This window comes from Citrobacter sp. KTE151 (assembly GCF_000398845.1).
GTDB classification, from domain to species: domain Bacteria; phylum Pseudomonadota; class Gammaproteobacteria; order Enterobacterales; family Enterobacteriaceae; genus Citrobacter; species Citrobacter braakii.
The window spans coordinates 1-115343 of the sequence record NZ_KB976064.1 but is presented as its reverse complement, the minus strand read 5'-3'; the positions used below and the strand labels follow the sequence as shown (position 1 = coordinate 115343).

115 protein-coding genes and 1 pseudogene are annotated in these 115343 nt (G+C 52.1%); 64 read left to right on the top strand and 52 right to left on the bottom strand.

Translation table 11 applies throughout. The annotated features are described in order from the left end of the window. Positions 1-201 precede the first annotated feature (201 nt). The 5 genes from WC7_RS14055 to sad all read right to left on the bottom strand — a co-directional run bounded on the left by WC7_RS14055 (position 202) and on the right by sad (position 5219). Positions 202-1653 carry a tagaturonate reductase gene (locus WC7_RS14055; protein ID WP_016153080.1) on the bottom strand — a complete coding sequence of 484 codons (1452 nt, stop codon included), beginning with the start codon at positions 1651-1653 and terminating at the stop codon, positions 202-204. 106 nt (positions 1654-1759) lie between these two features. Further along, a complete protein-coding gene (locus WC7_RS14060) occupies positions 1760-2287 on the bottom strand; it encodes a GNAT family N-acetyltransferase (RefSeq protein WP_016153079.1) in 528 nt (175 codons plus the stop codon). Between the two features lie 81 nt (positions 2288-2368). Beyond that, complete coding sequence (locus WC7_RS14065; RefSeq protein ID WP_016153078.1) at positions 2369-2728, bottom strand: DUF4186 domain-containing protein; 360 nt, start codon at positions 2726-2728, stop codon at positions 2369-2371. Beyond that, on the bottom strand, positions 2728-3654 hold the full coding sequence (glsB, locus tag WC7_RS14070) for a glutaminase B (RefSeq protein WP_016153077.1): 927 nt from the start codon (positions 3652-3654) through the stop codon (positions 2728-2730). Before glsB ends, WC7_RS14065 begins: the two co-directional genes overlap by 1 nt. Before the next feature lie 176 nt (positions 3655-3830). After that, the gene (sad, locus tag WC7_RS14075) at positions 3831-5219 is read right to left on the bottom strand and encodes a succinate-semialdehyde dehydrogenase (RefSeq protein ID WP_016153076.1); all 1389 of its coding nucleotides are present in this window, start codon (positions 5217-5219) and stop codon (positions 3831-3833) included. 102 nt (positions 5220-5321) lie between these two features. On the opposite strand from sad, the gene WC7_RS14080 reads away from it, so the two are divergent. Both WC7_RS14080 and WC7_RS14085 read left to right on the top strand, forming a co-directional pair. After that, positions 5322-6197 (top strand): putrescine utilization regulator PtrR, encoded by an 876-nt coding sequence (locus WC7_RS14080; protein WP_016153075.1) that lies wholly within the window; start codon positions 5322-5324, stop codon positions 6195-6197. A gap of 221 nt (positions 6198-6418) precedes the next feature. Further along, positions 6419-7615 (top strand): sugar transporter, encoded by a 1197-nt coding sequence (locus WC7_RS14085; protein WP_016153074.1) that lies wholly within the window; start codon positions 6419-6421, stop codon positions 7613-7615. Between the two features lie 35 nt (positions 7616-7650). On the opposite strand, the gene WC7_RS14090 is transcribed toward WC7_RS14085, so the two are convergent. Next, the gene (locus WC7_RS14090) at positions 7651-8316 is read right to left on the bottom strand and encodes a MarC family NAAT transporter (protein ID WP_016153073.1); all 666 of its coding nucleotides are present in this window, start codon (positions 8314-8316) and stop codon (positions 7651-7653) included. A 257-nt stretch (positions 8317-8573) separates the two neighbouring features. On the opposite strand from WC7_RS14090, the gene marR reads away from it, so the two are divergent. From marR to marB, 3 genes are read left to right on the top strand one after another with little or no spacing between them, the layout of a single operon-like run. Further along, on the top strand, positions 8574-9008 hold the full coding sequence (marR, locus tag WC7_RS14095) for a multiple antibiotic resistance transcriptional regulator MarR (protein WP_016153072.1): 435 nt from the start codon (positions 8574-8576) through the stop codon (positions 9006-9008). 18 nt (positions 9009-9026) lie between these two features. Continuing rightward, on the top strand, positions 9027-9410 hold the full coding sequence (marA, locus tag WC7_RS14100) for an MDR efflux pump AcrAB transcriptional activator MarA (protein WP_003032424.1): 384 nt from the start codon (positions 9027-9029) through the stop codon (positions 9408-9410). A 30-nt stretch (positions 9411-9440) separates the two neighbouring features. Then, a complete protein-coding gene (gene marB / locus WC7_RS14105) occupies positions 9441-9659 on the top strand; it encodes a multiple antibiotic resistance protein MarB (protein ID WP_016153071.1) in 219 nt (72 codons plus the stop codon). Between the two features lie 31 nt (positions 9660-9690). On the opposite strand, the gene eamA is transcribed toward marB, so the two are convergent. Beyond that, positions 9691-10590 (bottom strand): O-acetylserine/cysteine exporter, encoded by a 900-nt coding sequence (gene eamA / locus WC7_RS14110; RefSeq protein ID WP_016153070.1) that lies wholly within the window; start codon positions 10588-10590, stop codon positions 9691-9693. A gap of 198 nt (positions 10591-10788) precedes the next feature. On the opposite strand from eamA, the gene ydeE reads away from it, so the two are divergent. Beyond that, a complete protein-coding gene (gene ydeE / locus WC7_RS14115) occupies positions 10789-11976 on the top strand; it encodes an efflux MFS transporter YdeE (RefSeq protein ID WP_016153069.1) in 1188 nt (395 codons plus the stop codon). 40 nt (positions 11977-12016) lie between these two features. Here the strand turns inward: ydeE and urtE are convergent, their stop codons facing one another. Genes urtE through urtA form a run of 5 tightly spaced genes read right to left on the bottom strand, consistent with a single transcriptional unit; the run spans position 12017 to position 17484 of the window. After that, positions 12017-12715 (bottom strand): urea ABC transporter ATP-binding subunit UrtE, encoded by a 699-nt coding sequence (gene urtE, locus WC7_RS14120; protein ID WP_016153068.1) that lies wholly within the window; start codon positions 12713-12715, stop codon positions 12017-12019. A 9-nt stretch (positions 12716-12724) separates the two neighbouring features. Continuing rightward, complete coding sequence (gene urtD / locus WC7_RS14125; protein ID WP_016153067.1) at positions 12725-13522, bottom strand: urea ABC transporter ATP-binding protein UrtD; 798 nt, start codon at positions 13520-13522, stop codon at positions 12725-12727. After that, complete coding sequence (urtC, locus tag WC7_RS14130; protein WP_016153066.1) at positions 13522-14595, bottom strand: urea ABC transporter permease subunit UrtC; 1074 nt, start codon at positions 14593-14595, stop codon at positions 13522-13524. Before urtC ends, urtD begins: the two co-directional genes overlap by 1 nt. Further along, a complete protein-coding gene (gene urtB / locus WC7_RS14135) occupies positions 14595-16169 on the bottom strand; it encodes an urea ABC transporter permease subunit UrtB (RefSeq protein WP_016153065.1) in 1575 nt (524 codons plus the stop codon). Before urtB ends, urtC begins: the two co-directional genes overlap by 1 nt. Positions 16170-16212: 43 nt before the next feature. Beyond that, a complete protein-coding gene (gene urtA, locus WC7_RS14140) occupies positions 16213-17484 on the bottom strand; it encodes an urea ABC transporter substrate-binding protein (RefSeq protein WP_016153064.1) in 1272 nt (423 codons plus the stop codon). Positions 17485-17970: 486 nt separating this feature from the next. On the opposite strand from urtA, the gene mgtS reads away from it, so the two are divergent. Beyond that, positions 17971-18066, top strand: coding sequence for a protein MgtS (gene mgtS, locus WC7_RS26680; protein WP_003032406.1), 96 nt, complete (start codon positions 17971-17973; stop codon positions 18064-18066). Positions 18067-18465: 399 nt separating this feature from the next. After that, positions 18466-18639, top strand: coding sequence for a YnfU family zinc-binding protein (locus WC7_RS27325; protein ID WP_213083734.1), 174 nt, complete (start codon positions 18466-18468; stop codon positions 18637-18639). A gap of 166 nt (positions 18640-18805) precedes the next feature. Here the strand turns inward: WC7_RS27325 and dcp are convergent, their stop codons facing one another. Then, a complete protein-coding gene (gene dcp, locus WC7_RS14150) occupies positions 18806-20851 on the bottom strand; it encodes a peptidyl-dipeptidase Dcp (protein ID WP_016153062.1) in 2046 nt (681 codons plus the stop codon). Between the two features lie 137 nt (positions 20852-20988). Here dcp and ydfG point away from each other — a divergent pair, with 137 nt between their 5' ends. From ydfG to ydfZ, 3 genes are all read left to right on the top strand, one after another. Further along, entirely contained in the window at positions 20989-21735 is a 747-nt protein-coding gene (gene ydfG / locus WC7_RS14155) for a bifunctional NADP-dependent 3-hydroxy acid dehydrogenase/3-hydroxypropionate dehydrogenase YdfG (RefSeq protein ID WP_016153061.1), read from the top strand. Positions 21736-21821: 86 nt separating this feature from the next. Then, positions 21822-22508, top strand: coding sequence for a GntR family transcriptional regulator (locus WC7_RS14160; protein WP_016153060.1), 687 nt, complete (start codon positions 21822-21824; stop codon positions 22506-22508). A gap of 189 nt (positions 22509-22697) precedes the next feature. Next, positions 22698-22901 (top strand): putative selenium delivery protein YdfZ, encoded by a 204-nt coding sequence (ydfZ, locus tag WC7_RS14165; RefSeq protein WP_003032393.1) that lies wholly within the window; start codon positions 22698-22700, stop codon positions 22899-22901. Between the two features lie 74 nt (positions 22902-22975). Here ydfZ and WC7_RS14170 read toward each other — a convergent pair whose 3' ends face one another. The 5 genes from WC7_RS14170 to WC7_RS14190 all read right to left on the bottom strand — a co-directional run bounded on the left by WC7_RS14170 (position 22976) and on the right by WC7_RS14190 (position 28722). Further along, complete coding sequence (locus WC7_RS14170; RefSeq protein WP_016153059.1) at positions 22976-24442, bottom strand: mannitol dehydrogenase family protein; 1467 nt, start codon at positions 24440-24442, stop codon at positions 22976-22978. Positions 24443-24607: 165 nt separating this feature from the next. Beyond that, positions 24608-25987, bottom strand: a complete 1380-nt coding sequence (locus WC7_RS14175; protein ID WP_016153058.1) for an MFS transporter — start codon at positions 25985-25987, stop codon at positions 24608-24610. A gap of 53 nt (positions 25988-26040) precedes the next feature. Beyond that, a complete protein-coding gene (locus tag WC7_RS14180) occupies positions 26041-27060 on the bottom strand; it encodes a Zn-dependent oxidoreductase (RefSeq protein WP_016153057.1) in 1020 nt (339 codons plus the stop codon). A gap of 13 nt (positions 27061-27073) precedes the next feature. Further along, positions 27074-28288, bottom strand: a complete 1215-nt coding sequence (gene rspA / locus WC7_RS14185) for a starvation-sensing protein RspA (protein ID WP_016153056.1) — start codon at positions 28286-28288, stop codon at positions 27074-27076. A 107-nt stretch (positions 28289-28395) separates the two neighbouring features. Beyond that, on the bottom strand, positions 28396-28722 hold the full coding sequence (locus tag WC7_RS14190; RefSeq protein WP_016153055.1) for a YnfA family protein: 327 nt from the start codon (positions 28720-28722) through the stop codon (positions 28396-28398). 153 nt (positions 28723-28875) lie between these two features. Between WC7_RS14190 and WC7_RS14195 the strand changes: the two genes are divergently transcribed. Further along, a complete protein-coding gene (locus WC7_RS14195; protein ID WP_016153054.1) occupies positions 28876-29217 on the top strand; it encodes a DUF1283 family protein in 342 nt (113 codons plus the stop codon). A 35-nt stretch (positions 29218-29252) separates the two neighbouring features. Next, positions 29253-29813 carry a spermidine N1-acetyltransferase gene (gene speG / locus WC7_RS14200; protein WP_006684613.1) on the top strand — a complete coding sequence of 187 codons (561 nt, stop codon included), beginning with the start codon at positions 29253-29255 and terminating at the stop codon, positions 29811-29813. A gap of 7 nt (positions 29814-29820) precedes the next feature. Here the strand turns inward: speG and WC7_RS14205 are convergent, their stop codons facing one another. Then, on the bottom strand, positions 29821-30531 hold the full coding sequence (locus WC7_RS14205) for a YnfC family lipoprotein (protein WP_029139534.1): 711 nt from the start codon (positions 30529-30531) through the stop codon (positions 29821-29823). 102 nt (positions 30532-30633) lie between these two features. On the opposite strand from WC7_RS14205, the gene WC7_RS14210 reads away from it, so the two are divergent. The 6 genes from WC7_RS14210 to clcB all read left to right on the top strand — a co-directional run bounded on the left by WC7_RS14210 (position 30634) and on the right by clcB (position 37078). Beyond that, a complete protein-coding gene (locus tag WC7_RS14210) occupies positions 30634-30942 on the top strand; it encodes a DUF1161 domain-containing protein (protein WP_085951053.1) in 309 nt (102 codons plus the stop codon). Between the two features lie 148 nt (positions 30943-31090). Beyond that, positions 31091-33529 carry a selenate/tellurate reductase subunit YnfE gene (gene ynfE, locus WC7_RS14215; protein WP_032947098.1) on the top strand — a complete coding sequence of 813 codons (2439 nt, stop codon included), beginning with the start codon at positions 31091-31093 and terminating at the stop codon, positions 33527-33529. Between the two features lie 10 nt (positions 33530-33539). After that, the gene (locus tag WC7_RS14220; RefSeq protein ID WP_016153050.1) at positions 33540-34157 is read left to right on the top strand and encodes a DMSO/selenate family reductase complex B subunit; all 618 of its coding nucleotides are present in this window, start codon (positions 33540-33542) and stop codon (positions 34155-34157) included. A 1-nt stretch (position 34158) separates the two neighbouring features. Next, the gene (locus tag WC7_RS14225; RefSeq protein WP_016153049.1) at positions 34159-35013 is read left to right on the top strand and encodes a DmsC/YnfH family molybdoenzyme membrane anchor subunit; all 855 of its coding nucleotides are present in this window, start codon (positions 34159-34161) and stop codon (positions 35011-35013) included. A gap of 42 nt (positions 35014-35055) precedes the next feature. Then, positions 35056-35670 carry a Tat proofreading chaperone DmsD gene (dmsD, locus tag WC7_RS14230; protein WP_016153048.1) on the top strand — a complete coding sequence of 205 codons (615 nt, stop codon included), beginning with the start codon at positions 35056-35058 and terminating at the stop codon, positions 35668-35670. A 118-nt stretch (positions 35671-35788) separates the two neighbouring features. Continuing rightward, on the top strand, positions 35789-37078 hold the full coding sequence (gene clcB, locus WC7_RS14235) for a voltage-gated ClC-type chloride channel ClcB (RefSeq protein ID WP_016153047.1): 1290 nt from the start codon (positions 35789-35791) through the stop codon (positions 37076-37078). Here the strand turns inward: clcB and bioD are convergent. From bioD to WC7_RS14250, 3 genes are all read right to left on the bottom strand, one after another. After that, positions 37034-37729, bottom strand: coding sequence for a dethiobiotin synthase (bioD, locus tag WC7_RS14240; RefSeq protein ID WP_016153046.1), 696 nt, complete (start codon positions 37727-37729; stop codon positions 37034-37036). The genes clcB and bioD overlap by 45 nt on opposite strands. A gap of 125 nt (positions 37730-37854) precedes the next feature. Then, positions 37855-39075 (bottom strand): sugar metabolism global transcriptional regulator Mlc, encoded by a 1221-nt coding sequence (mlc, locus tag WC7_RS14245; RefSeq protein ID WP_016153045.1) that lies wholly within the window; start codon positions 39073-39075, stop codon positions 37855-37857. Between the two features lie 118 nt (positions 39076-39193). Next, positions 39194-40102 (bottom strand): LysR family transcriptional regulator, encoded by a 909-nt coding sequence (locus WC7_RS14250; protein ID WP_016153044.1) that lies wholly within the window; start codon positions 40100-40102, stop codon positions 39194-39196. A 107-nt stretch (positions 40103-40209) separates the two neighbouring features. On the opposite strand from WC7_RS14250, the gene WC7_RS14255 reads away from it, so the two are divergent. After that, positions 40210-41463, top strand: coding sequence for an MFS transporter (locus WC7_RS14255; protein ID WP_016153043.1), 1254 nt, complete (start codon positions 40210-40212; stop codon positions 41461-41463). Between the two features lie 33 nt (positions 41464-41496). Here WC7_RS14255 and WC7_RS14260 read toward each other — a convergent pair whose 3' ends face one another. From WC7_RS14260 to WC7_RS14270, 3 genes are all read right to left on the bottom strand, one after another. Continuing rightward, entirely contained in the window at positions 41497-42183 is a 687-nt protein-coding gene (locus WC7_RS14260; RefSeq protein ID WP_016153042.1) for a CPBP family intramembrane glutamic endopeptidase, read from the bottom strand. Between the two features lie 152 nt (positions 42184-42335). Beyond that, positions 42336-43826: a sensor histidine kinase gene (locus WC7_RS14265; RefSeq protein ID WP_016153041.1), complete on the bottom strand. Its 1491-nt coding sequence runs from the start codon at positions 43824-43826 to the stop codon at positions 42336-42338. Then, entirely contained in the window at positions 43823-44545 is a 723-nt protein-coding gene (locus WC7_RS14270; protein WP_016153040.1) for a response regulator transcription factor, read from the bottom strand. Before WC7_RS14270 ends, WC7_RS14265 begins: the two co-directional genes overlap by 4 nt. Before the next feature lie 189 nt (positions 44546-44734). Here WC7_RS14270 and msrP point away from each other — a divergent pair, with 189 nt between their 5' ends. From msrP to WC7_RS14295, 5 genes are all read left to right on the top strand, one after another. Then, a complete protein-coding gene (msrP, locus tag WC7_RS14275; RefSeq protein ID WP_016153039.1) occupies positions 44735-45739 on the top strand; it encodes a protein-methionine-sulfoxide reductase catalytic subunit MsrP in 1005 nt (334 codons plus the stop codon). After that, a complete protein-coding gene (gene msrQ / locus WC7_RS14280) occupies positions 45740-46366 on the top strand; it encodes a protein-methionine-sulfoxide reductase heme-binding subunit MsrQ (protein ID WP_016153038.1) in 627 nt (208 codons plus the stop codon). A 46-nt stretch (positions 46367-46412) separates the two neighbouring features. Continuing rightward, positions 46413-47900: a carboxypeptidase M32 gene (locus WC7_RS14285; RefSeq protein WP_016153037.1), complete on the top strand. Its 1488-nt coding sequence runs from the start codon at positions 46413-46415 to the stop codon at positions 47898-47900. Between the two features lie 137 nt (positions 47901-48037). After that, on the top strand, positions 48038-48433 hold the full coding sequence (gene asr, locus WC7_RS14290; protein WP_003028934.1) for an acid resistance repetitive basic protein Asr: 396 nt from the start codon (positions 48038-48040) through the stop codon (positions 48431-48433). 270 nt (positions 48434-48703) lie between these two features. Beyond that, complete coding sequence (locus WC7_RS14295) at positions 48704-49525, top strand: trypsin-like serine peptidase (protein WP_016153036.1); 822 nt, start codon at positions 48704-48706, stop codon at positions 49523-49525. A gap of 34 nt (positions 49526-49559) precedes the next feature. Here WC7_RS14295 and mdtI read toward each other — a convergent pair whose 3' ends face one another. Both mdtI and mdtJ read right to left on the bottom strand, forming a co-directional pair. Continuing rightward, a complete protein-coding gene (mdtI, locus tag WC7_RS14300) occupies positions 49560-49889 on the bottom strand; it encodes a multidrug/spermidine efflux SMR transporter subunit MdtI (RefSeq protein WP_016153035.1) in 330 nt (109 codons plus the stop codon). After that, positions 49876-50241: a multidrug/spermidine efflux SMR transporter subunit MdtJ gene (gene mdtJ, locus WC7_RS14305; RefSeq protein ID WP_161623250.1), complete on the bottom strand. Its 366-nt coding sequence runs from the start codon at positions 50239-50241 to the stop codon at positions 49876-49878. The genes mdtI and mdtJ overlap by 14 nt, the downstream gene beginning before the upstream one ends. 416 nt (positions 50242-50657) lie before the next feature. Here mdtJ and WC7_RS14310 point away from each other — a divergent pair, with 416 nt between their 5' ends. Next, a complete protein-coding gene (locus WC7_RS14310) occupies positions 50658-51692 on the top strand; it encodes an AI-2E family transporter (protein ID WP_016153033.1) in 1035 nt (344 codons plus the stop codon). 25 nt (positions 51693-51717) lie between these two features. Here WC7_RS14310 and WC7_RS14315 read toward each other — a convergent pair whose 3' ends face one another. From WC7_RS14315 to pntA, 3 genes are all read right to left on the bottom strand, one after another. Next, on the bottom strand, positions 51718-52914 hold the full coding sequence (locus tag WC7_RS14315; RefSeq protein WP_016153032.1) for a multidrug effflux MFS transporter: 1197 nt from the start codon (positions 52912-52914) through the stop codon (positions 51718-51720). Positions 52915-53073: 159 nt separating this feature from the next. After that, the gene (gene pntB / locus WC7_RS14320; RefSeq protein WP_016153031.1) at positions 53074-54462 is read right to left on the bottom strand and encodes a Re/Si-specific NAD(P)(+) transhydrogenase subunit beta; all 1389 of its coding nucleotides are present in this window, start codon (positions 54460-54462) and stop codon (positions 53074-53076) included. Positions 54463-54472: 10 nt separating this feature from the next. Continuing rightward, the gene (pntA, locus tag WC7_RS14325; RefSeq protein WP_029139532.1) at positions 54473-56002 is read right to left on the bottom strand and encodes a Re/Si-specific NAD(P)(+) transhydrogenase subunit alpha; all 1530 of its coding nucleotides are present in this window, start codon (positions 56000-56002) and stop codon (positions 54473-54475) included. Positions 56003-56527: 525 nt separating this feature from the next. On the opposite strand from pntA, the gene ydgH reads away from it, so the two are divergent. The 3 genes from ydgH to folM all read left to right on the top strand — a co-directional run bounded on the left by ydgH (position 56528) and on the right by folM (position 59858). Then, positions 56528-57472 (top strand): DUF1471 family protein YdgH, encoded by a 945-nt coding sequence (ydgH, locus tag WC7_RS14330; protein WP_016153029.1) that lies wholly within the window; start codon positions 56528-56530, stop codon positions 57470-57472. 244 nt (positions 57473-57716) lie between these two features. Next, positions 57717-59099 (top strand): amino acid permease, encoded by a 1383-nt coding sequence (locus WC7_RS14335; protein ID WP_016153028.1) that lies wholly within the window; start codon positions 57717-57719, stop codon positions 59097-59099. A 36-nt stretch (positions 59100-59135) separates the two neighbouring features. Then, positions 59136-59858: a dihydromonapterin reductase gene (gene folM, locus WC7_RS14340; protein ID WP_016153027.1), complete on the top strand. Its 723-nt coding sequence runs from the start codon at positions 59136-59138 to the stop codon at positions 59856-59858. Here the strand turns inward: folM and WC7_RS14345 are convergent. Beyond that, entirely contained in the window at positions 59855-60190 is a 336-nt protein-coding gene (locus WC7_RS14345; protein WP_016153026.1) for a GlpM family protein, read from the bottom strand. The genes folM and WC7_RS14345 overlap by 4 nt on opposite strands. A gap of 117 nt (positions 60191-60307) precedes the next feature. Between WC7_RS14345 and rstA the strand changes: the two genes are divergently transcribed. Further along, positions 60308-61051, top strand: a complete 744-nt coding sequence (gene rstA / locus WC7_RS14350) for a two-component system response regulator RstA (RefSeq protein WP_016153025.1) — start codon at positions 60308-60310, stop codon at positions 61049-61051. 148 nt (positions 61052-61199) lie between these two features. On the opposite strand, the gene WC7_RS14355 is transcribed toward rstA, so the two are convergent. Together WC7_RS14355 and WC7_RS14360 are read right to left on the bottom strand one after the other, a co-directional pair. Next, positions 61200-62228, bottom strand: coding sequence for a HoxN/HupN/NixA family nickel/cobalt transporter (locus WC7_RS14355; protein ID WP_016153024.1), 1029 nt, complete (start codon positions 62226-62228; stop codon positions 61200-61202). A gap of 120 nt (positions 62229-62348) precedes the next feature. Continuing rightward, the gene (locus WC7_RS14360; RefSeq protein WP_016153023.1) at positions 62349-63188 is read right to left on the bottom strand and encodes an aminoglycoside phosphotransferase family protein; all 840 of its coding nucleotides are present in this window, start codon (positions 63186-63188) and stop codon (positions 62349-62351) included. A 192-nt stretch (positions 63189-63380) separates the two neighbouring features. On the opposite strand from WC7_RS14360, the gene WC7_RS14365 reads away from it, so the two are divergent. Beyond that, complete coding sequence (locus WC7_RS14365) at positions 63381-64172, top strand: MBL fold metallo-hydrolase (RefSeq protein ID WP_016153022.1); 792 nt, start codon at positions 63381-63383, stop codon at positions 64170-64172. A 22-nt stretch (positions 64173-64194) separates the two neighbouring features. Here WC7_RS14365 and WC7_RS25450 read toward each other — a convergent pair whose 3' ends face one another. After that, positions 64195-64539, bottom strand: a complete 345-nt coding sequence (locus tag WC7_RS25450) for a DUF1294 domain-containing protein (protein WP_049041453.1) — start codon at positions 64537-64539, stop codon at positions 64195-64197. Positions 64540-64604: 65 nt separating this feature from the next. Between WC7_RS25450 and rstB the strand changes: the two genes are divergently transcribed. Both rstB and tus read left to right on the top strand, forming a co-directional pair. Then, positions 64605-65906 carry a two-component system sensor histidine kinase RstB gene (rstB, locus tag WC7_RS14375; protein WP_016153020.1) on the top strand — a complete coding sequence of 434 codons (1302 nt, stop codon included), beginning with the start codon at positions 64605-64607 and terminating at the stop codon, positions 65904-65906. Between the two features lie 73 nt (positions 65907-65979). Further along, positions 65980-66909: a DNA replication terminus site-binding protein gene (gene tus, locus WC7_RS14380; protein WP_016153019.1), complete on the top strand. Its 930-nt coding sequence runs from the start codon at positions 65980-65982 to the stop codon at positions 66907-66909. Here tus and fumC read toward each other — a convergent pair. Both fumC and fumB read right to left on the bottom strand, forming a co-directional pair. Next, complete coding sequence (gene fumC, locus WC7_RS14385; protein WP_016153018.1) at positions 66906-68309, bottom strand: class II fumarate hydratase; 1404 nt, start codon at positions 68307-68309, stop codon at positions 66906-66908. The two genes, tus and fumC, sit on opposite strands and share 4 nt — an antisense overlap. Before the next feature lie 141 nt (positions 68310-68450). Next, a complete protein-coding gene (gene fumB / locus WC7_RS14390) occupies positions 68451-70097 on the bottom strand; it encodes a class I fumarate hydratase (RefSeq protein WP_016153017.1) in 1647 nt (548 codons plus the stop codon). Positions 70098-70359: 262 nt separating this feature from the next. Here fumB and manA point away from each other — a divergent pair, with 262 nt between their 5' ends. Both manA and WC7_RS14400 read left to right on the top strand, forming a co-directional pair. Beyond that, on the top strand, positions 70360-71535 hold the full coding sequence (manA, locus tag WC7_RS14395; protein ID WP_016153016.1) for a mannose-6-phosphate isomerase: 1176 nt from the start codon (positions 70360-70362) through the stop codon (positions 71533-71535). Between the two features lie 106 nt (positions 71536-71641). Continuing rightward, positions 71642-73150: a YdgA family protein gene (locus tag WC7_RS14400; RefSeq protein ID WP_029139531.1), complete on the top strand. Its 1509-nt coding sequence runs from the start codon at positions 71642-71644 to the stop codon at positions 73148-73150. 45 nt (positions 73151-73195) lie between these two features. Here the strand turns inward: WC7_RS14400 and WC7_RS14405 are convergent, their stop codons facing one another. Then, on the bottom strand, positions 73196-74224 hold the full coding sequence (locus tag WC7_RS14405; RefSeq protein WP_016153014.1) for a Mal regulon transcriptional regulator MalI: 1029 nt from the start codon (positions 74222-74224) through the stop codon (positions 73196-73198). Positions 74225-74393: 169 nt separating this feature from the next. Between WC7_RS14405 and malX the strand changes: the two genes are divergently transcribed. The 3 genes from malX to add all read left to right on the top strand — a co-directional run bounded on the left by malX (position 74394) and on the right by add (position 78271). Further along, on the top strand, positions 74394-75986 hold the full coding sequence (gene malX, locus WC7_RS14410; protein WP_016153013.1) for a maltose/glucose-specific PTS transporter subunit IIBC: 1593 nt from the start codon (positions 74394-74396) through the stop codon (positions 75984-75986). Positions 75987-75996: 10 nt separating this feature from the next. Next, positions 75997-77169 carry a MalY/PatB family protein gene (locus WC7_RS14415; protein WP_016153012.1) on the top strand — a complete coding sequence of 391 codons (1173 nt, stop codon included), beginning with the start codon at positions 75997-75999 and terminating at the stop codon, positions 77167-77169. 100 nt (positions 77170-77269) lie between these two features. Then, entirely contained in the window at positions 77270-78271 is a 1002-nt protein-coding gene (add, locus tag WC7_RS14420; RefSeq protein WP_016153011.1) for an adenosine deaminase, read from the top strand. 52 nt (positions 78272-78323) lie between these two features. Here the strand turns inward: add and WC7_RS14425 are convergent, their stop codons facing one another. Further along, positions 78324-79364 carry an oxidoreductase gene (locus tag WC7_RS14425; RefSeq protein WP_016153010.1) on the bottom strand — a complete coding sequence of 347 codons (1041 nt, stop codon included), beginning with the start codon at positions 79362-79364 and terminating at the stop codon, positions 78324-78326. A gap of 241 nt (positions 79365-79605) precedes the next feature. Here WC7_RS14425 and blr point away from each other — a divergent pair, with 241 nt between their 5' ends. The 12 genes from blr (at position 79606) to gstA (ending at position 89868) form a co-directional block, all read left to right on the top strand. Then, positions 79606-79731, top strand: coding sequence for a division septum protein Blr (blr, locus tag WC7_RS0124525; RefSeq protein WP_019076739.1), 126 nt, complete (start codon positions 79606-79608; stop codon positions 79729-79731). 293 nt (positions 79732-80024) lie between these two features. Then, entirely contained in the window at positions 80025-80240 is a 216-nt protein-coding gene (ydgT, locus tag WC7_RS14430) for a transcription modulator YdgT (RefSeq protein ID WP_003832804.1), read from the top strand. A gap of 91 nt (positions 80241-80331) precedes the next feature. After that, a complete protein-coding gene (locus tag WC7_RS14435; protein ID WP_016153009.1) occupies positions 80332-80772 on the top strand; it encodes a DUF2569 domain-containing protein in 441 nt (146 codons plus the stop codon). Between the two features lie 76 nt (positions 80773-80848). Then, a complete protein-coding gene (gene rsxA / locus WC7_RS14440; protein ID WP_003029144.1) occupies positions 80849-81430 on the top strand; it encodes an electron transport complex subunit RsxA in 582 nt (193 codons plus the stop codon). Next, a complete protein-coding gene (rsxB, locus tag WC7_RS14445) occupies positions 81430-82008 on the top strand; it encodes an electron transport complex subunit RsxB (protein WP_006684670.1) in 579 nt (192 codons plus the stop codon). The genes rsxA and rsxB overlap by 1 nt, the downstream gene beginning before the upstream one ends. After that, positions 82001-84025 carry an electron transport complex subunit RsxC gene (gene rsxC, locus WC7_RS14450; RefSeq protein ID WP_016153008.1) on the top strand — a complete coding sequence of 675 codons (2025 nt, stop codon included), beginning with the start codon at positions 82001-82003 and terminating at the stop codon, positions 84023-84025. The genes rsxB and rsxC overlap by 8 nt, the downstream gene beginning before the upstream one ends. After that, positions 84026-85078, top strand: coding sequence for an electron transport complex subunit RsxD (rsxD, locus tag WC7_RS14455; RefSeq protein WP_016153007.1), 1053 nt, complete (start codon positions 84026-84028; stop codon positions 85076-85078). A 9-nt stretch (positions 85079-85087) separates the two neighbouring features. Beyond that, positions 85088-85708, top strand: a complete 621-nt coding sequence (gene rsxG, locus WC7_RS14460; RefSeq protein WP_016153006.1) for an electron transport complex subunit RsxG — start codon at positions 85088-85090, stop codon at positions 85706-85708. Between the two features lie 3 nt (positions 85709-85711). Next, positions 85712-86404, top strand: a complete 693-nt coding sequence (locus tag WC7_RS14465) for an electron transport complex subunit E (protein WP_016153005.1) — start codon at positions 85712-85714, stop codon at positions 86402-86404. Next, complete coding sequence (gene nth, locus WC7_RS14470) at positions 86404-87039, top strand: endonuclease III (RefSeq protein WP_016153004.1); 636 nt, start codon at positions 86404-86406, stop codon at positions 87037-87039. The genes WC7_RS14465 and nth overlap by 1 nt, the downstream gene beginning before the upstream one ends. Positions 87040-87652: 613 nt before the next feature. Further along, a complete protein-coding gene (dtpA, locus tag WC7_RS14475) occupies positions 87653-89158 on the top strand; it encodes a dipeptide/tripeptide permease DtpA (protein WP_016153003.1) in 1506 nt (501 codons plus the stop codon). Positions 89159-89262: 104 nt separating this feature from the next. Beyond that, entirely contained in the window at positions 89263-89868 is a 606-nt protein-coding gene (gstA, locus tag WC7_RS14480) for a glutathione transferase GstA (RefSeq protein WP_016153002.1), read from the top strand. Positions 89869-89951: 83 nt separating this feature from the next. Here the strand turns inward: gstA and pdxY are convergent, their stop codons facing one another. The 5 genes from pdxY to anmK all read right to left on the bottom strand — a co-directional run bounded on the left by pdxY (position 89952) and on the right by anmK (position 94531). Then, the gene (gene pdxY, locus WC7_RS14485) at positions 89952-90812 is read right to left on the bottom strand and encodes a pyridoxal kinase PdxY (RefSeq protein WP_016153001.1); all 861 of its coding nucleotides are present in this window, start codon (positions 90810-90812) and stop codon (positions 89952-89954) included. Positions 90813-90876: 64 nt separating this feature from the next. Then, the gene (gene tyrS / locus WC7_RS14490) at positions 90877-92151 is read right to left on the bottom strand and encodes a tyrosine--tRNA ligase (RefSeq protein WP_003836431.1); all 1275 of its coding nucleotides are present in this window, start codon (positions 92149-92151) and stop codon (positions 90877-90879) included. A 126-nt stretch (positions 92152-92277) separates the two neighbouring features. After that, positions 92278-92934, bottom strand: a complete 657-nt coding sequence (pdxH, locus tag WC7_RS14495) for a pyridoxamine 5'-phosphate oxidase (RefSeq protein ID WP_003029169.1) — start codon at positions 92932-92934, stop codon at positions 92278-92280. A gap of 58 nt (positions 92935-92992) precedes the next feature. Next, positions 92993-93322: a C-type lysozyme inhibitor gene (gene mliC, locus WC7_RS14500; protein WP_085951051.1), complete on the bottom strand. Its 330-nt coding sequence runs from the start codon at positions 93320-93322 to the stop codon at positions 92993-92995. A gap of 87 nt (positions 93323-93409) precedes the next feature. Further along, positions 93410-94531: an anhydro-N-acetylmuramic acid kinase gene (gene anmK / locus WC7_RS14505; protein WP_016152999.1), complete on the bottom strand. Its 1122-nt coding sequence runs from the start codon at positions 94529-94531 to the stop codon at positions 93410-93412. 274 nt (positions 94532-94805) lie between these two features. Between anmK and slyB the strand changes: the two genes are divergently transcribed. Further along, positions 94806-95273 carry an outer membrane lipoprotein SlyB gene (gene slyB / locus WC7_RS14510; RefSeq protein ID WP_016152998.1) on the top strand — a complete coding sequence of 156 codons (468 nt, stop codon included), beginning with the start codon at positions 94806-94808 and terminating at the stop codon, positions 95271-95273. 47 nt (positions 95274-95320) lie between these two features. On the opposite strand, the gene slyA is transcribed toward slyB, so the two are convergent. Next, a complete protein-coding gene (slyA, locus tag WC7_RS14515; RefSeq protein WP_019076732.1) occupies positions 95321-95761 on the bottom strand; it encodes a transcriptional regulator SlyA in 441 nt (146 codons plus the stop codon). 192 nt (positions 95762-95953) lie between these two features. Here slyA and WC7_RS14520 point away from each other — a divergent pair, with 192 nt between their 5' ends. The 3 genes and pseudogenes from WC7_RS14520 to WC7_RS14530 all read left to right on the top strand — a co-directional run bounded on the left by WC7_RS14520 (position 95954) and on the right by WC7_RS14530 (position 99093). Continuing rightward, a complete protein-coding gene (locus WC7_RS14520) occupies positions 95954-96190 on the top strand; it encodes a DUF1656 domain-containing protein (protein ID WP_016152997.1) in 237 nt (78 codons plus the stop codon). Positions 96191-96192: 2 nt separating this feature from the next. Beyond that, positions 96193-97056 (top strand): efflux RND transporter periplasmic adaptor subunit, encoded by an 864-nt coding sequence (locus WC7_RS14525; protein ID WP_016152996.1) that lies wholly within the window; start codon positions 96193-96195, stop codon positions 97054-97056. After that, a pseudogene (locus WC7_RS14530) lies at positions 97053-99093 on the top strand (FUSC family protein). Before WC7_RS14525 ends, WC7_RS14530 begins: the two are co-directional and overlap by 4 nt. Here WC7_RS14530 and sodC read toward each other — a convergent pair. The 3 genes from sodC to WC7_RS14545 form a co-directional block, all read right to left on the bottom strand. Beyond that, a complete protein-coding gene (sodC, locus tag WC7_RS14535) occupies positions 99069-99593 on the bottom strand; it encodes a superoxide dismutase [Cu-Zn] SodC (RefSeq protein ID WP_016152994.1) in 525 nt (174 codons plus the stop codon). The pseudogene WC7_RS14530 and the gene sodC overlap by 25 nt on opposite strands. Positions 99594-99674: 81 nt before the next feature. Beyond that, positions 99675-100571 (bottom strand): aldo/keto reductase, encoded by an 897-nt coding sequence (locus WC7_RS14540; RefSeq protein ID WP_016152993.1) that lies wholly within the window; start codon positions 100569-100571, stop codon positions 99675-99677. A gap of 49 nt (positions 100572-100620) precedes the next feature. Continuing rightward, on the bottom strand, positions 100621-100860 hold the full coding sequence (locus WC7_RS14545) for a DUF1289 domain-containing protein (protein ID WP_016152992.1): 240 nt from the start codon (positions 100858-100860) through the stop codon (positions 100621-100623). A gap of 101 nt (positions 100861-100961) precedes the next feature. Here WC7_RS14545 and WC7_RS14550 point away from each other — a divergent pair, with 101 nt between their 5' ends. The 4 genes from WC7_RS14550 to rnt all read left to right on the top strand — a co-directional run bounded on the left by WC7_RS14550 (position 100962) and on the right by rnt (position 103960). Next, a complete protein-coding gene (locus tag WC7_RS14550; protein WP_016152991.1) occupies positions 100962-101561 on the top strand; it encodes a TetR/AcrR family transcriptional regulator in 600 nt (199 codons plus the stop codon). 54 nt (positions 101562-101615) lie between these two features. Further along, positions 101616-102713, top strand: coding sequence for an alkene reductase (locus WC7_RS14555; RefSeq protein ID WP_003029197.1), 1098 nt, complete (start codon positions 101616-101618; stop codon positions 102711-102713). A gap of 97 nt (positions 102714-102810) precedes the next feature. Continuing rightward, positions 102811-103218: a lactoylglutathione lyase gene (gloA, locus tag WC7_RS14560; RefSeq protein WP_003029198.1), complete on the top strand. Its 408-nt coding sequence runs from the start codon at positions 102811-102813 to the stop codon at positions 103216-103218. A 94-nt stretch (positions 103219-103312) separates the two neighbouring features. Then, the gene (rnt, locus tag WC7_RS14565; protein WP_016152990.1) at positions 103313-103960 is read left to right on the top strand and encodes a ribonuclease T; all 648 of its coding nucleotides are present in this window, start codon (positions 103313-103315) and stop codon (positions 103958-103960) included. A 53-nt stretch (positions 103961-104013) separates the two neighbouring features. On the opposite strand, the gene grxD is transcribed toward rnt, so the two are convergent. Further along, positions 104014-104361: a monothiol glutaredoxin 4 gene (grxD, locus tag WC7_RS14570; RefSeq protein ID WP_003832760.1), complete on the bottom strand. Its 348-nt coding sequence runs from the start codon at positions 104359-104361 to the stop codon at positions 104014-104016. Positions 104362-104694: 333 nt separating this feature from the next. Here grxD and WC7_RS14575 point away from each other — a divergent pair, with 333 nt between their 5' ends. Continuing rightward, entirely contained in the window at positions 104695-105525 is an 831-nt protein-coding gene (locus tag WC7_RS14575; RefSeq protein ID WP_016152989.1) for a C40 family peptidase, read from the top strand. Between the two features lie 127 nt (positions 105526-105652). Then, positions 105653-106234: a superoxide dismutase [Fe] gene (gene sodB, locus WC7_RS14580; RefSeq protein WP_016152988.1), complete on the top strand. Its 582-nt coding sequence runs from the start codon at positions 105653-105655 to the stop codon at positions 106232-106234. 40 nt (positions 106235-106274) lie between these two features. Here sodB and WC7_RS14585 read toward each other — a convergent pair whose 3' ends face one another. Continuing rightward, positions 106275-107444 carry an MFS transporter gene (locus WC7_RS14585; RefSeq protein WP_016152987.1) on the bottom strand — a complete coding sequence of 390 codons (1170 nt, stop codon included), beginning with the start codon at positions 107442-107444 and terminating at the stop codon, positions 106275-106277. Positions 107445-107620: 176 nt separating this feature from the next. After that, positions 107621-107710 (bottom strand): cytochrome bd-I oxidase subunit CydH, encoded by a 90-nt coding sequence (locus tag WC7_RS26670; protein WP_016152986.1) that lies wholly within the window; start codon positions 107708-107710, stop codon positions 107621-107623. 297 nt (positions 107711-108007) lie between these two features. On the opposite strand from WC7_RS26670, the gene purR reads away from it, so the two are divergent. Next, a complete protein-coding gene (purR, locus tag WC7_RS14590; RefSeq protein WP_003832757.1) occupies positions 108008-109033 on the top strand; it encodes an HTH-type transcriptional repressor PurR in 1026 nt (341 codons plus the stop codon). On the opposite strand, the gene punR is transcribed toward purR, so the two are convergent. Then, positions 109030-109962 carry a DNA-binding transcriptional activator PunR gene (gene punR, locus WC7_RS14595; protein WP_016152985.1) on the bottom strand — a complete coding sequence of 311 codons (933 nt, stop codon included), beginning with the start codon at positions 109960-109962 and terminating at the stop codon, positions 109030-109032. The genes purR and punR overlap by 4 nt on opposite strands. 113 nt (positions 109963-110075) lie before the next feature. Between punR and punC the strand changes: the two genes are divergently transcribed. Next, a complete protein-coding gene (punC, locus tag WC7_RS14600; protein ID WP_016152984.1) occupies positions 110076-111281 on the top strand; it encodes a purine nucleoside transporter PunC in 1206 nt (401 codons plus the stop codon). A gap of 290 nt (positions 111282-111571) precedes the next feature. Then, positions 111572-112720 (top strand): cyclopropane fatty acyl phospholipid synthase, encoded by a 1149-nt coding sequence (gene cfa / locus WC7_RS14605; protein WP_016152983.1) that lies wholly within the window; start codon positions 111572-111574, stop codon positions 112718-112720. 41 nt (positions 112721-112761) lie between these two features. On the opposite strand, the gene WC7_RS14610 is transcribed toward cfa, so the two are convergent. Then, complete coding sequence (locus WC7_RS14610; RefSeq protein WP_016152982.1) at positions 112762-113409, bottom strand: riboflavin synthase; 648 nt, start codon at positions 113407-113409, stop codon at positions 112762-112764. Positions 113410-113626: 217 nt separating this feature from the next. Between WC7_RS14610 and mdtK the strand changes: the two genes are divergently transcribed. Further along, the gene (mdtK, locus tag WC7_RS14615; RefSeq protein ID WP_016152981.1) at positions 113627-115000 is read left to right on the top strand and encodes a multidrug efflux MATE transporter MdtK; all 1374 of its coding nucleotides are present in this window, start codon (positions 113627-113629) and stop codon (positions 114998-115000) included. Positions 115001-115343 lie beyond the last annotated feature (343 nt).

Below are 115343 nucleotides of genomic sequence, written 5' to 3'. Positions count from 1 at the left end.
TTCGGGAAAATGTGAAATCCATCACATTAGACGCGATCATGATCAATGTTGCAAGTTAATCGCAACATTAACTAAACAACTTTTGCTCTGCCAGAACCACAACGCACCGGGGTTACAGAACGGTGTAGTCATTAATAAACAATAGTATGTTGTAACTAAAGAATGTTCTATAAAAAACCCGGCCTGAGCCGGGTTGTCTTCTTAGCACAATGGCTTAACGGCTTCACGCATGCCTTTGGCCAGAATGGTATCCAGATCGGCTGAAACCTGCTCCACGAGTCCGGAAACCTGAGTCAGATCCTGTTCCCAGTGTTCTTTAACGCCCAGTACCGATTTGACTAACTCTTCGGTGCTTATCTGGCGGTCATGATGCTGGGACCACAGCTGTTGAAAACGTGCCACCCAGTGCGCATCATCCTGGACCGGATAAGCCTCACCGTTACGCTCTCCACGATAGAAAGCAATCAGCGCGGCAAGCGCAAACGTCAGGCGCGCCGGCAGCTTACCGCTGGCCTGTTGCCCTGCCAGCAGCTGCGGCAAAATACGGGTACGGAATTTAGTCATGCCGTTCAGGGCAATCGACAGCAACTGATGCTTGATGTACGGATTGCAGAATCGACCGGTCACCGCACTGGCGAAAGACGCCAGCTCATCGCGGGGTAAATCCAGTACCGGAATGATCTCTTCATAAATCGCTTTTTCAACGAAGGCGCAAATCTCTGCGTCATTCATCGCCTCCCCCACGGTGTCCAACCCTGCCAGCCAGGCAACGGGAACCAGTGCGGTGTGTGCGCCGTTGAGAATCGCCACTTTTCGTTCTTTGTACGGTTTGATGTCATCAACAATCAGGACATTGAGCGGATACTTATCCAGACGCAGTTCTGCAGCTAATGACTTCGGTCCCTGAATAACGAACAGATAGAAGTGTTCTGCAGTGTCGAGGAAGGCATCGTGATAGCCCAACTCAGCTTCCAGTTTTTCCACTTCGTCACGCGGATAACCGGTAACAATGCGGTCCACCAGCGTGGAGCAAAATGCGTTGGCCTGATCCAGCCACTGAATAAATGCCTCCGGCAACGCCCACTCCTGAGCATAGCGCAGGACCAGTTCACGCAGCGCATCACCATTGTAATCAATCAGTTCGCAAGGAATGATAATCCAGCCTTTATCCGACGCGCCATTAAAATGGCTGAAGCGTTCGAACAACAGTCGGGTCAGTTTAGCCGGATAACTCACCGCCGGTGCATCCTCAAACTTATCGCCCGCGTGGTAGCTGATGCCCGCTTCAGTCGTGTTGGAGAACACAAAACGCATATCTGGATTATGCGCCAGCTTCAGGAACTCATCGTATTCGCTATAGACGCTGATTTCGCGGTTAACCGAACGGATCAAACGGGCATCGCTTACGGCCTCGCCCTTCTCATTCAAACCACGAATGATGGTGGTATAGAGACCATCCTGCGTACTCAGAGATGGCGGGAAGGTACTTTCGATAGGACGAACAATGACTACACCAGCGTTCAGATCGGTATGTTCGTTCAGCAAATCGACTTGCCAGTCAACAAAGGCGCGCAGGAAGTTTCCTTCACCAAACTGAATAATGCGTTCAGGATACTGAGCACCGGGGAAATCGCGACGATTTAGTGTTTGCACAATGGGTTCCCTTTTTAATTAGTCATACAACCTGATTGAATTGGTCCAATAGGTTAGCAAACTTTAATACATTGAAACCCTGTTTTGATCAATCCCCGGCGACAAATTAGAGAGTTTTGTAGAAAAGTGTGGTCCCGGTCAGCTTCCCGTCAGGCATTTTTGCATAGTCCGGTATCACCCCTACTTTTTGCCATCCACAATTGTGGTAGAACAACTCAGCGTCACTCCCCGTCGCTGTATCAAGCACCAGCAGCGTTTTCCCTTGCTGACGCGCGCAGTTTTCGAGTTCGTTCATCAACGTCCGGGCAACACCACCGCGCCGCGCTGAGGGGTGAACCAGCAGCTTGGCGACATCAGCACGATGAGGTTGGTTTTCGGGTTGATCGATAATTAGCTGGACGGTACCGACAAGCACCCCCTGTGCGTTCTGTGTACCCAGAACAATCCTTTCTCCACGGTCAACGCTTTGCGCGACACTTATCCAGAAAGGCCGTGATTTATCACCACTAAAAGGGAGCATAAAGCTGACAGAGGCGCCATCATTGACGCATGTTTCAAGGATGTCGCTGAATTCATCGATTCTCGACAGAATCTGGGCCGCGCTCAGCACAAAGCAGGGTTTACAGGAAGCCATTTTTTTCTCCTTAGAATGACCCCTTCATACTGCTTTTAACAATTGCACAACACAAGGAGTCATATCATAGGATTATGTTATCTATGGCTTGTTCATCTGGATCACTAGCCAGTGATAGATAACCGTGACAACGTAACGCTGCTGTTCATCGTTTAACGCCACACCCTGAGGGATATCATGCCATTTCGCCAGACATCCCCGACAACAGGTCGCCGTGGCATGTTGAGCGATAAATACCGGATGCCCGCGCATAGGTGTCTGCTTACCGTCATTGGCAGGAAACGCGGGCGCCAGCCGTTTGGCAATAAAATCCGTGGCGTGTTGTTCGATAACCGGCGCGCCTTTATCCAGACAATACTGCCTTTCTTTCTGGCCAAGGCGAAACCGCGAGCGAAACGTTGATTTCGCCAGCCGGGCAAAAAGAGGATCGAGCGTGTTCATCAGTAAACCGAGCGCCCCAGTTGTTGCGTTAATTGCTCCAGCACGGCGATACCCGCCAGCGAATTTCCCGCCGCATCCAGTTCCGGACTCCAGACGGCAATCGCCATCTCGTGAGGCACGATAGCCACGATACCGCCCCCCACACCAGATTTCGCCGGTAAGCCCACTCGCCAGGCAAATTCCCCTGCGTTCTGATACATGCCACTGGTCGCCATCAGCGCGTTGATCTGCCGGGCCTGCATAGGCGTCACCACGGGCTCTGCAAGATGAAAAGCATGTCCCTGATTCGCCAGAAAGACGAACGTGCGGGCCAGCTCCACACAGCTCATTTTCAGTGCGCAGTAGTGAAAGTAATTTTGCAAAACGGTGGTCACGTCATGGTGAAAATTGCCAAAGGACTTCATTAGCCAGGCAATAGCCGCGTTACGCGCCGAGTGCTCAAACTCAGAACGCGCCACCGTCGCATCATAGGCGATATCCGAAACGCCGCTTAGCGCCCGTACCACTTCCAACATCCGTTGACGCGGTGCGCTCAGACGTCCTTGCAGCATATCGCAAACCACCAGCGCCCCGGCGTTGATAAAGGGATTGCGTGGGATCCCTTGCTCCATTTCCAACTGCACCAGTGAGTTGAAAGGATGACCGGAAGGATCCTTGCCGACACGTTGCCAGATCTCATCTTCCTGATAGTGACGCATCGCCACGACCAGACTGAGCACCTTTGAAATTGACTGAATAGAAAAGCGCTCTTGCGCATCCCCCGCCTGATAGTGCTGTCCATCGACGGTGCAAATAGCAATACCCAGTTTTGAACCGTCGACAGAAGCTAAGGCAGGAATGTAATCAGCGACTTTACCCTGACCAATCAGCGGACGAACCTGCTGCACAATGGTCTCTAAAATTGAATTGTCCATGGCCCTGGCCACAACATGCTCCTTGCTCGCAGGTATGAAAGGCCTGCGAGTATAACAGAGCTGAATACGCAGCGTCAGGCCGGAAGGCGGAATCTGGCCACGGTCTGCATGAGCGGGTGAGATTCATGCCGTAGACAGAAACATTGCAGAATTTAAGGCCGGTGCCCCCGTCGGAGGCACCCACACCATCAGAGGCGGTTTTTCCAGACGGTCTGTACATTACAAAACTCATGCAGACCAAAGTGTGAAAGCTCGCGGCCAAAACCACTTTTCTTCACGCCGCCAAATGCAACGCGGGCATCGCTGGCGCTGTAACCATTGATAAATACCCCCCCACACTCCAGGCGTGACGCCATCTTCTGCGCCAGAGCTTCATCCGCAGTGAACACCGTGGCTGATAAGCCGAAATCACTGTCATTAGCCAGCGCTAAGGCATGTTCCGCATTCTTTGCAACGGTAATCGCTGCAACCGGGCCAAACAGTTCCTGACGAAAAGCCGTCATCTCCGGGGTGACATCCCCCAATACCGTCACGGCATAGTAATTGCCCTGACCCGCGATTTTTTCCCCGCCGAGAAGTAGCCTCGCGCCTTCGGCAAGGGAGGCTTCGACCTGCTGATGCAGCTCATCGCGCAGATCAAATCTTGCCATCGGACCCAGATCGTTTTCTTCGTTCAGCGGGTCGCCCATTTTGAGCGCGCTCGCGGCCGCCACAAAACGAGCCGTAAATTCTGCCGCAATTCCTTCTTCGATAATAAAGCGCTTTGCTGCCGCACAAACCTGCCCGGTATTCTGATAACGACCGGCGACCGCCGCCTTAACGGCCAGATCGAGGTCAGCATCATTAAGGACAATAAACGGATCGGAACCCCCCAGTTCAAGCACGCATTTTTTCAGCGCCGCCCCCGCCTGAGCACCAATCGCCGCACCAGCTCGAACGCTGCCCGTCACCGTTACCGCAGCGATACGCGGATCATTGATCATCTGACTTACCCCGGCGTTATCGGCATTCACCCAACCGTAAACACCCGCGGGGACGCCCGCATCAGCAAAAACCTGCGCGATAATCGCAGCACAGCCGGTTACGTTTGGCGCATGCTTTAACAGATAGCCATTTCCGGCCAGCAGAATTGGAATGGCGCCGCGAAGTACCTGCCAGAGCGGGAAGTTCCACGGCATGATCGCCAAAATAGTTCCAACGGGGCGATACTCAATCACCGCCTGGTTGTTCTCCACCAGCGTAGGTTCCGGGTTGAGCATCGCCGGTCCATGTTCAGCGTACCAGTCACACAATGCGGCTGATTTGGCAACTTCACCACGCGCCTGCTTGATGGGTTTCCCCATTTCACGTGAGATACACTGCGCCATCTCTTCCGCGCGATGACGCAGAGCCTGCCCGATATGACGCAGCGTTTGCGCACGGTGCTCAACGGCAGTGTGTTTCCATTCGCGGTAGCCATTCGCGGCAAGGCTCAGCGCATGTGCAATCTCCTCAGTACTGGCCCACGGCATTGCCGCCAACCCTTCACCGTTGGTAGGGTTAACGGAAATCGCATGTGTTGCTGCTGTGATAGTCATAAGTGCCTCTCTTTATCGCAGGGTATGGTCATATCATGCGCATATTTACTCTTTCTGAAAAATGAATAATATTAACCACACCATTCACGAACAGAGAACATTATGGATCTGACGCAACTGGAAATGTTCAACGCCGTCGCGGAGACAGGCAGTATTACGCAGGCCGCCGCGAAGGTGCATCGCGTGCCATCCAATCTCACCACCCGTATTCGCCAGCTTGAAGCCGACCTTGGCGTCGATCTGTTTATTCGTGAAAATCAGCGTTTGCGGCTTTCCCCGTCCGGGCACAATTTTTTACGCTACAGCCAGCGGATCCTCGCCCTGGTTGACGAGGCGAGAATGGTCGTCGCCGGCGATGAACCGCAGGGGTTGTTCTCTCTTGGCTCGCTCGAGAGTACTGCCGCTGTGCGGATCCCTGCCACGCTGGCTGAATACAATCAGCGTTACCCCAAAATTCAGTTTGCGCTGGCGACAGGTCCTTCAGGCACGATGCTGGACGGCGTGCTCGACGGGACGCTGAACGCCGCCTTTGTCGACGGCCCAATTACTCATCCAGGTCTTGAAGGAATGCCGGTCTACCGTGAAGAGATGATGATAGTCACTCCGCACGGTCATCCCCCTATCCAGCGGGCCAGCGACGTTAACGGTTGCAGCATTTACGCCTTTCGCGCCAACTGTTCCTATCGTCGCCATTTTGAAAGCTGGTTTCATGCCGATCGCGCAATGCCTGGCACCATTCATGAAATGGAGTCGTATCACGGCATGCTGGCTTGCGTCATTGCCGGTGCGGGTATCGCGCTGATCCCGCGTTCGATGCTGGAGAGCATGCCAGGACACCATCAGGTCCACGCCTGGCCGCTAAGCGAAAACTGGCGCTGGCTGAATACGTGGCTGGTCTGGCGCAGAGGCGCAATGACAAGGCAACTGGAAGCGTTTATTGAGGTATTGAACCCTCAGTTGTCGAAAAGCACGGAATAATTCGCGATTCTCAAACAACGCCATAAATAGCGTTCCGGGTGAATTCACACGCCCGGAATTTCATTAATAATGAAACAGTTAAAATTACGCGGAATGTTCGGCAGTCAATTTTGCCACCCAGTCAATGAAATGAGATCTGCATCACGAAATGATTGTATTTTAGCCAGCAAAAGTTTTAAGATCGTGGCCTTACCTTTTCGCAGCTAATCCACCTAATTGATATGACAACAGACACTGTTTCCCGCAAGGTCGCGTGGCTTCGGGTAGTTACGCTTGCCATTGCCGGTTTTATTTTCAATACCACCGAGTTTGTCCCTGTCGGTTTGTTATCCGACATCGCACAAAGTTTTAATATGCAGACCGCTCAGGTCGGGATCATGCTGACGATCTACGCCTGGGTTGTCGCCCTGATGTCGCTGCCTTTCATGCTGCTTACCAGCCAGGTAGAACGCCGCAAACTTCTGATCTGCCTGTTTGTCGTTTTTATCGCCAGCCACGTTCTCTCTTTCCTGGCATGGAATTTTACCGTGCTGGTGATCAGCCGTATTGGTATTGCTTTTGCCCACGCGATTTTCTGGTCGATCACCGCATCGCTGGCGATTCGCCTGGCTCCTGCCGGGAAACGCGCGCAGGCTCTCAGCCTGATTGCGACCGGTACCGCGCTGGCGATGGTGTTAGGCCTGCCTATCGGGCGCATCGTTGGCCAGTATTTTGGCTGGCGTACTACCTTCTTCGCCATCGGTATGGGGGCGTTAGTCACCCTACTTTGCTTGATTAAGCTCCTGCCAAAATTACCCAGTGAGCATTCCGGTTCATTAAAAAGCCTGCCGGTTTTATTCCGCCGTCCGGCATTGATGAGCCTGTATCTGCTGACGGTGATTGTGGTCACCGCGCATTACACGGCCTACAGCTATATCGAACCGTTTGTACAGACCGTCGCCGGGCTGAGCGCAAACTTTGCCACCGTGCTGCTGCTGGTTCTGGGTGGCGCGGGGATTGTCGGTAGCGTCATTTTTGGCAAGCTGGGTAACCAACATGCTTCCGTATTGATTAGTAGCGCCATTGCCCTGTTGACGGTGTGCCTGGTGCTGTTACTGCCCGCAGCGGACAGCGAAATGCATCTGGCCATCCTGAGTATATTCTGGGGCATCGCCATTATGTTGATAGGCCTGGGTATGCAGGTGAAAGTGCTGGCGCTGGCCCCGGATGCCACCGACGTCGCAATGGCCCTTTTCTCTGGTATCTTTAATATCGGGATAGGCGCTGGCGCGCTGGTGGGAAATCAGGTGAGTCTGCACTGGTCAATGTCTACGATTGGTTACGTAGGTGCAGTGCCTGCGGTTGTGGCGTTCATATGGTCGGTGATTATCTTCCGTAAATGGCCAGTATCACTGGAAGAGCAGCCTCAGCATTCATAAAAGCGTGCCCGGTAGACAATACCGGGCACGTTGTTTTAAGCGTAAGTTTTAATGATTTCCAGCACACCGTTAATAATAAACTGCACGCCCATACATACCAGCAGGAAGCCCATCAGACGGGAGATCGCCTCAATACCGCCTTTGCCGACCAGGCGCATAATTCCGCCAGAACTGCGCAAACAGCCCCACAAGATAACCCCGACCACGGCAAAAATAATCGGCGGTGCGACCATTATCACCCAGTCCGGAAACTCAGCCCCATGACGCACGGTGGACGCCGAGCTGATGATCATTGCAATCGTACCCGGACCCGCGGTGCTTGGCATGGCCAGCGGAACAAATGCAATATTGGCCGTCGGTTCATCTTCCAGTTCTTCTGATTTGCTTCTCGCTTCCGGAGAGTCATGTGCCTTCTGCTGTGGAAACAACATTCGAAAGCCGATAAACGCAACGATTAACCCACCCGCGATACGTAACCCGGGAATCGAAATCCCGAAGGTATTCATCACCAGTTGTCCGGCATAATACGCCACCATCATGATGGCAAACACGTAAACGGACGCCATGAGTGACTGACGGTTACGCTCTGCGCTGTTCATGTTGCCGGCAAGGCCGAGGAACAACGCCACGGTGGTTAACGGGTTTGCCAACGGTAACAGGACTACCAGCCCCAGTCCTATTGCTTTAAACAAGTCCATCATAATGTCATCTTTCCTGTGCGTTAATCGTCAACGGCAAGTATACGGTGAAATCCGGGAGATAAGCCATTTTCGCGGTGTAAGGATTCATTTTTCATCCGCACGTATAAACCATAATTTTCAAACCGTTAAAATTCCACTCGCCAGATATTGAGTCTGATGATTTAGCAAAACGTGGCATTTGCTGACCCATTCATTTGACTTATATTTGCCTAAGCAATAATATCAGCCGTGACTAACTACTTGCCAGGGCAACCATTGTGAAAAGCACCAGTGATCTGTTTAACGAAATCATCCCACTGGGTCGTTTGATCTACATGGTTAATCAGAAAAAAGATCGTTTGCTAAACGACTATCTGTCACCGCTGGATATCACGGCATCACAGTTCAAGGTGCTCTGCTCCATCCGTTGCGCGGTGTGTATTACCCCTGTCGAATTGAAAAAAGTGCTGTCTGTCGATCTCGGCGCCCTGACGCGGATGCTGGACAGGCTGGCCTGTAAAGGCTGGATAGAAAGGCTTCCGAATCCACATGACAAGCGAGGCGTGCTGGTGAAACTCACCGAGCATGGCGCGGCAATTTGCGAGCAGTGTCATCAATTAGTAGGGCAAGACCTGCACCAGGAACTAACAAAAAACTTAACGGTGGATGAAGTGACCACGCTTGAGCATTTGCTTAAGAAAATCCTGCCGTAAACAGAAAGAGGTATGACGATGTCCAGACGCAATACTGACACAATCACTATTCATAGCATTTTGGACTGGATCGAAAATAACCTTGAATCGCCGCTCTCGCTGGAAAAGGTGTCAGAGCGTTCAGGTTACTCCAAATGGCACCTGCAACGGATGTTTAAAAAAGAAACCGGCCATTCACTGGGTCAATACATCCGTAGCCGTAAAATGACTGAAATAGCGCAAAAATTAAAAGAGAGTAACGAGCCGATCCTTTATCTGGCGGAGCGTTACGGTTTTGAGTCCCAGCAAACGCTGACCCGGACATTCAAAAACTATTTTGATGTTCCACCGCATAAATACCGTATGACGAATATGCACGGCGAATCACGCTATTTGCTGCCACTCAATCAATGTAATTGCTAATCGCCAGTTAACGACGTAACCGAGGAAATCATGAAACTTCTGTCTTATGCGATGCTGGCTCTGCTGTATGTTGTTTCGGGCCAGAGCATGGCGGAACAGACCGCGCAACCTGCCACACAAAACAGTCGTGACGCGATGATTATGCCGCCTGCGCACGATCGGTCCCCGTTCGATTTTAATCATATGGGTGCAGGCAGCGACAAATCCGACGAATTAGGTGTGCCTTATTACAATATGCGCAACCTGTAATTTTTTTGCCCCGTCACTGCGGGGCTTTTTTTTACCCTCTCGCCTGCGCAGTCTTACGCAACCGAAAGCCAAACACATTAATGTACAATCCTGCCATGATCAGCAGCGCACCGAGCAGTTGTAATCCGGTAAGCGTTTCATCCAGCAGCACGGCCGCGCTCGCCAGTCCAACAACCGGCACCAACAGCGACAACGGCGCGACACGCCAGGTTTCATAACGCCCGAGTAAAGATCCCCAGATGCCATAACCCACAATGGTCGCCACAAACGCCAGATAAACCAGTGACAGAATGGTGGTCATATCTATCGTCACCAGACTTTGGATAATTTGCGTTGGGCCATCGAGAAGTATTGAGGCGAGGAAGAATGGGACAACAGGAATCAACGCACTCCATACCACCAACGACATCACGGCCGGGCGTGACGTATGCTGCATGATTTTTTTATTAAAGATATTACCGCTGGCCCAGCTTAGCGCCGCCGCCAGCGTCAGCATAAAACCGAGCATGCCGACATGCTGTCCGTGCAGACTGGCCTCAATCAGCACCAGCACGCCAAATATGGCCAGCGCGATTCCTACCCGTTGTTTACCTTGCAGACGCTCACCAAAGGCGAATGCCCCCAGAATGATGGTGAAAAACGCCTGAGCCTGTAATACCAGAGAAGCTAACCCGGCAGGCATACCGAATTTGATGGCGCTAAAGAGAAACGCGAACTGCCCAAAACTGATGGTCAACCCATAGCCGAGCAGCAGTGAAAGCGGAATTTTCGGCCGGGCAACAAAGAAAATCGCCGGAAATGCCACCAGTAAAAAACGCAACCCAGCCAGCATTAAGGGTGGCATATTGTGCAGCCCCACTTTGATGACGACAAAGTTCAGCCCCCAAACCACAACGACCAGTAACGCTAATAACCCGTCTTTACGCGACATACCACCGCCCCTGCGAATATTAAATTTTTGTAAACAAATTAAAGTAACGGAAATCGTTGTGCCGTAACAGATCATTAATTCAGGTAGGCCACACAGGGCATTTTCGGACAACTTATTGAGTGTACATCACACTTTTAGCATGCTATTTGTTTCTGATATCTAAAAAAAACATAACAACATGCATTGTCGGGCAGGAAAATGAATATCTCTCTGAGAAGGTCCACTCTCGCGTTACTCGCGTCATCATTGTTATTAACGATTGGGCGTGGCGCCACGCTGCCCTTTATGACGATCTACCTCAGCCGACAGTACAATCTGAGCGTCGACCTGATCGGTTATGCGATGACGGTCGCACTGACCATTGGCGTCGTGTTCAGCCTTGGCTTTGGTATTCTGGCCGACAAGTTTGATAAAAAACGCTATATGCTGCTGGCTATCTGCGGCTTTGCCTCTGGCTTTATTGCTATTCCACTGGTGCATAACGTAGTGTTAGTGGTTTTGCTCTTTGCCCTGATCAACTGCGCCTACTCCGTCTTCGCCACGGTGCTGAAAGCCTGGTTTGCCGATAATCTCTCGGCGACCAACAAGACTAAAATTTTCTCGCTTAACTATACCGTGCTGAACATCGGCTGGACCGTAGGCCCACCGCTGGGCACGCTACTGGTGATGCAAAGCATTAACCTGCCGTTCTGGCTCGCTGCTGCATGTTCAGCACTCCCTCTGGTGTTTATCCAGACCTGGGTAAAACGTTCACCAGCAGCATCAGAAGGTTTGAACGCCGCAGTTTGGTCCCCCTCGGTACTGCTACGCGACAGAGCATTATTCTGGTTTACGCTGTCAGCATTTTTGGCGTCATTCGTTGGTGGTGCCTTTGCGTCCTGTATTTCGCAATACGTTATGGTGGTTGCAGACGGCGATTTTGCCGAGAAAGTGGTAGCAGTCGTCCTGCCTGTTAACGCCGCCATTGTGGTATCACTGCAATATGCCCTCGGGCGCAGGCTCACCGCCACGAATATCCGCCCGCTAATGACTGTGGGCACGCTGTTCTTTGTGGTCGGTCTGGTTGGCTTTACCTTCTCCGGCAACAACCTGGTGTTATGGGGCATTTCTGCAGCCTTTTTCACTATCGGCGAAGTCATTTACGCACCGGGTGAATACATGCTCATCGACAACATCGCGCCTGCAGGAATGAAAGCCAGCTATTTTTCCGCCCAGTCGTTAGGCTGGTTGGGCGCAGCGGTAAACCCATTAGTCAGCGGCGTCATTTTAACCACATTGCCGCCGTGGTCGCTGTTTGTGGCGCTGATGGTGGCGATCGTTCTTGCCTGGGCGCTAATGATAAAAGGTATGCGCGCCAAACCCTGGAGCCAGACGGCGGTCTGCTAATGATGATCGCGACAGAGCCAAAGCCGCTCTGTCGCGAATCTCAAATGGCGACCAGCCCTCGAACGCCTTCGGACTCCATATTTTTACCGTCACCGCTTTGAATAATGCTGCCTCGCGACATGAGTAAGTATTTGTCGGCCAATTGCTGCGCAAAATCATAGAACTGCTCCACCAGCAAAATGGCCATGTCACCCCGGTGCGCCAGTTGAGAAATCACCTGCCCAATTTCCTTAATCACTGACGGCTGGATCCCCTCCGTGGGCTCATCGAGGATCAACAACTGCGGGCGACTGGCCAGCGCTCGTCCAATCGCCAGTTGCTGTTGTTGCCCGCCGGACAAATCTCCGCCCCGCCGATGTTTCATCTCCTGTAGCACCGGAAAGAGCGCATAGATATCATCCGGCACACGTCTGGCCTCCTGTGCTGAAAAACGGGAAAGGCCGAGCAGCAGGTTCTCTTCTACCGTCAGACGCGGAAAAATATCGCGCCCCTGTGGTACATACGCCACCCCGGCCCTGACCCGCTGATGCGGCTTCCAGTGAGTGACATTTTTCTCCTGCCAGAACACACTCCCACTGCGGGCAGGAATAAGCCCCATCAGGCACTTCAGAAGCGTCGTTTTCCCCACGCCGTTACGCCCCAGCAGACATGTCACCTCGCCGATACGCGCCTCAAAGTTCACACCTCGCAGAATATGGCTGCCACCATAATATTGATTCAGTTCTTTCACCTGCAGCATTTGTGCTCCTTAACGCCCGAGATAAACTTCAATAACCTGCTCGTTGGCCTGCACTTCGCGCAGACTTCCCTGAGCCAGAACGCGTCCCTGGTGTAAGACCGTGACGCGATCGGCAATGGTTTCGACAAATCCCATATCGTGCTCAACAACCATCAGCGAGTGCTTCCCGGCAAGCTTACGAAACAGCTCCGCAGTGTATTCCGTCTCAGCATCCGTCATGCCCGCCGCGGGTTCATCCAGCAGCAGTAAATGCGGCTCCTGTACCAACAGCATGCCAATTTCGAGAAACTGTTTTTGCCCGTGAGAAAGCAGCCCGGCGCGGCGGGCTCGCTCGTTGCCCAGCCGCAACAGCGCCAGTATTTCATCTATACGATCCCGTTGTTCGCCGGTGAGGCGCGCCCGTAAAGAGCCCCAGACAGATTTATCGCTTTTCAGCGCCAGCTCCAGATTCTCCTCTACCGTTAACGCTTCAAATACCGTGGGTTTCTGAAATTTCCGCCCAATCCCCTGACGTGCAATGGCGATGGGGTCCAGCGTTGTTAAATCGGTCGACTGATCGTATATCGCCCGACCACTTTGCGGCCTGGTTTTGCCGGTAATAACATCCATTAGCGTCGTTTTTCCGGCACCGTTGGGACCAATGATGCAACGCAGCTCCCCAACGCCAATATTGAGCGTGAGATCCGTTAACGCCTGGAAGCCATCGAAGTTAACGTTAATTTTTTCCAACTGGAGCACCGGGTCCGTTTGGTTGCGAAACCGATCGCCTGGCATTTGGCGAGTAAAAAGCCCTTCATCTGGCTGCATTATTTGTCTCCCTTGCGAAACAGACCCATCACACCACGAGGTAAAAACAGCGTAACGCCAATAAAGATCAGGCCAAGAAACAGTTGCCAGTATTCCGGCATAATGACGGTAAACAGGCTTTTAGCGCCGTTCACCAGTACGGCGCCAAATACCGGGCCAATCAGGGTTCCACGCCCGCCAAGGGCAACCCAAATCGCCGCTTCTATCGAGTTGGTCGGCGACATTTCGCTGGGGTTAATGATTCCCACCTGCGGGACATACAACGCCCCCGCCAGGCCACACAGCACAGCGGAAAGCGTCCACACCAGCAGCTTGAAACCTTTCGGATCGTAACCACAGAACATCAGTCGGTTCTCGGCGTCGCGCACGGCAGTGAGAATTCGACCAAACTTACTGCGGGCCAGCGCCAGTCCCAGCCATATTGCCAGCACCAGCAGCATGACCGTCGCCAGAAACAGTGCGATACGGGTTGAGGTCGCGGTCACCGGAAATCCCAGAATGGTGGTAAAACCGGTAAAACCGTTATTTCCCCCAAAACCGGTTTCGTTGCGGAAAAACAGTAACATTCCGGCGAAAGTCAGGGCCTGAGTCATGATGGAGAAATAGACCCCTTTGATTTTTGAACGGAAGGCAAACCAGCCAAATACCAGCGCCAGCAGGCCCGGCACCAGCACAACCAGCAACATCGCCCAGATAAAATGTTGCGTTCCCCACCAAAACCAGGGCAGCTCGGTCCACGACAGAAACGACATAAAGGCTGGTAATCCTTCGCCGGAAGCCTGGCGCATCAGATACATTCCCATCGCATATCCCCCCAGCGCAAAGAAAATACCGTGGCCCAGCGAGAGCATTCCCGCATAGCCCCACACCAGATCCAGCGCCACCGCCACAATGGCATAGCAGAGAATTTTCCCGGCCAGAGTCAATGTCCACACCGATATGGCCAGCGGATGATCCGCAGGTAACAGCGCCAGAAACGGCAGAATAATCAGCGCCAGCAGTAAACCCAGCCCCAGGACGCGTGTCGCGCGTGGCGCTTTACGCGCCAGCGTTAATGTCATTGGCATCGTCATCAGTCAATAACCCTCCCTTTCAACGCGAACAGCCCCTGAGGACGTTTCTGAATAAACAAAATAATCAGCACCAGAATCATAATCTTACCGAGAACAGCTCCCACCTGAGGCTCAAGAATTTTGTTGAAAATCCCAAGCCCAAACGCAGCGGCTACACTCCCCGCGAGTTGTCCCACTCCGCCCAGCACCACCACCAGAAACGAATCGATAATGTAGCTTTGCCCCAGCTCCGGTCCTACGTTGCCTAACTGCGAGAGCGCTACGCCCCCTAGTCCGGCAATCCCTGAACCAAGACCAAAGGCCAGCATATCCACTCGTCCGGTAGGTACGCCGCAGCAGGCCGCCATATTGCGATTTTGCGTCACCGCACGTACGCGCAGTCCGAGACGGGTTTTATTCAACAACAGCCAGGTGAAGAACAGCACCAGAATGGCAAAGCCAAGCACCACAATTCGGTTCCACGGCAAAATCAGATTGGCATAAACCTGAATGCCCCCGGAAAGCCATTCGGGATTTGCGACTTCAAGGTTTTGCGCGCCGAAGGACATACGCACTAACTGGATAAGCATCAGACTGATCCCCCACGTTGCCAGCAGGGTTTCGAGCGGACGCCCGTATAAATGGCGGATCACTCCGCGCTCGAGTAGCATTCCAACCCCAGCGGTAAGCAAAAAGGCGACCGGAAGCGCAATAACCGGATACCAGGCCAACCATTGCGGGAAAAACTGGCCCATCAGCTGTTGCACCATCCAGGTACCGTAAGCGCCGAGCATTAACATCTCACCATGCGCCATATTAATGACGCCAAGTAAGCCGTAGGTTATCGCCAGACCCAATGCCGCCAGCAGCAAAATGGAGCCCAGCGACAATCCCATAAATGCCTGTCCAAGAAGATCGCCAACCTTCATGCGATGCGCGATGGAATTCAGGCTTTCGTCAGCGGCAGCACGAACGCGGGCATCAGGTTCATGTTCAGCATGGGTGAATGGCTGCAGGCGCGCCTGGGTTTCAGGATCGTTCGACGCCCCTAGCAGTTCGATTGCCTGACGTCTGATCTCAGGCGAGGTGCTGGTCAGTTGCAGGTTTGCCAGTGCAATAGCCAGTAAGGATTTCACGTCAGCATCGGGCTCCTGGGCCAGTCGTTGCTGCAAAAACGGCAGCATCCCCGGCTGGGCCTCACGCTGTAATGTACGCGCTGCCCCGCTCCTTTGCGTGACACTGTCACTTAAGAGCTGGTGGACGGCCAAGGTTCCGGCAACCAGATTACGCAGGCGGTTAGTCAGGCGGATTTTTTTTAGCTCGCCGTTCGGACCTGCCGCCGTTCCTAGCGGTTGTACGTGCGAGCCGTTCATGATGAACGCGTTTTTCGCGTTATCTGTCAGCAGGTTCTCATCACTCAGCGCTTTGAGCACCGGCAAGCGTTGAACGTCGGGTTTTACCGACCATTGTTCTAGCAAGGCGGCCTGCTGAGTCCGGTTGGCGGCGGTAAAGGTATCGGCATCTGCGGCCTGCGCTATCCACGGCAAAAGCCACGTCAGCAACAACACACCACGAATAAAGCGCATGGCTTTCATGAGCATTCTCCAAAGCGTTGCCCTCCCGCAGGAGGGCGTAAGATCAGTTGCTGGCGGTTTTAACGGGCTGTTCAGATTTTTTATCATTACCGGCGATATACGGACTCCACGGCTGGGCGCGAACCGGCGCTTCGGTTTGCCACACCACGTTAAACTGGCCGTTGCCTTCAATCTCGCCAATCATGACGGGTTTATGCAGGTGATGGTTGGTCGCATCCATGGTCAGGGTAAATCCTGATGGTGCTGCGAATGATTGTCCTGCCATAGCCGCCCGGACTTTATCCACATCGGTAGTTCCGGCTTTTTCTACTGCCTGCGCCCACATATGCAAGCCAACATAAGTGGCTTCCATAGGGTCGTTGGTCACCACCGAATCAGCATTCGGTAGCTTATGCGCTTTGGCATACGCCCGGTAATCCGCGACGAACTTCTTGTTGGCCGCATTATCTACGGACTCAAAGTAGTTCCACGCAGCCAGGTTGCCCACCAGCGGTTTAGTATCGATACCGCGCAACTCCTCCTCACCCACAGAGAATGCCACCACCGGTACATCCGTGGCTTTCAGGCCCTGGTTCGCTAACTCTTTATAGAATGGAACGTTAGAATCCCCGTTGATGGTCGATACCACCGCCGTTTTTCCTCCTGCGGCGAATTTTTTAATACTGGCAACAATGGTCTGGTAATCGCTGTGTCCGAATGGGGTATACACCTCTTCAATGTCTTTATCGGCCACGCCTTTCGAATGCAAAAAGGCGCGTAAAATTTTGTTAGTCGTACGCGGATAGACATAGTCCGTACCCAGCAGGTAGAAGCGCTTAGCGCTGCCGCCGTCCTCACTCATCAGATACTCAACCGCCGGGATCGCCTGCTGATTAGGCGCAGCGCCGGTATAGAAGACGTTAGGCGACATCTCCTCACCTTCATATTGCACCGGGTAAAACAGCAGACCGTTCAATTCTTCAAATACCGGTAAAACCGATTTACGCGAAACCGATGTCCAGCAACCGAAAACCGCCGCTACCTTGTCCTGGCTCAGTAACTGACGTGCTTTTTCAGCAAATAACGGCCAGTTCGAAGCCGGGTCAACCACCACCGGTTCCAGCTTTTTGCCCAATACACCGCCCTGCGCATTGATTTCATTAATAGTCATCAACGCCACATCTTTCAGCGGCGTTTCGGAAATAGCCATGGTGCCGGATAACGAATGCATGATGCCAACCTTAATAGTGTCGGCCGCCTGAACGCTAATACTCATTCCCATTGCGACAACAGAGGCGGAAAGCGCACAAGCTTTTAAAAATGTACGACGCTGCATAGTTTCACTCCTGAAATTAGTCTTGTTGAAAGCTCCGGTGCCGCCGGGCAGACAAAACGGTGCAAATTAAGGGTATTCAGAAGTGATAAGGCAAAAACGATGCCAGATATTCAAACATCATATAAAATCAATGAATTAGAATTTTAGGCACAAAAATCAGTATTAATTTTTGCCGCCAGAAGGATTAATCGCGTGAAAGATTGAACCACAATGAGACAACTCTGCATTATAAACGTGCAACAATCTGTGTCTGTCACACACGGTCATAACGGCGCGCCCCGGTATAAAAATATGGTTATTTGTTCGCAGATAACCGTGCCTTGTCACTATTATTTATTTTTCCCGACGTAATCACGTCAAAATTTTACTTTTCCGCCGAAATAATCACACAGTTCAGCCTTTGTTTAAGATTGAATTGCTACTATAGTCATAAGCGAGGTGAACTTAAGGTAAGAGAGGAAACTCACAAATAAAGGAGCATTTACTATGCTGGGTAATATGAATATTTTTATGGCTGTTCTGGGAATTATTTTATTTTCCGGTTTCCTGGCCGCGTATTTTAGCCACAGATGGGATGATTGATGAACGGAGATAGTCCTGAACCGACCCGGCCCCTTGCTGCGTAGCTGCACAAGGGGCCATTTTTTTACCTGAATTCCCCCTCCCGGCACCTTTTCCCTGATGTACAGATAAAAAAAACCGCCGGATAAACCAGCGGTAAATGCTTGCATGGATAGATTTGTGTTTTGCTTTTATACGCTACCTGGCAATTCCCTGCGAAGATAACGGATAGTTGGCTAATCTATCATCGACAACCCCAATGAACGTTAAACGAAACGTAACTACCTTCTATAAGACATGTTGGCCGCTAATGAGATTCTTGCAAACCGTACAGTAATCCATGTCATCGCAATGGTTATAAAATGAGCTATTTATTGCTTCATAGTGTATGGTAAGCACCCCATCACAAGGACAATCAATATGTCGATACTCAAAGATATTAAGATGCGTACTTTACGACCAGTGAAAAGTACCTGTCCTCACTGCTGCCGCCAGTCAATGCACAGCCTGTCGAGAATAAAAAACAACATAACGTTAGTCTGCCCCAACTGCGGCAATACCTACCTTCCTTCCCAAAGCAAACCAGTCAAGTAACGTAAGAACAGGAAAACAATGCCGACCTTTCACCAGCAGCACTCCCTACCCGAGCGTCTCTATGAGATGCAAGGCATCAATACCCAACAACGATTCATTTTGCTGAAGAAAAAATCCAGCTAACAACCGGGCACCACGCCCGGTTCAATTTTCTGGCTGACCTGTCTTAAGCGCTCAAGCCACGATGTTCCAGCATGGGTTCCATGCGCGGTTCACGCCCGCTCCACTGGCGATAAAGTTCAGTTAAATCAGTGCTGTTTCCGCGGGACAAAATTGCTTCGCGGAATTTCTGTCCGTTTTCACGGGTTAATCCGCCCTGCTCTACGAACCACTGATAGCCGTCATCGGCCAACATTTGCGTCCACAGATAGGCATAATAACCTGCGGCATAACCGCCACCGAAGATATGGGCAAAATAACTGCTGCGATAACGCGGCGGCACGGCCTTGAGATCCAAACCTTCCGCCGCCAGCGCCTGCTGTTCAAATTGATCGACCGGATGAGATGACTCGCTCAACTCCAGAGAGTGCCAGCGCATATCCAGCAATGCCGCGCTGAGCAGTTCGGTCATGTCGTAACCTTTGTTAAACAGACTGGCCCGCTGCATTTTATCCCGCAATGCCTGCGGCATTTGCTCCCCGGTATCAACATGTCGGGCAAAACGGGCAAAGACCTGAGGATGGCTCGCCCAGTGTTCGTTGATCTGTGAAGGAAACTCGACAAAATCACGCGGAGTGTTGGTCCCAGAAAGCGTGGCATAACGCTGAGTGGCGAACAGACCGTGCAATGTATGTCCAAATTCATGAAATAGCGTAATAACATCATCCCACAGCAGCAATGCAGGCTGATCCTGCGCAGGTTTTTGATAATTACAGACGTTGTAAATAACCGGTCTGGTTTCGTTAAGCAGCGATTGCTCAACAAAATTGCCCATCCAGGCTCCGCCGCTTTTTGATTCCCGGGCAAAGAAATCACCGTAAAATAGCGCTAACCCTACGCCATCATGATCGAATATTTCCCATACCCGAACATCCGGGTGATAAACCGGAATATCGAATCGTTCAACGAATTTGATGCCAAAGAGTTGATTGGCCGTCCAGAAAACGCCCTCGTTCAGCACCGAATCCAGGGCAAAGTAAGGTTTGAGCTGTGCCTCATCAAGGTCATATTTCTCACGACGGACCTGCTCGGCATAAAACGACCAGTCCCAGGCCTCGGCGCTAAACGACTCGTGTTCTTGAAAGATAACGTTCTGGATTTCAGCCTGCTCATCCAACGCCCGCGCCCGCGCGGCTGGAACAATAGATCGCATAAATGTCAGTGCCGCTTCCGGCGTTTTTGCCATCTGGTCGGCAATTTTCCAGGCTGCGTAATTGGCAAAACCAAGCAGTTGCGCCTGCTGCATCCGGATTGCTACCAGTCGCTGAATAATAGCTCGCGTGTCGTTGCCATCATCATTTTCAGCCCGCGTCCATGCGCGGGTGAACAATTTTTCGCGGGTCTGACGATCGCGTAAAACCGCAAGCGCCGGTTGCTGTGTTGTGTTTAATAGCGGGATAACCCAACGCGCTTCAAGCCCTTTCGCCCTTGCAGCTTCGGCGGCAACGGCAATTTCTTCTGTGCTCAGCCCCTCCAGATGCCGGATATCATCCACCACCATAGCACCTGACGTGTTTGCTGCCAGCAACCGTTGATTGAACTGGCTGGTCAGCGTGGCTGACTCCGTATTGAGCGCTTTAAGTTTAGCTTTATCGGTCTCGTTCAGACGGGCGCCGGCCAGTACAAAACGCTGATACACGACCTCCAGCAGACGTATTGATTCGCTATCCAGACTTAGCGTACCACGCCGTTGCCAGACAGCTTCGACACGGGCGAAAAGCGCGCCATTGAGATAAATATCATTGGCAAGGTTCGCCAGCTCTGCGGAAAACTCTTCGTCAAGGCGCTGTAGTTCATCGTTGGTGTGCGCCGCCGTCATCGCGAAGAAAACGCTGGTCACGCGCGTGAGCAGCCCCCCGCTTTGTTCAAGCGCCAGCAACGTATTAGCAAAATCAGGAACCTGTGAGTTTTGCACAATAGCGTCGATCTCGGCGCGTTTTTGCCGCACGCCTTCATCAAACGCTGGACGATAATGCTGCACGTCGATCTGATCAAACTGCGGTGCCTGATACGGCAATGTGCTGTGGTGTAAAAATGGATTCGTTAACGACATCTTTCACTCCTGAAAACGATTTGTTTACCAGAGTAGACTTCCCGGGAATCGACCGCAATCGCGTTAAGCAGGAATAGCTCTGAACGGAAATGACGTGCTATGGTAGTACTACATAAAAAGCGTTGAGGAACAGTGAGATGATCGTTTTAGTAACCGGAGCAACCGCAGGTTTTGGTGAGTGCATTACGCGTCGTTTTATTGAGAATGGGCATAAAGTTATTGCCACCGGACGCCGCCAGGAGCGCCTGCAGGAACTCAAAGATGAGCTGGGTGACCGCCTCTATACCGCGCAACTGGACGTACGTAATCGTGCATCAATTGAAGAGATGCTGAACGCCTTACCCGCTGAATGGCGCGATATTGATGTTCTGGTCAACAACGCGGGTCTGGCGCTGGGCCTTGAGCCAGCCCACAAGGCCAGCGTTGAAGACTGGGAAAATATGATCGACACCAACAACAAAGGCCTGGTTTATATGACCCGTGCCGTTCTGCCAGGCATGGTTGAGCGCAACCGCGGTCATATTATCAATATCGGTTCTACCGCGGGCAGTTGGCCATACGCTGGTGGGAACGTCTACGGTGCGACCAAAGCGTTTGTTCGCCAGTTTAGCCTGAATTTACGTACTGACTTACACGGCACTGCGATTCGCGTTACCGACATTGAACCGGGTCTGGTTGGCGGTACGGAATTCTCTAACGTACGTTTCAAAGGCGATGACGCTAAAGCTGAAAAAGCCTACGAAAATACCACTGCCCTGACCCCGCAAGATGTTACAGAAGCGGTATGGTGGGTGGCGTCCTTACCCGCTCATGTCAACATTAACACCCTTGAAATGATGCCTGTCACACAGTCTTTTGCCGGACTGAGTATTCATCGGAGCTAATTTCTCTGCCCGGCCTTGCGCCGGGTATAGATAGCCTGAAATAAGTGATAAGATCTCCGGGTTAACTCTCTAAAAAGTAAGAATGAATGACCGTAGAAACGCAGCTCAACCCTACACAACCGGTAAATCAACAGATTTACCGTATTCTTCGTCGTGATATCGTGCACTGTCTGATTGCACCCGGTACGCCGCTGTCGGAGAAAGAGGTTTCCGTACGCTTTAATGTGTCACGCCAGCCGGTACGAGAAGCATTCATCAAACTGGCAGAGAACGGTCTGATTCAGATCCGCCCGCAGCGTGGCAGCTACGTAAACAAAATTTCGCTGTCGCAGGTGCAAAACGGCTGTTTTGTTCGCCAGGCAATTGAATGTGCCGTGGTCCGCCGCGCCGCATCACTGATCACCGATAAACAGTGCTATCAGCTCGAACAAAATCTGCATCAGCAGCGCATCGCGATTGATCGAAAACAAATCAATGATTTCTTCCAGCTAGATGACGAATTTCATCAGAAACTGGCTTTAATCGCTGAGTGCCAGCTCGCCTGGGACACCGTTGAGAATATTAAGGCCACGATTGACCGCGTTCGCTATATGAGCCTGGATCATATCTCTCCGCCTGAAATGCTGCTGCGTCAGCATCACGATATTTTTACCGCACTTGAGAAACATGATGGCGATGCCGTTGAGCGCGCAATGATGCTGCATCTCCAGGAAATTGGTGAGTCCGTTCAGCTAATCCGTCAGGAAAATAGCGACTGGTTCAGCGAAGATTAATATTACGCTCACCTCACACCGAGGTGAGTTTCTCCTGCGTTTCCCCTCTCCTGCACATCTGCATAAAAAAAGCTGTGATTTTGATCGAAAACAAAAAAAATCATTAACGAGAAGCGTATTTATATTGCGCCCGTTACGTGGGACTAGAGCCCACGGGCTTTGACGGTAAGTTGGAAAGGAGAAAACACCATGAAAACATACGATCGTAACCGTAACGCAATCACCACTGGCAGCCGCGTCATGATTAGCGACACCGGACTTACAGGCCGCATTACAGCGATAGATACCGATGGCCTGACCGCTGAGCAAATTCGCCGCGGGAAAACAGTGGAAATCGAAGGGTGTGAAGGTAAATATGCCCCCCTCGAACTGATTCGTTTGGGCATGAACTAATTGGTGTGAATGCCAAAAAACAATGCGCCATCTGGCCTGTTTATAGCCAGATGGCGACTTAAATGATGTTCTCGTTACTTCAGTTTTGCAGCATACTTCGCAACGGTTGACTTTGCCCCTTCAGCCAGTAAAGCAAGATAGGCTTGTGTGACCTGGTTCTTGAACAATTCTACCTGCGGCAGTTCACGACCAAAAATAGCATCGATCGCCAGCAGCGCCTGGACACGATCTTCGCCCTCGTTACTGCTATGCACCGCTTTCTGGATCACCGGTAACAGCGGATCGCTGATTTCAATCGCCTGGCCCTGATCATCCACACCGCCGACGTAACGCATCCAGCCAGCCACGCCCAGCGCCAGCAGTTCAAAGTGGCTACCGTGCACAATGTGCCAGCGAACGGAGTCCAGCATACGCTGCGGCAGTTTTTGACTGCCGTCCATCGCGATCTGCCAGGTGCGATGACGCAGTGCCGGGTTGCTGTAGCGCTCAATTAACAGATCGGCATAGTGCGGAAGATCCACACCTTTCACTTTTAACGTGGGCGCTTGTTCCTGCAACATCAGCGCGCGCGCGGCGAGGCGATAATTTTCATCGCCCATGCAATCGTTAATGTGCTGATATCCCGCCAGATACCCCAGATAAGCAAGGAAAGAGTGGCTGCCGTTGAGCATACGCAGTTTCATCTCTTCAAACGGAATGACATCAGCAACCAGCTCCGCTCCCGCCTTCTCCCATTCAGGGCGGCCAGCGACAAAGTTATCTTCAATAACCCACTGACGGAACGGTTCACATGCCACGCCTGCCGGATCGCGTACGCCGGTAATGTGTTCAATTTTGTCCAGCGTATCCTGGGTAACTGCAGGGACAATGCGGTCAACCATTGTCGACGGGAATGTGACATGTTGTTCGATCCACGCAGCCAGTTCCGCATCCACCGCCCGGGCATACGCGGTGACAACATTGCGCATCACATGACCGTTTTCCGGCATGTTGTCGCAGGACATCACGGTAAAAGCGGGTAACCCCGCAGCTTTGCGGCGTGCAAGCGCCTCAACCACAACGCCTGGCGCAGTTTTTGGCTGTTTTGGGTTTTGTAGATCGGCGGTAATCATCGGGTTGTCTAACATCAATTGACCGGTCGCCGGAGAATGGCAATACCCTTTCTCGGTAATGGTCAGGGAAACAATCGCAACCTGCGGTTCACTCATCGCAGCCAGTACGCTTTCCAGCCCATCAACCTGCGCATGCAGCGCATTTTTCACCACGCCCACGACTCTTGCAGTCCATGCATCCGCAGACATTTCTGCAACGGTATACAGGTTATCTTGCTGTTTCAGATCGGCAATCTGCTGCTCGCCGCCAATCAGGTTCACTTCGCAATAGCCCCAGTCACTGCCGTGATCTGCAGCGAGAATGTCAGCGTAAACCCCCTGATGTGCGCGGTGAAATGCGCCAAACCCCAGATGAACAATACGCGGAACCAGTTTTGTACGATCGTAGTCGGGAACTGCAGCCTTTGCCGTTAAGAGCTTGTTTTGCATGGTATGACCTACTTATCAATGAAATCAGGATTGATTCAGAGTAACGCCTGTATGGTTGTATGTTTTGATTTGCATTAAGCTTTTAATGATTGGTATGACATCACTTAAAGCTGTGTACCAGCATAAACGGAGAACGAGCGCCTCCGTTCATGCTGCGGCTGTGGATTAGCTTGTCTGGGTCGCTGAACAACGCATCTTATCGGCTTTACTCACCTCAGCAGCATCCTCAAGCGCACTCAGATCGCGGTCTTTCACCTCTGGCATCAGCAGCGCGGAAACCAAACCGATCAGTGAGTAGGCAATGACCATCACCAGAATTGGCCACCAGGAGTTAGTCATGTTACAGAAGATACCAGCCAGAACCGGACCAAAACCAACGGCAACCAGCCCACCCGCCTCTTTTGAAATCGCCATGCGTGTGAATCGGTTACGGGCACCGAACATTTCAGCCATGGTAATATTTTCGAGAGCAAATAATCCCAATACGGCAAAGTTATGAATAACAATCAGTGCCGTCATAATAACGCCCGGACTATACGTTTTATCCACGACGATTGAGAGCATTGGGTAAGCCAGAATAATTGCCGAAATATTCAGAATAATATAAGGCAACCGGCGACCAAACTTATCAGACAACCAGCCGAGCAGCGGTATCGTAATAAATCCTAGTACCGAACTAATCATTAAAGCATCGGTGGGTATTGATTTATCAAATAACAACGTCTGCACTAAATACCCAGCAAGGAAGGTTTGGATTAACCCAGAGTTACCCGCCTGTCCAAACCGTAAACCGGTTGCCAGCCAGAAGGATTTACTGGTAAACATCGCCCCTAGTGTATTTTCCGACGAATTATTTAATGCAGGAGAATTTTCCTCGTCATTAACTTTCTCAAATACCGGACTTTCTTTGAGGTTCATACGTAACCAGATGGCAAAAATCATTACCACGACACTTGCCAGGAACGGAATTCGCCAGCCCCAGGCTAACAGTTCTTCCCGGTCAAGAGCAAAGAACATCACCGCCCAGATAGCAGTTGCACTAAGGGTTCCACAGTTTGTCCCCATGGCGACAAGCGAGGAAATGATGCCGCGTTTGCCTTTTGGCGCATACTCAGCAAGCATAGTCCCTGCGCCCGAGATTTCAGCCCCCGCGCCAAGCCCTTGTACGATACGCAGCGTCACCAGCAATACGGGAGCAAAGATACCGATTTGCGCATACGTTGGCAGTACGCCGATTAATGTTGTGCAGATCCCCATCATGGTGATGGTAATAAACAGCACCTTTTTACGCTCAATGCTATCTCCCATTTTGCCAAATATAAATGCTCCGACGATACGAGCAATATATCCTGCACCATAGGTACCCATTGCTAAAATGAGCGCCATCGCTGCAGACTGTTCCGGGAAAAATATCTCATGGAATACCAGCGCGGCCCCCAGAGAATATAATTGGAAATCCATAAATTCGAGCGCAGTACCTAACCATCCGGATACGGCGGCTCTGACCAGATCCTTCGTTGATCTTTCGTGTTTTTCTTGATTCATATTGGCTATCTCTAAGAGGTAAGATGCGTACCACTTACTCGCAGTTATTTATATTATTCAGTGAATGTGAGTAAAACTTTGCAGCAGTGCTGCTGATCTTTCTCAAACAATTCAATTGCGTCGGTAACGTGGTGATAGTCAAAAGTATGGGTAATAAGTTGGTTAGGCTCGATAAGTCCGTTGACTAACCAATCAATAACAACCGGGAATTTGTTCGCATTTAATCTTGAGGAATAAATTGAAAGTTCTTTCCCGGTAATGCCTTGTTGAACAATCTGACAAGGATCGCTGGAGAAGCCCATCAGAACAATCCGCGCGGCTGGCGATGCCAGCGTGATAGCCTCCTGTAAAATAGATGGATGACAAGCTGCATCCACGATGATGGTCGGTTTTAGCCCTTTTTCCGTCAGGAAATCTTGCAACGATTGCTGACTATTATTGACTGCCCAGTCTGCACCGCACTGCTTCGCCATGCTAAGGCGTTCATCGATTCTGTCAGCAATCACCACGGTTTTTACTTTATAGACACGTTTAAGCGCCTGTACGGTGGTCAGCCCCATAGGACCCGCGCCATAAATCAGCGCAATATCGTTTTCTGTTGGATTTATTTGCCCGGTTACGTTTGCGGCGATGGTAAAAGGCTCAACCATAACGGCATGCTCATCAGGCACGGCATCGGGGATCGTCCAGGCATTTTTCTCTGGCACGACAGCGTACTCGCTAAAACCGCCATCGCGATGCACGCCCAGCACCACCAGCGATGTGCAAACGTTAGGTTTACCAATTGAACAGGGATAACAATGTCCGCAACTGATAACCGGATCAACGGATACTCGCTCGCCCATTCGCGAACGGTCAACACCTTCACCTACCGCATCAATCACGCCAAAAAACTCGTGGCCAATCACACGTGGGTATTTTGCAAATGGATTGTGTCCGCGATAAATATGGCTGTCAGAACCACAAATTCCCGCCAGTTTCACCCTAACCCTGACTTCGCCTACAGAGGGTTCTGGTACCGGTAGCTCGGCAATATTCAGCGTATTTGGTTTTTCAATCACAATACTTTTCATAGCAAATCACTCCTTACCAGTTCCACAACGTGCCATCTTCCAGACGAGCAACAGGCAGATATGCAGGGTCATACGGATATTTCGCCGCCAGCTTTTCATCAAACTCGATCCCAAGACCTGGTTTGTCTCCTGGATGCATATAGCCGTTATCAAAGGTCCAGTTGTGCGGGAACACTTCCAACATTTGCTCGGAATACCCCATATATTCCTGTACGCCGAAGTTCGGCACCCACAGATCAAAGTGCAACGCAGCGGCCATGCATACTGGGGACAGATCGGAAGGTCCATGCGAACCGGTACGTACCTGATACAGCGACGCGAAATCGGCAATTCGACGCATGCCAGTGATACCGCCCGCATGGGTGATGGTGGTGCGGATATAGTCGATCAATTGCTCTTCGATAAGCTGTTTGCAGTCCCAGATGCTGTTGAAAACTTCCCCTACCGCAATCGGCGTGACCGTATGCTGGCGGATCAGGCGGAAGCATTCCTGGTTTTCAGCCGGGGTTGGGTCTTCCATCCAGAACAGACGGTATTGCTCGATGCTTTTGCCGAAACGGGCCGCTTCAATTGGCGTCAGACGGTGGTGCATATCGTGCAGAAGATGTTCGTTGAAACCAAACTTGTCGCGCACGGCTTCAAACAGTGTTGGTGTGAAATCGAGGTACTTCTCCGTTGACCATAACTGCTCTTCTGGCCACTGCCCTTTGGTAGCGGGTTCGTAGGCCAGTCCTTTGCCTTTAGACATACCGTAAGTGGTTTTCATACCCGGCACGCCGCACTGCACGCGAATTGCTTTAAAGCCCATCTCTTTATGGCGCGCATAATCTTCGAGTACGTCATCAACGGTATGGCCTGTGGTGTGACAGTAAACCATAACGCCTTCACGAGATGCGCCGCCGAGCAGCTGGTACAACGGCATATTCGCCGCTTTCGCTTTGATGTCCCACAATGCCATATCCACCGCGGAAATCGCCGACATGGTGACCGGACCACGACGCCAGTACGCGCCTTTGTAGAAAAACTGCCAGATATCCTCAATTCGGTGCGCATCGCGACCAATCAGCTGCGGACAAACATGATCTTTCAGATAGGACGCTACGGATAACTCGCGTCCGTTTAACGTGGCATCTCCCAGCCCAGTGATCCCATCGTCTGTGGTAATTTTCAACGTGACAAAATTACGCCCCGGACAGGTGACAAACACTTCAGCCCCAACAATCTTCATCTCTTATTCCTTGCATTTGTTCTTGTGATGCAGGAAATTTACCCAACTGAGCTACTACCATACAAGTATGAAGATCAAAAAAGCGCTGATTGATCACAAAAAAGGCGCTATGCGCGCCCCCATCCAGCCACAATAATCAGCATGCCGCACAATGCCACCAGCGCGCCTGACCAGTCGTACAGGCTAAGTTTTACGCCGTCAACAATACGTAGCCATAGCAGCGCTGTCACCACGTAAACTCCACCATAGGCCGCGTACACACGCCCGCTTGCTGCCGGATGCAGCGTCAGTAACCAGACGAATAAGGCCAGTGACATCCCGGCGGGTATCAGCAGCCAGGCCGTAGCCCCTCGCTTAAGCCAGAGCCAGGGTAAAAAGCAGCCAATGATTTCGCATAACGCGGTGATGAAAAAAAGGAATGTGGTCTTAAGCATTGATGTTATTCAGTTACCTTCGGTTTAACCATGATACGACAGAATGTCGTTAGCGTATCCATCTCCGCTGAGTGGGTATGCCCGCAAGCCGGAATAGTGTAGAATTTAACCCTGTTTTATTGTTTTTCCCCTTTCCCATAAAAGGAATTCACCATGAATATTACACTGACCAAACGCCTGTGCCTGACGGCTATGCTGACGCTGGCTGCGGCTGTGTACACCTCTTCCGCATTTGCTGAAACCAGTAAACTGATCATTGAATCCGGGGACAGTGCGCAAAGTCGTCAACAGGCAGCAATGGAAAAGGAACAATGGAACGATACGCGTCAGTTACGCCAGAAGGTCAACAAGCGTGCAGAGAAAGAGTGGGACAAAACCGACGCAGCTTTCGATAGCCGTGATAAGTGCGAACAGAGCGCTAATATTAATGCGTACTGGGAGCCCAACACCCTGCGCTGCCTCGACCGCCGCACTGGCCGCACCGTTGCCCCATAATGATTGCACTTTAAAAGATATTGAAAGGATACGATATGACTAGCGCCCTCAGTGTTAAGTTGCGCCCGCTGGAGCGTGAAGATTTACGATTTGTCCATCAGCTTGATAACAACGCCAGCGTAATGCGTTACTGGTTTGAAGAACCTTACGAAGCATTTGTTGAGCTGTCAGATCTGTATGACAAGCATATCCACGACCAAAGCGAACGTCGCTTTGTTGTGGAATGCGACGGTGAAAAAGCCGGACTGGTGGAGCTGGTTGAAATTAACCATGTGCACCGCCGGGCAGAATTCCAGATCATTATTTCGCCGGAATATCAGGGCAAAGGTTTGGCTTCCCGGGCTGCTAAGCTGGCGATGGATTACGGCTTTACCGTACTTAACTTATATAAGCTGTATCTGATCGTTGATAAAGAGAACGAAAAAGCCATCCACATCTACCGTAAACTCGGGTTTATGGTCGAAGGCGAGCTGATTCATGAATTCTTTATCAACGGCCAATACCGCAACACTATCCGCATGTGTATCTTCCAGCAGCAGTATCTGGCAGAACATAAAACGTCAGGTCCTAACCTGCTGCAACCTACCGCTCAGTAAAGACTGACTAATAGTAATCGATGGTGTTTTCAATCGAGTAATGGTGTTCAACTGCCGGCTTCACGCTCTCGTCAACGATAACAAGCTGGCAGTTGACCGGATTAGCATAGTCATCATACTTGCACGTTTGTTTTACATTACCTAACGGATGGTTATTGAGCAGGCTTACCGCGGTGTAATCCAGCTTCTTCAACGGGTCAACCGACGGTTTGGCATCAACCTGCAAGGTATTGTCCTTATTGACGGTGGTTTTACCCAGCGGGTAGCCTTCCGCATCATAGCGATATTGCACCTTCATCTCTTTTCCCGTGGCGGAAACGACAAAACCGTTATCGTCGGTATCCCATACCACGCCCGCCGCAGGCAGTTCTGCTAACTGACATTTACCCTGTAAGCGGATCCGTTTTTCCAGCGTTTTGGCGTCCCGGTAATAGTTAGCATCCAGGACCAGCGCCATGCCGGTATTGCTTTCAATATCATGCAATTCAAGCGTATCGAAGCACCCTTCCTGTGAGAGCGTACCGACAACGCGCTTGGTGACTTCACCTTTGTCATTAAGCAGCGTCTGGCTGAAATCTTTTACTGGCCCGCGCAGCGGATCGAAATCAAATTCATTGGAAAAACTGGCCATTTCCGGCGTAAAGGAATCCAGGCCTTTGGCGTTATCACACCCGGCCAACACGACGCACAGGAAACCTAATAAGATCTTTTTCTTCACATTTTTCACCGGGATAAGAAGATAATTCTCAATCATATTAGCAAATACAGTTATTTACACCAGAAATGCTAATCTTAGTCCAGGTCGATCATAAAGGAGCTGATGATGAAATACATAACAGGAATTGCCGCGCTCTTACTTGCCGTCGCATCCCCGCAGGTTTTGGCGGCACCGGCGTCATGTGAACGCGTGAAAAGTGATATCGAACAGCGCATCATTAATAATGGCGTTGCTGAATCCAGCTTTACGCTGAACATTGTTCCCAACGATCAGGCCGATCAGCCTGATTCACTGGTCGTGGGACATTGTGCAAACGATACGCACAAAATTCTCTATACCCGAACCAACAGTGGCAACGCCCCTGCCAATAGCACCCCTGCCCAGGACGGGCACGTCGCCGAACCGCAATAAATCACGCCCTCCGTGCGCGGAGGGTCACTCCAGTTTGATATGCATTAAGATGACATACCCATAACTGGGTAAACTCAAACCATTATTAGCATGCTATTAATTTCGTTATAGAAATTAATATATAGCGATAACTATAATGGGGTGAGTAATGTCAAAAACTGAGCAATATGGAGGCATTAGCCGCAGGACGTTAGTGAAATCCTCGGCAATCGGTTCGCTGGCGCTTGCCGCGGGTGGGCTGTCGTTACCTTTCGGAATGCGCACTGCCGCCGCAGCGGTACAGCAGGCGATACAACCCGTTGAAGAAAAAGTGGTTTGGGGCGCTTGTTCCGTAAACTGCGGCAGCCGTTGTGCCCTGCAACTCCACGTCAAAGATAATGAAGTCGTATGGGTGGAGTCCGATACGACCGGGAACGATATTTATGGTCAACACCAGGTTCGCGCCTGTTTGCGTGGCCGCTCAATCCGTCGACGGATCAATCATCCGGATCGCCTGAATTACCCCATGAAGCGCGTAGGCAAACGTGGTGAAGGTAAATTTGAGCGTATAACCTGGCAGGAAGCACTGGACACCATCAGTGCCAGTTTGAAAAATACCGTGCACAAATACGGTAACGAGGCCGTGTATATCAACTACACCTCTGGCATTGTAGGCGGCAACATTACTCGCTCCTCCCCTTATGCCTCGCTGGTCGCTCGCCTGATGAACTGCTATGGCGGATTCCTGAGTCATTACGGCACCTACAGTACCGCACAAATCGCGGCGGCAATGCCTTATACATATGGTTCAAACGAAGGCAACAGCACCTCCGATATCGAAAACACGAAGCTGGTGGTGATGTTCGGCAATAATCCCGCCGAAACGCGTATGAGCGGAGGTGGAATAACTTACTTCCTGGAACAGGCCAGGGAGCGCTCTAATGCCCGGATGATCGTCATCGACCCGCGTTATACCGATACCGCAGCGGGTCGTGAAGATGAATGGATCCCTATTCGTCCAGGCACCGATGCTGCATTAGTAGCCGGAATCGCCTGGGTCCTGATTCACGAAGATCTCGTTGACCAGACGTTTCTGGATACATACTGCATTGGTTACGACGAGAAAACCCTGCCCGCCGACGCCCCCGCTAATGGGCACTACAAAGCCTATATTTTGGGCAACGGTGATGACGGTATCGCTAAAACTCCCCAGTGGGCCTCACATGTTACCGGGATCCCAGCCGAGCGCATTATCAAACTGGCTCGGGAAATCGGCAGTACAAAACCCGCATATATTTGTCAGGGCTGGGGTCCGCAACGCCAGGCTAACGGCGAGCTGACCTCACGCGCAATCGCGATGCTGCCGATCCTGACCGGCAACGTCGGCATCAACGGCGGCAATAGCGGTGCACGAGAATCAACCTACACCATCACGATTGAGCGTATGCCGCTGCCAGAAAATCCCATTAAGACCCAGATATCCTGCTTTAGCTGGACCGACGCAATCGTCCGGGGCCCGGAAATGACCGCTACCCGCGATGGCGTACGTGGGAAAGAAAAGCTCGACGTGCCGATTAAATTTATCTGGAACTACGCGGGCAACACCATCACCAATCAGCACTCAGATATCAATAAAACGCATGAGATCCTTCAGGACGACACGAAATGCGAAATGATTGTGGTCATCGAAAACTTCATGACCTCTTCGGCCAAATATGCCGATATTCTGTTGCCTGATTTAATGACCGTCGAACAGGAAGACATCATTCCTAACGATTATGCAGGCAACATGGGTTACCTCATTTTTATTCAACCCGCGACGTCGCCTAAGTTCGAGCGCAAACCGATCTACTGGATAATGAGTGAAGTCGCAAAACGTCTTGGCGATGATGTCTATCAACGGTTTACTGAAGGCCGTACCCAGGAGCAGTGGCTTCAGTATCTGTATGCAAAAATGCTGGCTAAAGACCCCGCGCTCCCGACTTATGACGAGCTGAAAAAAATGGGGATCTATAAACGCAAAGATCCTAACGGACACTTTGTCGCCTATAGAAAATTCCGCGAGGATCCACAGGCCAACCCGCTCAAAACACCGTCTGGCAAGATTGAAATTTACTCCAGCCGACTGGCGAAAATTGCCAGTACATGGGAACTGCAAAAGGACGAGGTAATCAGTCCGCTTCCCGTTTATGCATCCACGTTTGAAGGGTGGGATGACCCGAAACGCAGTTCATTCCCGCTGCAGATGTTTGGTTTCCACTACAAATCCCGCACCCACTCCAGCTACGGCAATATCGATGTTCTCCAGGCATCCTGTCGTCAGGAAGTATGGATCAATCCCATCGATGCCCAAAAACGGGAGATTGCAAATGGCGATATGGTGCGAGTCTTTAACGATCGCGGTGAACTGCGTATCCCGGCAAAAGTAACGCCACGAATTTTGCCCGGAGTAAGCGCAATGGGCCAGGATGCATGGCACGATGCCGATATGGCTGGCGATAAGATTGACCATGGCGCCTGCGTCAATACGCTGACAACTCAGCGCCCGTCGCCGCTGGCAAAGGGCAACCCACAGCATACTAACCTGGTCGAGATCGAGAAGGCATAAGGACTAACCCATGACAACTCAGTATGGATTTTTTATTGATTCCAGCCGTTGCACGGGGTGTAAAACCTGCGAGCTGGCCTGCAAAGATTACAAGGATCTCACTCCCGACGTCAGTTTCCGGCGTATTTACGAATATGCTGGAGGCGACTGGCTGGAAGATAACGGCGTCTGGCAACAGAATGTCTTCGCCTATTACCTCTCCATTGCCTGTAACCACTGCGAAGATCCGGCCTGCACCAAGGTTTGCCCCAGCGGCGCTATGCATAAGCGTGAAGATGGTTTTGTGGTGGTGGATGAAGACATATGCATAGGCTGTCGCTACTGCCATATGGCCTGCCCGTACGGCGCACCGCAGTACAATGCCGCCAAAGGTCATATGACCAAGTGCGATGGCTGTCATGACCGCGTAGCCGACGGCAAAAAGCCCATCTGCGTCGAGTCCTGTCCGCTGCGCGCGCTGGACTTTGGTCCAATTGATGAGCTGCGCAAAAAGCACGGTGAACTGGCGGCGGTCGCTCCGCTGCCAGGTGCGCACTTCACCAAACCGAACATTGTGATCAAACCCAACGCCAATAGCCGCCCGACCGGGGATACCACGGGTTATCTGGCGAATCCGCAGGAGGTGTAACATGGGCAATGGATGGCATGAATGGCCGCTGGTCCTGTTTACGGTGCTGGGCCAGTGCGTGGCCGGAGCGCTGATAGTGAGTGGCTATGGCTGGCTGACCGCTAAAGACGAGGTGGCAAAACAACGTATCGTGCGCAGCATGTTTTTTCTGTGGCTGGTGATGGGCATCGCCTTTCTCGCCTCGGTAATGCACCTGGGTTCGCCACTGCGCGCCTTTAACTCGCTGAACAGAGTTGGCGCATCTGCGCTGAGTAACGAAATCGCCAGTGGTTCACTGTTTTTCGCCGTCGGTGGCCTGTGGTGGCTGGTGGCGTTTCTCGGTAAAATGCCCGCAGCGTTAGGTAAAATCTGGCTGCTGGTGGGCATGCTGCTGGGTCTGGTATTTGTGCTGGCGATGACCAGCGTCTACCAGATAGACACTGTCCCGACCTGGTATAACGGCTACACTACGGTGGCATTTTTTATGACGATGTTGCTGAGCGGACCGCTGTTTGCCGCCCTGCTGCTGCGTGCTGCGGGTGTTTCCTCTGGCACCGCCAGATTCGCCTACGTGAGCGTTTTGGCCCTACTGGTGATCGTGGTGGTTATTGTTCTGCAGGGCCTGTCTCTCGGCGGGATCCACAGTTCGGTACAATCCGCCAGCGCGCTGGTTCCCGACTACGGAAGCTTGCAGGTCTGGCGCATCATTCTGCTGGCCGCCGGTCTGGGCTGCTGGATATGCCCGCTGATCCGTCGTAAAGCACCGTCCGTCGGCGGCCTGGCGCTGGGCTTAGTGTTAGTCCTCGCCGGTGAAATCATTGGCCGCGGATTGTTTTACGGTTTACATATGACAGTCGGAATGGCTGTTGCAGGTTAACTTTCGGGTGCGGGGCAACCCGCACTGTTCAGGATTGTTTGCATGACCCATTTTTCGCAAGGTGACAACTTTTCTACTGCGGCGCGCGTACTCGGCGCACTGTTTTACTATGCGCCAGATAGCGCGGAAGCCTCTGCCTTAGTCAGCGCGTTAAGAGCCGATGGCTGGCAGGCGCAGTGGCCGCTCGATCAGGCAATGCTTTTCCCGCTGGCAGCACGGCTACAAGCCGAGGTCGATGAGCCTCTCCCGCAGGCCTGGCAACGCCTGTTTGTCGGTCCATATGCGCTACCCTCTCCGCCCTGGGGATCTGTCTGGCTGGATCGTGAAAACGTGTTGTTTGGCGACTCTACGCTGGCACTCCGTCAGTGGATGCGGGACAACGGTATCCAGTTTGCCATGCAGCAAAATGAGCCAGAAGATCACTTTGGTTCACTGCTGTTGCTGACGGCCTGGCTTGCTGAAAATGAACGCCACACCGAGTGCGAACAGCTGCTGGCCTGGCATCTGTTCCCGTGGTCATCCCGCTTCCTTGATGTGTTTATCGAAAAAGCTGACCACCCGTTTTACCAGGCGCTGGGGGAGCTGGCCCGTCTGACGCTGGCGCAATGGCAGTCGCAGTTACTGATCCCGATAGCCGATAAGCCACTTTTTCGTTAGTTTCACCACAGGCAGGATGTGTCCTGCCTGTGTAGCATCTGTTGCGCACGCTGAGCTTTTGCTTCTGTTGCCAAATAGCCGCAAAATAAAGCGTCTGAAATTTCCTGTCTGGTCACTCATGCATCATTTACATGCTTATCCTGACCTGCGCGCCATGTTCCGCCGCCTGCTGATTGCTGCACTGATTGGTATCCTTGCTGCGTTGGCCGTCGCAGGATTTCGCCACGCCATGCTCCTTCTTGAATGGTTGTTCCTGAGCAATGACACAGGGAGTCTGGTCAACGCGGCAACAAACCTTTCCCCTGTAAGACGCATGCTGACACCTGCGTTAGGAGGGCTGGCGGCGGGTTTGCTGCTTTGGGGATGGCAAACGTTCAACCGGTTACGCCCGCAGGCTCCCACTGATTACATGGAAGCCTTGCAAACTAACGGACAATTTGACGTCAGTGCAAGCCTGGTGAAATCGCTGGCCTCGTTACTGGTCGTCTCCAGCGGGAGTGCCATCGGGCGCGAAGGTGCCATGATTTTACTGGCAGCGCTGGCAGCCTCCAGCTTTGCTCAACGCTTCACCCCGCGCACAGAATGGAAGTTATGGATTGCCTGCGGAGCCGCTGCGGGTATGGCCGGAGCGTATCATGCCCCACTGGCGGGCAGTCTATTTATTGCTGAAGTATTGTTTGGCACGTTGATCCTCGCGTCACTGGGACCGGTGGTGGTATCCGCCGTCGTCGCCTTGCTCACCACCAATATGCTGAGCGCCAGCAATGCGCTGCTGTATGCCGTGCACTTCACACGGGAACTGCATGCGCTGGAATACGTCATGATCATCAGCACCGGTCTGGCTGCCGGCGTTTGCGGACCGCTATTCATGTGGTTGATGACCACCAGCCATAATGTTTTTTTGCGCTTAAAACTCTCGCCCCCGTGGCAACTGGCGCTTGGCGGGCTGATCGTTGGCCTGCTGTCATTGCTCACGCCTGCGGTCTGGGGTAACGGCTACAGCGTGGTGCAGTCATATTTACTCTCCCCACCGCTGCTGGCCGTGGTGAGCGGGATCTTCATCTGCAAATTACTGGCGGTGCTTGCCAGCAGTGGTTCCGGTGCGCCTGGCGGTGTGTTTACGCCAACGCTGTTTGTCGGTCTTTCGGTGGGTATGCTGCTGGGACGAGTGTGGGGATTATGGCTTCCGGGTCCGGATGAGATTGCCATTCTGCTGGGATTAACGGGGATGGCCACGCTGCTGGCAGCGACCACGCATGCGCCAATAATGTCGACACTGATGGTTTGTGAAATGACCGGGGAGTATCGTCTGCTCCCCGGGTTGCTGATTGCCTGTGTGGTGGCGTCTGTGCTGTCGCGAACGTTACGCCAGGACTCTATCTACCGACAACACGCTGCCGAGCATTGACAGACGGATGTACTGAGACAGCTCGCGTTGCTCTGCGCGAGGCAGATAAGGCAGTTCACCGATCAGCGGTGCGGGTAATTTTTTGCCCAGCACATCAATGATTTCCGCATAATGTGCCAGCCCCGGGTTGATTCGGTTCGCGACCCAGCCAATCAAAGGCAGTCCGTCGCTGGCAATCGCCTGTGCGGTGAGGATGGCATGATTAATACAGCCTTCCTGGATACCCACCACCATCAGTACCGGCAGTTGTTCCTGCACCACCCATTCAGATAGCGGACGCAGATCGTTCATCAGGCTCCGCCAGCCTCCGGTGCCTTCAACGACAACGTGATCCACTTTTTCGCTGAGGCTTGCGAGGCCGTTGGATAACAGGGTGTAATTGACCGGACCACTATGCGCTACGCTGCTTTCATCCTCACTCAACGCAATCGGGTTGACCGCCTCGTAGGGCAATTCGATAGTGGACACGCTTTGCAGCACCAGCGCATCTTTGTTGCGCAGACCTTCAGGTGTCTCTTTGCTTCCTTTGGCCACGGGTTTGTAGCCCGCAACGCTTTTACCCCCTGACGCTAACGCTTGTAGTAATGCGCGGGAAACCACGGTCTTCCCAACAGAAGTGTCTGTACCTGTAATAAAGAAACGCTTCAGCATCACTAACTCCACCGTTATGCTTTGAAAATATAAGTCAGGAAAATAATACAGTGGAGAAAGTCTAAGGTATGACGACGAGAATCGGCTTGAGATAGCGCAATTTTTCGTACAACAGTTAAAAAATGTTAACCCTGTAATAGACGAATCAACAAAGAACCGTTATACATCGCGTCCTTCACGAGCGCCGCCCCTGCCATCGTCCCTTGATTGGTGAACTGCGTACTTTCGACGACAATATGCTGACTGTAGGCCGGGAGCGCTTGCTGACGAATGCTGTCAGCAATAGTGGGAAACAAAATATCCGCCGCTTTACTGAGCGGAGAACCAATCAATATCTTTTGCGGGTTGAACAAATTCACCATGATGGCAAGAATCCGTCCGACATGGGTCCCGACGCCGCTAATGATATCTTTCGCCAATAAATCCCCCTGCATCGCCGCCAGACACAGCGCGTCTACCGTTAACGGTTGCCCGTGTAGAGAAGAACTCATTGACTGCTTCAAGCGTACCTGTGCCAGTTCGAGAACGCTGTCGACGCTGGCGATCGTTTCCAGGCAACCATGGTTGCCGCAATAACAGCGTTTGCCGTAGGGGTCCACCTGGGTATGACCAATTTCCACCAGGCTACTGCTGCCGGCATGCAGTAGATGACCGTCGGTGATTACTCCGGCCCCCACGTTATGATCGATCACCACCTGAATGACGTCGCGCGCGCCGCGCGATGCGCCAAAAAGCGCCTCGGCCATAGTCCAGGCGCTGATATCGTGCTGAATATAGACCGGCACGCCGGTATGATTTTCAAGCGCTTCACCCAGCGGCATCTCTTTGACATCGTCGTAGAATGGCATGCGATGAACGATACCGTTTTCAGTATCAATAATGCCGGGTAAGGTAATGGCGATGGAGGTTAAGCGCTCCAGCTTTTGCTGGTGGCGGATGAAAAACTGATCGACCTGGGTAATAACGCGTTCCAGCAATGGTGTTTCACTGACCAGCGCCATTTCAAGACAATCTTCAACCACCAGTTTGCTGCTCAGATCGCGCAGCGCCAGAAAGATCTCGCCGCGACTGATACGAATGGATAAATAGTGCCAGGCTTCCGTTTCCACAACCAGCCCAACGGCCGGACGTCCACGGCTGCCCGCTTCCTTGATTTCCAACTCTTGCACCAGGTGCGCTTCGAGCATTTCGCGGACAATTTTAGTAATACTAGCAGGCGCCAATTGTGCCAGGCGAGAGAGATCAATACGCGATACCGGACCCAGCTGATCAATCAGGCGATAAACCGCGCCCGCATTGGTCTGCTTAATTTGATCGATATGCCCAGGCTGACTATCAGCAACCACCACTTACTCCCTTTATTTTCGCGCTCCGAAATAATCTGCGGGCTATGGTGAAGCACTTCAATGGCTTCCGTCAACTTTTTACTTAGCCTTGTGATTTACTGCACATTTTCGCCCATTTTTAAACTAAATTAATCGCCTGAACGGCCGCCAGCAGTTGCTCGCGAAAGCGTTGCGCGGCGTGACTTTGCTCATGATGTTTTGGCCACACTAGCCACATTTCCGAAACGGCATCTTCTTCCGCTATCGGGATCCAACACATTTCATACAATTGCACCCGTTTAAAGGAAGCGGGAAGAATGGAAACGCCTAACCCTGCGGCCACCAGCCCGATGATAGTCATCGCCTCACCAACCTCCTGAGTGATAGTCGGCTTCAGTCCATAGCGACGCATGAGGCCAAGAATATCGTCATACAACCCAGTCCCCACATGCGGATCAAAAAAGACAAATGGCTCATTGGCCAACTCCGCCAATGTGACCACGGGCTTTTGCGCCAACGGATGCGCGCGCGGGATCATCGCCATCAGCGGCTCATGCAGAATGATTTCACGCTCCAGCGTTTCCGGAAGCTGCGTGTTGCGCAGAAGTCCCAAATCCAGCGTTCCTTCATTGAGCGGAGCAATTTGCTCGCGCGTGTTCATTTCACGGGTTTGCATATGTACAGCGGGGTAGCTCTGGCGAAAGAGGGATAACGTATCTGAAACCGCTTTGATAAACGGTGCAGATGACGTAAAGCCGATACGCAATTCCCCCGCTTCTCCCAGATGCAGACGCTCAGCCCTGGCAGCGGCCTCATTAACCAGCCCCAGGATCTGACGACTGTCTGCCAGAAACTGCTTTCCGGCTGAGGTCAGCGCCACGCTGCGGTTAGTGCGCGCCAGAAGTCGGGCGCCGACCTGCTGCTCGAGGATCTGGATTTGCTGGCTCAGCGGCGGTTGCGAAATATTCAGCCGTGCCGCCGCCCGGCCAAAATGCAATTCTTCGGCAACCGCTACAAAGTAACGTAAATGACGCAGCTCGATATTCATATTTTTAAGATATCATTTGAGATTATTAATATATTAGACAGAATAATGCGATTTTCATACTCTTAAAGCTAGTCATGTAGAGGTAATTGATTGAGCAAGGATTTCAAGTGAGCCGTACAACCACTGTCGATACCGCGCCGACAAGCGATGTTGATGAACAGAGAGTTACCCCGCCGGATAGTTTTATCAAACGCGGAACATCCCCATTTATGCGCGTCACGCTGGCGCTGTTTTCTGCCGGGCTGGCGACATTTGCTCTCCTCTATTGCGTGCAACCCATACTGCCAGTGCTCTCGCACGAGTTTGGGGTCTCTCCCGCCAGCAGCAGTATTTCGCTTTCCATCTCAACGGCGATGCTCGCGATCGGTTTACTGTTTACTGGTCCACTTTCCGATGCGATAGGCCGCAAGCCGGTGATGGTTACCGCCCTGCTGCTCGCATCCTGTTGTACGTTGCTTTCGACGATGATGACCAGTTGGCACGGTATTTTAATCATGCGTGCGCTGATAGGTCTTTCGCTCAGCGGCGTGGCGGCAGTGGGAATGACCTATCTGAGCGAGGAAATACATCCCAGCTTCGTCGCCTTCTCAATGGGCTTATATATCAGCGGTAACTCGATTGGTGGTATGAGTGGCCGTTTGATAAGCGGCGTGTTTACCGACTTTTTTAACTGGCGTATCGCGCTGGCGGCGATCGGTTGTTTTGCCCTCGCCTCCGCGCTGATGTTCTGGAAAATCTTGCCGGAATCTCGTCATTTCAGACCAACGTCGCTGCGACCGAAAACGCTGTTTATCAACTTTCGTTTGCACTGGCGCGACAGAGGGTTGCCGCTGCTGTTTGCGGAAGGTTTTTTACTGATGGGGTCGTTTGTCACGCTGTTTAATTACATCGGCTACCGTCTGATGCTCTCGCCGTGGGAACTCAGCCAGGCGGTTGTCGGTCTGTTGTCCGTGGCCTATCTGACCGGGACCTGGAGCTCACCGAAAGCGGGGTCGATGACCACCCGCTATGGACGTGGTCCGGTAATGCTCTTTTCAACCGGCGTGATGCTAGTTGGACTGTTGATGACCCTGTTCACGTCGCTGTGGCTGATCTTCGCCGGGATGCTGCTCTTTTCAGCCGGGTTCTTTGCCGCGCACTCTGTGGCAAGCAGTTGGATTGGACCACGGGCAAAACGCGCTAAAGGCCAGGCATCTTCCCTGTATCTGTTCAGCTATTATCTGGGTTCCAGTATTGCCGGTACGCTGGGTGGCGTATTCTGGCACAGCTACGGCTGGAACGGCGTGGGCGGATTTATCGCCCTGATGCTGGTGCTGGCGTTGCTGGTCGGTGCACGTCTGCACCATCGTCTGCACGTATAATCCACGATGCCCGGGTTCCGGGCATCGCCTTCATCAACCAGGCTGTAACGTCTGAGCACCCATTTGCAGGGCAATAACCGTCCCGTTCATCGCTATATGCAGCATAACCGGCATCAGCAGGCCATTGCTTTTCAGTCTGGCGATGATCAAAACCTGCGACACAAGAAACAGCATCAGCAACGTGCGCAGATCCACATACTGGGTATGCATGATGGCAAAAATGACCGATACCACCACCGACGACAGCCAGGTTTTATTATTGAACCAATACTGGAATGCGTTGAATAAACAGCCCCTGAAAACAATTTCTTCATACACTGGCGCAATAAATATCAGGGTCAGAGTGGATAACCACAGCGCGTAGCTGTTTAGGGATATCTGGCTGGTCACCCACGCTTCGGTTTGTCTGAGGCCCAGAAACCATGGCAGGATAAGCTGAATAAACAGCAGCGCCACGAACAAAATGGCAAACCACCTGGCGTTGAAAATTCCCTTTCCCAGCCCCTCTCTTTTTCTGAAGAAGAAGTAATACAGCGGGACCAGCACAACAAATTCCAGCGCAAACAGCAGCGGAAAAAGTAGCCCTTTGGCAAGCAGAACCTGGCTGGCGGGGAAAAGCAACGGAATAAACGTGAGGCCAAACATCAGCAAAAACATGGTAAAACAGCCAGCAACCGCTTTGGTCCTGACGATATACAGGTTGTCGGCATCCTGTGACATACGATCTCCTTGCGCTTATCAAAGATAACTTGATGAATTATCAATATATGATAAAAATTCTCATTATCACTGGCAACCTACCAACTTTTACGCAATGCCCACGGTTTACAACGCGTAGAGCGTTACAGACTCTTTTCAGCGGAACATTCTCATCAGCTACTCAGTGGGGAATCCGCCAGCGGCAACGAAAAACGGAAACAGGCCCCTGCCGTTGAATTAATCAGGCGGATATCTCCCCCATGCAGTTCGAGCATTCTGCGCACGATCAGTAAGCCCAGACCACCACGCTCAGCCCGCTGCTCACGGGGTAGTAACGCCGTCGGGCGCTGAAATAATACTTCGCGAACAGCCTCTTCGACGCCAGGCCCGCTGTCCTGCACTTCTGCTAACAAGCGGTCTTCATCACGCCAGACTTTTAGCCACACTTCGCCCCCGTCAGGCGTATGACGGATAGCGTTATCCAGCAAATTAGTGACGATTCTTTCCATCATCGATAAATCGGCATTCACCAGCGGTAACGGACCAATTACGTCAAGGTGCAACTGCAAATGACGCGTGGCAACGGGTAGATCAAATTTCTGTGCCACATCCTGGATCAGCTCGCCAATAGCAAAACGTTCACGCTGTGGTTTTATGCCGCCATGCTCAAGTCTCGCCAGCTCAAAAAGCTGTTGTGACAGATGGCGAACCTTATGCCCCTGGCGCAGTGCAATGCTTAGATAATGCCGGTTTTCCTCCGGCGTCATCGTATCGGCTTTCAGCGACAGCATTTCCAGATACCCCAGCAGTGAAGTGAGCGGCGTACGTAAATCGTGCGAAATATTGGCGATAAACTCTCTGCGCTGACGATCGCTGTCAGCTAATAAATCCCATTGGTGGGCAATTTTCTGTGCTAACTCAATAAATGCATTGTTCAGCAACGCAATTTCATTCGCCGGAGTTAAATCGGGCTTTTTCTGCGCCAGCTGCTTGATGACGCTAATGCTGTCCTGCTCCAGATTAACCACCTGACCTGTCAGCCTTTTCACCGGATTCGTCACCCATCTCCACACCAGGTACCCCGCGATTGCACCGGCTAATAAAACCAGTATTAACGTCCCGGTCACGGTGTTCCAAAGCGTTTTTTGCCAGGCGGTATTCGCCAGCATATTGAGATCTTCGCCCTGGAGAATAATGTACAAATAGCCATGCAGCTTGCCGTTAAATAAAACTGGCGCAGCGCTGAATACCTTTTGCTGGCTGCTGCGCGGATCATTGCCATAAACGGGCAGCTCGTCCGAATTAAGGAAAACCTGGATCGGCTGTACGCTAATGTTCTGGCGCTGAATATGCCCAGGCGGAGCAGCATCAGCAAGTATCTCGCCTGACGGTGAAACCAGATACAGCTCCACGCTTGGGTTTAGCGTCATCAGGTGATTGAACAGTCCTTTTAAGGTCTGCCGATTAACCTGACCGCTGGCATCAATAAGCGACTCACTTTTGACAATTTTGCTTGCCAATTCCAGCGAGAGCCTTTGCACCATGGCGTCGCCATACTGTTTACTGCTGCGGATCTGGACAACGCTGACCGCAACCGCGCAAATCAACATTATAGAGGTAAAGACCAGGGTCAGACGCTGGCTCAGCGACAATCGATAAATCATGGTTGATGCTCCGCGTTAACCGCAGCAAGCTTATAGCCTCGTCCCCACACGGTAAGAATAATTTCCGGCTCCGCAGCATCTTTTTCAATTTTGGTGCGCAGGCGATTAATATGACTGTTCACCGTATGCTCATATCCTTCGTGCTGGTAGCCCCACACCTGGTCTAACAACGCCTGACGCGAAAAGACCTCCCCGGGATGGCGGGCGAAAAAATAGAGCAGATCGAATTCACGCGGCGTTAAATCGAGGGATTTACCCTGCAGGCGGACTTCCCGGGCTAATGGATCAATCTCCACACCATGGACGGTGATAATCCCCGCCTCCATACGCAGGTTCTGACTCATCGCCTCCTGACGGCGAAACAACGCCTTCACCCGGGCCATCAATTCCAGCACCGAGAAAGGTTTGGCTAAATAATCATCGGCGCCCATTTCCAGCCCCAGTACGCGGTGAGTTTCACTGGTGCGAGCGCTGATAATAATGACAGGTAGATAGAAGCTCATTTGCCGAATGCGACGACATATCTCCAGACCGTCCACGCCCGGCAGCATCAAATCGAGGATAACGGCATCCCATACGTGCTTCTCCAGTAGCTCGACCGCTCGTGCCCCATCAGCCTCATGAATAATTTCGTACCCCTCATCCTTCAGGCTAAGTTGCAAAAGTGAGGCAATATCGCTGTCATCTTCCACCAAAAATATCTTTTTTGCGCCTGCCATCAGTGTCATCCCCCTCTCGTCATGCTGAAAGCTTACCTCAGGCAAGGGGCGGAAGTTATCACAAAATTTTTAACTTTTCGTGAGGATCCAGGGATACGCATGCGTCCAGTATGACGTTATAGATAGGTCAGGCATCAACAGGGAAACGTCGATTTGTTTTCCTTAACATGAAAATAAAAAGGAAAAGTTATGCAGAAAAAACATCCACTTCGGGAAGCTGATGTTACCGCCGAGTCCGTTTTTTTTATGCAACGACGACAGATCCTCAAAGCTCTTGGGATAGGTGCGGCGGCGGCTTCGTTCTCTTCCCCGACACAGGCCAGTCTGCTGAATTGGTTTAAAGGCAACGATCGTCCGTCTGCACCGGCGGGCAAACCGCTCGAGTTCACAAAACCCGAGATCTGGCAAAACAATCTCCCCTTGACGCCGGAAGACAAGGTCACGGGCTACAACAATTTCTACGAATTTGGTCTGGATAAAGCCGATCCTGCCGCGAATGCCGGTAGCCTGAAAACCGATCCCTGGACGTTAACCATCAGCGGTGAAGTGAACAAACCTTTAACGTTGGATCATGATGCGCTGACGACTCGTTTTCCATTAGAAGAGCGTATTTACCGGATGCGTTGCGTTGAGGCGTGGTCGATGGTTGTACCGTGGGTCGGCTTTCCTTTGCATAAATTATTGGCGCTGGTTGAACCCACCAGCCACGCCAAATACGTCGCCTTTGAAACACGCTACGCGCCTGATGAAATGCCCGGCCAGAAAGATCGCTTCATTGATGGCGGGTTGAAGTATCCCTATGTTGAAGGTTTACGTCTGGACGAGGCCATGCACCCGCTTACCCTTCTGACCGTGGGCGTTTATGGCAAAGCGTTGCCGCCGCAAAACGGAGCGCCAATACGCCTGACCGTACCCTGGAAGTACGGCTTCAAGGGAATTAAATCGATAGTCAGTATTAAGCTGACGCGTGAACAGCCGCCGACGACCTGGAATATGTCGGCACCTAACGAATACGGTTTTTACGCCAACGTCAATCCGCAAGTCGATCACCCCCGCTGGTCTCAGGCCACAGAGCGTTTTATCGGTTCGGGTGGCATTCTCGATGTTCAGCGACAGCCCACGTTGCCTTTTAATGGTTATGCCGATGAGGTGGCTTCTTTATATCAGGGCATGGATCTACGGGAGTATTTTTAAGTGAGGTTAACCGCAAAACAGATAACCGGCCTGAAAGTACTGCTGCATCTCGCCGGTTTTTTACCCCTGCTATGGCTCTTCTGGGCCGCACAGCGTGGTGAGTTGGGGGCCGACCCGGGTAAAGATATCCAACACTTTACGGGCATCACCGCGCTGAAGTTTCTGCTTGCTACCCTGCTGGTGTCACCGCTTGCCCGCTACGCAAAGCAGCCGTTGTTGTATCGCACCCGTCGATTATTAGGGTTATGGTGTTTTGCATGGGCCACGCTGCATATGACCAGCTATGCGCTGCTGGAGTTGGGTATACAAAATCTGGGATTATTGGGACGTGAATTGGTTTCACGCCCATGGCTAACGTTGGGCATGACTGGTTGGATAATCTTATTCCTGCTGACGCTGACCTCCACGCAAGCCGCGCAACGTAAAATGGGCAAACGCTGGCAAACATTGCACAACTACGTCTACCTGGCGGCCGTTTTGCTTCCGCTGCATTATCTGTGGTCGGTAAAAGTGTTATCACCGTTCCCCATTATTTATGCCCTCTGTTTTCTCGTGCTACTGGCTTTTCGCTATAAAAAGCTGTTACGCAAAGTCGGGTACAAAGGTGTGTTTATGAAAAGTGAATGAATCACGGTAAACTTCTCACCACACCTAAACAGAACGAGAACAAAAAATGAGTAACAATGATAATTACCATCAGCTCACCCGCACGTTCCAGCGGCTCTCTCGCTTCTCCCACCTCTCGGCAATCGCCAGTTGGGACATGTTTACCATGATGCCATCTGGCGGCAGCAAAGCTCGCGGCGAAGCACTGGCCGAGCTGAGCGTGCTTGAGCACCAGTTGTTAACCGACCCGAAGGTGGCAACGTGGATCGCCGCAGCCCAACAGGAAGACCTTAACGATGTTGAGCAAGCCAACCTGCGCGAAATGTCGCGACTGCATCATCAGGCATCCTTACTACCTGAATCGTTGGTAGAAGCGAAATCACTCGCGGGTAGCCGCTGCGAGCATGCCTGGCGCAGCCAGCGACCAGCGAATGACTGGGAGGGATTTTCCGAAAACCTGAAAGAGGTCGTGAAGCACAGTCGTGAAGAAGCCCGGCTGCGTGCGGAAGCCACAGGCTGTTCGCCTTATGACGCGCTACTGGACATATTCGAACCAGGGATGACCAGTGCCCAATTGGATGTCCTGTTTGCAGACGTTAAAAGCTGGTTACCGGATCTGCTCAACAAGGTGGTGGTAAAGCAGTCTCAGCAGTCGCTCATCGCCCCGGTTGGTCCTTTCCCAACCGCAATCCAGCGAGAGTTGGGTCTTGAAACGATGGCGCAGTTGGGATTCGATTTTACGGCTGGTCGACTGGATATCAGTGCGCACCCCTTCTGTGGTGGCGTACCTGAAGATGTGCGTATCACCACCCGCTATGATGAAAACGAATTACTTAGCGCACTGTTTGGCGTGATCCATGAAACCGGTCACGCCCGCTATGAGCAAAATCTGCCGCACAGTTGGTCAGGGCAACCTATCGCCCTGGCACGCTCAACCGCTATTCATGAGTCCCAGAGTCTGTTCTTTGAGATGCAACTGGGGCGCAGTAAAGCATTTCTGACGCGGTTAATTCCTGCTGTGACGCGCCACTTTGGCGATCAGGCTGCGTTTGAAGAAAGCAATTTCATCGCCTGGAACCAGCAGGTTAAACCCGGTTTTATCCGTGTTGATGCCGACGAGGTGAGCTATCCTGCTCACGTTATCCTGCGTTATGAAATCGAACGCGCGCTCATTAATGGCGATATTGAAGTGGATGATATCCCGGCATTGTGGAATGAGAAAATGCAGTCCTGGCTGGGGCTGTCAACCATCGGCAACTATCGTAATGGTTGTATGCAGGATATTCACTGGACCGATGGCGGCTTTGGCTACTTCCCTTCCTATACTTTAGGCGCCATGTATGCGGCGCAGTTATTCAGTGCCGCTAAGCGCGCATTGCCTGATTTAGAGCAGTCTATTGCGCAAGGTGAGTTTGGTGCCCTGTTTGACTGGTTACGTCAGAATATTTGGCAGCATGGCAGCCGTTTCACCACTGAACAACTTATTACCCAGGCCACCGGAGAGCCGCTCAGCAGTCGTTATTTCCGCGCTCATCTGGAAGCCCGCTATTTGTAATCTCATACCGTGAGTCATTGTACATATCGTTACAAGCCGAAACCAATGACTCACGGAAGCCCTGTGATTACAGCGATATAGTTATTTCAACGGCCCCGCAGTGGGGTTGAATGAAAAACCAAATCGAGGGTATGAGAATGAAAAAAGTATTAGCTCTGGTTGTTGCCGCTGCTATGGGTCTGTCTTCTGCTGCATTTGCTGCTGAAACAACTGCTACCACCGCTCCGGCTGCTGCTGCAACCACCAAAGCAGCTCCGGCAAAAACCACTCATCATAAAAAACAGCACAAAGCAGCGCCGCAGAAAGCGCAGGCTGCCAAGAAACACGCTAAAAAATCCACCACAAAACCGGCTGTAGAACAGAAAGCGCCAGAGCAGAAAGCTCAGGCTGCTAAAAAACACACCAAAAAAGCAGCGACCAAACCCGCTGCAGAACAAAAAGCACCAGAGCAGAAAGCTCAGGCAGCTAAAAAACACACCAAAAAAGCCGTAAAACACGACACCGCTAAACCCGCTGCTCAGCCAGCTGCATAACACATTTGTAGTTACTATGGCGTCCCCCACGCCATAGCATACGGCGCTAAATCGACCTGATTTAGCGCCGCCTTTTGGAGGGTAAAATGGTGTCACATTATCGCTTTGAGTTCATTCTTATTACCCTGATAATTTGCGCCCTCATTGCCATGCATTTTTATCTATCCTGAGTGTAGTTATCTGATTTTACTCCCACTTTCCCGCCGTCCCGTCTATAGTATTAACTGAGGGTTTGCTGTTAAAAATCATAATTCCCCACCAGAGTGTGATATGCATAAAACCATTGCTGTGTTACTGGGTTCAATTTGTTTACTTCCTGTCGTTGCGCATGCGGACCAGCCTGCAACGGCCAGCGCTGAAGCAGAAAACGTAAAAACGCTGTTTTTTGGTCATGACGATCGCATAAAAGTGACTGACCCAACGCAATCTCCTTGGGACGCTATCGGGCAACTGGAAACCGCCAGCGGTAACCTGTGTACTGCCACGCTCATTTCACCACGACTGGCACTGACTGCCGGACACTGCTTACTCACCCCCCCGAAAGGCAAGCCGGATAAAGCCGTGGCATTACGCTTCGTGTCGAAAAAGGGTGTCTGGCGCTACGAGATCCACGGCATTGAAGGACGGGTAGATCCCTCGCTCGGAAAACGTTTAAAAGCCGATGGCGATGGCTGGATTGTGCCGCCTTCCGCGGCCCCGTGGGATTTCGGTCTGGTGGTGCTGCGTTACCCACCTTCTGGCATCACACCGCTGCCATTATTTGAAGGTGATAAAGCGGCATTAACCGCGGCGCTGAAAACCGCAGATCGTAAAGTTACGCAGTCGGGCTACCCGGAAGATCATCTCGATGATTTGTACACGCATCAGGATTGCGTGGTGACCGGTTGGGCGCAGAATACCGTCTTGTCGCACCAGTGCGACACACTCCCGGGCGACAGCGGTTCACCATTGATGTTGAAGACAGATACTGGCTGGCAGTTGATTGGCGTACAAAGCTCCGCTCCGGCGGCGAAAGATCGCTGGCGGGCCGATAATCGCGCCATATCCGTGACCGGTTTTCGCGATAAGCTGGATGAGTTGGCGAAGGAATAACCTATGCTGCCCGTAGTAACGGGCAGCACAGAGATCAGGCAAGTTTAATCATTACCATTCCGGCAAGCAGCAGCGCCAAACCGATCCAGCCTTTATGATTCAGGCGCTGACCAAACAATACCCAACCTGCCGCTAACGTCGCGGCAATCCCGAAGCCGCCCCACAAGGCGTAGGCAACAGAAAGGTCGATACCTTTTACCGCCTGGGACAGCGCGCTAAAGGCCGCTAACACGGCTGCCAGCGACAGCACGCCATAAGTCTTGCGGCGAAACCCATCTGAAAATTTCAAAAAGACGTTAGCGACGATTTCGAGCACAATGGCTATGCCAAGCCATGCGCCGTGAACCCACTCAAACTGCTGCATGGCTCACCTCTCTGCCCGCCTTTGTCGGTTTTCGTGTACCGGATTTAATCAGTACAATACCTAACACCAGCGAGACCAGTCCAGCCACCTTCATCGTGGACAAGGTTTCGTCAAATAACAGCACGCTGAACAGCGTAATAAATAAAATACCGATACCTTCCCATAAGGCATAGGCCACACCAAGGGCAATTTTTTTAACGGCAAAACTGAGAAAAATATACGATAAGGCAATCATTACCAGCATTAAAATAAAGCCCGAATTACCATGACCGACACTTGCCCATTTCATTGACAGCGTACCAGTAATTTCAGCCGCGATGGCCAGGCCTAATAATATCCAGTAAAACATAATGCTTCTCCTGCTTGAGAATATAGTCCTTTGGGCCTACTGCATGCAGTAAACCAAAAAATAAAATTAGTTAGCTCAGCGCACAGCGCCAGCTCAGGCAGAAGAAGGGACTAAAGCGCGTTGCGCCAGTGTTGCTCACCCGCAAGCAAGAAAGTGGAGGAGGTACGAAGAAGTGAAGGTAAACGCAAAAACATCCTGAACATATTGTCCATAATATTACAATTATCCGCAGTGTTGCTTCTCATCATCGCGGATGATAATTGTCCTCGGTAGTTAAACACAGATGATTTGTACCATAGCTTCAATGCGAACTCAAAGTCTTTTCACTTCTTTACCTGCCCCATTTGATTTTTGTTATAACGGCTCGACGCAAATCACATTATTATTCAGATTCAAAAATGAAAAATGCAGGAATACACATGGCGAAACCGATCATCACGCTTAACGGCCTAAAAATAGTCATTATGCTGGGCATGCTGGTTATCATCCTGAGCGGCATCCGCGTTGCCGCAGATATCATCGTCCCATTTATTCTGGCGTTATTTATTGCCGTCGTGCTTAACCCCGTGGTGCAGCGGATGGTCAAACTTCACATACCGCGCGTAATAGCGGTATCATTGCTCATTGTTATTATTGTGATGCTAATGGTGTTGCTATTAGCGTATTTAGGTACATCCTTAAATGAGCTTGCGCGAACGCTGCCGCAGTATCGCTCTTCACTGGTTATCCCACTCAAAAACCTTGAGCCGTGGTTACAGCGCGCAGGGATCGGCGTTTCCGTGGATGAACTCGTCAAATATATCGACCCGAACGCGGCAATGACGCTGGTGACCAATTTACTGGCGCAGTTGTCTAATGCCATGTCATCGATATTTTTACTGCTGTTGACGGTGGTTTTTATGCTGCTGGAAGTACCGCAGTTACCCAACAAACTCAAACAAATGATGAGTCGTCCCATTGAGGGAATGGCGGCGATTCAACGCGCCATCGACAGCGTATCCCACTATCTGGTGCTCAAAACGGCGATCAGCATTGTGACCGGGCTGGTAGCCTGGGGCATGCTCGCCGCACTCGACGTGCGTTTCGCCTTTGTCTGGGGACTGCTGGCGTTTGCGCTCAACTATATTCCTAATATCGGTTCGGTGCTGGCCGCCATTCCCCCTATTGCTCAGGTGCTGGTATTTAGCGGCCTTTATGACGCCCTGGTGGTTTTCGCAGGTTATCTGGTCATTAACCTGGTGTTCGGAAATATCCTCGAACCGCGGATCATGGGACGTGGACTTGGGTTGTCTACGCTGGTGGTGTTTCTGTCGTTAATCTTCTGGGGCTGGTTACTGGGGCCTGTCGGGATGCTGCTTTCTGTGCCGCTGACCATCATCGTGAAAATCGCGCTTGAGCAAACCAACGGTGGTCAAAGCATTGCCGTGTTGCTGAGCGATCTCAATAAAGAGTGAATTCGCCCCGCCATTGCGGGCATTTTTATCGTTTAGCCCGTAGCGCCAGAACGGCGCTACACAACGTAAATAACGCAATTATCCAGGCCATAGTCCATGGTGTTCCGTCGCTGAAGGCGGCCAGCAGCAATGACGAGATAATGCCGCTACCGTATTGTAACGCGCCAATCAGCGCGGAGGCTGAACCGGCGATGCTCGGTACCGCGTCCAGCGCAGCAGCGGTTGAAGTAGCAGCAATAATGCCATTCATTGAGAAAAACAGAAAAACGGTGATGATAATGGCTTCAACGCCACCAGACTCCAGCTTAACCAGCACTGCAAGCGCCACTGCAGCCAGCGCCGCCAGCATCGTCGCATACTTTAGCAGTTGCTCCAGAGAATGCCGTTGCACCAGACGACGGTTTAGTACGCTCATGACCATGACTCCGACAATATTGAGCGCAAACAGCCAGCCGTATTGCTGTGGTTCAACATGGTAATAGCTAATATAAACAAACGGCGAACCGGTAATAAACGCATACGCGGCAACGTAATAACACGTCAGGCTCAGGGTGTAGCGCATAAAACGTCCATTGGTGAGTAACGAACGGTAATTACGAAATGCGCCAGCTAAAGAAGCTTTCACCCGTTTCTCTTCCGGCAATGTTTCCGGCAGCCAGTTTAAGGAGATAAACATCAGCGCCCCTATCACCGCCAGCAGCCAAAAAACAGAGTGCCAGGTGCTCAGGCGAATAATTTGTCCGCCAATCAACGGTCCTGCTATTGGCGCAATCGCCATGACCAGCACCAGAGTTGAAAGCATGTGCGCCGCGCGAGTACGTGCAAAGAGATCGCGGATCATCGCCCGCGCCAGCATAGGTCCGGTACAGGCTCCAAGCGCCTGAAAAACTCGCCAGAAAACAATTTGCGTAATACTCGTGGACATCGCACATCCTGCGGAGCCGATGATAAAAAGCACCATGCCAATTAACAGCGGTTTACGCCGTCCCAGATGATCGCTTATCGGCCCCCAAATCAATTGCGCAATGGCGAAACCTACCAAAAAACCGGTGATCGTCAGTTCTACATTGCCATGTAAATCCTCTGCCATTGTCGGCATTGCCGGAAGATAAATGTCGGTGGAAAGCGAGGCAAAGGCCATCAGGCCACTGAGGATCAGAATAAAAGTAAGACCAGTCTGGCTTGCTATAGCCGCCGACGAGGCATGTTTACGTGTACGCATAGCGCCCTGTTATGTTCTAAAAAGTCAGGAAGCAGTATATACACGGCGTTTTACGGTGATTAGACGGTTAAAACCGTATGGGTTTATGAGTGGTAATCATGAATAGCGGAGTATTAAAAAAACGGCCTCCGCAGAGGCCGTCTTGGTTTACGCTGACGATTACAGCGCTTTCAGGATCGCATCCACGCTGGCTTTGGCATCGCCAAACAGCATATGGGTGTTTTCTTTAAAGAACAGCGGGTTCTGCACGCCAGCATAGCCGGTGTTCATAGAGCGTTTGAACACGATAACGTTCTGCGCTTTCCATACTTCCAGCACCGGCATACCGGCGATTGGGCTACGCGGATCGTCCTGCGCCGCCGGGTTTACCGTATCGTTGGCGCCAATCACCAGCACGGTATCGGTATCGGCGAAATCATCATTGATTTCATCCATTTCCAGCACGATGTCATAGGGTACTTTGGCTTCCGCCAGCAGCACGTTCATATGACCTGGCAAGCGCCCTGCTACCGGGTGAATACCGAAACGTACCTTGATGCCGCGCGCGCGCAGTTTCTCGGTGATTTCAGCGACCGGATATTGCGCCTGTGCTACAGCCATGCCATAGCCCGGGGTGATTATCACGGAGTGCGAGTTCTTCAGCATTTCTGCCGTGTCTTCCGCATTAATCTCACGATGCTCACCGACTTCTTCATCAGACCCCGTAGAAGAACCGTCAGAACCAAAGCCACCGGCAATCACGCTGATAAACGAACGGTTCATCGCCTTACACATGATGTAAGACAGGATCGCACCGGAAGAACCGACCAGCGCACCGGTGACGATCAGCAGATCGTTGCTGAGCATAAAGCCCGCCGCCGCCGCCGCCCATCCTGAATAGGAGTTAAGCATTGAAACGACGACCGGCATATCCGCACCGCCGATGGACGCCACCAGATGCCAGCCAAAGGCTAACGCAATAATGGTCATCACCAACAGCGCCAGAACCTGCAGACCCACGCTTTCGGTACGAACAAACACCACCAGCAGCAGGAAAGAAACAACCAGCGCCGCCAGGTTCATTTTGTGACGATTCGGCAGCATCAGCGGTTTAGAAGAGATCTTACCGCGCAGTTTGCCAAACGCCACCACGGAACCGGTAAAGGTCACCGCACCGATGAAGATACCAAGGAACACTTCCGTCAGGTGAATGTTCACCAGAATCGGTTCCAGGCCCGTGTCGTGATACAGGTAGCTGTTGAAACCCACCAGTACCGCCGCCAGACCGACGAAGCTGTGCAGAATCGCCACCAGCTCCGGCATCTCGGTCATCTCGACTTTCTTCGCCAGACGAATACCAATCGCGCCGCCGATGATCATCGCCACCAGGATCCACGCAACGTTGCCGGTCTCCGGGCCAAAAATCGTGGCAATCAGCGCAATCGCCATCCCGGCGATACCGTAGTTGTTACCCTGTTGAGAGGTTTCGTGTTTCGAAAGCCCCGCCAGGCTGAAAATAAACAGGATCGCGGCAACAATGTATGCAGCTGTAACTAATCCTCCAGACATATGTTACCCCTTAGTTTTTCCGGAACATTTTCAGCATGCGCTGAGTCACGGTGAAGCCACCGAAAATATTAATGCTGGCAATAAGCACCGCGATAAAGCTCAGGAAACTCACCCAGCCACCCTGGCCAATTTGCAATAACGCCCCGACAACGATGATCCCGGAGATAGCGTTTGTCACGGACATCAGCGGAGTGTGTAGCGCGTGCGACACATTCCAGACCACGTAGTAACCCACTACACAGGAAAGCGCGAACACCGTAAAGTGACCCAGGAACTCTTTCGGCGCGACATCAGCAAGCCAGCCAAACAGTATGACGACCAGTGCCATCAACGCATATTTGCGCCACGGTGAGGCCGGTTTTTTCTCTTCTTTCGGCGCGGGCGCGGCTTTTGGCGCAGCCTGCGGCTGAGCAGAAACCTGGATAGGCGGCGCAGGCCAGGTGATTTCACCCTCGCGAACCACCGTAACGCCACGTACGACTACGTCGTCAAAATCGACGGTGATATTGCCGTCTTTCTCTTTGCACAACAGCTTGAGCAGGTTAACGAGGTTCGTGCCATAAAGCTGGGAAGACTGCGTCGGCAGTCGGCCTGGCAGATCGGTATAACCAATAACCTTCACCCCGTTCTCGGTGGTGGTCACCTGGTTAGGCACGGTGTATTCGCAGTTACCGCCGTTTTGCGCGGCGAGATCGACAATCACGCTGCCCGCCTTCATCGAATCGACCATTTCGCGGGTGATCAGTTTCGGTGCCGGTTTGCCCGGAATCAACGCGGTGGTAACGATAATATCAACGTCTTTCGCCTGCGCGGCGAAGAGCGCCATTTCGGCTTTGATGAACGCTTCGGACATCACCTTGGCGTAACCGTCGCCGCTGCCGGCCTCTTCTTTAAAGTCCAGTTCGAGGAATTCAGCGCCCATACTCTGAACTTGCTCTTTCACTTCCGGACGGGTGTCAAAAGCACGAACGATAGCGCCCAGGCTGTTTGCCGCACCGATAGCTGCCAGACCAGCAACACCCGCACCAATCACCATGACCTTGGCAGGTGGAACCTTGCCCGCGGCGGTGATCTGGCCGGTGAAGAAGCGGCCAAATTCATGAGCGGCTTCAACAATGGCCCGATACCCGGCGATATTCGCCATCGAGCTTAAGGCATCAAGCGACTGCGCTCGCGAAATACGCGGCACGGAGTCCATCGCCATAACCGTCACGTTGCGCTCTGCCAGCTTCTGCAACAGCTCAGGGTTTTGCGCGGGCCAAAGAAAACTCACCAGCGTCGTGCCCGGGTTGAGCAACGGGATTTCCGCCTCTTCCGGCGCGTTGACCTTCAGGATGATCTCTGACTGCCAGACGGCATTTCCGTCAACAATTTCTGCGCCTGCTTGTACAAACGCCTTATCGTCAAAACTTGCCAGTTGACCTGCACCGCTTTCAACCGCGACGCTGAAACCCAACTTAAGCAGCTGCTCAACCGTCTTCGGCGTAGCTGCGACGCGGGTTTCATTGGTTAACCGTTCTCTTGGTATGCCAATTCGCATAATGTTCCCTTCCATCTGTATTTGTGATGATGGTTTATCAATGTTCGCACGAGGCATGCGCGCACTCTCGAAAGAGGTCAGTGTTACCCCAATAAAATAAAACAGTAACAAACTCTGTATAACCTACTGAAAATGACGCCTGTGATCTAGCGCCAAAAAACAGTATTTATTATGAAATTCGCGAAATAGAGATGAATCGGACCGCTGGCAGATAAAACACCCTAAAAATAGCCCACAAAGGCCGATAATTCGCTCAAGCGAAGCGGCAAAACATGATTACGTGCCTGCCAAAAACAATTGATTAACATTAAATTAACTTATGAAATTCAATTGCTTTATCAGTTTTGGTCGCCAAACGCCGAAATTTTCGACATATCACAAAATGTTATCTGTGTTGTTACGTCACGTGGCACGATGAGTGAAAAATGACGCAGACACTGACACAATTTAAATGCAATAATCAGCGACGTTTCTAGTCAATAACAATACCAGTACCTGGTTTGCGCAAGGCGAAGGATTATTTTTATGAAGCTTAAGAACACTCTCCTGGCGTCCGCACTTATTTCTGCGACTGCTTTTTCTGTAAATGCAGCGACAGAATTGACGCCGGAGCAAGCGGCTGCCCTGAAACCCTATGACCGCATTGTGGTTACCGGTCGTTTTAATGCTATCGGTGACGCGGTGACCGCCGTATCACGCCGTGCAGATAAAGACGGTGCAGCCTCCTTTTATGTTGTTGATACCTCAGATTTTGGCAGCGGCGGTAACTGGCGCGTTGTAGCCGACATCTATAAAGCCGATGCTGAAAAAGCGGAAGTGTCCAAAAACCGTGTCATTAACGGCGTGATGGAATTACCGAAAGATCAGGCCGTTCTGATAGAACCATTCGATACCGTTACGGTGCAGGGTTTCTACCGCAGCCAGCCTGAAGTGAACGATGCCATCACCAAAGCAGCGAAAGAGAAAGGCGCTTACTCCTTCTACATCGTGCGCCAGGTCGATGCCAACCAGGGCGGCAACCAGCGTATTACCGCATTCATCTATAAAGCTGATGCGAAAAAACGCGTAGTACAAAGCCCTGATGCGATCCCAGCAGATTCAGATGCCGGACGTGCCGCATTAGCTGCCGGTGGCGAAGCCGCGAAGAAAGTTGAGATCCCAGGCGTTGCGACTACCGCGTCTCCGAGCGCTGAAGTCGGTCGTTTCTTCGAAACGCAATCCACCAAAGGTGGGCGTTACACTGTCACGCTACCGGATGGAACCAAAGTTGAAGAACTGAACAAAGCAACCGCCGCTATGATGGTGCCGTTCGACAGCATTAAGTTCACCGGTAACTATGGCAACATGACTGAAATCTCTTACCAGGTTGCCAAACGCGCAGCGAAGAAAGGCGCTAAGTATTATCACATCACCCGCCAGTGGTCTGAACGTGGTAATAACATGACCATCAGCGCTGACCTGTATAAGTAATACTCAGTACCTTATCAGGTCTACAGCCTTGTAGACCTGATAATTTCCCGCCATCCTCCCCTCGGGCGAAACAAAAACAGCAGTATTAAGACTACTTTTCACACTATTAGTCACAAATCTCTCTATCCCCATTGCATGCGTTCTCTTCTCTCCGTAAAATCCCGCGCCTTAGTGGCTTTCACCATTTTTATGCGGTTTGCCAAAATAATTATTCTCTCACTCTCGTTTTTGTCACTGGATACAAATGGAAAAGAAATTGGGTCTGAGCGCACTCACCGCGCTGGTTTTAAGCTCAATGCTCGGCGCTGGTGTTTTCAGCCTGCCACAAAATATGGCGGCGGTAGCAAGCCCGGCTGCATTACTGATTGGTTGGGCGATTACCGGTGCGGGTATCCTTTTGCTCGCCTTTGCCATGCTGATTCTGACGCGTATCCGTCCTGAACTGGATGGCGGCATATTTACCTATGCACGTGAAGGTTTCGGTGAGCTGATTGGCTTTTGCTCCGCGTGGGGATACTGGCTGTGTGCTGTTATCGCTAACGTTTCGTATCTGGTGATTGTTTTCTCTGCGCTCAGCTTCTTTACCGACACGCCGGAGTTACGTCTGTTTGGCGACGGTAATACCTGGCAGTCGATTGTTGGCGCATCGGTGCTGTTGTGGGTGGTCCATTTTTTGGTGCTGCGTGGTGTGCAAACGGCAGCCAGTATTAACCTGGTGGCGACGCTGGCGAAATTACTGCCGCTTGGTCTGTTTATCGTGCTGGCGTTTATGCTGTTTAAGCTCGACACCTTTACCCTTGATTTTACCGGCGTAGCGTTGGGCGTTCCCGTCTGGGAGCAGGTAAAAAACACCATGCTCATCACCCTGTGGGTTTTCATCGGTGTGGAAGGCGCGGTGGTGGTTTCAGCTCGTGCCAGAAACAAACGCGATGTCGGACGCGCTACGCTGCTGGCGGTACTCGCCGCGCTGGGCGTTTACCTGCTTGTCACCCTGCTGTCTCTGGGCGTTGTCGCGCGTCCCGAACTGGCGGAGATCCGCAACCCGTCAATGGCCGGTCTGATGGTGAAAATGATGGGGCCATGGGGTGAAATTATTATTGCCGCAGGCCTGATTGTCTCCGTGTGCGGCGCTTATTTAAGCTGGACGATTATGGCGGCGGAAGTGCCGTTCCTCGCCTCCACGCACAAAGCGTTTCCACGCATTTTTGCGCGGCAGAACGCGCAAGGCGCGCCATCGGCGTCGCTGTGGCTAACCAATATCTGCGTACAGATTTGCCTGGTGCTGATCTGGCTCACAGGTTCCGACTACAATACGTTATTAACCATCGCCTCAGAAATGATTCTAGTGCCCTATTTACTGGTCGGCGCATTTCTGCTGAAAATTGCCACTCGTCCAATTCATAAGGCTGTCGGTATCGGAGCGAGTATTTATGGCATATGGTTATTGTATGCGTCAGGTCCGATGCACCTGCTGCTGTCTGTGGTGCTGTATGCGCCAGGGCTGCTGGTCTTCCTTTATGCCCGTAAAACACACGCGCATGAAAACGTATTAAAACGCCAGGAAATGGCGCTGATCGGCCTGCTGCTAGTTGCTGCTGTTCCGGCGACCTGGATGTTGATGGGGTAACATTGTCCCCATCGTTCGCGACACATGGAGATTACGATGGGTAAAAAACCCCCTTTGCCAATTCTTATCACCGGAGGAGGTCGACGTATCGGCCTCGCCGTCGCATGGCACTTTATTAATCAAAAACAGCCAGTTATCGTCAGCTACCGCACGCATTATCCGACTATTGATGGCCTGCGAGATGCGGGCGCGCTGTGTATCCAGGCTGATTTTTCCACCGATGAAGGCGTACTGGCCTTTGCGGATGAGGTCAAAGCACAGACGGATGGCCTGCGCGGTATTGTGCATAATGCCAGTGCCTGGCTTGCAGAAAAGCCCGGTGCGCCGTTAACCGAAGTGCTGTCAACCATGATGCAGATTCACGTCAATACCCCCTACCTGCTCAACCACGCGCTGGAAGGTTTGCTGCGCGGGCATGGACACGCGGCCAGCGATATTATCCATTTTACAGATTATGTTGTGGAGCGTGGCAGCGATAAGCACATCGCTTATGCAGCCAGCAAAGCGGCGCTGGACAACATGACCCGCTCGTTCGCGCGCAAACTGGCACCAGAAGTGAAAGTGAACGCGATTGCCCCCTCGCTAATCCTGTTTAACGAGGGTGACGATGCAGAGTATCGTCAGCAGGCATTGAACAAATCACTGATGAAAACAGCGCCGGGTGAAAAAGAGGTCATTGATTTAATTGACTATCTGTTGACCAGCTGTTTTGTCACCGGGCGTAGTTTTGCCCTTGATGGCGGGCGTCATCTGCGTTAGTGCAATTTAATCCAACAAAAAATAAGCAACCATGCGCTCAGGCCCCAGCACACCACTGAACCGCCGAGCGCAACGGGTAAGCGCATAAATCCGGTGAAATACCACAGCGAAACGAGGTAGACAAAATAGGGAATAATCGACCACATGCTGAAGACAATGGTTGTACGCAATGCTTCGATCCCACGTTCACTGGCCACGATATAGTGGGCAATCAACGCAAAGGTCGGGAACAACGGAATTAATCCGGCAATATAGTAGTTCTTTGTTTTCGCCAGCACACCAATTAACACCACCACCAGCGCACCGAGCGCCGCTTTTATAACGAGTCCCATCACTCTGCCTTAACACATCAATAACATCAGCCCCTAGCATAACGGAAGCGTTCTTGTTTAGAAAAGATTAATGGAAGGAAAAACCGGGGCGGTGTATGTTGGCGTTTTATATTCAAAATGAATGATATGAACACCATCGTATTTGTTGAAGATGATCCCGAAGTTGGCTCGCTGATTGCGGCCTATCTGGCCCGTCATGATATTGAGGTTATCGTTGAGCCTCGAGGCGATTTGGCTGAGGAGAAAATCCTGCAAGTTCAACCCGATCTGGTGTTATTAGATATCATGCTGCCGGGCAAAGATGGGATGACTATCTGCCGCGATTTGCGTGGACGCTGGCAGGGTCCTATTGTCCTGCTCACCTCGCTGGACAGCGATATGAACCATATTCTGGCTCTGGAAATGGGTGCCTGTGACTATATTCTGAAGACAACGCCGCCAGCTGTGCTGCTTGCTCGCCTGCGTCTGCATCTGCGCCAGAATGAACACTCAGTCCAGTCTAAAGGCATTCAGGCGGCAACCATCACGCCGCACACGACGCTGCGCTTTGGCACACTCACTATCGACCCAACCAATCGTTCCGTGCTGCTCGGCGGCGAGCAAGTCTCACTCTCCACCGCAGATTTTGAATTACTGTGGGAGCTGGCAACCCATGCCGGGCAAATTATGGACCGCGATGCGCTGCTGAAGAACCTGCGCGGCGTAAGTTATGACGGCATGGATCGCAGCGTTGATGTCGCGATTTCCCGGTTACGCAAAAAACTGCTCGATAACGCGACTGAACCCTATCGAATCAAAACGGTGCGCAACAAAGGTTATCTGTTCGCACCGCACGCCTGGGACGATGAACCTCAAATGTAATCCCTCCGGGACGACCATTATACGTTACACCGTCACTTTTAATATCATCCAGATTTGGGTGATGAAGATGGTGAGTATCATCACCGCGAATTAGTCAGCCCTCAAGTAAGATCCAAGCCTTCCCTTTCACGGAAGGCTTTCTTTTGTGTTAACTAAACGTCAGCCCGTCGTATTTTTTCCAACGGTAATTTACTGCAGAAATAATCCAGCAGCCGATAAAGACGCCAATAATCGCAAACCCGACATTCCCCATATGGTCACTCAACTCGCTGACGGTATCCCACAAACCTCCCTGGAGCGAAAATGCGTCAGAGAGAAGCCCCAGCGCCTCCAGCCCGCCAATAAATAGCGCAACAATTACCGAGGTCCCGGTGATGGTCATATTGTAATAGAGCTTGCGCTGCGGCTTATTGAATGCCCATCCGTAGGCTTCAACCATCAGGATACTGTCAAGGCAGTCAATCAGCGCCATGCCGCAGGTAAACAGCGCCGGGAACACGAGAATTGACCACACCGACATGCCACTGGACGCACTTGAAGCAGAAATTCCGAGCAGAGAAATTTCAGTAGCGGTATCAAAACCCAGGCCAAACAAAAAGCCGACAAAATACATATGCCAGTCTTTGCCTACCAGCCGAAACGCCGAGCGGAAAAGCCAGTTCAGCGGGCCTGAAACTGTCATTTCCTCTGTGGTGCCATCGTAAGTACCGGTGCGTTTTAGATGACGAAAAGCCTTCCAGACATGACAGAATATAACGAGATTAATGGTAGCCAGAATCAGCAGAAATACGGCAGAGACCGTGGTACCTATCAGACCGCCGACATTCTGAAACCATGCCATGTGTTGCTTAAACACGCTGGTGGTCAACGCAATGCCAATGCTTGCCAGTACCACAATGGTGGAATGCCCCAGAGAAAACCAGGCTCCCGTCGTCAGGGCGCGTTTTTTCTGCTGCATGAGTTTACGCGTAGCGCTATCTATCGCGGCGATATGATCGGCATCAACAGCATGGCGCAAACCATAGCACCACGCGATCAGACTAAGCGCCAGTAACGACGTGTTGTTGCTAAACGCGGTGAAAGCCCACAGCCACGCCACGATGTTTGCCCCGATGAGTAAGACCATCAACAAAATAATGTTCGGGCGTTTTTTTAATAATAAAAACAATGCGTTCATTGCTCACAGCCTGTCAAATTTGCGCTAAAAAACACACTACACCGCCGTTCACTGATTGATTAATAAAACATTTACCAGGCTAATGATAACTCTAAAGAATTACCAGCCCAGTGTCGTAGATCAAAATTGATTACCCCCAAAAGCGAGTTCCGCGCTCGCTAACTCTGCGATGCGCAGGGGTATCGTGGCGCAGTCTCCTTCTTGCAGAAACCAGGCAGACGACAACCCACACCAGGCAATAATCCACATCAGCAAACGCTGCCGTTCAATCCTCGCGATTTCAGACACAATCTTTACCCGTTGTGTGAATCTTTCTGGCTCAATGGCGACAGGTTTGGTGGGGTCGGCAAGTTCGGGATTAGTAAAAATATTGGCGTAATCAAAGCCACGCTCGCCCACCAGCCCTTTAGGATCGATAGCCAGCCAACCTTTCGTTCCGAAATCAAGAATATTGCCGTGGTGTAAGTCACCGTGCAATACGACTTCATTCTGGGGAGAGGAGAGCAATACGTTTGCCACCTCTGCACAATGCGTCAGGATGCCGCCATGCTTTTTCGCGGCAGGAGCCAGATCGCGAAACCAATAAAGCAGCGGTGTTAACGCAGGCGTTGACGCATTCCGGGGGAGATGGAGTCGACTGGCTGCATGGCAAATAATGCGACAGGCCTGCGCATCATTGCCGGACCAGGACATGTCCGCTAAAGACCCCGCCCCGGTTGCACGTTCTAACAGAATCGCCCCTGCTGCATGAGCAAGCACTTTCGCAGCACCATTCCCGTTCCACCAGACCATTAGTTTGCAGCCGTTTCGTTCACTGTCATCATCGGTGAGTTTGAGTATGGCTTTCTGACCATCTTTGGTCACCACGGGCAAAAGCTGTGATGTGTGCGTCTCAAGCGGTTGGCCATCAGGAGTAAGTCCCCAACGGCTGAGCCAGGAGTTGAACAGACTATTTTCCAAACATTATCCTCATTTTTTTCGCCGGAAATGACCCTCGACAGGGACGGTGTAGACATTATTCCTGCTTTCTGCTGGTTGGGCCACAACGACCCACGCCCACCATTCCTGGCTTATCGTGTAGAGCACTAAAGGGCACACCCTTGCGTATCGGTGTGCCATGCTGACTGTGTTTTTTCAATAGAGGAAGACACGATGATCACGTTATGCAAAGCCTGTGGAACATCCTATGAGGTGGCAGACGCCCTTCCTGAACATTGCGATATCTGCCAGGACGAACGTCAGTATGTCCCCGCGACCGGGCAGGAATGGGTCGATTTTTCCGCACTTTGTGCTTCGCACACAAATAAGTGGCGGCAACATGACAGCACCCTCCTCAGCATCCGCACCGTTCCTGGTTTTGCAATTGATCAACGGGCGTTTATTCTGCGTACTCCAGAAGGCAATATTTTATGGGACTGCATTGCCACGCTCGACGACGCCACAAAAATGCTTATAACGTCCCTGGGCGGGCTTAAGGCCATCGCGATTTCGCATCCTCATTACTACACCACCATGCAAGACTGGGCTGACGAATTTAACGCTCCCATTTATCTCCATGCCAACGACCGCAAGTGGGTAATGCGCGACAGCCCGTGGATTAAATTTTGGGATGGCGACACCCTGGAACTAACACGCGACGTCAGTGTGATACGCCTCGGCGGACACTTTGCTGGCGGCTGCGTTCTGCACTGGGCGCGAGATGAAGGCGTGGTGCTTTCCGGCGATATCGTTCAGGTCACCCCTGGGGCGCATGCCGTCTCCTTTATGTGGAGCTACCCCAATATGTTGCCACTGCCAGCCGCAACGGTCAGCGACATTACCCACCGCCTGAGTACGGTGAAATTTAAGCAACTCTATGGCGCGTTTGAAGGGAAAGACATAACGAAAAATGCCGATGACATCGTGCAGCGCTCAGGTGAAAAGTACGTTTCCTGTCTCAAGTAAGCAGGCTGCCTGTCACTGACGTTCACCAGGATGAAATGGGATAGAAATGATAGGCCGCTCCGATGACAGACACATTCACTATCACACTAATAATGAAGTAGGTTTTGAATGGCTGTTTTTGTGTTTTATGGCGAAAGAGTTGTTGAGCGGCTATCGCGCCCCCCCACCCGCCAACAACGCCAAACAGCAGCAAAGTGGACTCTGGTACTCGGCGCCAGGCCCTGCGCGCTGCCATTTTATCCGCACCGTACATTGCCAACGTCAGTATGTTGGCGAGCAAAAACCATATAACAAAGGGATGCGAGGTGAAAATGCAGCCTAACGCTGCGAAAATAAGTAGTAAATAACAACAGCGATTGAAATTCATATTTTTATATCACAGCAATTTTGAGAGTATCGGTGAGCATTATATTATGTATTCGGTGATTTTTTATGAAGAAGCTGTTTGTACAGTTTTATCTCCTGCTGTTTGTCTGCTTTCTGGTGATGACCCTGCTGGTCGGCCTGGTCTATAAATTCACCGCAGAGCGCGCAGGCAGACAATCCCTCGACGATTTAATGAAAAGCTCGTTATACCTGATGCGCAGCGAGCTTCGCGAGATCCCGCCACGTGACTGGGGTAAAACGCTGAAGGAGATGGATTTGAACCTCTCCTTTGACCTGCGCGTTGAACCGTTAAATAAGTACACGCTGGACGTTCAAACAATGCAACGTTTGCGCGAAGGCGATATCGTGGCGCTTGACGATCAGTACACATTTATTCAACGGATCCCACGCAGCCATTACGTGCTGGCCGTCGGCCCGCTTCCCTATCTCTATTTTCTCCATCAAATGCGCTTGCTGGACATCGCGTTGATGGCGTTTATTGCCATCTCGCTGGCCTTTCCGGTACTTATCTGGATGCGACCGCACTGGCAGGAAATGCTGCGACTGGAAGCTGCTGCACAGCGTTTTGGGGAAGGACATCTGGGCGAACGCCTCCATTTTGACAGCGGTTCCAGCTTTGAGCGATTGGGTATCGCGTTTAACCAGATGGCAGACAATATCAATGCGCTAATCGCCAGTAAGAAACAACTTATCGATGGCATTGCCCATGAGCTTCGTACCCCACTGGTACGCTTACGTTACCGGCTGGAAATGAGTGATAACCTCACCGCGCAGGAATCCCAGGCGCTGAATCGCGATATTGGCCAACTGGAAGGGTTAATCGAAGAATTACTGACCTATGCCCGGCTGGACCGCCCGCAAAATGAACTGAAGCTCAGCGTACCAGACCTGGCCGTTTGGCTGACAACCCATCTGGAGGATGTGCAAAGCGTAAATCCTGAGCGTGCGGTGCGCTTACGCCATCTTAATATTGGCGACTACGGCGCGCTGGATATGCGCCTGATGGAGCGCGTACTGGATAATCTACTGAATAACGCCCTGCGCTATTGCCAGTCTACGGTGCAAGCGAGCCTGTTATTGAATGGCAATCAGGCGACGCTGGTTGTGGAGGATGACGGTCCCGGTATTGCTCCAGACGCCCGCGAACAGGTTTTTGAACCGTTTGTACGCCTTGACCCCAGCCGTGACCGGGCGACCGGTGGTTGCGGGCTTGGGCTAGCCATTGTTCACTCGATCGCATTGGCTATGGGCGGTACGGTCGTTTGTGATGAAAGTGAACTCGGCGGCGCCCGCTTTTGTTTCAGTTGGCCCGTCTGGCATAACATTCCTGAAATTTCAGCTGCCTGACCCATTCGGCTCGGTGGTCAAATGGTGGAGGTTGTGCTATAAAAAAGTATGTTGTAACTAAAATGGTAAATCTATGGCCCGTTACGATCTCGTCGACCGCCTGAACGGCACCTTCCGCCAGATGGAGCAAGAGCTGGCGCTTCTGAACGACAATCTTTTGCAGCAAACGCTGCTGATTGCGCGCGTCTTCTCGTTACCGGAAGTGGCCAAAGAGGCAGAGCATGCCCCACTGCAGAACATTGATGTTAAGCAGCATTTAGGTAAAGAGGCTGAAACGCTGGCGCTACGCCACTATCGTCATCTGTTTATCCAGCAACAGTCCGAGAATCGTAGCAGCAAAGCGGCCGTCCGCCTGCCAGGCGTACTGTGTTATCAGGTAGATAACGCAGCTCAGCGCGCTCTGGAAGAGCAAATACAGCGTATTAACCAGCTAAAAACCACCTTCGAGCGCATTGTCACGGTGGAATCAGGGCTGGCACCGGCATCGCGTTTCGAATGGGTGCATCGCCACCTGCCGGGACTGATTACGCTGAATGCCTATCGTACGCTCACCCTTGTCAGAGAGCCTGCCACCCTGCGATTTGGCTGGGCCAACAAACACATTATTAAAAATCTGAAACGCGATGAAGTACTGCAACAACTGGAAAAAAGCCTGACGTCGCCGCGCAGCGTACATCCCTGGACGCGGGAAGATTGGCAGGCGAAGCTTGAACGGGAATATCAGGATGTCGCCGCCCTGGGCCAGCAGGCGCGCCTGAAGATTAAACGGCCGGTAAAAGTGCAGCCCATCGCCCGCGTCTGGTACAAAGGAGAACAAAAGCAGGTGCAATATGCCTGCCCGACGCCCTTGATCGCGTTGCTCAACAATGAAAACGGCATGACCGTACCAGATATCGGCGAGTTACTGAATTATGATGCCGACAATGTTCAGCATCGTTTTAAACCTCAGGCGCAGCCGTTGAGATTGATTATTCCCCGGCTACACCTGTACGTTGCGGATTAACTGCCTGGCCGCATACTGCCAACCATCAGTTCCGGGCGTACCCAGCTGTCAAACTCCGCTTCAGTTAGATACCCCAGCGCCAGGGCGGAGGCTTTTAACGTCAGCCCCTCTTTGTGCGCCTTTTTGGCAATTTCAGCGGCTTTATCATAACCGATATGGGTATTGAGCGCGGTCACCAGCATTAGCGACTCGTTGAGCAGTTGATCGATTCGTTCACGATTAGGCTCGATTCCTGTCGCGCAGTGCTCGTTAAAGCTTTCCATACCGTCAGCCAGCAGACGCACCGACTGCAGGAAATTGTGGATGACCATCGGTCGGTAAACGTTGAGCTCAAAATTACCTGACGCTCCGCCCATGTTGATGGCGACATCGTTGCCCATTACCTGACAGCAAAGCATGGTCAGCGCTTCACACTGGGTAGGATTGACCTTACCCGGCATAATGGAGCTGCCCGGTTCATTTTCTGGAATCGAAATTTCACCAATCCCGCAACGTGGACCGGATGCCAGCCAGCGCACATCGTTGGCGATTTTCATCAGCGATGCCGCCAGCCCTTTTAGCGCGCCGTGGGCGTGAACCAGAGCATCGCAGGTGGCTAGCGCTTCAAATTTATTCGGTGCGGTAACGAACGGCGCACAGGTAATGTCCCGCAATTCATCCGCGACCCGACGGGCATATTCCGGATGTGTGTTCAGTCCGGTCCCTACCGCGGTTCCCCCCAGCGCCAGTTCCGCCACGTGGGGTAAGCTGTTTTCAATGTGTCTGAGGTTATGTTCAAGCATTGCCACCCAGCCGGAAATCTCCTGGCCAAGCGTAAGCGGGGTTGCATCTTGCAGATGTGTACGACCAATTTTGACGATATCCGCGAAAGCGTGTGATTTATCACTGAGCGTTTTGGTTAAGACATTTAACTGCGGGATCAGTGAGTTACGCAGCGCCAGCAGCGCGGCAACGTGCATTGCGGTCGGGAACACATCATTCGAGCTTTGGCTTTTATTAACATCATCGTTGGGGTGAACTTTCCGTTCCATCCCCCGCACGCCGCCCAGCAACTCGCTGGCCCGGTTTGCCAGCACCTCGTTCATGTTCATATTGCTTTGCGTACCTGACCCGGTTTGCCAGATGGCCAGCGGAAACTCATCGCGGTGTTTATCCGCCAACACCTCATCTGCGGCCTGCATAATAGCCCTGGCTTTATCCTCCGCCAGCAGCCCGAGATCCTGGTTAACCTTTGCTGCGGCGCGTTTCGTCAGCGCCAGCGCATGGATCAGCGAGACCGGCATTTTCTCCGTAGAGATACGAAAATGCTCCAGCGAACGTTGGGTTTGCGCGCCCCAAAGCTTATCGGCTGGAACATCAATCGCCCCCATTGAATCATTCTCGCGGCGTACCGTTACCATTACCTGCTCCTTACATTAACAATTGATTAGGTTATGTTTCGACATTGCCCATTTGCATTGGTCTTATGAGTATTAACGAGGATTAATCTGTCGTTTGGTGGTTCGTGCGGTAAAAAAAACCGCCCCGAAGGGCGGCTGACGTTACTTAACGCAGCGTGCGCACTGCGACGTCTGAATCTGTTTGAAGAAATCGTTGCCTTTGTCATCCACCAGGATAAACGCCGGGAAATCTTCCACTTCAATTTTCCAGATGGCTTCCATCCCCAGTTCAGGGTATTCCACACACTCCAGACTCTTGATACTGCCCTGGGCCAGCACCGCTGCCGGGCCGCCGATGCTGCCTAAGTAGAAGCCGCCATGCTTATGACAGGCATCGGTCACCTGCTGGCTGCGGTTGCCTTTTGCCAGCATGATCATGCTGCCACCTGCGGACTGAAGCTGGTCAACATACGAATCCATACGCCCTGCCGTGGTTGGTCCAAGCGAACCAGAGGCATAGCCTTCCGGCGTTTTTGCCGGGCCAGCGTAATAGATCGGATGATCTTTAACATACTGCGGCAAACTTTCGCCGTTATCCAGCCGTTCTTTCAGTTTCGCATGCGCAATATCACGGCCAACAATAATGGTACCGTTAAGCGACAGACGTGTAGAAACCGGGTACTGCGACAGCTGAGCCAGAATCTCTTTCATCGGACGATTGAGGTCAACGCGTACCGCTTCGCCTTCTCCCGCCTGGCGCAACTCTTCTGGTATATATTTGCCAGGATTATGCTCCAGTTTTTCGATCCAGATACCTTCTCGGTTGATCTTAGCTTTGATATTTCGATCGGCTGAGCAAGAAACGCCCATACCAACTGGACACGACGCACCGTGACGCGGCAGGCGGATCACGCGGATATCATGAGCGAAGTACTTCCCGCCGAACTGCGCGCCCAGCCCCAGATTCTGTGCCTCAATCAGCAGCTCTTTTTCCAGCTCCACATCGCGGAATGCCTGACCATGTTCGTTACCTTCGGTCGGCAGCTCATCGTAATATTTAGCCGACGCCAGTTTCACCGTTTTCAGCGTGGCTTCCGCTGACGTTCCACCGATCACGAACGCAATGTGATACGGCGGACAGGCCGCTGTTCCCAGCGTTCGCATCTTCTCAACCAGGTAATTTTTTAATTTGCCCGGCGTGAGCAGCGCTTTGGTCTCCTGGTACAGATAGGTTTTGTTCGCCGAACCACCGCCTTTGGCAATACACAGGAATTTGTATTCATCGCCATCGACGGTATACAAATCTATCTGTGCCGGCAGGTTGGTACCGGTGTTCACCTCTTTATACATATCCAGCGCGGCGTTTTGTGAATAGCGCAGGTTGTCTTCGATGTAGGTGTTATACACACCGCGCGCCAGCGCAGCTTCATCACCGCCGCCGGTCCAGACGCGCTGACCTTTTTTACCCACGATAATCGCGGTGCCGGTGTCCTGACAGGTCGGCAAAATACCTTTTGCCGCAATATCAGAATTCCGCAGGAATTGCAGGGCCACATATTTGTCGTTTTCGCTGGCCTCCGGGTCACGCAGAATGTCGGCCACCTGCTGCTGATGCGCAGGACGCAGCATAAACGATGCATCATGGAAGGCCTGACGAGCCAGCAGCGTTAAGGCTTGCGGCGCGACTTTAACGATCTCCTGCCCTTCAAATTCGGCAACGGAGACATGGTCGCTGGTCAGCAGATAGTATTCGGTATCATCCTTTTTGAGGGGGAAAGGATGCTGATAATGAAAGGGTTTGTTTGACATTGTGCTCTCACTTACTGCTCGGTCTGGTTATTCTCTGGGCAGATGTTCCATTGCCCTGCTTCCCTGCCGCAGGTCGGGTTGTAGAAGGAAAGGCTTTCTGCAACCGGAATTACTCAGGGTATTAAAAGCGAGTCACCATATCCTACACAATTTTTTAACAAAAACTGAGACAAGTACGACTTTTTACATGTGCAGGTTACTTCGCTCAGGGTTTCTTGGTTTAATAGCCGAAGAAAATTCCACATTGAAACAGGGCTTGAGAATGCAAAAACTCATCAACTCAGTGCAGAACTACGCCTGGGGAAGTAAAACTGCGTTAACGGAACTTTATGGGATTGCCAACCCCACTCAGCAACCGATGGCTGAGCTGTGGATGGGCGCGCATCCGAAAAGCAGTTCGCAGGTTCTGAACGCTGACGGCCAGACGGTCGCTCTGCGTGATGTCATCGAACACGATAAATCCGCACTGTTAGGCGATGCTGTTGCGAAACGCTTTGGTGAACTGCCTTTCCTGTTTAAAGTGCTGTGCGCCGCGCAACCTCTTTCGATTCAGGTTCATCCTAACAAGCACAACTCTGAAATCGGATTTGCCAAAGAAAACGCGGCGGGGATCCCGATGGATGCCGCCGAGCGCAATTACAAAGATCCTAACCACAAACCGGAACTGGTTTTTGCTTTGACACCGTTCCTGGCGATGAACGCATTCCGCGAGTTCTCTGACATTGTCGCATTGTTACAACCGGTGTCCGCCGCGCATCCGGCTATTGCGCATTTCCTGCAGGAACCGAGCGCGGAACGTCTGAGCTATCTTTTCGCCAGCTTGCTGAATATGCAGGATGAGGAGAAATCCCATGCGCTGGCGATCCTGAAATCGGCGCTGAACAGCCAGCAGAGTGAACCGTGGCAAACCATTCGCCTGATCGCCGATTTCTATCCGAATGACAGCGGGCTCTTCTCCCCGCTGCTGCTCAATGTGGTGAAACTCAATCCTGGCGAAGCGATGTTCTTATTTGCCGAAACCCCACACGCCTACCTGCAAGGTGTGGCGCTGGAGGTAATGGCTAACTCGGACAACGTGCTGCGCGCCGGACTGACGCCAAAATACATTGATATCCCGGAGCTGGTCGCCAACGTTAAGTTTGTCGCCAAGCCAGCCAATCAGCTGCTGACCACGCCAGTTAAGACTGACAGCGAACTGGACTTCCCCATTCCGGTCGACGATTTCGCGTTCTCCTTGCATGAACTGACCGCCAATGGCGCAGATATCAGCCAGCAAAGTGCGGCCATTTTGTTCTGCATTGAGGGTGAAGCCGTGCTGAGCAAGGGCGAGCAGCGTCTGGTGCTGCAGCCGGGTGAGTCGGCCTTTATTAGCGCGAATGAATCGCCGGTAAACGTCAGCGGCACGGGCCGTTTAGCTCGGGTTTATAACAAGCTGTAGCAAGATACTGATATTTTTAACAACTCTTGCTAAGCTGTAGTGAGTTAAAGACATGTCACTCCTCCAGGCGTCTTCAAACGCCTGGTTTTATTTTATGGATATCAAAATGAAAAAATCGCTGGTAGCTGCGGGTGTGGTGGTTGCACTGGGTATCGTCTGGACGGGCGGCGCCTGGTACACAGGAAAGAAACTCGAAACGCATCTCGCCGAGATGGTGACGCAGGCAAACGATCAGTTAAAACGCTACTCCCCGGAGGCGGGCATTGAACTGAGTTATCAAAACTACCAGCGCGGCGTGTTCAATAGCCAACTGCAGTTGGTGGTGAAACCTGTCGCCGGGCAGGCAGATTCCTGGCTGAAACCGGGACAAAGCATCGTCCTGAATGAAACCGTTGATCACGGTCCTTTCCCGCTGGCTCAGCTGAAATCACTGAATCTTGTTCCGGCAATGGCCTCCGTGAAAACGACGCTGGTCAATAACGACGTGACGAAACCGCTGTTTGATATTGCCAAAGGTGAGACGCCATTCATCATTAATTCCCGTATTGGCTACAGTGGGGATACCCGTTCCGATCTCTCCCTCAAACCGCTGAACTACGAGAAAGGCGACGAAAAAGTGGCCTTTAGTGGCGGGGAGTTCCAGTTTACGGCAGATAAGGATGGTAATGCGGTGTCGCTGACTGGCGAGGCGCAAAGTGGCCTGGTCAATGCCGTCAATGAGTATGATCAGAAAGTACAAGTTACTTTCAATAACCTGAAAACTGAAGGTTCCAGCAGTATCGCAAGCTTTGGTGAGCGTATCGGCGATCAGAAATTGTCCCTCGAAAAACTGTCGATTTCAGTCGAGGGCAAAGAGCTGGCGGTGCTGGAAGGCATGGGTATCGATGGCAAATCCGATCTGATTAACGATGGCAAAACCGTCAACAGCCAGTTGGATTACACCCTGAACAGCCTTAAATTGCAGGGCCAGGATATGGGGAGCGGTAAGCTGACGTTGAAAGTTGGCCAGATTGACGGTGAGGCACTGCACCAGTTCAGCCAGCAGTACAGCGCCCAAACCAAAGCGCTGATGGCGCAGATTGATGTGGTCCAAAATCCTGAGCTTTATCAGCAGAAAGTCACCGAAGCCTTCTTTAATGCGCTACCGATTCTGATGAAAGGCGAACCGGTTGTCACCATTGCTCCACTGAGCTGGAAGAATGCAAAAGGTGAAACCACATTTAATCTGTCACTGCTGCTAAAAGATCCGACCGCAAACACGGTGGAGCCGCAAACGCTGGCCCAGGAAGTGGATCGTTCCGTCAAATCGCTGGATGCGAAACTGACCATCCCTGTCGATATGGCGACTGAGTTCATGACGCAAATTGCCAAACTGGAAGGATATCAGCAGGAAGAAGCGGCTGGTCTGGCGAAGCAACAGGTTAATGGCCTGGCGGCGATGGGGCAGATGTTCCGCATTACGACTTTGCAGGACAACGTTATCGGCACCAGCCTGCAATACGCAAACGGCCAGGTGACGCTGAACGGACAAAAAATGCCGCTGGATGAGTTTGTTGGTATGTTCGGTATGCCTTCTCTTACACAGCCGGACGCCCCTGCCATCCCGCAACAATAATCACTCGTCGGTGACAGGCCCGATAACAGAGTTTATCGGGCTTTTTTATTTCGCCGCCACCAGACGAGCGGAAAGCGTCAGATTGCGTGAATGACCTTCATCGTGGGCAATGCGTTGTAGCATACGTTCAGCAAGGGTGTATCCCATTTCACGCGCGGGCGAACAGGCCCAGGTAATCGGGATATCGTCCAACGCGTTTTCCGCCACATCAGCGAATCCGGCCAACGATATTTGCTGTTCGAAATAGCGATCGACACCAATTTCACCACTCTGACGTCCTGCTCTCATCAGGCCAAACCAGGCGCCTATGGCGATTATTTCGTTGTAGCACACCACCGCGCTGATCGTGGGATTGCGGCGTAACAGCGCCGTTACCTCTTCTGCGGCCTGCTTCTGGCTGGATGAGCACTCCAACACCCAGTCGCTATGAAACGGTAAACCATATTTTAGTAAGGTTGCACAATAACCGCCGACGCGCTCTGCGCGAGTCAATGAAGAACTCTGCCCGCCCAGCCAGGCAATACGCTGGTGTCCGTGGCGGATAAGATGTTCAACCAGTAACTGTGCAGCCTGCATGTTATCGGGCCTGACGGTGTCTGCGTCATCCATGTAGCTGGCGCGTGATGCAAAGACCACCGGGATCCCTTTATCAGCGGCCAACTGTTGCAGTGCATCACTGCTACCGGCGGCCCCGGCAATGACCACGCCATCCACCCCCTGGTTGAGTAACATCGCGAAACGCTGCGCCAACTGCTCCCCATCTTTACCGCCGTGCAATAAGAAGACCATGCGCCCCTGCGCTTCTAACGCTTCCGTCAGACCCGCCGTCAGCTCGGCGTAAAACGGCGTTGAAAGATCGCGTACAATCAAACCAACTACTCCGCTCTGCCCGCCGCGCAGCGCTGATGCCTGGCGGTTACGCACAAACCCCAGTTGCTCAATAGCAGCATTCACCCGCTCCCCAGTCGCTGATGAAATTCGCCCTTTTCCACTGAGCACCAATGAGACGGTGCTGACCGAAACCCCCGCAGCCAGCGCAACATCATGGATGGTTATTTTTTTGGCTATAGCCATAAAAACAGAAAACTCCCTGATAACGTGACAGATAAAACGTTTTATCAATCACTTATATTTATACCCCCTATTATCGTTCGATAATGTGATTTATACCGCACTAAAATTAGGTAAAACGTTTTATCTTCTCGCCATCATTAGTCAGCTAGCCTTTACAAGGAGTCGTTTGATGACGGCGAGAACCACACCAAAAATAACGTTATGGGAATTTTTCCAGCAGTTGGGCAAAACCTTTATGCTGCCTGTAGCGCTGCTTTCATTTTGCGGGATCATGTTGGGGATCGGCAGCTCGTTGAGCAGCCATGATGTCTTAACGCTGATCCCGGCGTTGGGGAATCCGGTGCTGCAGGCCATCTTTACCTGGATGAGTAAAGTTGGCTCATTTGCGTTTAGCTTCCTGCCAGTCATGTTCTGTATTGCCATTCCTCTGGGCCTGGCGCGCGAGAACAAAGGCGTTGCGGCGTTTGCCGGTTTTGTCGGTTATGCGGTCATGAACCTCGCCGTCAATTTCTGGTTAACCGCCAAAGGTATCTTACCCACCACAGATGCGGCGATCCTGAAAGCCAACAACGTGCAAAACATTCTGGGGATCCAGTCGATCGACACCGGGATCCTCGGTGCCGTTATTGCCGGGATCATTGTCTGGATGCTGCATGAACGCTTCCACAACATTCGTCTGCCGGATGCGCTGGCGTTTTTCGGTGGTACGCGCTTTGTGCCTATCATCTCCTCGGTGGTGATGGGATTGGTCGGGTTGGTCATTCCCTTGATTTGGCCAGTTTTCGCCATGGGCATTACCGGACTCGGTCACATCATCAATAGCGCGGGGGAATTTGGTCCTATGCTGTTTGGTACCGGTGAACGTCTGTTGCTGCCTTTTGGCCTGCACCATATTCTGGTGGCACTCATTCGCTTCACCGAAGCTGGCGGCACACAGGAAGTCTGCGGCCATAGCGTGAGCGGCGCACTGACTATTTTCCAGGCTCAACTGAGCTGCCCGACAACGCAAGGTTTCTCTGAAAGCGCAACACGCTTCCTGTCCCAGGGTAAAATGCCGGCGTTCCTCGGCGGTTTACCGGGTGCGGCATTAGCCATGTACCACTGCGCACGCCCTGAAAATCGTCATAAAATTAAAGGGTTATTAATTTCTGGTCTGATTGCCTGTGTCATCGGCGGTACAACTGAACCACTCGAGTTCTTATTCCTGTTCGTCGCTCCGGTTCTGTATGTAATCCACGCCCTGCTAACCGGTCTTGGCTTCACCGTGATGGCGGTGCTTGGCGTCACTATCGGTAACACTGACGGTAACCTGATTGACTTCGTGGTGTTCGGCATCCTGCACGGATTGTCCACCAAGTGGTACCTGGTCCCTGTTGTCGCGGCTATCTGGTTTGCGGTGTACTACGTGATCTTCCGCTTCGCCATCACGCGCTTCAATTTGAAGACGCCGGGCCGTGAAGTCGAAATTGCCAGCAATATCGAAAAAGTAATGGCCGGAGCGCCTGGTAAATCAGGTTACAACGTCCCTGCTATTCTGGCGGCGCTGGGCGGCGCGGAAAACATTGTCAGCCTGGATAACTGCATCACCCGTCTGCGCTTGTCAGTGAAAGATATGTCGCTTGTTAACGTACAGGCTCTGAAGGACAATCGTGCCATTGGCGTAGTACAACTCAATCAGCATAACCTTCAGGTCGTTATCGGTCCGCAGGTCCAGTCAGTGAAAGACGAGATCGCGGTTCTGATGAACACCGTACAGGCTTAAGGATAACAATATGTTTGATTTTTCAAAGGTTGTGGACAGGCACGGTACCTGGTGTACTCAGTGGGATTACGTTGCCGACCGTTTTGGTTCAGCCGACCTGCTGCCATTCACCATCTCCGATATGGATTTTGCCACCGCACCTTGCATTCTGGAGGCGCTGACTCAGCGCCTGTCACATGGCGTGTTGGGTTACAGCCGCTGGAAAAACGATGAGTTTCTGGCGGCGATAAGCCACTGGTTTCTTTCGCGGCATAACACTCAAATAGATCCTCAGTCGCTGGTATATGGCCCCTCGGTCATCTATATGGTGTCGGAGTTGATCCGCCAGTGGTCATCCGTGGGCGATGCGGTGGTTATCCATACTCCGGCGTACGATGCGTTTTACAAAGCGATTGAAGGTAATCAGCGACAGGTACGCGCAGTCGGACTGGAAAAACGCGCCGACGGCTGGTTTTGCGACATGGTTGCGCTGGAGAAAGCCCTGTCTCGACCTGAAAGCAAAATTCTTCTGCTTTGCAGCCCACAAAACCCAACGGGCAAAGTGTGGACGCGCGACGAGCTGGAAACCATGGCGGAACTGTGTCAGCGCCATGGTGTAAAAGTTATCTCCGATGAGATTCATATGGATATGGTATGGTCAGACCGGCCGCACATCCCGTGGAGTAACGTCGCGCGTGGCAGTTGGGCACTGCTCACTTCCGGCTCAAAGAGTTTTAATATTCCGGCACTAACCGGGGCTTACGGACTCATTGAAGATGCTCAAAGCCGCAACGATTACCTCAGCGCGTTAAAAGGCCGCGATGGTCTTTCCTCGCCTGCGGTGCTGGCGCTTAGCGCACATATTGCCGCTTATCAACAGGGTGCAAGCTGGCTTGATGCGCTGCGCGATTATCTTGCCAGCAATCTGCATTACGTTGCGTGTGAGCTTAATGCCGCATTCCCCGAACTCAACTGGCAGATTCCGCAATCCACCTATCTGGCATGGATTGACCTGCGTCCGCTCAATATTGATGACCATGCCTTACAGGATGTTCTCATCCACCAGCAGAAAGTGGCTATCATGCCGGGATATACCTACGGAGAAGAAGGTCGCGGTTTTGTACGTCTCAATGCCGGATGCCCAAGATCCAAGCTTGAAAAAGGCGTTCAGGGGCTGATTAACGCCATCCGTTCTGTACGCTAATTAAGTTTGCGCAATGAAATTATTCATTGCGCAACATAGCTTTTTATCCCGATTTTTTCATATAATACGACGCACTTTACCTAAATACACGAGTGCGACCATGATTGATACTTCCCTCCCCCTGACCGACGTCCATCGCCACCTTGATGGTAACATCCGTGCCCAAACGATCCTGGATCTGGGTCGTCAGTTCAATTTAACGCTTCCGGCACAAACGCTGGAAACGCTGATCCCTCATGTGCAAGTCACATCAACTGAGCCGGATTTAGTGAGCTTTTTATCCAAGCTCGACTGGGGCGTGAAGGTACTGGCCTCTCTGGATGCGTGTCGCCGCGTGGCATTTGAGAATATTGAGGATGCAGCACGTAACGGTCTGCACTATGTAGAATTACGTTTTTCACCCGGCTATATGGCGATGGCGCATCAGCTCCCGGTTGCGGGCGTGGTTGAAGCCGTCATTGCCGGCGTACGCGAGGGCTGCAAGACCTTTGGCGTCGAAGCTCGCTTAATTGGCATTATGAGCCGTACCTTCGGCGAAGCCGCCTGCCTGCAGGAACTGGATGCGCTGTTAGCCCACCGAGACCATATTACGGCACTGGATCTGGCGGGTGACGAACTGGGTTTCCCAGGCAGTCTGTTCCTGTCGCATTTCAATCAGGCGCGCGACGCCGGCTGGCGTATTACCGTGCATGCGGGCGAAGCCGCGGGACCAGAAAGTATCTGGCAGGCCATTAAAGAGCTGGGCGCAGAACGTATTGGTCACGGCGTAAAAGCCGTTGAAGATCGTGCATTGATGGATTACCTCGCCGAACACCGTATCGGCATCGAATCCTGCCTGACATCGAACATTCAGACCAGCACCGTCGCCTCTCTGGCAACCCACCCGCTGAAAACATTCCTTGAGCATGGCGTTTTAGCCAGCTTGAATACGGACGATCCGGCGGTACAGGGTGTGGATATTATTCACGAGTACACCATTGCCGCGCCAGCAGCAGGACTCACGCGCGAACAGATCCGTCAGGCGCAAATCAACGGCCTGGAAATGGCATTTCTGAGTAACGAAGAAAAACGTGCCCTGCGCGAGAAAGTCGCCGCAGCGTGACGGTTAAAGTGCCGGATGAGATGCTAAGCATCGCCATCCGGCATTTGCCTAATCAGGCAAGGCACAGCGTCGAGCGATGTTTCGCCGATTCAAGACCCAGCTCAATCAGCTCCATGATTTGAATAGCTTGTCTCGCCGGTACCGGGTTTTCACCATGACCATTTAGCGCATCACGAATGCCAGCATAGTACGCCGGGTAATTACCCGGTACAGTCAGCCAGGTCTCTTCAACCTGCTCTTCACCTTCTATTCGCGTCAACACGCCATCGCGCATGTCGTAACCCCAGTCTTCCTGAGGCAGTCGCTCGCCATTTTTCAGGCGCTCTTCCTGCGGGTCAAGACCATACTTCACATAGCTGCCACGCGATCCGTGCACGATATAACGGGCCGACTCAGCGGCAGCGAGCATAGTGCCGTGCAGAATCACACGACGCTGCGGGTAAGTCAGGATGGCATGGAAGTAATCCGTCGCTTGCGCACCTGGGCGGAGCTGAGCCAGATCTACCGTCATGCTGACGGGCAAACCAAACAGGTTAATCGCCTGATCCAGAAGATGCGGAGCTAAATCATACCAGATGCCGCTTCCCGGCCCCCCCTGTTCACGCCAGCGGTCACGAACCTGCGGGCGGAATCGATCGAAATGGGATTCGAAATACGCCACCTCCCCCAAAACGCCATCCGCCAGCAGGGCTTTCAACGTCAGAAAATCACTGTCCCAGCGGCGGTTATGGAAAACGGACAGCACGCGGCCAAGGCTACGCGCCAACGCATCCAGTTCGCGTGCTTGTGACAGTGTCACGGTGAAAGGCTTATCAACAACCACATGTTTGCCCGCTTCCAGCGCAGCCTTCGCTAACGGGAAGTGAGTGTCATTAGGCGTGGGGATCACAATCAGGTCGATATTCGGATCGTTAAAAAGGTGTTTAGGCTCAGCAACAACCGCCACCGTTGGCCAGTCTGCCTTCACTTTTGCTTCATCACTACTGGAAACCGCAGCCAGTTCGAGGCCCGGTGTGCCCACAATCAGGGGGGCATGGAAGGTTTTACTGGCGTAACCATAGCCAATTAGCCCAACGCGGATGTTGTCACTCATGTTATAGCCTCTCAATTCAGGACTAACCTATTTCACACCATACCCTGCAACGTCTCAATAGTTTAATAACCATTGCGCTACAAAGGTTGTTTATTAACTTAAGTCAAACATATGCCACTTATGCTTAACTTGCAGCGAAAAAGAGGGAGAAATCGTTCCCAATTATCTTGCTGTATTATTGAGAGATTAGTAACATTTGCAGCCTGTGTTTATGGATAAATCAAAGCAAATGTCATCAGTAATGAATCGTCTTATTGAATTAGCAGGTTGGATTGTTCTCACCGTCTCTGTGATCCTGCTGGGTGTTGCCAATCATATTGACAATTACCAGCCACCGGAGCCCGTTGCTGCTGTGCAGAAGAAATAAGCATCTGCAGTCCCTTATAACCCGGCAATTAACATCGAGTAACGGCAGGGTTTGGCTGCAAAAGATCGAATTTTGTCAAAAAAAGAGAATAATGCCGCATCCCACTCCGGTGCATATTGCCTGCTGTAGCGAAGCGCGTTACCCTTACCGCAGGTGCGCATAGCGCCTGCTTTTCCACAGGTATGAACACTCTTCTCACATTTGCGCGTCAATCCGCTTTTACCTGTGCATGTTGTTTATTATTTATATTTACTACTCCGTTGGTATTATTTTATTAATATGGATTTCCATTTATGACTGTTCAGGATTACTTATTAAAATTCCGCAAAATCAGTTCACTCGAAAGTCTGGAAAAACTGTTCGACCATCTTAACTACACGCTCACCGACGATAGCGACATTATCAATATGTATCGCGCTGCAGACCATCGCCGTGCCGAGCTTATCTCAGGAGGTCGTCTGTTTGATGTTGGTCAGGTACCCAAATCAGTCTGGCATTACGTGCAATAAAGAAGAAAGTAGCGCTCAACGTTAAAAGCTTTATAATAATTGCCCCAAAATGAATGGCATGTTTGATTGCGCGCGTAAACCTGGAGAAAAGATGACTACCACACCGGCACAACGTATCGGGGGCTGGCTACTTGGGCCACTGGCCTGGCTGTTAGTCGCATTGTTGAGCGCTTCGCTGGCGTTATTACTTTATGTCACTGCGCTGGCTACACCGCAAACCTTCCAAACGCTGGGTGCGCAAAGTACGGCAAATTTGCTGTTATGGGGCGTCTCTTTTATTACCGCGATTGCCATGTGGTATTACACGCTGTGGCTGACGATTGCGTTTTTCAAACGCAGAGCCTGTGTGCCTAAGCATTATATTCTATGGCTGCTGATCTCCGTGTTACTGGCGATTAAAGCGTTTGCGTTTTCACCGGTTCCGGACGCCTTTGCCGTGCGCCAACTGCTGTTCCCATTGCTGGCTGCAGCACTGCTGGTGCCCTATTTCAAACGCTCGCAACGCGTTAAATCGACGTTTGTGAATCCGTAATAACCCTACAGTTAACCTGTTGTCGCCTGTTGTAGATTGTCAGATAATAGGCGGCTTTTTTATTTCAGGCCGAAAAATGACTGATTACCTGCTGCTGTTTGTCGGAACTGTACTGGTCAATAACTTTGTACTGGTCAAGTTTCTGGGGCTCTGCCCGTTTATGGGCGTTTCCAAAAAACTGGAAACCGCAATGGGTATGGGCCTTGCCACGACGTTTGTCATGACACTGGCATCCATCTGCGCATGGCTGATTGATACCTGGATCCTCATTCCACTCAATCTCATCTATCTGCGTACGCTGGCTTTTATTCTGGTCATCGCCGTCGTCGTGCAATTTACCGAGATGGTTGTACGCAAAACCAGCCCTGCACTTTACCGCCTGCTGGGGATCTTCCTACCGCTGATCACCACTAACTGCGCGGTATTAGGCGTGGCGTTACTGAACATCAACCTCGGTCATAACTTTTTACAGTCGGCGCTATACGGTTTTTCCGCCGCTGTCGGCTTCTCACTGGTGATGGTACTGTTCGCCGCGATCCGCGAACGCCTCGCCGTGGCGGACGTGCCTGCTCCGTTTCGCGGTAATGCGATTGCGCTGATTACCGCTGGTTTAATGTCATTGGCCTTTATGGGCTTTAGTGGTTTGGTGAAGTTGTAATGAATGCTATCTGGATTGCCGTTGCCGCAGTGAGTCTACTGGGTCTGGCGTTCGGCGCTATTTTGGGTTACGCCTCACGACGTTTTGCCGTCGAAGATGATCCTGTCGTGGAGAAAATTGATGAAATTCTCCCGCAAAGCCAGTGTGGACAATGCGGCTATCCGGGCTGTCATCCTTACGCTGAAGCGATCGGCTCCCAGGGCGAAAAAATCAACCGTTGCGCACCCGGAGGCGAAGCGGTGATGTTAAAAATTGCCGCCCTGCTGAACGTCGACCCGCAGCCGATTGATGGTGATGAACACGATGTTACCCCCGTGCGTATGCTGGCGGTCATTGATGAAAATAACTGTATCGGTTGTACAAAGTGCATTCAGGCCTGCCCGGTTGATGCGATCGTGGGCGCGACGCGCGCCATGCACACGGTGATGAGCGATCTCTGCACCGGGTGCAACCTGTGCGTTGATCCATGCCCGACGCAATGTATCGAATTACGCCCGGTGGCCGAGACACCTGATAGCTGGAAATGGGATTTAAACACCATCCCTGTGCGCATCATTCCCGTGGAACAACATGTTTAAGTTATTCTCTGCATTCAGAAAAAACAAAATCTGGGACTTTGATGGCGGCATTCATCCACCAGAAATGAAGACCCAGTCGAACGGTACGCCGCTGCGACAGGTTCCGCTGGCGCCACGCTTTGTTATTCCGCTGAAACAACATATTGGCGCGGAGGGTGAGCTGTGCGTAAACGTAGGCGACACCGTGCTGCGTGGTCAGGCGTTAACCCTTGGGCGTGGTAAAATGCTTCCGGTACATGCGCCAACGTCAGGAACCGTTGTTGCTATTGCGCCGCATTCTACTGCACATCCATCGGCATTAGCTGAGCTGAGCGTTATTATTGATGCCGATGGCGAAGATCGCTGGATTGAGCGAGACGGCTGGGCCGATTACCGTTCCCGCAGCCGGGAAGAGCTGATCGCACGTATTCACCAGTTCGGCGTCGCCGGACTGGGTGGCGCGGGTTTTCCCACCGGCGTTAAGCTGCAGGGCGGCGGAGATAAAATTGAAACGCTGATCATTAACGCTGCTGAATGCGAGCCGTACATTACGGCTGATGACCGCCTGATGCAGGACTGCGCGGCGCAGGTCGTCGAAGGTATCCGCATCCTGGCGCATATTCTTCAGCCACGCGAAATTCTACTGGGCATTGAAGATAACAAGCCACAGGCAATTTCCATGCTGCGCGCGGTGCTGGCTGATTCACACGATATCAGCTTACGCGTGATCCCCACCAAGTACCCGTCAGGCGGGGCCAAGCAGTTAACGCAAATCCTGACCGGCAAGCAGGTTCCCCACGGGGGACGCTCCTCAGATATCGGCGTGCTGATGCAAAACGTTGGAACCGCCTACGCGATTAAACGTGCGGTGATTGACGGAGAACCGATTACCGAACGTGTCGTGACGCTGACCGGCGAAGCCGTCAGCCGTCCGGGCAACGTCTGGGCGCGTTTAGGCACGCCGGTTCGTCATCTGCTCAACGACGCGGGCTTCTGCCCTTCCGCCGACCAGATGGTGATTATGGGCGGGCCGCTGATGGGCTTTACGCTGCCGTGGCTGGATGTACCGGTGGTGAAAATAACCAACTGTCTTCTGGCGCCCTCTGCCAGTGAAATGGGAGAAACGCCGGAAGAGAAAGGCTGCATTCGCTGTAGCGCATGCGCCGATGCCTGTCCGGCCGATCTCCTGCCGCAACAGCTTTATTGGTTCAGTAAAGGGCAGCAGCACGACAAAGCAACGGCGCACAATATCGCGGACTGCATTGAATGCGGTGCCTGCGCCTGGGTATGCCCAAGCAATATTCCACTGGTGCAGTATTTCCGTCAGGAAAAAGCCGAGATTTATGCCATTAGTCAGGAAGAAAAACGTGCCGCTGAAGCGAAAGCGCGATTTGAAGCCCGACAGGCGCGACTCGAACGTGAAAAAGCAGCCCGTCTTGAACGTCACAAAAGCGCTGCCGTTCAGCCTGCGGCTAAAGATCATGATGCCATTGCCGCCGCGCTGGCTCGCGTAAAAGAAAAGCAGGCTCAGGCAATGCAGCCGGTAGTCATTCAGGCTGGCGAAAAACCTGACAATAGTGCCGTGATTGCCGCACGCGAGGCGCGTAAGGCGCAAGCTCGCGCAACCCGGATGGAAAACCCTCCCCAAACAGGAGGCAGCAGTACAGAGGTCGATCCGCGTAAAGCTGCAGTTGAAGCGGCAATCGCTCGTGCCAAAGCCCGCAAGCTTGAGCAGGAAACCGTAACGGAAACAGCCGAACCGGTGGATCCGCGTAAAGCCGCCGTGGAAGCGGCAATCGCTCGTGCCAAAGCCCGCAAGTTTGAACAGGAAACCGTAACGGAAACGGTCGAATCGGTGGATCCGCGTAAAGCCGCCGTGGAAGCGGCTATCGCCCGCGCCAAAGCTCGCAAGCTCGAGCAGCAGACGGTTACGGAAACAGTCGAACCGGTGGATCCGCGTAAAGCCGCCGTCGCGGCCGCTATTGCACGCGCTCAGGCAAAGAAAGCCGCCCAGCAGCAGGTTGTAAACGAGGAATAAATGGTATTCAGAATAGCAAGCTCCCCTTATACCCATAACCAGCGCCAGACATCGCGTATCATGATGCTGGTGTTACTGGCTGCATTGCCGGGGATCGCCGCTCAGCTGTGGTTCTTTGGCTGGGGTACGTTGTTCCAGATAGTTCTGGCCGCCATCAGCGCTATCGCCGCCGAAGCGGTCGTGCTTAAACTGCGCAAACAACCCATTGTCGCGATTTTAAAAGACAACTCCGCGTTGCTCACCGGGTTACTGCTGGCCGTGAGTATTCCCCCGCTCGCCCCCTGGTGGATGGTAGTTTTAGGCACGGTATTCGCCGTTATCATTGCTAAACAGCTGTATGGCGGCCTCGGTCAGAACCCGTTTAACCCCGCCATGATTGGTTACGTGGTGCTGCTGATTTCATTCCCGGTACAGATGACAAGCTGGCTGCCGCCGCATGAAATTGCGGCGACTGTACCTGGTTTTTTTGACGCCCTGAACGTTATCTTTAGCGGACATACCGCCAGCGGCGGGGATATGAACACGCTGCGTATGGGTATTGATGGTATCAGTCAGGCAACACCTCTCGATACCTTTAAGACGTCGCTGCATGCGGGACGTACTGTTGAGCAGGTGATGCAATACCCAATCTACAGCGGCATGCTTGCAGGCGCTGGCTGGCAGTGGGTTAACCTTGCCTGGCTGGTGGGCGGCGTCGTGTTGCTATGGCAGAAAGCGATTCGCTGGCATATCCCGGTTAGCTTCCTGCTGTCGCTCGCCGTTTGTGCCACTTTAGGCTGGATTTTCTCGCCAGATTCGCTGGCCTCGCCTCAGTTGCACCTACTTTCCGGCGCGACCATGCTGGGTGCATTCTTTATTCTTACCGATCCCGTTACAGCATCAACAACCAACCGTGGCCGCCTGATTTTTGGCGCACTCGCGGGCCTGTTAGTGTGGTTGATTCGCAGTTTTGGCGGTTATCCTGATGGCGTGGCTTTTGCCGTATTGCTGGCAAATATCACGGTTCCCCTGATTGATTATTACACCCGCCCTCGCGTGTACGGACATCGCTAAGGACTCCCTATGCTGAAAACGATTCGTAAACACGGTATTACTCTGGCGCTGTTTGCAGCGGGCTCGACGGGGTTAACCGCGGCAATCAATCAATTAACCAAGTCCACCATTGATGAACAGGCCGCGCTGCAGCAAAAAACGCTGTTCGATCAGGTTCTGCCAGGCGATCGCTACAATAATAACTTGTCCGAAAGTTGTTATCTGGTCGATGCGCAGGCGTTGGGCAAAGGCACTCACCGAGTGTATATTGCCCGCCAGGACGATCGTCCTGTTGCAGCAATTCTTGAAGCTACGGCGCCAGATGGTTATTCCGGGGCGATTCAACTGCTGGTTGGTGTCGATTTTTCGGGTACCGTGTTGGGTACGCGGGTGACCGAACATCATGAAACGCCAGGGCTGGGCGATAAAATCGAACTGCGACTGTCCGACTGGATCACCCACTTTAGCGGCAAAACGATCGCTGCGGGTAACGACGCTCACTGGGCGGTGAAAAAAGACGGCGGCGACTTTGACCAGTTTACTGGCGCAACCATTACGCCGCGTGCGGTAGTTAATGCAGTAAAACGCGCCGGTTTGTATGCGCAGACGCTGCCCGCGCAACTTCCTCAACTTAGCGCCTGTGGAGAATAAACCATGAGCGAAATTAAAGACGTTATTGTCCAAGGGTTATGGAAAAATAACTCCGCGCTTGTGCAGTTACTCGGAATGTGTCCGCTGTTGGCCGTCACCTCGACCGCCACTAACGCGCTGGGCCTGGGGCTTGCGACTACACTCGTCCTGACGCTGACGAACCTGACGATTTCAGCCCTTCGTCGCTGGACACCGCCTGAAATTCGTATTCCGATTTATGTCATGATCATCGCCTCCGTGGTGAGCGCGGTGCAAATGTTGATCAATGCCTACGCTTTTGGCCTGTATCAGTCTCTGGGCATTTTTATCCCGCTGATTGTGACCAACTGTATTGTTGTTGGCCGCGCTGAAGCCTTCGCAGCCAAAAAAGGCCCTGCGCTATCCGCACTCGATGGTTTTTCCATCGGCATGGGCGCAACTGGCGCCATGTTTGTTCTGGGCTCGCTACGTGAAATAATTGGTAACGGTACACTCTTTGATGGCGCAGACGGTTTGTTGGGTAGCTGGGCCAAAGTATTGCGCGTTGAGATCTTTCATACCGATACGCCGTTTCTGCTGGCCATGCTACCACCAGGCGCGTTTATTGGCCTGGGTCTGATGCTGGCAGTTAAGTATCTGATTGATGAGAAAATGAAGAAACGTCGTGCCGAGGCGGCTGTCACGGACAGTCCGGCTGGTGAAACAGGGAATGTGTAATGAACAAAGCAAAACGGCTGGAAATACTGACGCGCCTGCGTGAGAACAATCCGCATCCGACAACCGAGCTAAATTTTACATCGCCGTTCGAACTGCTGATTTCAGTCTTGCTCTCCGCGCAGGCCACCGATGTCAGCGTCAATAAAGCGACGGCCAAGCTCTACCCCATCGCCAATACGCCAGCCGCGATGCTGGAGCTTGGCGTTGAAGGGGTTAAGTCCTACATCAAGACAATCGGTTTGTTTAACAGCAAAGCGGAGAACGTGATTAAAACCTGCCGCATTCTGCTGGAGCAGCATAATGGTGAAGTGCCTGAAGACCGCGCCGCATTAGAAGCCCTGCCCGGGGTTGGGCGAAAGACGGCTAATGTGGTGTTAAATACCGCCTTTGGCTGGCCCACTATTGCCGTAGATACCCATATTTTTCGCGTTTGTAATCGTACCCAGTTCGCCCCGGGTAAAAACGTCGAGCAGGTTGAAGAGAAGCTGCTGAAAGTCGTACCCAGTGAATTTAAAGTCGATTGCCATCACTGGTTAATTCTTCATGGCCGCTACACCTGTATAGCCAGAAAGCCACGCTGCGGTTCCTGCATTATCGAAGATCTTTGCGAATTCAAAGAGAAAGTCGATATCTGATGCTGCCGGGGCATACTGCTTGCCCCTCGCTAACATAACGATTAGTTATGCACTCCCTTGAGTTTATTTTCCCGACAATGATGCCGTTCAACCGCGCATATCTAATGCAATATTCTTGTTAATTAACACCTGAGCAGGTTAATCGTTTTTTTAGTAAAAGAAATTTCTATCTATACGTGATCCAGATCATCCAGATAACACAATGTTAAAAAATATTTATTTTTTAGTTAAAGTGACAATCAGATGACCTAACTGAACAGTTTCTAAACAAAACATTACACTGGCTATTTTTCAGATAATGGCCTATATCACTGGATTCAAGCGCAAATATCAGAACATATCGCCACATTGCGGTTTTTACCCTGATTAAACAGTGTAAAAATCTGCCATTTTTCAAATGAAGAAATTTAACGCTAGATAACATTTCACAGTCCCGACGATTTCACCAGTCATGATATATGTAACAGATTATTACAAACCACTTGTCTGAATGGTCAAGATAGTGAACATTACTTGCCGTTTCCCCTCCCACTATAACAATCGGACGGATGAACTTGACTCATCACGTGCCTGAACACCCCCGTTGATATGGGATGTAAAAAAAGAGGTAAAAGTGTCTACTGCAAACAATAAACCAACAGAAAGCGTGAGTTTAAACGCCTTCAAACAACCAAAAGCGTTCTATCTCATTTTCTCTATTGAGCTGTGGGAGCGTTTTGGTTATTACGGCCTGCAAGGAATTATGGCCGTCTACCTGGTTAAACAACTGGGTATGTCAGAAGCGGATTCCATCACCCTTTTCTCGTCCTTTAGCGCCCTGGTGTACGGTCTGGTTGCTATTGGCGGCTGGTTAGGTGATAAAGTTCTGGGTACAAAACGTGTCATTATGCTGGGTGCCGTTGTCCTGGCCATCGGTTATGCGTTGGTAGCATGGTCTGGTCACGATGCGGGTATCGTTTATATGGGCATGGCGGCCATCGCGGTCGGTAACGGCCTGTTTAAAGCAAACCCATCATCCTTGCTCTCTACCTGCTATGCCAAAGATGACCCGCGTCTTGATGGTGCATTTACCATGTACTACATGTCCGTCAACATCGGTTCATTCTTCTCTATGCTGGCAACACCGTGGTTGGCTGCGCATTACGGCTGGAGCACCGCGTTCGCTCTGAGCGTCGTGGGTATGCTGATTACCGTTGTTAACTTCGCATTCTGTCAGCGCTGGGTTAAACAGTACGGTTCTAAACCTGACTTTGAGCCGATCAACTTCCGTAACCTGTTGCTGACTATTGTTGGCGTCGTGGTACTGATCGCGATTGCAACCTGGTTGCTGCACAACCAGCAGATCGCACGTATGGTTCTGGGCGTCATTGCTCTGGGTATCGTGTTTATCTTCGGTAAAGAAGCATTCACCATGCACGGTGCTGCGCGTCGTAAAATGATCGTCGCCTTCATTCTGATGCTGGAAGCGATTATCTTCTTCGTGCTGTACAGCCAGATGCCGACCTCACTGAACTTCTTCGCGATTCGTAACGTTGAGCACTCTATTCTTGGCATTGCTTTCGAACCTGAGCAGTACCAGGCACTGAACCCGTTCTGGATCATCATTGGTAGCCCAATCCTTGCCGCTATCTATAACAAGATGGGCGATACCCTGCCGATGCCAACCAAGTTTGCGATTGGTATGGTGCTGTGTTCCGGTGCGTTCCTGATCCTGCCTCTGGGTGCTAAATTCGCTACCGATGCGGGCATCGTTTCCGTTAACTGGCTGATCATCTGCTACGGTCTGCAAAGTATCGGTGAACTGATGATCTCCGGTCTGGGTCTGGCAATGGTGGCTCAGTTGGTTCCGCAACGCCTGATGGGCTTCATCATGGGTAGCTGGTTCCTGACCACTGCCGGTGCAAACATCATCGGTGGTTACGTAGCCAACATGATGGCTGTACCAGAGAACGTCACTGACCCGCTGATGTCCCTTGAAGTCTACGGTCGTGTGTTCCTGCAGATTGGTGTTGCTACGGCTGTTATCGCTGTTCTGATGCTGCTGACGGCACCGAAACTGAATCGTATGACTCAGGACGATGACGTCAATGAGAAAGCCTCTAAGGCCGCGACAGCGTAATTCTCAGGGAAACTCTTTTTCAGGCCGCTAACTGGTGTTAGCGGCTTTTTTTTTGCCTGAGCTAGCACTACCATACGATATACCTCAGCCAAAAGGAGTTACCGATGAAACTGTTCTACAAACCGGGCGCTTGTTCTCTTGCTTCCCACATCACACTTCGTGAGAGCGGTAAAGATTTCACGCTGGATGGTGTTGATCTGATGAAGAAGCGTCTGGAAAACGGCGATGATTTTTTCGCGGTAAACCCAAAAGGGCAAGTTCCCGCGCTGCTGCTGGATGACGGTACGCTACTGACCGAAGGCGTCGCCATCATGCAATACCTGGCGGACACCGTTCCAGACCGTCAACTCCTTGCCCCGACCAGCAGCCTCTCCCGTTACAAAACCATTGAATGGCTTAACTACATTGCGACAGAACTGCATAAAGGCTTTACCCCACTGTTCCGTCCCGATACGCCGGAAGACTTCAAGCCAACCGTTCGCGCGCTGCTGGAGAAAAAAATGCAGTATGTGAACGACGCGCTGCAAGATAACCAATGGATCTGCGGTTCGCGCTTCAGCATTGCGGACGCCTATTTGTTCACCGTGCTGCGTTGGGCCTATGCGGTTAAGCTGAATATGGCAGGGTTAAGCAATATCGATGCGTATATGGCGCGTATGGCTGAACGTCCGGCGGTTGCCGCGGCGTTGAAAGCAGAAGGGTTAAATTAATTGTTGTTGCCGGGTAACGCTTGCGCTTACCCGGCCTACAGCCAAACGCAGGCCCGATAAGCGTGAGCGCCATCGGGCATTGCTTACAGCTGCGTCGCGCTGAAGTAGTGCTCAGGCTTCGCGATACAATCCTGCGCAGCCACAACCTGCAGCTCATACTCGTGCATTTTTTTGGTGGCAATCATCACTTCGTACACCGCCGCCGTCACGTGCTCCAGCGCCTGCTGTAAAGACGCGCCCTGCAGCAGTTTAACCAACAACAAGCCGCTGGTGACATCACCCACGCCAACCGGTTGACGAGCGCCAAAATCGACTAACGGTCGGCTGATATGCCACGCTTGTTCAGCAGTAACTAACAGCATCTCGAAACGATCTGCGCTGATACCCGCGCGAGCCAGGTGCTTCACCAGCACAATCTCTGGTCCCTGAGCGATGAGCTCACGCGCTGCCGCCACGGCCTCATTAACATTGTTTACCGCATGCTCGCACAGAATTTCGAGCTCAACCAAATTCGGGGCGATAATATCGCTGGCCGGAAGCGCATGGCGCACATGAAACTCCGCTACGCCCTGCGCGACGATACACCCTTTTTCCGGATGGCCCATCACCGGGTCACAAAAATATTTCGCCTGCGGATTGGCCGCTTTTACTTTGCGTACAATACCCAGAATATGCTCGCCCTGTTCAGCCGAGCCAAGATAGCCGCTCAGTACTGCGTCACAAGTCTGGAGTTTATCGATATCGGCAATGCCCTGGACAATGTCAGTCAGATGACTCGGCGGCATAACGCAACCGGTCCATTTGCCGTACTGTGTGTGGTTAGAAAACTGAACGGTATTCAGCGGCCAGACATTTGCGCCAAGACGACGCATTGGAAATTCTGCTGCACTGTTGCCCGCATGACCAAAAACAACGTGGGACTGGATGGCGAGGATATTCTTCATTTTACTTACCACAACCCTGAAAAAATAAAGGGGCGTAGTTTCCCACGCCCCTGCTAACTAAATCTTACTTCCAGCAAATCAGACAATAGTTCTTCTTGCCACGGCGCAGTAAGGTGTAGCGCCCGAACAGGATATCACTCTCCTGGAAGAAATATTCCGGATCGGATTGCTTCTCACCGTTGATGGTCACCGCATTAGACGCAATAGTCTTACGTGCCTGGCCGCGAGAAGGTTGCAGCTCGGAGTCCACCAGCGCCTGCATCAGATCGGCACCTTTGTCCATCTCGATCATCGGCACGCCATCTTGCGCCAGCTGTTCGAAATCCGCTTCGCTCAAATCGCTCAGATTACCGTTGAACAAGCTTTCGGTAATACGTTTTGCCGCTACCAGACCTTCTTCGCCGTGAACCAGACGCGTTACTTGCTCAGCCAGAACATACTGCGCGCGCGGCGCTTTACCGCTATTTTTATCTTCTTCTTCCAGCGCATTGATCTCTTCAATGTCCATGAAAGTAAAGAATTTCAGGAAGCGATAAACATCCGCATCGGCGGTGTTAATCCAGAACTGGTAGAATTTGTACGGACTGGTTTTCTTCGGATCCAGCCACACAGCGCCGCCTTCCGTCTTACCGAATTTCGTACCGTCAGCTTTAGTGATCAACGGAACGGTCAGACCAAACACCTGGTTCTGGTGCAGACGACGGGTCAAATCGATACCCGAAGTAATATTGCCCCACTGGTCAGAACCGCCAATCTGCAGCGCAACACCGTGCAGTTTGTTCAGGCAGGCAAAGTCATAACCCTGCAGCAGGTTGTAAGAAAACTCGGTAAAAGAGATCCCCTGATCGTCACGGTTCAGACGCTGCTTCACCGCTTCTTTGTTGATCATCTGGTTAACGGAGAAGTGTTTGCCGATATCACGCAGGAAAGTCAGTACATTCATACTGCCAAACCAGTCATAGTTGTTCGCAGCAATCGCCGAGTTGTCGCCACAGTCGAAATCGAGGAACGGCGCAACCTGTTTGCGGATTTTATCCACCCACTCCTGCACGGTGTCTTCGGTATTCAGTTTACGCTCAGCGGCTTTAAAGCTCGGGTCACCAATCAGACCGGTTGCGCCGCCCACCAGTGCGACAGGTTTATGGCCTGCCTGCTGGAAGCGTTTCAGGCATAACAATGGAACCAGATGCCCCAAATGCAAGCTGTCAGCGGTAGGATCGAAGCCGCAATAGAGCGCGATCGGGCCTTGCGCCAGTCGCTCTGCTAACGCTTCCTCGTCCGTCACCTGGGCCACCAGCCCCCGCTCTTGCAATTGTTTAATCAAGTTACTGCTTGCCATCAAAATCTCCATGTATAAAACGACTGCACCTTAGCCGGTACACGACTTTTCGCCTGATGCGAAAGAAACATAGAATAAAGCGCCGGATTGTTCAGCACCAGCGCTTAAAACAAGAATTTTGCATCTTTAGGGGGCCAGGCGATCAATTTTCCACGCGTTATCTTCGCGTTGGTATAAAAAACGATCGTGCAGACGGTTTTCGCCACCCTGCCAGAACTCCATCTGCTCAATACTCACGCGAAAGCCTCCCCAGAAACTGGGCAGTGGAACTTCACCTTGCTGAAACTTCTGCTTCAGTTCGAGGAATTTGCTTTCCAGAATACCGCGCGCGGAGATCCGACTGGATTGCTTAGAGACCCAGGCGCCAATCTGGCTATCACGTGGGCGACTGTGGAAGTATTTCACCACTTCCAGCGTGGATAGGCGCTCAGCCTTGCCGATCACCATCACCTGCCGTTCCAGCGTATGCCAGGGAAACAGGAGGCTGATGCGTGGGTTTTTCTCAATCTGATGTGCCTTACGGCTACCGAGGTTGGTATAGAACACCAGCCCTTTGTCATCATAATGTTTGAGCAACACGATACGCTGATAAGGCTGACCGTTTTCATCGACGGTAGCAACGACCATCGCTGTGGGATCGGCCAGTTTGGCGTCACAGGCTTGCCCCAGCCAGCGCTCGAACAGCGCAAGGGGCTCGGCGGGAAGATCGCGGCGGCGGAGACCGCCTTTCGTGTATTCACGGCGCAAATGCGCGATTTGCTGCAATTCGTCGTTATCAGACATGATGTTGGCTACGGATTGTCAGTGGGTGACGCTATTGTGCGCCGCCCAGGTGAAAATCTCAACGCTTCGGGTTCTGTAACTGACAGTTATTTAGCACAATTCTGTCTCGTTTATAGACCGTTGCCTCGTCGCCTTTAGACCAGAAGACGTAAATACCATCGGTATAGCGAGCACCTGATGCCGACACGCCCTGTTTGAGGTTCAATAGCTGATTATCATAAACAAAACTCGCCATCTGACGGGTATTGTTCAGCTTCACGGTAAGGGGTTTTTCGTCACAGCGGTATTCGAGGGTATCCGTTTGCATACGCTCGACAAATTGGTTGTACACGCTGCACCCGCTAAGCAGTACCGGCAGACACACTAACAACAGTTTTTTCATAGCCATATCCTGAAGACTTTCCTGGTCCTGGAGGGTAATGGCACCCTCCCTAATATCCCTAGTTTATCGACATATGGCGCTGAATAATTTCAGTTAACTCTGAGTTCGTGGGTTAGCGGGATAAATCGCCCCTAAAACGCTCGGTTCTGATGCGCCGGTCACGGAAGGCAGATTTCCCGGTAATCCCGCCAGCGTTCGCCACGCCAGCCAGGCAAAAGCCAGGGCCTCCATATCATCGCCGCTGATCCCAGCCTCATCGGTTGAGGTGACCTCTGTCCCTGGCAATAACGCCGCCAGACGCATCATCAGCAGCGGATTACGGCTGCCGCCGCCGCATACCATTAGCCGTTCACAGCCTCCGCTTAGCAAGACCTGCTCGGAAATGGTCACGGCCGTCAGTTCGGCAAGCGTCGCCTGCACATCCCGCGGGCTTATTCCCGGGAACTGCGCCATATGACGTTCTATCCAGCCATAATTGAAATACTCGCGGCCAGTGCTTTTCGGCGCAGGCGCAGAAAAATAAGGATCGTTAAGCATATTTTGCAGTAAAGGCAGGATCACCGTTCCCGACGTGGCCCACTGCGCATCTTTGTCGTAGGGTTGGCCGCATTGCCGCCAGATCCAGGCATCCATCAGCATATTGCCCGGCCCGGTGTCGTAACCGCGAACGGGTTGCTGTGGGATAAGCAGAGACAGATTGGCAATTCCGCCGATGTTTAGCACCATCCGCCGCTCCGTTGGATGAGCCAACAGCGCCTGATGAAAAGCGGGAACCAACGGGGCGCCCTGCCCGCCGAGAGCGATATCGCGGCGACGAAAATCGCCGATCACCGTTATCCCGGTACGCGCGACGATTTGATTGTTGTCGCCAATTTGCAGCGTGTGCGGCGCGATTCCCGTCGGTTCATGCCACACGGTTTGCCCATGACAGCCAATCGCAACGATCTCCTGCGGTTTCAATTTTTCCTGCGCCAACAGCGCATTCACCGCCTCGGCAAACAGATAACCGAGCTGTGCGTCAAGTTGGCCAAACTGCGATAGCGTAAGCTGCTGCCCCTGACAGATATCCAGGATCGCCTGCTTTATATGGAGAGGGATAGGCCAGGTCAGACTCGCCTGTTGCGCAACCATCGTTTCATCTATTGTCGCCAGCACAACATCGACACCATCAAGGCTGGTTCCAGACATTACACCGATAAAACGGCCCGATTTCATATGTCATCCTTTTAAGCAAATTAGCCTTGACACTCAACCATAAAGTGCCGACTAATGCCATGCTTCCTTAATGATTTTTGAGGGCTAATCATTACAATGGACGCTTTATTACATCAATTATATGAATGATTCGTTTATACTCGGTATATCCGATTTCGGTTAAGATTTTCATATTGTTCCAGTAGAACATGTGACCTTAGGCTCACAAGTGCCATATAATTTAGCCATGAAGGGTGCTTTATTAGCGTTTCGTGGTGTTAAAGGAGATTTGTAAATGATTAAACGTGTGCTGACTGTTGCATTAATGGGTGTATCTTTGGCGGGCTGCGTTAACAATGATAGCCTTTCAGGCGACGTATACACCGCATCCGAAGCGAAACAAGTTCAGAACGTTACCTACGGTACAATTGTTCATGTTCGTCCGGTGCAAATCCAGGGTGGTGATGACGCAAACGTGATTGGCGCCATTGGTGGTGCGGTACTCGGCGGGTTCCTGGGTAACACCGTCGGCGGCGGTACGGGTCGTTCATTAGCCACGGCGGCTGGCGCAGTTGCCGGTGGCGTAGCGGGTCAAGGCGTACAAGGTGCGATGAATAAAACCCAGGGTGTAGAACTGGAAATCCGTAAGGACGACGGTAATACCATCATGGTGGTTCAGAAACAGGGTGCAACCAAGTTCTCAGCTGGCCAGCGCGTTGTTATGGCTAACAACGGCAGCCAGGTTACCGTGTCTCCACGCTAATCGAATTCACGTGTGGTCAGGCTCTGGCCACACGTCATCTTATCGTTTCAGCCCTGTGACTGCAGTTCAATAATATTGTGTTCCAGTCTGGCGACCAGTTTAATCAGCAGATCAATTTCCTCAGCTGAAATCCCTTCCAAAATTTCTCCACGCGTCTTGTTGATAACCGCTTCCATATCTGCAATCAGCGGCTCTGCTTTTTCTGTCAGTTTAATTCTCTTTGCCCGACGATCGCTGGCGCAAGTCTGTCGTGAAATGAGTCCCTTTTCTTCCAGCTGGTCAAGCGTGCGTACCAACGAAGGCTGCTCGATGCCAATCGCTTTAGCCAACTGAATCTGCGATTGATCAGGCGGCAATTGATGAATGTTGTGCAGCGTAACCCAATGCGTCTGCGTCAACTCCAGAGGTTTCAGGCGATGGTCAATCAGAGCACGCCAAATGCGCACCAACCGTGCCAGATCAGAACCTAATGGCGATTCCAATTTCATCTCCTTATAATTAGCTTGCTAAGTTATTATGCTGATTTTAGAATAGTGTGCAGCATTTGTATTCCCAAAACAAATGTATTGCCAAATTTGCTTACCGGCTGACATTTTTTCAGACATTATGCGTTACAGAGACTCATTGTCTCTTTTTTGCTAAACCTATAGCAATGCTCTCTTCCGCCAAGGATTTTGCCCGTGAAGTTTATGTTTAATGCAACAGGATTGCCCCTACAAGATTTAATGATCGGAGCATCTGTCTACTTCCCTCCTGTTTTCAAGGCGTTTGTAGCAGGATTTATTCTCTGGCTGATTGTTCATCGCCTGCTACGCGACTGGATTTACTCCGGCGAAATCTGGCATCCCCTGTTAATGGATCTGTCACTCTTTACGCTTTGCGTATGTCTGGCCTTTGTAATGCTGATTGTGTGGTGATTATGTCGCTTAAAACCATTAAATACTTCTCCACCATTATAGTCGCTGCCATCGCAGTTTTCGCCGGATGGTGGATGTGGAATTACTATATGCAATCGCCCTGGACACGTGATGGCAAAGTGCGTGCTGAGCAGGTCAGCATCACGCCGCAGGTCTCAGGCAGCATTAGCGAACTCAATATAAAAGATAACCAGTTTGTGAACAAAGGCGATGTCCTTTTTATCATCGATAAGACGCCGTTTCACATTGCTGAACTAAATGCGCAAGCGCAGTTGGCGAAGGCACAGTCCGATCTGGCGAAAGCCAATAACGAAGCCAACCGCCGCCGTCATTTATCGCAAAATTATATCTCAGCCGAAGATCTGGATACTGCTAACCTCAACGTGAAAGCCATGCAGGCCAGCGTTGAAGCAGCCGAGGCCAGCCTGCGCCAGGCACAGTGGCAACTGACGCAGACTGTGGTCAAAGCGCCCGTAGCGGGCTGGGTCACCAACCTTTCAACTCGTACTGGAGACTACGCCTCAACCGGTAAGCCCCTGTTTGCCCTTGTCGACAGCCACTCTTTCTATGTGATGGGGTATTTTGAAGAAACCAAGTTGCGCCACATTCGTGAAGGTGCACCTGCGGTTATCACGCTCTACAGCGGCAACATAAAGTTACAGGGTCACGTATCCAGTATTGGTCGCGCCATCTACGACCAAAGTGTGGAAAGCGATTCCGGCCTGATTCCCGACATCAAACCCAATGTGCCGTGGGTGCGTCTGGCCCAACGCGTTCCGGTCCGCATCGAATTCGACGCTCTGCCGCAGGATGTCACTCTGGTTTCTGGTACGACCTGCAGCGTGTCTATCGGCCAGCGTAAATGAAACTGTCCCACCTGATGCCAGGCCATTGGCCGTGGTTTAAAGCCACGGTAGCGCAGTGGCGTTATGCGTTGCGAAATACCATTGCGATGTGTCTGGCGTTAACGTTCGCCTATTACCTGAATCTGGATGAGCCCTACTGGGCGATGACCTCGGCGGCAGTAGTCAGCTTTCCCACCGTCGGCGGGGTTATCAGCAAAAGTCTGGGTCGTGTTGCGGGTAGCTTGCTGGGTGCCACCGCCGCGTTGATTATTGCCGGTCATACCCTCAATGAGCCGTGGTTGTTTTTGCTGAGCATGTCAGTGTGGATCGGTTTTTGTACCTGGGCCTGCGCGCACTTCACCAATAACGTCGCCTACGCCTTTCAACTGGCCGGTTATACGGCGGCGATCATTGCTTTTCCCATGGTCAATACCATAGAGATTACGCAGTTGTGGGATATTGCTCAGGCCCGCGTATGCGAGGTCATCGTCGGTATCCTGTGCGGCGGCATGATGATGATGATCCTGCCCAGCACCTCCGATGGCACTACGCTGCTTACCGCGCTGAAAAACATGCATTCGCGTTTACTGGAGCATGCCAGCTTACTCTGGCAACCGGAGACAACGGATGCGATTCGCACAGCTCATGAAGGTGTTATCGGTCAGATTCTGACCATGAACCTGCTGCGTATTCAGGCGTTCTGGAGTCACTACCGTTTTCGCCGTCAAAATGCGTTGCTCAATTCGCTGTTGCATCAGCAGTTACGTATGACCAGCGTGATCTCCAGTCTGCGCAGGATGCTCCTGAACTGGCCCACTCCCCCGGCTAATACCCGGGAAATCATCGAACAACTGCTCAGCGAGCTGGTCAAATCCAATACCGACACCTACACCGTCGCGCGTATTATCGCCCCCCTGCGTCCTCTCGATGCGCGCGACTATCGGCACGTCGCCTTCTGGCAAAGACTGCGTTATTTTTGTCGGCTGTACTTACGCAGCAGTCATTATCTGCATTTACTGGAAAATGGCGTTACCGCCGAGCGTATTACTATCGCCCACACGCCAGGACTTGCCCGTCATACCGATAATGCGGAAGCACTCTGGAGCGGATTGCGTACGTTCTGTACCCTGATGCTTATCGGCGCATGGAGCATTGGCGCGCAATGGGAATCAGGCTCTGGCGCACTAACGCTCGCGGCCATCAGCAGCGTGTTGTATTCCGCCGTAGCCACGCCGTTCAAGTCACTTTCTTTGCTGATGCGCACGCTGATTCTGCTGTCGCTGTTTAGCTTTGTGGTTAAGTTTGGCCTGATGGTGCAAATCTCTGACCTCTGGCAATTCATTCTGTTTCTCTTCCCGCTGCTCGCTACCATGCAACTCCTGAAGCTGCAAATGCCAGCGCTGGCGGGTCTTTGGGGACAGCTAATCGTGTTTATGGGATCGTTTATCGCGGTGACTAATCCGCCGGTTTATGATTTTGCTGATTTCCTGAATGACAATATGGCGAAAATCACCGGCGTGGCGCTATCGTGGCTGGCATTCGCCATTCTGCGGCCTGGATCGGATGCGCGGAAAGGTCGCCGCCATATTCGCGCCCTGCGCCGGGATTTTGTCGATCAGCTCAGCCGACATCCCTCGCTCAGTGAAAACGAATTTGAGTCGCTGACCTATCACCACGTCAGCCAGCTCAGCAACAGTCAGGATGCACAGGCGCGACGCTGGCTATTGCGTTGGGGGGTTGTCTTGCTGAACTGCTCGCACGTGGTGTGGCAACTGCGCACCTGGGAGGTGCGTTCAGATCCTCTGGCTCGCGTCAGAGACGTGTGTATTTCGCTGCTTCGCGACGTAATGAGTGAGCGCGGCGTCCAGCAACGACCGCTGAATGCCACGCTGAGTGAGCTACAGCGTATTTGCGACACGCTCGCCCACCATCATCAACCTGCGGCGCAAGAACTGTCGGCGCTTATCTGGCGACTACACTGCTCGCTTTCTCAGCTCGAACAGGCGCCTCCGCCGGGTACGCTAGGCAATTGATTATTTGATAACGCCACAGGCGTAGCGCGCGCCACCACCGCCAAGCGGTTTTGGTTGATCGGACATATTATCGCCACCGACATGGATCATCAGCGCTTTGCCTTTAACCTCATCGAGCGTTTTCAGCCGCGGCGCAATGACCGGTGTTGTGGCGTTACCGTCGTTATTCACCACCAGCAGAGGCAGGTCGCCCATGTGGCCTGCGCCTTCCGGACCTTCGTGCTTGCCGGTTTGGTGCGGATCATAATGGCCTCCAGCCGATTCCGCGGCTGAGGCTTTTCCTTCTTTAATCGCCGGTTGGCAACTGCCATTCGCATGGACATGGAAGCCATGTTCACCCGGCGGCAGCGCTTTCAGATCGGGCGTAAACTCCAGCCCTTTCCCGGTTTCAACAATAGTGACCGTACCAATCGCCTGGCCGACGCCTTGCGACGTTACCAGATTCATCGTCACTTTTTCTTCACTGGCAGCCTGCGCACCTGCACAGGCGAGTAGAGTAATAATGGCCAAACTCAAACGCTTCATAAGACCTCCGTCCAAAAGGTGTCTGATTGATAAGTGTAAACCAGTGACACAAATTTGAACGGAGAAGCGTCAAAAACGCGATTACGGTACGTCGTAACCCAGCGCAGCTTTGCGAATACGGAACCACTGCTGGCGAGACATGTTCAATGACTCAGACTCAACGGCAGCGCGTACACGCTCTATCTTCCCTGAGCCAATAATCGGCAGCGGCTGAGACGGCAGACGTAAAATCCAGGCGTACACCACCTGCTCAATGGACTGCGCGTTTAACTCTTCTGCGATTGTGGCAAGTTCATTACGTAATGGCTGGAACGCATCGTCATTAAACAGACGACCACCGCCGAGGCAGGACCAAGCCATCGGACGAATGCGCAGTTGTTGCAGTTGATCTAAAGTACCATCCAGCAGGAGCGGCTGATGTACCGGTGAGATCTCAACCTGGTTAGTCGCCAGCGTGAACGGCAGACGCGATTGCAGCAGTGAGAACTGTGCCGGGGTGAAGTTAGATACGCCAAAGTGACGCACTTTTCCGCTATGGTGCAATTTTTTGAACGCGTCAGCGACGTCGTCCGCATCCATGAGCGGATCGGGACGATGGATGAGCAGCAAATCAATATGATCGGTCGCCAGTAACTTCAACGATGCTTCCGCACTGGCAATGATATGCGCGCTGTCGGTGATGTAATGACCCAGCGCATTTTCCGTGCGCGCCGTCGTGGCGATCCCGCACTTGGTAACAATCTGCATTTTTTCACGCAGATGCGGGGCCAGCTTCAGTGCCTCACCAAACGCCGCTTCACACTGGTATCCGCCGTAAATATCGGCGTGATCGACGGTGGTAACGCCCAGATCCAGATGTTCTTCAATAAAGCTGACTAGCTGGCGCGCGGACATATTCCAGTCCATCAGGCGCCAATACCCCATTACAAAGCGAGAAAATTCCGGACCTTGCGGCGCAATAGTAATACGCTGAACCATAGCAGCTTCCTTATAAGTGAATGTGCATCGAGTATACGCAATTACGCTTTTAAAAGAGTGAAGGTTGTTGCGGTTCTTCCGAAGGGCTGGCTTTGTTTGCTCGTAATTTACGCATCAGGCGCTGACGACAAAGCCGTAGCACTTCCTGCTTTTCGGCATCGCTCATCTTTTGCCAGTTAAAACGCTCATCCCGACTGCGAAAACAGCCGCGGCAAAAACCGCGCTCGTCAGACTGACATATTCCACGGCATGGGCTCTGGACGGGGAAAAACTCCAGCTGTTCGGCCACATCCCCTCCTTTCGTAAGATTGATATACCTATTGAAGACGTTAACTGAATTTCTCGCAAGCGCTATTGCATTAGACCGACTGGTCTATTACAATCCTTCCCATGAACAAAATCACTGAACACGATACGCGCGAACATCTGCTGGCGACTGGCGAACTGCTGTGTATGCAGCGCGGCTTCACCGGTATGGGCTTAAGCGAACTACTGAAAACCGCTGAAGTCCCCAAAGGTTCGTTTTATCACTATTTTCGCTCTAAAGAAGCGTTCGGTGTTGCGATGCTGGAACGCCACTATGCGGCCTATCATCAGCGACTGGCTACGCACTTTGATACGGGGGCAGGAAACTATCGCGACCGCATTCTGGCCTACTATCAGGAAACCCTGAACCAGTTTAGCCAGCACGGTATTATCAGCGGTTGTTTAACCGTAAAACTGTCTGCCGAAGTGTGCGATCTGTCAGAAGATATGCGCACTGCGATGGATAAAGGCGCGCGGCACATTATTGCGCTGTTAGCGCAGGCGCTGGAGAAAGGTCAGGCAAACCATTGTCTGTCCTTTGTTGGCGAGCCGTTACAGCAGGCGCAGGTATTGTATGCGCTGTGGCTGGGCGCCAACCTGCAGGCCAAGATTTCTCGTAGCGCCACCCCGCTGGAAAATGCGCTGGCGCACGTTAAAACCATCATTACTACGCCTGCCGTTTAACAGGCGTTTTTATTTCTTTTATTACTAGACGACCGGTCTATTCAGGAGTGCCATATGTCATCTGAAAAACTTTTTTCCCCACTGAAAGTGGGTGCTATTACGGCAGCAAACCGCGTATTCATGGCGCCACTGACGCGTCTGCGCAGCATTGAGCCTGGCGACATCCCTACTCCGCTGATGGCCGAGTATTACCGTCAACGCGCCAGCGCGGGTCTTATCATCAGTGAAGCTACACAGATTTCCGCGCAGGCGAAAGGCTATGCGGGGGCGCCCGGCTTACACAGCGAAGCGCAAATTGCCGCATGGAAAAAAATCACCGCTGCCGTACATGCGGAGCAAGGTCATATTGCGGTCCAGTTGTGGCATACCGGGCGCATCTCTCACGCCAGTCTGCAGCCCAACGGTCAGGCACCGGTCGCACCTTCCGCGATTAGCGCCGGAACCCGGACCTCGCTGCGTGATGAAAATGGTCTGGCAACGCGTGCGGATACCTCAATGCCGCGTGCGCTCGAAACTGAAGAAATTCCCGGCATCGTTAATGACTTCCGTCAGGCGATTGCCAACGCGCGCGAAGCGGGTTTCGACATGGTTGAACTGCACTCCGCTCACGGCTATCTGCTGCACCAGTTCCTGTCGCCAACGTCTAACCAGCGTACCGATCAATACGGCGGCAGCGTCGAAAATCGTGCACGTCTGGTGCTGGAAGTTGTCGATGCCGGTATTAAAGAATGGGGTGCCGATCGCATTGGTATTCGCGTATCTCCGATTGGCTCATTCCAGAACGTTGACAACGGCCCGAACGAAGAAGCTGATGCGCTGTATCTGATTGAACAACTGGGCAAGCGCGGAATCGCTTACCTGCATATGTCTGAGCCGGACTGGGCTGGCGGCGAGCCGTATTCCGATGCGTTTCGCGAAAAAGTTCGTGCACGTTTCCACGGTCCGATCATTGGTGCGGGTGCCTACACACCTGAAAAAGCAGAAGCACTGATCGAGAAGGGCCTGATCGACGCCGTTGCTTTTGGTCGCGCCTATATCGCTAACCCGGATCTGGTTGCGCGCCTGCAGCGTAAAGCGGAGCTGAATCCGCAACGTGCCGAAAGCTTCTACGGCGGCGGCGCGGAAGGTTACACCGATTATCCTACCCTCTAACGTCACAAACTCCGTTCTGCCATTGATAGCGGCGTAACAACGCCGCTATACTAAAACAACATTTTGAATGTATTAGCCATTTTCGAAGGGGAAAAAGATGCGTTTACTTCATACCATGCTGCGCGTGGGTGACCTGCAGCGTTCCATCGAGTTTTATACCAACGTGCTGGGCATGAAGCTGCTGCGTACCAGCGAAAACCCTGAATACAAATACTCCCTGGCCTTTGTCGGCTACGGCCCTGAAACCAGCGAAGCCGTGATCGAACTGACCTATAACTGGGGTGTCGACAAGTATGAGCTGGGCACTGCCTACGGCCATATCGCCCTGAGCGTAGACAACGCAGCTGAAGCCTGTGAACGTATTCGTCAGAATGGCGGTAACGTCACGCGTGAAGCCGGTCCGGTAAAAGGCGGCACCACCGTAATCGCGTTCGTTGAAGATCCAGACGGTTACAAAATTGAACTGATCGAAGAGAAAGACGCCGGGCGCGGCCTGGGCGACTAACCTCCCCACGGGCGCAGATCGTCTGTGCCCGTAGTTTTATACTCATCATTTTGCCATAATACGCGCTGCAATTTTCCCGTATTAAGAGACCCAGATGTCCGATAACGCTCAACTTTCCGGTCTGTGTGACCGTTTTCGTGGTTTTTATCCTGTCGTCATTGATGTCGAAACCGCAGGGTTCAATGCCAAAACCGATGCGCTGCTTGAGATCGCAGCCATCACACTGAAAATGGATGAACAAGGCTGGCTGATGCCGGACACGACGTTACATTTCCACGTAGAGCCATTTGAAGGCGCGAATTTGCAGCCGGAAGCCCTCGCCTTTAACGGAATTGACCCTAACAATCCCCTACGCGGCGCGGTCAGCGAATATGACGCTCTGCATGCCATCTTTAAAATGGTGCGTAAAGGCATTAAAGACAGCGGCTGCAATCGGGCGATCATGGTGGCGCATAACGCTACGTTCGACCACAGTTTTATGATGGCCGCAGCAGAACGCGCCTCGCTCAAACGTAATCCATTTCATCCGTTCGTCACCTTTGATACTGCGGCCTTAAGCGGCCTGTCTCTGGGGCAAACTGTGTTATCGAAAGCGTGCCTGGCGGCAGGAATGGAATTTGACGGGACTCAGGCGCACTCGGCGCTGTATGACACCGAACGGACGGCCGTGCTGTTTTGCGAAATTGTTAACCGCTGGAAACGTCTCGGCGGCTGGCCTCTTCCCGTGCCTGAAGAGGCATAACGGACCGATAAAAAAAGCGACCATCACGAGGTCGCTTTTTATTTACGCTGATATTATTCAGCGTCCGGCTCTTCGGTTTTGTATTTCGCCGCTGTTTCTTTAATCAGCTGCTGCAACTCACCGCGCTGGTACATTTCGATCAAAATGTCACAGCCGCCAACCAGCTCGCCATCAACCCACAGCTGCGGGAAGGTTGGCCAGTTTGCGTATTTCGGCAGCTCGGCGCGAATATCCGGGTTCTGCAGAATATCAACATAAGCAAAGCGTTCACCACAGGCGGACAGCGCCTGCACAGCCTGAGCGGAGAAACCGCAGCTTGGCAGTTTAGGGGAACCTTTCATGTACAGGAGAATCGGGTTTTCAGCGATCTGGCGCTGGATTTTTTCGATAGTGGTGCTCATTATCTTGCTTCCTTAAACTTCTTTTACGGCAGTAGTCTGACATTGTAGCGGGTCAGACAGGCAACGGAAAATAACATTTTCATTACGCGTTATTATTTTATCCCCTGAAGCCAAAAGTTGCATTCACAATCTCATTTATCCCCTTAAAGCCTGTGGATTTGATTATTCGTTCACCAACGCCAACTTTAATTGCTGATTTTTTTTGCGGTCGGTTACGAAACGTAGTTTTAAACAAAAAAGCTATTAACTTTCCCTCTTTCTATAGATTAGAATCATCAAGTTTTGAAAATCACACGCAGGCATGATAGACCTGCCTTACCAGAGGATTGCTCAGTGGCGCGGATAAACCGAATCTCGATCACGCTCTGTGCTTTACTTTTTACTACACTGCCCTTTACGCCCATGGCTCATGCTTCCAAGCAGGCCAGGACGACACCTACCCATTCCCACACCATCAAAACGGTAGATAAAAAGAAAAGCGCAACAACCAGCCAAAAAACAACAAAGACCAGCAAAAAAACGGCGACAAAAACCACCAGCAAAACCAGCACCAAAACCGCTTCCTCTTCTAAACATCGCACTGCCGCTCCGGTAAAGTCGACTAAAACGGCAAACCGTCGTGGTAAAAACACCGCAGCACAAACCGCTGCCGTTACCTGGACTGAAAAATGCTCGCCGCGCAAAGGTCATAAGCCGCGCTGTGTAAAAGTGAAAACCACCGCACCAACGACGCTGGCTGACGCGCATAAAGTGAAAGTGCAGAAAGCCACTAAAACCGCCATGTCCACGCTGATGAACCAAATCGGCAAGCCTTATCGCTGGGGCGGCACCTCACCAAGAACCGGGTTTGACTGCAGCGGTCTGGTCTATTACGCCTATAAAGATCTGGTGAAATTCCGCATTCCACGCACTGCGAACGAAATGTATCATCTGCGCGATGCCGCGCCGATTGAACGTGGCGAGCTGAAAAATGGCGATCTGGTATTTTTCCGTACCCAGGGGCGTGGAACTGCCGATCACGTTGGCGTTTATGTTGGCAACGGTAAGTTTATTCAGTCACCGCGCAGCGGCCAGGAAATTCAAATCACCTCTCTGAGTGAAGATTACTGGCAGCGCCACTATGTGGGCGCTCGTCGGGTAATGACGCCAAAAACAATTCGTTAAAAACTTACCCTACAGTACATGCTGTAGGGTAAGTTCTTCTTTTGCATAACCTTTCAATTTGCTACCCTATCCTTACACACAATGAGGCTATTGTGTGTACTCAATACAAATAATAAGGAGAGAAGCAATGTCGTTTGAATTACCTGCATTACCGTATGCCAAAGATGCTCTGGCACCGCACATTTCTGCCGAAACGCTGGAATATCACTATGGCAAACACCATCAAACTTACGTGACTAATCTGAACAACCTGATTAAAGGCACGGCGTTTGAAGGCAAATCACTGGAAGAGATCGTACGTAGCTCTGAAGGCGGTGTATTCAATAACGCAGCACAGGTATGGAACCACACGTTCTACTGGAACTGCCTGGCACCGAACGCAGGTGGCGAACCTACCGGTAAACTGGCCGAAGCAATTGCCGCCTCCTTTGGCAGCTTTGCGGATTTCAAAGCGCAGTTCACCGATGCCGCTATTAAAAACTTCGGTTCTGGCTGGACCTGGCTGGTAAAAGGAACGGATGGCAAACTGGCTATCGTTTCCACCTCCAATGCAGGTACACCGCTGACCACCGACGCGACGCCGCTGATGACCGTTGACGTATGGGAACACGCCTACTACATCGATTATCGCAATGCCCGTCCTGGCTACCTGGAAAACTTCTGGGCGCTGGTGAACTGGGAATTTGTTGCGAAGAACTTCGCAGCGTAAAAAAGATGACGCAGAAGGAGAACCCTTCTGCGTTTTAGCATTAATTCGCGGTAGTGAAAGCCTCTTCAGGCTGTTTGCGCGCCGAGATAAAGACCAGCAGCAGCGCAAGTCCCGCCACAATTGCCCCCATCACCGGAACAAAGCTATAGCCCAACCCACCGGAAATCACCGCCCCACCGGCTGCGGCACCCAGAGCATTTCCCAGATTAAACGCGCCAATGTTGACTGACGATGATAATCCAGGCGCTTCGCTGGCAACGCGCATCACGCGCATCTGCAACGGCGGAACGACCGCAAACGTCGCTGCCCCCCAGACCACCATACTAACTGCCGCACCCAGCTCATTACGCGCCAGGAAAGGAATGGCCAGCATAATAACCATCAGCAGCAGTAAAAAGCCTTTCAGCGTACCGTTAACGGAACGGTCAGCCAGTTTGCCACCAAGATAGTTACCGATTGAGAAGCCAACGCCAATCAGCACCAGCATACCGGTCACAAACGCCGGTGTGGCATGGGTGATCTTATGTAACACTGGCGAGATATAGGTATAAAGCGTGAACATCGCCCCGGCTCCCAGAACGGTCGTCAGCAGCGCCGACAGCACCTGCGGACGCATAAGTACCGCCAGTTCGCTACGGACATCCGGGCGCTCTCCCGCCCCACCTTTGGGTAATGAGAAGAACAGGCTGACCATGGCGATGACGCCCAGACCCGCCGTTGCCATAAACGACATACGCCAGCCGATGGTTTCACCAAGCCAGGTCGCCGCAGGAACGCCGCCAATATTGGCAATGGTCAACCCCATAAACATGGTTGCCACGGCGCTGGCCTGCTTATGTTTGGGTACTACGCTTGCAGCGACAACGGAGCCAAGACCAAAAAATGCCCCATGGTTCAGACTGGTCAAAATACGCGATAACATCAGGGTGGTGTAATCCGGCGAAATAGCCGAAAGCACGTTGCCCAGCGTGAAAATCGCCATCAGGAATATCAACGCATTACGTCGCGCACGATGAGACAGCAGTAATGTCATCAGCGGAGCACCCACCATCACCCCAACCGCATACGCGCTGATTAACATTCCGGCCGCGGGAATCGAGACATCCACACCTTTGGCAATGACGGGCAATAATCCCATTGGCGAAAATTCAGTGGTGCCAATGCCAAACGCGCCGATCGCCAGCGCCAGTAAAGGATAATTGAGTTTCATATTTCGACTCCGTAACGTCGAGCCGGGGCGCGACATAAAATAAGAGTCAAAAGCATGACATTGATCGCAAAATTAATAAAGTTAACAAAATTGCAAAAGACTTTTGCTTATTCGCAAACAATCGACGGGAAAGGCAAGCGGAAAGGATGAGGGAGAGCGAACTCCCTCGGGGGAAATCAATGCAGCGCTGCGGTCAGGCCACCCGCGACGATCAAACCCAGAACAATAATGGTAGTCACTAACGAAAATTTCAGATTGGTGCTCATCAAGTTTTCTCCTTTTTATTCCCACACAAAAAGTGATATTGCGCATTTTTACACACTTGAAAGCAAAAATCTCTCACGATTTATATTGATAACTGCTTTTAACTCTTCCCCTTTTCGTTAAGATCAGACAAAATTCCACGCTTACTTGATTAGCGTACCGGCCATTGACCCCTTCCTGACGTTCCGTGTCGTTTTCCCGGCGTGCCGCAACCCTTACGTTGCGCTAAGGGTGTGTTAAGGCAAACGTTTACCTGGAGTATTCTCAGGAGCTTAGGATATGGTCTGGAGTGAGATGTAATGGCAACAATTAAAGATGTAGCGAAGCGAGCAAACGTTTCCACTACAACCGTATCACACGTAATTAACAAGACGCGCTTTGTCGCGGAAGAAACGCGTAATGCTGTCTGGGCGGCGATCAAAGAGCTGCACTATTCTCCGAGCGCCGTGGCGCGCAGCCTGAAGGTGAATCACACCAAGTCTATTGGCTTGCTGGCCACCAGCAGCGAAGCGGCCTATTTCGCTGAAATTATCGAAGCCGTTGAGAAAAACTGTTTCCAGAAAGGCTATACCCTGATTCTGGGTAACGCATGGAACAGTCTCGAAAAACAGCAGGCTTATCTGTCAATGATGGCGCAAAAGCGCGTTGATGGTCTGCTGGTGATGTGTTCTGAGTATCCGGAGTCGCTGCTTTCGATGCTCGAAGAGTACCGCCATATTCCGATGGTCGTCATGGACTGGGGCGAAGCTAAAGCCGACTTTACCGATACGGTCATTGATAACGCCTTCGAAGGCGGTTATATGGCGGGTCGGTATCTGGTAGAACGCGGTCATCGTGAGATTGGCGTGATCCCAGGCCCAATGGAGCGTAATACCGGAGCCGGGCGTCTGGCAGGCTTTATGAAAGCGATGGAAGAAGCGCTGATTAAAGTTCCTGAAAACTGGATTGTGCAGGGCGATTTTGAGCCTGAATCCGGCTATCGCGCCATGCAGCAAATTCTGTCACAGTCGCATCGTCCGACTGCCGTCTTCTGCGGTGGCGATATCATGGCGATGGGTGCGCTGTGCGCCGCTGACGAGATGGGACTGCGCGTACCGCAGGATGTTTCGCTCATCGGTTACGACAACGTGCGCAACGCCCGCTTCTTCACGCCGGCTCTGACGACCATTCACCAGCCTAAAGATTCACTGGGGGAAACGGCCTTCAACATGCTGTTAGACCGTATCGTGAATAAACGTGAAGAGTCGCAGTCTATCGAGGTTCATCCGCGCCTGGTAGAACGCCGCTCCGTTGCCGACGGCCCGTTCCGCGATTACCGTCGTTAAGACAGTTGTGCGGGAGCCTCATCGGGCTCCCGCAACCATTCCTTATTCAGTGTTTCACTATCCCCTAAATAGTCCAGCAGCCAGCTCAATGCCGGCGACGTATCGTTCTGTTGCCATGTCAGGCAGCATGCGGCATCAGGAAATGGATTCTCCAGCTTTAGCGCGACCCATTTGCCGCTATCAATCCACGGTTTGGCAAAATGCGTCGGTACCATGCCCACGCACAAACCTGCAGATAAACAGGTAGCAGAAGATTCCCAGTCAGGCACCACGACGCGCTTTTGGTTATCCAGCAGCCAGGTAATACGCTTAGGAAGCGTACGCGACGTGTCTTCACGCACCAGCGACGGCCAGTTGCGCAACGTGTCGTCGCTTAACGGTCCGGACATTGACGCCAACGGATGATGGCTTGCCACGACGCAGCTCCAGCTCAGCATTCCCATGTCGCGGAAGGTATAGCGCCCCCCCACCGGAATCGCCTGCGTGGCGCCGATTGCCAGCTCAACGCGCCCATCGGACAGCGCATCCCAGACACCGTTAAACACCTCCTGGAAAACCAGCAGTTCCACATCATCAAAATGACGATAGAAATCCACGATCATCTGTCGGGTACGATCCGGGCGGACAATGTTATCTACCGCGATCGCCAACTGCCCGCGCCAGCCGTTGGCAATTTGCTGACATTGCTGGCGGGTGATCTGCATTTTTTTGATAACAGAGCGGCCTTCTTTGAGAAACCATGCACCGGCAGGCGTCAATTCCACATCCCGATGGCGTCGCTCAAAAAGCGGCACCGCCAGCCACTCTTCCAGTTGACGCACGGTGTAGCTTACCGCCGAGGGTACGCGGTGCAACTCCTGCGCGGCCGAACTAAAGCTACCGTTACGCGCAACCGCATCCACAACTTCAAGTGAATATTCCGACCACATATTCTGCCTACAAAAAATTTGAAATCAGTAAGCAAATATTAGCGTTTCACAGCAAGAATTACACTCACTACACTCAGCGGCATTGTTCTACTGCTAAAAAAAGAGAAATGATGATGCAACCTGGGAAAGGATTTTTAGTCTGGCTGGCGGGTCTTAGCGTACTCGGCTTTCTGGCAACGGATATGTATCTGCCCGCCTTCGCCGCAATTCAGTCCGATCTGCAGACGCCTGCATCTGCCGTCAGCGCCAGCCTTAGCTTATTCTTAGCGGGTTTTGCCGTCGCGCAACTTCTGTGGGGACCGCTCTCTGACCATTATGGTCGCAAGTCTGTTTTGCTGCTGGGTTTATCCATCTTCGCGCTGGGCAGTCTGGGCATGCTGTGGGTTGAAAATGCCACCGGTCTGCTGGTACTACGCTTTGTTCAGGCCGTTGGCGTTTGTGCGGCATCGGTTATCTGGCAGGCGCTGGTCACCGATTATTATCCTTCACAAAAAGTAAACCGCATCTTTGCCACCATTATGCCGTTGGTCGGGCTATCCCCGGCATTAGCGCCGTTATTAGGCAGTTGGATCCTGGTACATTTTTCCTGGCAGGCCATTTTCGCCACCCTGTTTGCCATTACTCTAATCCTGATGCTTCCGGCTCTGCGCTTAAAACCAACAGCTAAAGCACGCGACGACAGCCAGGATAAACTGACTTTCGCTACCCTGTTGCGCTCAAAAGTTTACCGCGGAAACGTGCTGATTTATGCCGCCTGCTCCGCGAGCTTCTTCGCGTGGCTGACGGGTTCCCCGTTCATCCTCAGCGAAATGGGCTACAGTCCGGCGGTGATTGGCCTGAGCTATGTTCCACAAACCATCGCTTTCTTAATTGGTGGTTACGGCTGCCGCGCTGCGCTGCAAAAATGGCAGGGCCGTCAGCTGCTGCCCTGGTTACTCATTCTGTATGCCTTTAGCGTAGTGGCCACCTGGGCAACCGGCTTTATTCACCATGTTGCGCTGGCTGAAATCCTCATCCCATTCTGCGTTATGGCGATTGCCAATGGAGCAATCTACCCAATTGTTGTGGCTCAGGCGTTACGTCCTTTCCCACAGGCTACGGGACGCGCAGCGGCATTGCAGAACACTCTGCAACTGGGTTTATGCTTCCTGACAAGCCTTGTGGTTTCCTGGTTGATCGCCACCCCGCTGCTCACCACCACCAGCGTGATGCTGACAACGGTGCTGCTGGCGGCCGCGGGTTACAAAATGCAGTCGCAGAAGGCTAACGCCCCGCACACAGATGATCGGGCGCAAATTGCCCACGGTGAGTCTCACTAGTAATCACCTTTGATAATTGATTAGCCTGCTAATGTTTATTGGTTGAATCATCAAAAATTCAGGCCTATACTGATTTCCGGTTGTTAAAAAAACGATAATTGTTATGTGTTAACGGGGACAAGAACGTTCCCGTTTTCCCAAGGATGGTCTTTTCGGCAAGGGTTCCTCCCTTCCTCTGTTCTACGTCGGATTATAGATTCGCGGATTAATTCCGTGAGAGTTCTCACAAAGCCCAAAAAAGCGTCTACGCTATTTTAAGGTTCTGATCACCGACCAGTGATGGAGAAGCTATGAGTTCATCGTGTATAGAAGACGTCAGCGTACCGGATGATGACTGGTACCGCATCACCAATGAATTATTGAGCCGTGCAGGTATTACCATTAATGGTCCGGCACCGGCAGATATTCGCGTAACGAACCCCGATTTTTTCAAACGCGTACTGCAGGAAGGATCGTTAGGGTTGGGCGAAAGTTATATGGATGGCTGGTGGGAATGCGACCGGCTGGACATGTTTTTTTGTAAAGTCCTGCGCGCCGGTCTTGAAAATCAACTCCCCCGCCACTTTAAAGACACGCTACGTATCGCCACGGCTCGCCTGTTCAATTTACAGACCAAAAAACGGGCGTGGGTCGTCGGCAAAGAACACTACGATTTGGGCAACGATCTCTTTACCCGCATGCTGGACCCTTATATGCAGTATTCCTGCGCCTACTGGAAAGATGCCGATACCCTGGAATCTGCCCAACAGGCGAAGCTAAAAATGATTGCCGAAAAACTGCAGTTGAAGCCAGGCATGCGGGTGCTCGATATCGGCTGCGGCTGGGGCGGCTTATCCCAGTTTATGGCATCACAATATGGCGTTAGCGTGGTGGGCGTGACCGTTTCGGCAGAACAGCAGAAAATGGCGCAGGCGCGTTGTGCGGGGCTGGATGTCACAATTTTGCTGCAGGATTATCGCGACCTTAACGACAAATTTGATCGCATTGTCTCCGTCGGCATGTTTGAGCATGTGGGGCCGAAGAACTACGCGACTTATTTTGAAGTGGTTGATCGTAATTTAAAACCCGACGGTCTCTTTTTGCTGCATAGCATCGGCTCCAAAAAGACCGACAATAACGTTGATCCGTGGATCAATAAATATATCTTCCCGAACGGCTGTTTACCGTCAGTTCGCCAGATTGCCAACGCCAGCGAGCCGCATTTTGTGATGGAAGACTGGCATAATTTTGGCGCGGATTACGATACAACGTTGATGGCCTGGCACGAGCGTTTCATGAGATCCTGGCCTGAAATCGCCGATAACTATACCGAACGCTTTAAACGGATGTTCAGCTATTACCTGAACGCCTGCGCCGGTGCGTTTCGTGCTCGCGACATCCAGCTGTGGCAGGTGGTTTTTTCCCGCGGCGTTGAACACGGCCTGCGCGTTCCCCGCTAATCGTTATCACCCCCGTGCAAACGGGGGTTTTACACTCTGGCTTAGGCTCCCGCCTCACCCGTTACGTTACTGATGGCGCTTTCACGCGCCGCCAGTACGCGCTCAACGGTATCAACCACCGCCTGGGTTTGAGGATCGATTTCGATATTGACCCGCGCGCCTAACTTTTTCTTACCCAGCGTCGTACGTTCCAGCGTTTCCGGGATCAAATGCACACAGAAACGCGTCGGTGTCACCTCACCGACCGTCAGACTGATGCCATCAATTCCGATAAATCCTTTGTACAAGATGTATTTCATCAGCGACGGATCCTGAACTTTAAACCACACCTGGCGGTTGTTCTCCGAGGTCAGAATTTTCGACACTTCGGCGGTCGTCATAATATGGCCCGACATTAAATGTCCGCCAATTTCATCACTGAATTTTGCCGCACGCTCAACGTTGACCAAATCCCCAACCTTCAGGTCACCCAGATTGGTGATACGCAGCGTTTCTTTCATCAGATCAAAGCTTATCTGGTTACCGTTGATTTCGGTTACCGTCAGGCAGCACCCATTGTGGGCAACCGATGCGCCGGTCTCCAGCGCATCCAACATATATTCAGGTAACTCCACAACATGCGTACGAAAATTTGGTTTTTCATCAATGGACACCAATTTCGCGGTGCCCTGCACAATACCCGTAAACATACTTCTAACTCCTGAACTGAATTAAGACATCTCTGCACAGCACAATAGCAGGTGGAAATTCAGGTTGCCAGCGATGCGCCGCTACTGCCTGTTTTTTCACTGGAGAATTACGTATTCCTCGCTACAATAGACTGAAATTTCCCCTGCTTTTTCTCCTTGCTGCCATATAAGGCGGCTTTTTTAGTCTCTCAAATAACAACAATATAGTGGTGTACACGTGCAAAAGTATGTAAGTGAAGCGCGTCAGTTATTAGCTCTGGCAATTCCGGTGATTCTTGCGCAAATCGCTCAAACCGCAATGGGATTCGTTGATACCGTCATGGCGGGCGGATACAGCGCCACGGACATGGCGGCCGTCGCCATTGGCACATCTATTTGGTTGCCGGCCATTTTGTTTGGTCACGGACTGCTGCTGGCCTTGACGCCAGTGATTGCGCAACTCAATGGTTCCGGGCGCCGCGATCGTATTGCCCATCAAATACGCCAGGGTTTCTGGCTGGCGGGCAGCGTCTCCATTCTGATTATGATCGTGCTCTGGAACGCGGGATACATTATTCGCTCCATGCATAACATCGACCCGGCGCTGGCGGATAAAGCCGTCGGCTACCTGCGTGCGTTGCTGTGGGGCGCGCCGGGGTATTTGTTCTTCCAGGTAGCCCGTAACCAGTGTGAAGGTCTGGCCAAAACCAAACCGGCGATGGTGATGGGATTTCTCGGCCTGCTGGTGAACATTCCTGTTAACTATGTTTTCATTTATGGGCATTTTGGCATGCCGGAACTTGGCGGCGTGGGCTGCGGCGTGGCAACAGCGGCGGTTTACTGGGTGATGTTTATCGCCATGCTGTCATACGTTAAGCGCGCACGCTCGATGCGTGATATCCGTAATGAGCGTGGTTTCCAGAAACCGGACACCGCCGTAATGAAGCGTCTGGTACAGCTGGGTTTACCTATCGCGCTGGCGTTATTTTTCGAAGTGACGCTGTTTGCTGTGGTGGCGCTGCTGGTTTCCCCGCTGGGGATTGTCGACGTGGCCGGACACCAGATCGCGCTCAACTTCAGCTCGTTAATGTTCGTCCTGCCGATGTCACTGGCTGCAGCCGTCACCATTCGAGTCGGTTATCGTCTGGGCCAGGGTTCCACGCTGGATGCGCAAACCGCAGCCAGAACAGGTCTGGGCGTCGGCGTCTGCATGGCGGTTGTGACGGCGATTTTCACCGTGACATTCCGTGAGCACATTGCCCTGCTCTACAACAATAACCCGGAAGTTGTCGCTCTGGCAGCGCAGCTCATGTTACTGGCCGCGGTGTATCAAATATCGGACTCTATCCAGGTTATTGGCAGCGGTATCCTACGTGGTTATAAAGATACGCGTTCCATTTTCTTTATTACCTTTACGGCATACTGGGTACTGGGTCTGCCGAGCGGTTATATTCTGGCGCTGACCGATCTGGTGGTTGACCGGATGGGGCCGGCAGGATTCTGGATGGGCTTTATTATCGGCCTGACCTCTGCGGCAGTGTTGATGATGCTGCGGATGCGTTTTCTGCAGCGCCAGCCGTCAGCGGTTATTTTACAACGCGCTGCACGATAATCCCCAAATAGCCGCCATCTGGCCAATACTGTTCAGTTAAGCATGAATGGAGAACGTTTTACTCTGAATTGGTTTCCGTTCACCTTATGTACGTTGCTTCTCTGATATCGTTATACCCGTGAACGTGCAAGAGAGGCTCACCGCCGCCTCCCTTGCATCCCTGGCTCCCGGCGGGAAAATCGTCGCTGTGCGATTCATTCGTCTTATGCCGTCTGCCTGTCGGGGCGGGGCCGAGCCTGCGTCCCTGCAGGCCGTCCCCTCTGCCCGCATCCCTGCGGGCAGACCCGGTCAGCCGTCAACGCCTCATCGATTTTCAGCCGGACCGGGGTCATCGCTGCAACGC

Bases quoted from the DNA above. Each gene is read 5' to 3' on its own strand.
- WC7_RS14060 (WP_016153079.1), bottom strand. From the start codon at position 2,287: ATGGCTTCCTGTAAACCCTGCTTTGTGCTGAGCGCGGCCCAGATTCTG.
- WC7_RS14065 (WP_016153078.1), bottom strand. From the start codon at position 2,728: ATGAACACGCTCGATCCTCTTTTTGCCCGGCTGGCGAAATCAACGTTT.
- sad (WP_016153076.1), bottom strand. From the start codon at position 5,219: ATGACTATCACAGCAGCAACACATGCGATTTCCGTTAACCCTACCAAC.
- WC7_RS14080 (WP_016153075.1), top strand. From the start codon at position 5,322: ATGGATCTGACGCAACTGGAAATGTTCAACGCCGTCGCGGAGACAGGC.
- WC7_RS14085 (WP_016153074.1), top strand. From the start codon at position 6,419: ATGACAACAGACACTGTTTCCCGCAAGGTCGCGTGGCTTCGGGTAGTT.
- WC7_RS14090 (WP_016153073.1), bottom strand. From the start codon at position 8,316: ATGATGGACTTGTTTAAAGCAATAGGACTGGGGCTGGTAGTCCTGTTA.
- marA (WP_003032424.1), top strand. From the start codon at position 9,027: ATGTCCAGACGCAATACTGACACAATCACTATTCATAGCATTTTGGAC.
- marB (WP_016153071.1), top strand. From the start codon at position 9,441: ATGAAACTTCTGTCTTATGCGATGCTGGCTCTGCTGTATGTTGTTTCG.
- eamA (WP_016153070.1), bottom strand. From the start codon at position 10,590: ATGTCGCGTAAAGACGGGTTATTAGCGTTACTGGTCGTTGTGGTTTGG.
- ydeE (WP_016153069.1), top strand. From the start codon at position 10,789: ATGAATATCTCTCTGAGAAGGTCCACTCTCGCGTTACTCGCGTCATCA.
- urtE (WP_016153068.1), bottom strand. From the start codon at position 12,715: ATGCTGCAGGTGAAAGAACTGAATCAATATTATGGTGGCAGCCATATT.
- urtD (WP_016153067.1), bottom strand. From the start codon at position 13,522: ATGCAGCCAGATGAAGGGCTTTTTACTCGCCAAATGCCAGGCGATCGG.
- urtC (WP_016153066.1), bottom strand. From the start codon at position 14,595: ATGACGATGCCAATGACATTAACGCTGGCGCGTAAAGCGCCACGCGCG.
- urtB (WP_016153065.1), bottom strand. From the start codon at position 16,169: ATGAAAGCCATGCGCTTTATTCGTGGTGTGTTGTTGCTGACGTGGCTT.
- urtA (WP_016153064.1), bottom strand. From the start codon at position 17,484: ATGCAGCGTCGTACATTTTTAAAAGCTTGTGCGCTTTCCGCCTCTGTT.
- mgtS (WP_003032406.1), top strand. From the start codon at position 17,971: ATGCTGGGTAATATGAATATTTTTATGGCTGTTCTGGGAATTATTTTA.
- WC7_RS27325 (WP_213083734.1), top strand. From the start codon at position 18,466: ATGTCGATACTCAAAGATATTAAGATGCGTACTTTACGACCAGTGAAA.
- dcp (WP_016153062.1), bottom strand. From the start codon at position 20,851: ATGTCGTTAACGAATCCATTTTTACACCACAGCACATTGCCGTATCAG.
- ydfG (WP_016153061.1), top strand. From the start codon at position 20,989: ATGATCGTTTTAGTAACCGGAGCAACCGCAGGTTTTGGTGAGTGCATT.
- WC7_RS14160 (WP_016153060.1), top strand. From the start codon at position 21,822: ATGACCGTAGAAACGCAGCTCAACCCTACACAACCGGTAAATCAACAG.
- ydfZ (WP_003032393.1), top strand. From the start codon at position 22,698: ATGAAAACATACGATCGTAACCGTAACGCAATCACCACTGGCAGCCGC.
- WC7_RS14170 (WP_016153059.1), bottom strand. From the start codon at position 24,442: ATGCAAAACAAGCTCTTAACGGCAAAGGCTGCAGTTCCCGACTACGAT.
- WC7_RS14175 (WP_016153058.1), bottom strand. From the start codon at position 25,987: ATGAATCAAGAAAAACACGAAAGATCAACGAAGGATCTGGTCAGAGCC.
- WC7_RS14180 (WP_016153057.1), bottom strand. From the start codon at position 27,060: ATGAAAAGTATTGTGATTGAAAAACCAAATACGCTGAATATTGCCGAG.
- rspA (WP_016153056.1), bottom strand. From the start codon at position 28,288: ATGAAGATTGTTGGGGCTGAAGTGTTTGTCACCTGTCCGGGGCGTAAT.
- WC7_RS14190 (WP_016153055.1), bottom strand. From the start codon at position 28,722: ATGCTTAAGACCACATTCCTTTTTTTCATCACCGCGTTATGCGAAATC.
- WC7_RS14195 (WP_016153054.1), top strand. From the start codon at position 28,876: ATGAATATTACACTGACCAAACGCCTGTGCCTGACGGCTATGCTGACG.
- speG (WP_006684613.1), top strand. From the start codon at position 29,253: ATGACTAGCGCCCTCAGTGTTAAGTTGCGCCCGCTGGAGCGTGAAGAT.
- WC7_RS14210 (WP_085951053.1), top strand. From the start codon at position 30,634: ATGATGAAATACATAACAGGAATTGCCGCGCTCTTACTTGCCGTCGCA.
- ynfE (WP_032947098.1), top strand. From the start codon at position 31,091: ATGTCAAAAACTGAGCAATATGGAGGCATTAGCCGCAGGACGTTAGTG.
- WC7_RS14220 (WP_016153050.1), top strand. From the start codon at position 33,540: ATGACAACTCAGTATGGATTTTTTATTGATTCCAGCCGTTGCACGGGG.
- WC7_RS14225 (WP_016153049.1), top strand. From the start codon at position 34,159: ATGGGCAATGGATGGCATGAATGGCCGCTGGTCCTGTTTACGGTGCTG.
- dmsD (WP_016153048.1), top strand. From the start codon at position 35,056: ATGACCCATTTTTCGCAAGGTGACAACTTTTCTACTGCGGCGCGCGTA.
- clcB (WP_016153047.1), top strand. From the start codon at position 35,789: ATGCATCATTTACATGCTTATCCTGACCTGCGCGCCATGTTCCGCCGC.
- bioD (WP_016153046.1), bottom strand. From the start codon at position 37,729: ATGCTGAAGCGTTTCTTTATTACAGGTACAGACACTTCTGTTGGGAAG.
- WC7_RS14250 (WP_016153044.1), bottom strand. From the start codon at position 40,102: ATGAATATCGAGCTGCGTCATTTACGTTACTTTGTAGCGGTTGCCGAA.
- WC7_RS14260 (WP_016153042.1), bottom strand. From the start codon at position 42,183: ATGTCACAGGATGCCGACAACCTGTATATCGTCAGGACCAAAGCGGTT.
- WC7_RS14265 (WP_016153041.1), bottom strand. From the start codon at position 43,826: ATGATTTATCGATTGTCGCTGAGCCAGCGTCTGACCCTGGTCTTTACC.
- WC7_RS14270 (WP_016153040.1), bottom strand. From the start codon at position 44,545: ATGGCAGGCGCAAAAAAGATATTTTTGGTGGAAGATGACAGCGATATT.
- msrP (WP_016153039.1), top strand. From the start codon at position 44,735: ATGCAGAAAAAACATCCACTTCGGGAAGCTGATGTTACCGCCGAGTCC.
- WC7_RS14285 (WP_016153037.1), top strand. From the start codon at position 46,413: ATGAGTAACAATGATAATTACCATCAGCTCACCCGCACGTTCCAGCGG.
- asr (WP_003028934.1), top strand. From the start codon at position 48,038: ATGAAAAAAGTATTAGCTCTGGTTGTTGCCGCTGCTATGGGTCTGTCT.
- WC7_RS14295 (WP_016153036.1), top strand. From the start codon at position 48,704: ATGCATAAAACCATTGCTGTGTTACTGGGTTCAATTTGTTTACTTCCT.
- mdtI (WP_016153035.1), bottom strand. From the start codon at position 49,889: ATGCAGCAGTTTGAGTGGGTTCACGGCGCATGGCTTGGCATAGCCATT.
- WC7_RS14310 (WP_016153033.1), top strand. From the start codon at position 50,658: ATGGCGAAACCGATCATCACGCTTAACGGCCTAAAAATAGTCATTATG.
- WC7_RS14315 (WP_016153032.1), bottom strand. From the start codon at position 52,914: ATGCGTACACGTAAACATGCCTCGTCGGCGGCTATAGCAAGCCAGACT.
- pntB (WP_016153031.1), bottom strand. From the start codon at position 54,462: ATGTCTGGAGGATTAGTTACAGCTGCATACATTGTTGCCGCGATCCTG.
- pntA (WP_029139532.1), bottom strand. From the start codon at position 56,002: ATGCGAATTGGCATACCAAGAGAACGGTTAACCAATGAAACCCGCGTC.
- ydgH (WP_016153029.1), top strand. From the start codon at position 56,528: ATGAAGCTTAAGAACACTCTCCTGGCGTCCGCACTTATTTCTGCGACT.
- WC7_RS14335 (WP_016153028.1), top strand. From the start codon at position 57,717: ATGGAAAAGAAATTGGGTCTGAGCGCACTCACCGCGCTGGTTTTAAGC.
- folM (WP_016153027.1), top strand. From the start codon at position 59,136: ATGGGTAAAAAACCCCCTTTGCCAATTCTTATCACCGGAGGAGGTCGA.
- WC7_RS14345 (WP_016153026.1), bottom strand. From the start codon at position 60,190: ATGGGACTCGTTATAAAAGCGGCGCTCGGTGCGCTGGTGGTGGTGTTA.
- rstA (WP_016153025.1), top strand. From the start codon at position 60,308: ATGAATGATATGAACACCATCGTATTTGTTGAAGATGATCCCGAAGTT.
- WC7_RS14355 (WP_016153024.1), bottom strand. From the start codon at position 62,228: ATGAACGCATTGTTTTTATTATTAAAAAAACGCCCGAACATTATTTTG.
- WC7_RS14365 (WP_016153022.1), top strand. From the start codon at position 63,381: ATGATCACGTTATGCAAAGCCTGTGGAACATCCTATGAGGTGGCAGAC.
- WC7_RS25450 (WP_049041453.1), bottom strand. From the start codon at position 64,539: ATGAATTTCAATCGCTGTTGTTATTTACTACTTATTTTCGCAGCGTTA.
- rstB (WP_016153020.1), top strand. From the start codon at position 64,605: ATGAAGAAGCTGTTTGTACAGTTTTATCTCCTGCTGTTTGTCTGCTTT.
- tus (WP_016153019.1), top strand. From the start codon at position 65,980: ATGGCCCGTTACGATCTCGTCGACCGCCTGAACGGCACCTTCCGCCAG.
- fumC (WP_016153018.1), bottom strand. From the start codon at position 68,309: ATGGTAACGGTACGCCGCGAGAATGATTCAATGGGGGCGATTGATGTT.
- fumB (WP_016153017.1), bottom strand. From the start codon at position 70,097: ATGTCAAACAAACCCTTTCATTATCAGCATCCTTTCCCCCTCAAAAAG.
- manA (WP_016153016.1), top strand. From the start codon at position 70,360: ATGCAAAAACTCATCAACTCAGTGCAGAACTACGCCTGGGGAAGTAAA.
- WC7_RS14400 (WP_029139531.1), top strand. From the start codon at position 71,642: ATGAAAAAATCGCTGGTAGCTGCGGGTGTGGTGGTTGCACTGGGTATC.
- WC7_RS14405 (WP_016153014.1), bottom strand. From the start codon at position 74,224: ATGGCTATAGCCAAAAAAATAACCATCCATGATGTTGCGCTGGCTGCG.
- malX (WP_016153013.1), top strand. From the start codon at position 74,394: ATGACGGCGAGAACCACACCAAAAATAACGTTATGGGAATTTTTCCAG.
- WC7_RS14415 (WP_016153012.1), top strand. From the start codon at position 75,997: ATGTTTGATTTTTCAAAGGTTGTGGACAGGCACGGTACCTGGTGTACT.
- add (WP_016153011.1), top strand. From the start codon at position 77,270: ATGATTGATACTTCCCTCCCCCTGACCGACGTCCATCGCCACCTTGAT.
- WC7_RS14425 (WP_016153010.1), bottom strand. From the start codon at position 79,364: ATGAGTGACAACATCCGCGTTGGGCTAATTGGCTATGGTTACGCCAGT.
- blr (WP_019076739.1), top strand. From the start codon at position 79,606: ATGAATCGTCTTATTGAATTAGCAGGTTGGATTGTTCTCACCGTCTCT.
- ydgT (WP_003832804.1), top strand. From the start codon at position 80,025: ATGACTGTTCAGGATTACTTATTAAAATTCCGCAAAATCAGTTCACTC.
- WC7_RS14435 (WP_016153009.1), top strand. From the start codon at position 80,332: ATGACTACCACACCGGCACAACGTATCGGGGGCTGGCTACTTGGGCCA.
- rsxA (WP_003029144.1), top strand. From the start codon at position 80,849: ATGACTGATTACCTGCTGCTGTTTGTCGGAACTGTACTGGTCAATAAC.
- rsxB (WP_006684670.1), top strand. From the start codon at position 81,430: ATGAATGCTATCTGGATTGCCGTTGCCGCAGTGAGTCTACTGGGTCTG.
- rsxC (WP_016153008.1), top strand. From the start codon at position 82,001: ATGTTTAAGTTATTCTCTGCATTCAGAAAAAACAAAATCTGGGACTTT.
- rsxD (WP_016153007.1), top strand. From the start codon at position 84,026: ATGGTATTCAGAATAGCAAGCTCCCCTTATACCCATAACCAGCGCCAG.
- rsxG (WP_016153006.1), top strand. From the start codon at position 85,088: ATGCTGAAAACGATTCGTAAACACGGTATTACTCTGGCGCTGTTTGCA.
- WC7_RS14465 (WP_016153005.1), top strand. From the start codon at position 85,712: ATGAGCGAAATTAAAGACGTTATTGTCCAAGGGTTATGGAAAAATAAC.
- nth (WP_016153004.1), top strand. From the start codon at position 86,404: ATGAACAAAGCAAAACGGCTGGAAATACTGACGCGCCTGCGTGAGAAC.
- gstA (WP_016153002.1), top strand. From the start codon at position 89,263: ATGAAACTGTTCTACAAACCGGGCGCTTGTTCTCTTGCTTCCCACATC.
- pdxY (WP_016153001.1), bottom strand. From the start codon at position 90,812: ATGAAGAATATCCTCGCCATCCAGTCCCACGTTGTTTTTGGTCATGCG.
- tyrS (WP_003836431.1), bottom strand. From the start codon at position 92,151: ATGGCAAGCAGTAACTTGATTAAACAATTGCAAGAGCGGGGGCTGGTG.
- pdxH (WP_003029169.1), bottom strand. From the start codon at position 92,934: ATGTCTGATAACGACGAATTGCAGCAAATCGCGCATTTGCGCCGTGAA.
- mliC (WP_085951051.1), bottom strand. From the start codon at position 93,322: ATGGCTATGAAAAAACTGTTGTTAGTGTGTCTGCCGGTACTGCTTAGC.
- anmK (WP_016152999.1), bottom strand. From the start codon at position 94,531: ATGAAATCGGGCCGTTTTATCGGTGTAATGTCTGGAACCAGCCTTGAT.
- slyB (WP_016152998.1), top strand. From the start codon at position 94,806: ATGATTAAACGTGTGCTGACTGTTGCATTAATGGGTGTATCTTTGGCG.
- slyA (WP_019076732.1), bottom strand. From the start codon at position 95,761: ATGAAATTGGAATCGCCATTAGGTTCTGATCTGGCACGGTTGGTGCGC.
- WC7_RS14525 (WP_016152996.1), top strand. From the start codon at position 96,193: ATGTCGCTTAAAACCATTAAATACTTCTCCACCATTATAGTCGCTGCC.
- sodC (WP_016152994.1), bottom strand. From the start codon at position 99,593: ATGAAGCGTTTGAGTTTGGCCATTATTACTCTACTCGCCTGTGCAGGT.
- WC7_RS14540 (WP_016152993.1), bottom strand. From the start codon at position 100,571: ATGGTTCAGCGTATTACTATTGCGCCGCAAGGTCCGGAATTTTCTCGC.
- WC7_RS14550 (WP_016152991.1), top strand. From the start codon at position 100,962: ATGAACAAAATCACTGAACACGATACGCGCGAACATCTGCTGGCGACT.
- WC7_RS14555 (WP_003029197.1), top strand. From the start codon at position 101,616: ATGTCATCTGAAAAACTTTTTTCCCCACTGAAAGTGGGTGCTATTACG.
- gloA (WP_003029198.1), top strand. From the start codon at position 102,811: ATGCGTTTACTTCATACCATGCTGCGCGTGGGTGACCTGCAGCGTTCC.
- rnt (WP_016152990.1), top strand. From the start codon at position 103,313: ATGTCCGATAACGCTCAACTTTCCGGTCTGTGTGACCGTTTTCGTGGT.
- grxD (WP_003832760.1), bottom strand. From the start codon at position 104,361: ATGAGCACCACTATCGAAAAAATCCAGCGCCAGATCGCTGAAAACCCG.
- sodB (WP_016152988.1), top strand. From the start codon at position 105,653: ATGTCGTTTGAATTACCTGCATTACCGTATGCCAAAGATGCTCTGGCA.
- WC7_RS14585 (WP_016152987.1), bottom strand. From the start codon at position 107,444: ATGAAACTCAATTATCCTTTACTGGCGCTGGCGATCGGCGCGTTTGGC.
- WC7_RS26670 (WP_016152986.1), bottom strand. From the start codon at position 107,710: ATGAGCACCAATCTGAAATTTTCGTTAGTGACTACCATTATTGTTCTG.
- purR (WP_003832757.1), top strand. From the start codon at position 108,008: ATGGCAACAATTAAAGATGTAGCGAAGCGAGCAAACGTTTCCACTACA.
- punR (WP_016152985.1), bottom strand. From the start codon at position 109,962: ATGTGGTCGGAATATTCACTTGAAGTTGTGGATGCGGTTGCGCGTAAC.
- punC (WP_016152984.1), top strand. From the start codon at position 110,076: ATGCAACCTGGGAAAGGATTTTTAGTCTGGCTGGCGGGTCTTAGCGTA.
- cfa (WP_016152983.1), top strand. From the start codon at position 111,572: ATGAGTTCATCGTGTATAGAAGACGTCAGCGTACCGGATGATGACTGG.
- WC7_RS14610 (WP_016152982.1), bottom strand. From the start codon at position 113,409: ATGTTTACGGGTATTGTGCAGGGCACCGCGAAATTGGTGTCCATTGAT.